At 44.8% G+C, this 115,343-nt stretch carries 117 protein-coding genes, 1 pseudogene and 1 riboswitch (2 of these 119 cut by a window edge); of the genes and pseudogenes, 78 read left to right on the top strand and 40 right to left on the bottom strand.

Annotated features, from left to right (window positions below; translation table 11 throughout):
- The 3 genes from J4N45_RS09105 to J4N45_RS09095 form a co-directional block, all read left to right on the top strand.
- Positions 1-412, top strand: partial view of a GNAT family N-acetyltransferase gene (locus tag J4N45_RS09105; protein WP_286036902.1) — the 3' portion only. 122 nt of this gene lie to the left of the window's left edge; 412 of the gene's 534 nt are visible here — the last part of the coding sequence; its start codon lies off the left edge, out of view; the stop codon is at positions 410-412.
- A 113-nt stretch (positions 413-525) separates the two neighbouring features.
- A complete protein-coding gene (locus J4N45_RS09100; protein WP_252014620.1) occupies positions 526-1,296 on the top strand; it encodes a carbon-nitrogen hydrolase family protein in 771 nt (256 codons plus the stop codon).
- A 114-nt stretch (positions 1,297-1,410) separates the two neighbouring features.
- A complete protein-coding gene (locus J4N45_RS09095) occupies positions 1,411-2,040 on the top strand; it encodes a hypothetical protein (RefSeq protein ID WP_252014619.1) in 630 nt (209 codons plus the stop codon).
- Positions 2,041-2,177: 137 nt separating this feature from the next.
- On the opposite strand, the gene J4N45_RS09090 is transcribed toward J4N45_RS09095, so the two are convergent.
- Positions 2,178-2,456, bottom strand: a complete 279-nt coding sequence (locus J4N45_RS09090) for a type II toxin-antitoxin system RelE/ParE family toxin (protein WP_252014618.1) — start codon at positions 2,454-2,456, stop codon at positions 2,178-2,180.
- Entirely contained in the window at positions 2,453-2,737 is a 285-nt protein-coding gene (locus tag J4N45_RS09085; RefSeq protein ID WP_252014617.1) for a type II toxin-antitoxin system TacA family antitoxin, read from the bottom strand. Before J4N45_RS09085 ends, J4N45_RS09090 begins: the two co-directional genes overlap by 4 nt.
- A gap of 209 nt (positions 2,738-2,946) precedes the next feature.
- Here J4N45_RS09085 and J4N45_RS09080 point away from each other — a divergent pair, with 209 nt between their 5' ends.
- The 16 genes from J4N45_RS09080 (at position 2,947) to J4N45_RS09000 (ending at position 11,719) form a co-directional block, all read left to right on the top strand.
- Positions 2,947-3,462: a DUF6933 domain-containing protein gene (locus J4N45_RS09080; protein WP_252014616.1), complete on the top strand. Its 516-nt coding sequence runs from the start codon at positions 2,947-2,949 to the stop codon at positions 3,460-3,462.
- Between the two features lie 114 nt (positions 3,463-3,576).
- Positions 3,577-4,074, top strand: coding sequence for a hypothetical protein (locus tag J4N45_RS09075; protein ID WP_252014615.1), 498 nt, complete (start codon positions 3,577-3,579; stop codon positions 4,072-4,074).
- A 292-nt stretch (positions 4,075-4,366) separates the two neighbouring features.
- Entirely contained in the window at positions 4,367-4,660 is a 294-nt protein-coding gene (locus J4N45_RS09070) for a GNAT family N-acetyltransferase (protein ID WP_252014614.1), read from the top strand.
- Between the two features lie 141 nt (positions 4,661-4,801).
- Positions 4,802-5,335 (top strand): DUF6817 domain-containing protein, encoded by a 534-nt coding sequence (locus J4N45_RS09060; protein WP_252014613.1) that lies wholly within the window; start codon positions 4,802-4,804, stop codon positions 5,333-5,335.
- Between the two features lie 131 nt (positions 5,336-5,466).
- A complete protein-coding gene (locus J4N45_RS09055; RefSeq protein ID WP_252014612.1) occupies positions 5,467-5,817 on the top strand; it encodes a hypothetical protein in 351 nt (116 codons plus the stop codon).
- A 104-nt stretch (positions 5,818-5,921) separates the two neighbouring features.
- The gene (locus J4N45_RS09050; RefSeq protein WP_252014611.1) at positions 5,922-6,518 is read left to right on the top strand and encodes a class I SAM-dependent methyltransferase; all 597 of its coding nucleotides are present in this window, start codon (positions 5,922-5,924) and stop codon (positions 6,516-6,518) included.
- 207 nt (positions 6,519-6,725) lie between these two features.
- On the top strand, positions 6,726-7,112 hold the full coding sequence (locus J4N45_RS09045) for an RDD family protein (protein ID WP_503056882.1): 387 nt from the start codon (positions 6,726-6,728) through the stop codon (positions 7,110-7,112).
- Positions 7,113-7,157: 45 nt separating this feature from the next.
- A complete protein-coding gene (locus tag J4N45_RS09040; RefSeq protein ID WP_252014609.1) occupies positions 7,158-7,592 on the top strand; it encodes a GNAT family N-acetyltransferase in 435 nt (144 codons plus the stop codon).
- A 26-nt stretch (positions 7,593-7,618) separates the two neighbouring features.
- Positions 7,619-8,068, top strand: a complete 450-nt coding sequence (locus J4N45_RS09035) for a GNAT family N-acetyltransferase (RefSeq protein WP_252014608.1) — start codon at positions 7,619-7,621, stop codon at positions 8,066-8,068.
- Positions 8,069-8,076: 8 nt separating this feature from the next.
- Positions 8,077-8,673, top strand: a complete 597-nt coding sequence (locus tag J4N45_RS09030; protein WP_252014607.1) for a DJ-1/PfpI family protein — start codon at positions 8,077-8,079, stop codon at positions 8,671-8,673.
- A gap of 57 nt (positions 8,674-8,730) precedes the next feature.
- Positions 8,731-9,186 (top strand): DUF3291 domain-containing protein, encoded by a 456-nt coding sequence (locus J4N45_RS09025; RefSeq protein ID WP_252014606.1) that lies wholly within the window; start codon positions 8,731-8,733, stop codon positions 9,184-9,186.
- Positions 9,187-9,551: 365 nt separating this feature from the next.
- Entirely contained in the window at positions 9,552-9,914 is a 363-nt protein-coding gene (locus tag J4N45_RS09020) for a hypothetical protein (RefSeq protein WP_252014605.1), read from the top strand.
- Positions 9,915-9,989: 75 nt separating this feature from the next.
- Positions 9,990-10,235, top strand: coding sequence for a Rho-binding antiterminator (locus tag J4N45_RS09015; protein WP_252014604.1), 246 nt, complete (start codon positions 9,990-9,992; stop codon positions 10,233-10,235).
- Between the two features lie 42 nt (positions 10,236-10,277).
- Positions 10,278-10,724 carry a GNAT family N-acetyltransferase gene (locus tag J4N45_RS09010; RefSeq protein ID WP_252014603.1) on the top strand — a complete coding sequence of 149 codons (447 nt, stop codon included), beginning with the start codon at positions 10,278-10,280 and terminating at the stop codon, positions 10,722-10,724.
- 26 nt (positions 10,725-10,750) lie between these two features.
- Complete coding sequence (locus J4N45_RS09005; protein WP_252014602.1) at positions 10,751-11,212, top strand: GNAT family N-acetyltransferase; 462 nt, start codon at positions 10,751-10,753, stop codon at positions 11,210-11,212.
- Positions 11,213-11,299: 87 nt separating this feature from the next.
- Complete coding sequence (locus J4N45_RS09000) at positions 11,300-11,719, top strand: GFA family protein (RefSeq protein WP_252014601.1); 420 nt, start codon at positions 11,300-11,302, stop codon at positions 11,717-11,719.
- Positions 11,720-11,736: 17 nt separating this feature from the next.
- Here the strand turns inward: J4N45_RS09000 and J4N45_RS08995 are convergent, their stop codons facing one another.
- On the bottom strand, positions 11,737-12,060 hold the full coding sequence (locus J4N45_RS08995; protein WP_252014600.1) for a hypothetical protein: 324 nt from the start codon (positions 12,058-12,060) through the stop codon (positions 11,737-11,739).
- A gap of 170 nt (positions 12,061-12,230) precedes the next feature.
- On the opposite strand from J4N45_RS08995, the gene J4N45_RS08990 reads away from it, so the two are divergent.
- The 4 genes from J4N45_RS08990 to J4N45_RS08975 all read left to right on the top strand — a co-directional run bounded on the left by J4N45_RS08990 (position 12,231) and on the right by J4N45_RS08975 (position 14,070).
- A complete protein-coding gene (locus J4N45_RS08990; RefSeq protein WP_252014599.1) occupies positions 12,231-12,815 on the top strand; it encodes a hypothetical protein in 585 nt (194 codons plus the stop codon).
- A 34-nt stretch (positions 12,816-12,849) separates the two neighbouring features.
- Positions 12,850-13,242: a VOC family protein gene (locus J4N45_RS08985; protein ID WP_252014598.1), complete on the top strand. Its 393-nt coding sequence runs from the start codon at positions 12,850-12,852 to the stop codon at positions 13,240-13,242.
- A gap of 15 nt (positions 13,243-13,257) precedes the next feature.
- The gene (locus J4N45_RS08980; protein ID WP_252014597.1) at positions 13,258-13,800 is read left to right on the top strand and encodes a nucleotidyltransferase family protein; all 543 of its coding nucleotides are present in this window, start codon (positions 13,258-13,260) and stop codon (positions 13,798-13,800) included.
- Between the two features lie 117 nt (positions 13,801-13,917).
- Entirely contained in the window at positions 13,918-14,070 is a 153-nt protein-coding gene (locus J4N45_RS08975; RefSeq protein WP_252014596.1) for a hypothetical protein, read from the top strand.
- 49 nt (positions 14,071-14,119) lie between these two features.
- Here J4N45_RS08975 and J4N45_RS08970 read toward each other — a convergent pair whose 3' ends face one another.
- Entirely contained in the window at positions 14,120-14,593 is a 474-nt protein-coding gene (locus J4N45_RS08970) for a peroxiredoxin (protein WP_252014595.1), read from the bottom strand.
- 137 nt (positions 14,594-14,730) lie between these two features.
- Here J4N45_RS08970 and J4N45_RS08965 point away from each other — a divergent pair, with 137 nt between their 5' ends.
- The 3 genes from J4N45_RS08965 to J4N45_RS08955 all read left to right on the top strand — a co-directional run bounded on the left by J4N45_RS08965 (position 14,731) and on the right by J4N45_RS08955 (position 16,080).
- Positions 14,731-15,072 (top strand): zinc ribbon domain-containing protein YjdM, encoded by a 342-nt coding sequence (locus J4N45_RS08965; RefSeq protein WP_252014594.1) that lies wholly within the window; start codon positions 14,731-14,733, stop codon positions 15,070-15,072.
- A 24-nt stretch (positions 15,073-15,096) separates the two neighbouring features.
- Positions 15,097-15,597: a GNAT family N-acetyltransferase gene (locus J4N45_RS08960; RefSeq protein WP_252014593.1), complete on the top strand. Its 501-nt coding sequence runs from the start codon at positions 15,097-15,099 to the stop codon at positions 15,595-15,597.
- 84 nt (positions 15,598-15,681) lie between these two features.
- Complete coding sequence (locus tag J4N45_RS08955) at positions 15,682-16,080, top strand: GNAT family N-acetyltransferase (RefSeq protein ID WP_252014592.1); 399 nt, start codon at positions 15,682-15,684, stop codon at positions 16,078-16,080.
- 19 nt (positions 16,081-16,099) lie between these two features.
- Here J4N45_RS08955 and ggt read toward each other — a convergent pair whose 3' ends face one another.
- Complete coding sequence (gene ggt / locus J4N45_RS08950; protein WP_252014591.1) at positions 16,100-17,857, bottom strand: gamma-glutamyltransferase; 1,758 nt, start codon at positions 17,855-17,857, stop codon at positions 16,100-16,102.
- A gap of 256 nt (positions 17,858-18,113) precedes the next feature.
- On the opposite strand from ggt, the gene J4N45_RS08945 reads away from it, so the two are divergent.
- Entirely contained in the window at positions 18,114-19,934 is a 1,821-nt protein-coding gene (locus J4N45_RS08945; protein WP_252014680.1) for a PhoX family protein, read from the top strand.
- Between the two features lie 69 nt (positions 19,935-20,003).
- Here J4N45_RS08945 and J4N45_RS08940 read toward each other — a convergent pair whose 3' ends face one another.
- From J4N45_RS08940 to ptsP, 4 genes are all read right to left on the bottom strand, one after another.
- A complete protein-coding gene (locus tag J4N45_RS08940) occupies positions 20,004-22,421 on the bottom strand; it encodes a hybrid sensor histidine kinase/response regulator (RefSeq protein ID WP_252014590.1) in 2,418 nt (805 codons plus the stop codon).
- 434 nt (positions 22,422-22,855) lie between these two features.
- Entirely contained in the window at positions 22,856-23,518 is a 663-nt protein-coding gene (locus J4N45_RS08935) for an HAD-IA family hydrolase (protein WP_252014589.1), read from the bottom strand.
- Between the two features lie 11 nt (positions 23,519-23,529).
- Positions 23,530-24,012, bottom strand: coding sequence for a heme-degrading domain-containing protein (locus tag J4N45_RS08930; RefSeq protein WP_128649924.1), 483 nt, complete (start codon positions 24,010-24,012; stop codon positions 23,530-23,532).
- 149 nt (positions 24,013-24,161) lie between these two features.
- Complete coding sequence (ptsP, locus tag J4N45_RS08925) at positions 24,162-26,663, bottom strand: phosphoenolpyruvate--protein phosphotransferase (RefSeq protein WP_252014588.1); 2,502 nt, start codon at positions 26,661-26,663, stop codon at positions 24,162-24,164.
- A gap of 487 nt (positions 26,664-27,150) precedes the next feature.
- Here ptsP and J4N45_RS08920 point away from each other — a divergent pair, with 487 nt between their 5' ends.
- The 7 genes from J4N45_RS08920 (at position 27,151) to J4N45_RS08890 (ending at position 34,017) form a co-directional block, all read left to right on the top strand.
- Positions 27,151-28,224 (top strand): PTS fructose transporter subunit EIIC, encoded by a 1,074-nt coding sequence (locus J4N45_RS08920; RefSeq protein ID WP_042472751.1) that lies wholly within the window; start codon positions 27,151-27,153, stop codon positions 28,222-28,224.
- Between the two features lie 100 nt (positions 28,225-28,324).
- Positions 28,325-28,648 carry a PTS fructose-like transporter subunit IIB gene (locus J4N45_RS08915; RefSeq protein ID WP_042472753.1) on the top strand — a complete coding sequence of 108 codons (324 nt, stop codon included), beginning with the start codon at positions 28,325-28,327 and terminating at the stop codon, positions 28,646-28,648.
- 123 nt (positions 28,649-28,771) lie between these two features.
- Positions 28,772-31,072 carry a formate C-acetyltransferase gene (locus tag J4N45_RS08910; protein WP_252014587.1) on the top strand — a complete coding sequence of 767 codons (2,301 nt, stop codon included), beginning with the start codon at positions 28,772-28,774 and terminating at the stop codon, positions 31,070-31,072.
- A complete protein-coding gene (locus J4N45_RS08905) occupies positions 31,062-31,952 on the top strand; it encodes a [formate-C-acetyltransferase]-activating enzyme (RefSeq protein WP_252014586.1) in 891 nt (296 codons plus the stop codon). Before J4N45_RS08910 ends, J4N45_RS08905 begins: the two co-directional genes overlap by 11 nt.
- 2 nt (positions 31,953-31,954) lie before the next feature.
- Positions 31,955-32,812, top strand: a complete 858-nt coding sequence (locus J4N45_RS08900; protein WP_252014585.1) for an SDR family oxidoreductase — start codon at positions 31,955-31,957, stop codon at positions 32,810-32,812.
- A gap of 90 nt (positions 32,813-32,902) precedes the next feature.
- Positions 32,903-33,580 carry a fructose-6-phosphate aldolase gene (locus tag J4N45_RS08895; RefSeq protein WP_252014584.1) on the top strand — a complete coding sequence of 226 codons (678 nt, stop codon included), beginning with the start codon at positions 32,903-32,905 and terminating at the stop codon, positions 33,578-33,580.
- Between the two features lie 101 nt (positions 33,581-33,681).
- Positions 33,682-34,017 carry a PTS fructose transporter subunit IIB gene (locus J4N45_RS08890; protein WP_252014583.1) on the top strand — a complete coding sequence of 112 codons (336 nt, stop codon included), beginning with the start codon at positions 33,682-33,684 and terminating at the stop codon, positions 34,015-34,017.
- A 2-nt stretch (positions 34,018-34,019) separates the two neighbouring features.
- On the opposite strand, the gene J4N45_RS08885 is transcribed toward J4N45_RS08890, so the two are convergent.
- Positions 34,020-34,880 carry a helix-turn-helix domain-containing protein gene (locus J4N45_RS08885; protein WP_252014582.1) on the bottom strand — a complete coding sequence of 287 codons (861 nt, stop codon included), beginning with the start codon at positions 34,878-34,880 and terminating at the stop codon, positions 34,020-34,022.
- 205 nt (positions 34,881-35,085) lie between these two features.
- Between J4N45_RS08885 and J4N45_RS08880 the strand changes: the two genes are divergently transcribed.
- From J4N45_RS08880 to J4N45_RS08850, 7 genes are all read left to right on the top strand, one after another.
- Positions 35,086-35,844, top strand: a complete 759-nt coding sequence (locus J4N45_RS08880) for a phytanoyl-CoA dioxygenase family protein (RefSeq protein WP_252014581.1) — start codon at positions 35,086-35,088, stop codon at positions 35,842-35,844.
- Positions 35,845-36,501: 657 nt separating this feature from the next.
- Positions 36,502-37,242, top strand: a complete 741-nt coding sequence (locus J4N45_RS08875; RefSeq protein ID WP_234495913.1) for an SDR family oxidoreductase — start codon at positions 36,502-36,504, stop codon at positions 37,240-37,242.
- 18 nt (positions 37,243-37,260) lie between these two features.
- Positions 37,261-38,466: an acetyl-CoA C-acetyltransferase gene (locus J4N45_RS08870; protein WP_252014580.1), complete on the top strand. Its 1,206-nt coding sequence runs from the start codon at positions 37,261-37,263 to the stop codon at positions 38,464-38,466.
- A 78-nt stretch (positions 38,467-38,544) separates the two neighbouring features.
- Positions 38,545-38,892: a phasin family protein gene (locus tag J4N45_RS08865; protein ID WP_252014579.1), complete on the top strand. Its 348-nt coding sequence runs from the start codon at positions 38,545-38,547 to the stop codon at positions 38,890-38,892.
- 85 nt (positions 38,893-38,977) lie between these two features.
- Complete coding sequence (phaC, locus tag J4N45_RS08860) at positions 38,978-40,798, top strand: class I poly(R)-hydroxyalkanoic acid synthase (RefSeq protein ID WP_252014578.1); 1,821 nt, start codon at positions 38,978-38,980, stop codon at positions 40,796-40,798.
- Between the two features lie 148 nt (positions 40,799-40,946).
- The gene (locus J4N45_RS08855; RefSeq protein WP_252014577.1) at positions 40,947-41,564 is read left to right on the top strand and encodes an FKBP-type peptidyl-prolyl cis-trans isomerase N-terminal domain-containing protein; all 618 of its coding nucleotides are present in this window, start codon (positions 40,947-40,949) and stop codon (positions 41,562-41,564) included.
- Positions 41,565-41,909: 345 nt separating this feature from the next.
- On the top strand, positions 41,910-43,211 hold the full coding sequence (locus J4N45_RS08850) for a dicarboxylate/amino acid:cation symporter (protein WP_042472764.1): 1,302 nt from the start codon (positions 41,910-41,912) through the stop codon (positions 43,209-43,211).
- A gap of 115 nt (positions 43,212-43,326) precedes the next feature.
- On the opposite strand, the gene J4N45_RS08845 is transcribed toward J4N45_RS08850, so the two are convergent.
- The 5 genes from J4N45_RS08845 to J4N45_RS08825 form a co-directional block, all read right to left on the bottom strand.
- The gene (locus J4N45_RS08845) at positions 43,327-44,466 is read right to left on the bottom strand and encodes an ABC transporter permease (RefSeq protein ID WP_252014576.1); all 1,140 of its coding nucleotides are present in this window, start codon (positions 44,464-44,466) and stop codon (positions 43,327-43,329) included.
- A complete protein-coding gene (locus J4N45_RS08840; protein WP_252014575.1) occupies positions 44,463-45,656 on the bottom strand; it encodes an ABC transporter permease in 1,194 nt (397 codons plus the stop codon). The genes J4N45_RS08845 and J4N45_RS08840 overlap by 4 nt, the downstream gene beginning before the upstream one ends.
- Before the next feature lie 9 nt (positions 45,657-45,665).
- Entirely contained in the window at positions 45,666-46,637 is a 972-nt protein-coding gene (locus tag J4N45_RS08835) for an HlyD family secretion protein (RefSeq protein ID WP_252014574.1), read from the bottom strand.
- On the bottom strand, positions 46,634-48,058 hold the full coding sequence (locus tag J4N45_RS08830; RefSeq protein WP_252014573.1) for a TolC family protein: 1,425 nt from the start codon (positions 48,056-48,058) through the stop codon (positions 46,634-46,636). The genes J4N45_RS08835 and J4N45_RS08830 overlap by 4 nt, the downstream gene beginning before the upstream one ends.
- A 198-nt stretch (positions 48,059-48,256) precedes the next feature.
- Positions 48,257-48,496, bottom strand: coding sequence for a cation transporter (locus tag J4N45_RS08825; RefSeq protein WP_081935902.1), 240 nt, complete (start codon positions 48,494-48,496; stop codon positions 48,257-48,259).
- A gap of 405 nt (positions 48,497-48,901) precedes the next feature.
- Here J4N45_RS08825 and J4N45_RS08820 point away from each other — a divergent pair, with 405 nt between their 5' ends.
- Complete coding sequence (locus tag J4N45_RS08820) at positions 48,902-50,521, top strand: ATP-binding protein (protein WP_252014572.1); 1,620 nt, start codon at positions 48,902-48,904, stop codon at positions 50,519-50,521.
- Complete coding sequence (locus J4N45_RS08815; protein WP_252014571.1) at positions 50,518-51,201, top strand: response regulator; 684 nt, start codon at positions 50,518-50,520, stop codon at positions 51,199-51,201. The genes J4N45_RS08820 and J4N45_RS08815 overlap by 4 nt, the downstream gene beginning before the upstream one ends.
- 368 nt (positions 51,202-51,569) lie before the next feature.
- On the opposite strand, the gene J4N45_RS08810 is transcribed toward J4N45_RS08815, so the two are convergent.
- The 3 genes from J4N45_RS08810 to J4N45_RS08800 all read right to left on the bottom strand — a co-directional run bounded on the left by J4N45_RS08810 (position 51,570) and on the right by J4N45_RS08800 (position 54,825).
- The gene (locus tag J4N45_RS08810) at positions 51,570-53,096 is read right to left on the bottom strand and encodes a tripartite tricarboxylate transporter permease (RefSeq protein ID WP_252014570.1); all 1,527 of its coding nucleotides are present in this window, start codon (positions 53,094-53,096) and stop codon (positions 51,570-51,572) included.
- Between the two features lie 9 nt (positions 53,097-53,105).
- Positions 53,106-53,603, bottom strand: a complete 498-nt coding sequence (locus J4N45_RS08805) for a tripartite tricarboxylate transporter TctB family protein (protein WP_252014569.1) — start codon at positions 53,601-53,603, stop codon at positions 53,106-53,108.
- Positions 53,604-53,850: 247 nt separating this feature from the next.
- Entirely contained in the window at positions 53,851-54,825 is a 975-nt protein-coding gene (locus J4N45_RS08800) for a tripartite tricarboxylate transporter substrate binding protein (RefSeq protein WP_042472784.1), read from the bottom strand.
- Positions 54,826-55,118: 293 nt separating this feature from the next.
- Between J4N45_RS08800 and J4N45_RS08795 the strand changes: the two genes are divergently transcribed.
- The 6 genes from J4N45_RS08795 (at position 55,119) to J4N45_RS08770 (ending at position 63,753) form a co-directional block, all read left to right on the top strand.
- Complete coding sequence (locus tag J4N45_RS08795) at positions 55,119-55,802, top strand: GntR family transcriptional regulator (RefSeq protein WP_234495926.1); 684 nt, start codon at positions 55,119-55,121, stop codon at positions 55,800-55,802.
- Positions 55,803-55,864: 62 nt separating this feature from the next.
- On the top strand, positions 55,865-56,764 hold the full coding sequence (gene prpB / locus J4N45_RS08790) for a methylisocitrate lyase (protein ID WP_252014568.1): 900 nt from the start codon (positions 55,865-55,867) through the stop codon (positions 56,762-56,764).
- A 131-nt stretch (positions 56,765-56,895) separates the two neighbouring features.
- Positions 56,896-58,026 (top strand): bifunctional 2-methylcitrate synthase/citrate synthase, encoded by a 1,131-nt coding sequence (gene prpC / locus J4N45_RS08785; protein WP_252014567.1) that lies wholly within the window; start codon positions 56,896-56,898, stop codon positions 58,024-58,026.
- A gap of 20 nt (positions 58,027-58,046) precedes the next feature.
- On the top strand, positions 58,047-60,641 hold the full coding sequence (gene acnD, locus J4N45_RS08780) for a Fe/S-dependent 2-methylisocitrate dehydratase AcnD (RefSeq protein WP_252014566.1): 2,595 nt from the start codon (positions 58,047-58,049) through the stop codon (positions 60,639-60,641).
- A gap of 13 nt (positions 60,642-60,654) precedes the next feature.
- A complete protein-coding gene (gene prpF, locus J4N45_RS08775; protein WP_252014679.1) occupies positions 60,655-61,827 on the top strand; it encodes a 2-methylaconitate cis-trans isomerase PrpF in 1,173 nt (390 codons plus the stop codon).
- Positions 61,828-61,872: 45 nt separating this feature from the next.
- On the top strand, positions 61,873-63,753 hold the full coding sequence (locus J4N45_RS08770; protein ID WP_252014565.1) for a propionyl-CoA synthetase: 1,881 nt from the start codon (positions 61,873-61,875) through the stop codon (positions 63,751-63,753).
- Here J4N45_RS08770 and J4N45_RS08765 read toward each other — a convergent pair.
- Positions 63,750-64,100, bottom strand: coding sequence for a hypothetical protein (locus tag J4N45_RS08765; protein ID WP_394154458.1), 351 nt, complete (start codon positions 64,098-64,100; stop codon positions 63,750-63,752). The genes J4N45_RS08770 and J4N45_RS08765 overlap by 4 nt on opposite strands.
- Positions 64,101-64,262: 162 nt before the next feature.
- Here J4N45_RS08765 and J4N45_RS08760 point away from each other — a divergent pair, with 162 nt between their 5' ends.
- On the top strand, positions 64,263-64,754 hold the full coding sequence (locus J4N45_RS08760) for a GNAT family N-acetyltransferase (protein WP_252014564.1): 492 nt from the start codon (positions 64,263-64,265) through the stop codon (positions 64,752-64,754).
- Positions 64,755-64,767: 13 nt separating this feature from the next.
- Positions 64,768-66,309 carry a bifunctional NUDIX hydrolase/phosphatase PAP2 family protein gene (locus J4N45_RS08755; RefSeq protein WP_252014563.1) on the top strand — a complete coding sequence of 514 codons (1,542 nt, stop codon included), beginning with the start codon at positions 64,768-64,770 and terminating at the stop codon, positions 66,307-66,309.
- A gap of 317 nt (positions 66,310-66,626) precedes the next feature.
- Here J4N45_RS08755 and J4N45_RS08750 read toward each other — a convergent pair whose 3' ends face one another.
- Complete coding sequence (locus tag J4N45_RS08750; protein ID WP_252014562.1) at positions 66,627-68,114, bottom strand: MDR family MFS transporter; 1,488 nt, start codon at positions 68,112-68,114, stop codon at positions 66,627-66,629.
- Positions 68,111-69,136: an HlyD family secretion protein gene (locus J4N45_RS08745; protein WP_252014561.1), complete on the bottom strand. Its 1,026-nt coding sequence runs from the start codon at positions 69,134-69,136 to the stop codon at positions 68,111-68,113. The genes J4N45_RS08750 and J4N45_RS08745 overlap by 4 nt, the downstream gene beginning before the upstream one ends.
- A 351-nt stretch (positions 69,137-69,487) precedes the next feature.
- Here J4N45_RS08745 and J4N45_RS08740 point away from each other — a divergent pair.
- Positions 69,488-69,634, top strand: a pseudogene (locus tag J4N45_RS08740) (hypothetical protein); the annotation flags it as partial.
- A 120-nt stretch (positions 69,635-69,754) separates the two neighbouring features.
- Here J4N45_RS08740 and J4N45_RS08735 read toward each other — a convergent pair.
- The gene (locus J4N45_RS08735) at positions 69,755-71,122 is read right to left on the bottom strand and encodes an alanine/glycine:cation symporter family protein (RefSeq protein ID WP_252014560.1); all 1,368 of its coding nucleotides are present in this window, start codon (positions 71,120-71,122) and stop codon (positions 69,755-69,757) included.
- A gap of 156 nt (positions 71,123-71,278) precedes the next feature.
- Positions 71,279-71,390: riboswitch (glycine riboswitch) on the bottom strand.
- A 386-nt stretch (positions 71,391-71,776) separates the two neighbouring features.
- Here J4N45_RS08735 and J4N45_RS08730 point away from each other — a divergent pair.
- The 3 genes from J4N45_RS08730 (at position 71,777) to J4N45_RS08720 (ending at position 73,795) form a co-directional block, all read left to right on the top strand.
- A complete protein-coding gene (locus J4N45_RS08730) occupies positions 71,777-71,935 on the top strand; it encodes a hypothetical protein (protein ID WP_042472795.1) in 159 nt (52 codons plus the stop codon).
- 25 nt (positions 71,936-71,960) lie between these two features.
- The gene (locus tag J4N45_RS08725; RefSeq protein WP_042472798.1) at positions 71,961-72,704 is read left to right on the top strand and encodes a chromosome partitioning protein ParA; all 744 of its coding nucleotides are present in this window, start codon (positions 71,961-71,963) and stop codon (positions 72,702-72,704) included.
- Between the two features lie 227 nt (positions 72,705-72,931).
- Positions 72,932-73,795: a DNA ligase gene (locus J4N45_RS08720; RefSeq protein WP_252014559.1), complete on the top strand. Its 864-nt coding sequence runs from the start codon at positions 72,932-72,934 to the stop codon at positions 73,793-73,795.
- Between the two features lie 3 nt (positions 73,796-73,798).
- Here J4N45_RS08720 and J4N45_RS08715 read toward each other — a convergent pair whose 3' ends face one another.
- Positions 73,799-74,851: a DUF3080 family protein gene (locus tag J4N45_RS08715; RefSeq protein ID WP_252014558.1), complete on the bottom strand. Its 1,053-nt coding sequence runs from the start codon at positions 74,849-74,851 to the stop codon at positions 73,799-73,801.
- A gap of 190 nt (positions 74,852-75,041) precedes the next feature.
- Here J4N45_RS08715 and J4N45_RS08710 point away from each other — a divergent pair, with 190 nt between their 5' ends.
- Positions 75,042-75,398: a VOC family protein gene (locus J4N45_RS08710; protein ID WP_252014557.1), complete on the top strand. Its 357-nt coding sequence runs from the start codon at positions 75,042-75,044 to the stop codon at positions 75,396-75,398.
- A gap of 53 nt (positions 75,399-75,451) precedes the next feature.
- Here the strand turns inward: J4N45_RS08710 and purT are convergent, their stop codons facing one another.
- The 5 genes from purT to sbcB form a co-directional block, all read right to left on the bottom strand.
- Positions 75,452-76,627 carry a formate-dependent phosphoribosylglycinamide formyltransferase gene (gene purT, locus J4N45_RS08705; RefSeq protein WP_234495938.1) on the bottom strand — a complete coding sequence of 392 codons (1,176 nt, stop codon included), beginning with the start codon at positions 76,625-76,627 and terminating at the stop codon, positions 75,452-75,454.
- A gap of 162 nt (positions 76,628-76,789) precedes the next feature.
- On the bottom strand, positions 76,790-77,677 hold the full coding sequence (cdd, locus tag J4N45_RS08700) for a cytidine deaminase (RefSeq protein ID WP_252014556.1): 888 nt from the start codon (positions 77,675-77,677) through the stop codon (positions 76,790-76,792).
- 180 nt (positions 77,678-77,857) lie between these two features.
- Entirely contained in the window at positions 77,858-78,544 is a 687-nt protein-coding gene (locus tag J4N45_RS08695) for an LrgB family protein (RefSeq protein WP_252014555.1), read from the bottom strand.
- A 1-nt stretch (position 78,545) separates the two neighbouring features.
- Positions 78,546-78,911 (bottom strand): CidA/LrgA family protein, encoded by a 366-nt coding sequence (locus J4N45_RS08690; RefSeq protein WP_234495941.1) that lies wholly within the window; start codon positions 78,909-78,911, stop codon positions 78,546-78,548.
- 94 nt (positions 78,912-79,005) lie between these two features.
- Positions 79,006-80,427 (bottom strand): exodeoxyribonuclease I, encoded by a 1,422-nt coding sequence (sbcB, locus tag J4N45_RS08685; RefSeq protein ID WP_252014554.1) that lies wholly within the window; start codon positions 80,425-80,427, stop codon positions 79,006-79,008.
- 212 nt (positions 80,428-80,639) lie between these two features.
- On the opposite strand from sbcB, the gene J4N45_RS08680 reads away from it, so the two are divergent.
- The 4 genes from J4N45_RS08680 (at position 80,640) to J4N45_RS08665 (ending at position 85,916) form a co-directional block, all read left to right on the top strand.
- Complete coding sequence (locus J4N45_RS08680; protein WP_252014553.1) at positions 80,640-81,614, top strand: ABC transporter substrate-binding protein; 975 nt, start codon at positions 80,640-80,642, stop codon at positions 81,612-81,614.
- Positions 81,604-83,682 (top strand): putative bifunctional diguanylate cyclase/phosphodiesterase, encoded by a 2,079-nt coding sequence (locus tag J4N45_RS08675; RefSeq protein WP_252014552.1) that lies wholly within the window; start codon positions 81,604-81,606, stop codon positions 83,680-83,682. Before J4N45_RS08680 ends, J4N45_RS08675 begins: the two co-directional genes overlap by 11 nt.
- A gap of 102 nt (positions 83,683-83,784) precedes the next feature.
- Positions 83,785-85,158, top strand: coding sequence for a Na+/H+ antiporter NhaC family protein (locus J4N45_RS08670; protein WP_252014551.1), 1,374 nt, complete (start codon positions 83,785-83,787; stop codon positions 85,156-85,158).
- A 164-nt stretch (positions 85,159-85,322) separates the two neighbouring features.
- Positions 85,323-85,916 (top strand): GNAT family N-acetyltransferase, encoded by a 594-nt coding sequence (locus J4N45_RS08665; protein WP_252014550.1) that lies wholly within the window; start codon positions 85,323-85,325, stop codon positions 85,914-85,916.
- A 46-nt stretch (positions 85,917-85,962) separates the two neighbouring features.
- On the opposite strand, the gene J4N45_RS08660 is transcribed toward J4N45_RS08665, so the two are convergent.
- From J4N45_RS08660 to J4N45_RS08645, 4 genes are all read right to left on the bottom strand, one after another.
- On the bottom strand, positions 85,963-87,417 hold the full coding sequence (locus tag J4N45_RS08660; RefSeq protein ID WP_252014549.1) for a phospholipase D-like domain-containing protein: 1,455 nt from the start codon (positions 87,415-87,417) through the stop codon (positions 85,963-85,965).
- 46 nt (positions 87,418-87,463) lie between these two features.
- The gene (locus tag J4N45_RS08655; protein ID WP_252014548.1) at positions 87,464-87,751 is read right to left on the bottom strand and encodes a hypothetical protein; all 288 of its coding nucleotides are present in this window, start codon (positions 87,749-87,751) and stop codon (positions 87,464-87,466) included.
- Positions 87,752-87,798: 47 nt separating this feature from the next.
- Positions 87,799-88,233: a hypothetical protein gene (locus J4N45_RS08650; protein WP_128649714.1), complete on the bottom strand. Its 435-nt coding sequence runs from the start codon at positions 88,231-88,233 to the stop codon at positions 87,799-87,801.
- 124 nt (positions 88,234-88,357) lie between these two features.
- Positions 88,358-89,287: a LysR family transcriptional regulator gene (locus J4N45_RS08645; RefSeq protein WP_252014547.1), complete on the bottom strand. Its 930-nt coding sequence runs from the start codon at positions 89,285-89,287 to the stop codon at positions 88,358-88,360.
- Between the two features lie 332 nt (positions 89,288-89,619).
- On the opposite strand from J4N45_RS08645, the gene J4N45_RS08640 reads away from it, so the two are divergent.
- The 15 genes from J4N45_RS08640 (at position 89,620) to J4N45_RS08570 (ending at position 103,708) form a co-directional block, all read left to right on the top strand.
- Positions 89,620-91,200 (top strand): hypothetical protein, encoded by a 1,581-nt coding sequence (locus J4N45_RS08640; protein WP_252014546.1) that lies wholly within the window; start codon positions 89,620-89,622, stop codon positions 91,198-91,200.
- A gap of 37 nt (positions 91,201-91,237) precedes the next feature.
- Positions 91,238-92,410: a patatin-like phospholipase family protein gene (locus tag J4N45_RS08635; protein WP_252014545.1), complete on the top strand. Its 1,173-nt coding sequence runs from the start codon at positions 91,238-91,240 to the stop codon at positions 92,408-92,410.
- Between the two features lie 103 nt (positions 92,411-92,513).
- Positions 92,514-93,728, top strand: coding sequence for a BamA/TamA family outer membrane protein (locus J4N45_RS08630; RefSeq protein WP_252014544.1), 1,215 nt, complete (start codon positions 92,514-92,516; stop codon positions 93,726-93,728).
- Positions 93,729-93,731: 3 nt separating this feature from the next.
- The gene (locus tag J4N45_RS08625) at positions 93,732-94,676 is read left to right on the top strand and encodes a cation:proton antiporter domain-containing protein (protein WP_252014543.1); all 945 of its coding nucleotides are present in this window, start codon (positions 93,732-93,734) and stop codon (positions 94,674-94,676) included.
- Positions 94,677-94,685: 9 nt separating this feature from the next.
- Complete coding sequence (locus tag J4N45_RS08620) at positions 94,686-95,396, top strand: NAD-binding protein (RefSeq protein WP_252014542.1); 711 nt, start codon at positions 94,686-94,688, stop codon at positions 95,394-95,396.
- Between the two features lie 148 nt (positions 95,397-95,544).
- Positions 95,545-98,043 (top strand): response regulator, encoded by a 2,499-nt coding sequence (locus J4N45_RS08615; RefSeq protein WP_252014541.1) that lies wholly within the window; start codon positions 95,545-95,547, stop codon positions 98,041-98,043.
- A gap of 161 nt (positions 98,044-98,204) precedes the next feature.
- Positions 98,205-100,223: a carboxylesterase family protein gene (locus J4N45_RS08610; protein ID WP_252014540.1), complete on the top strand. Its 2,019-nt coding sequence runs from the start codon at positions 98,205-98,207 to the stop codon at positions 100,221-100,223.
- A 44-nt stretch (positions 100,224-100,267) separates the two neighbouring features.
- Complete coding sequence (locus tag J4N45_RS08605; protein ID WP_252014539.1) at positions 100,268-100,657, top strand: MAPEG family protein; 390 nt, start codon at positions 100,268-100,270, stop codon at positions 100,655-100,657.
- Positions 100,658-100,681: 24 nt separating this feature from the next.
- Positions 100,682-101,326, top strand: a complete 645-nt coding sequence (locus tag J4N45_RS08600) for an HD domain-containing protein (RefSeq protein ID WP_503056711.1) — start codon at positions 100,682-100,684, stop codon at positions 101,324-101,326.
- Positions 101,323-101,646 (top strand): DUF4144 family protein, encoded by a 324-nt coding sequence (locus J4N45_RS08595; protein WP_252014538.1) that lies wholly within the window; start codon positions 101,323-101,325, stop codon positions 101,644-101,646. Before J4N45_RS08600 ends, J4N45_RS08595 begins: the two co-directional genes overlap by 4 nt.
- 22 nt (positions 101,647-101,668) lie before the next feature.
- Positions 101,669-102,001 carry a YnfA family protein gene (locus J4N45_RS08590; protein ID WP_252014537.1) on the top strand — a complete coding sequence of 111 codons (333 nt, stop codon included), beginning with the start codon at positions 101,669-101,671 and terminating at the stop codon, positions 101,999-102,001.
- 76 nt (positions 102,002-102,077) lie between these two features.
- A complete protein-coding gene (locus tag J4N45_RS08585; RefSeq protein ID WP_042472852.1) occupies positions 102,078-102,299 on the top strand; it encodes a VF530 family protein in 222 nt (73 codons plus the stop codon).
- A gap of 58 nt (positions 102,300-102,357) precedes the next feature.
- Entirely contained in the window at positions 102,358-102,801 is a 444-nt protein-coding gene (locus J4N45_RS08580) for a YtoQ family protein (RefSeq protein ID WP_252014677.1), read from the top strand.
- 38 nt (positions 102,802-102,839) lie between these two features.
- Complete coding sequence (locus J4N45_RS08575; RefSeq protein ID WP_252014536.1) at positions 102,840-103,187, top strand: SH3 domain-containing protein; 348 nt, start codon at positions 102,840-102,842, stop codon at positions 103,185-103,187.
- 32 nt (positions 103,188-103,219) lie between these two features.
- Entirely contained in the window at positions 103,220-103,708 is a 489-nt protein-coding gene (locus tag J4N45_RS08570) for a GNAT family N-acetyltransferase (protein WP_252014535.1), read from the top strand.
- A 169-nt stretch (positions 103,709-103,877) separates the two neighbouring features.
- Here J4N45_RS08570 and J4N45_RS08565 read toward each other — a convergent pair whose 3' ends face one another.
- From J4N45_RS08565 to J4N45_RS08530, 8 genes are all read right to left on the bottom strand, one after another.
- Positions 103,878-104,276, bottom strand: coding sequence for a glycine zipper family protein (locus tag J4N45_RS08565; RefSeq protein ID WP_252014534.1), 399 nt, complete (start codon positions 104,274-104,276; stop codon positions 103,878-103,880).
- Positions 104,277-104,286: 10 nt separating this feature from the next.
- Positions 104,287-105,144, bottom strand: a complete 858-nt coding sequence (pdxY, locus tag J4N45_RS08560) for a pyridoxal kinase PdxY (protein ID WP_252014533.1) — start codon at positions 105,142-105,144, stop codon at positions 104,287-104,289.
- Positions 105,145-105,234: 90 nt separating this feature from the next.
- Positions 105,235-106,821: a bifunctional aspartate transaminase/aspartate 4-decarboxylase gene (locus J4N45_RS08555; protein ID WP_252014532.1), complete on the bottom strand. Its 1,587-nt coding sequence runs from the start codon at positions 106,819-106,821 to the stop codon at positions 105,235-105,237.
- Positions 106,822-106,930: 109 nt separating this feature from the next.
- Positions 106,931-108,646 carry an aspartate-alanine antiporter gene (gene aspT, locus J4N45_RS08550; protein ID WP_112478327.1) on the bottom strand — a complete coding sequence of 572 codons (1,716 nt, stop codon included), beginning with the start codon at positions 108,644-108,646 and terminating at the stop codon, positions 106,931-106,933.
- A gap of 411 nt (positions 108,647-109,057) precedes the next feature.
- Complete coding sequence (locus J4N45_RS08545; protein WP_252014531.1) at positions 109,058-110,644, bottom strand: bifunctional aspartate transaminase/aspartate 4-decarboxylase; 1,587 nt, start codon at positions 110,642-110,644, stop codon at positions 109,058-109,060.
- Between the two features lie 226 nt (positions 110,645-110,870).
- Positions 110,871-112,229, bottom strand: a complete 1,359-nt coding sequence (locus J4N45_RS08540) for an FUSC family protein (RefSeq protein ID WP_252014530.1) — start codon at positions 112,227-112,229, stop codon at positions 110,871-110,873.
- A gap of 3 nt (positions 112,230-112,232) precedes the next feature.
- The gene (locus J4N45_RS08535) at positions 112,233-113,108 is read right to left on the bottom strand and encodes an HlyD family secretion protein (protein WP_252014529.1); all 876 of its coding nucleotides are present in this window, start codon (positions 113,106-113,108) and stop codon (positions 112,233-112,235) included.
- Between the two features lie 19 nt (positions 113,109-113,127).
- Positions 113,128-113,352 (bottom strand): DUF1656 domain-containing protein, encoded by a 225-nt coding sequence (locus J4N45_RS08530; protein ID WP_042472885.1) that lies wholly within the window; start codon positions 113,350-113,352, stop codon positions 113,128-113,130.
- 243 nt (positions 113,353-113,595) lie between these two features.
- On the opposite strand from J4N45_RS08530, the gene J4N45_RS08525 reads away from it, so the two are divergent.
- The 3 genes from J4N45_RS08525 to J4N45_RS08515 form a co-directional block, all read left to right on the top strand.
- Positions 113,596-114,189 (top strand): DJ-1/PfpI family protein, encoded by a 594-nt coding sequence (locus tag J4N45_RS08525; protein WP_252014528.1) that lies wholly within the window; start codon positions 113,596-113,598, stop codon positions 114,187-114,189.
- Positions 114,186-114,677 carry a GNAT family N-acetyltransferase gene (locus J4N45_RS08520; RefSeq protein WP_252014527.1) on the top strand — a complete coding sequence of 164 codons (492 nt, stop codon included), beginning with the start codon at positions 114,186-114,188 and terminating at the stop codon, positions 114,675-114,677. Before J4N45_RS08525 ends, J4N45_RS08520 begins: the two co-directional genes overlap by 4 nt.
- Before the next feature lie 84 nt (positions 114,678-114,761).
- A protein-coding gene (locus J4N45_RS08515) for a YoaK family protein (RefSeq protein ID WP_234495970.1) crosses the window boundary here: on the top strand, positions 114,762-115,343 show its 5' portion. The gene runs 93 nt beyond the window's last position; only the first 582 of its 675 coding nucleotides appear in the window; its start codon is at positions 114,762-114,764; the stop codon falls past the right edge of the window.

The raw sequence follows: 115,343 nt of genomic DNA, 5'->3' as shown, positions 1-115,343 counted from the left end.
ATCAAAGGCTGATATCTTAAGTTGGCTTACAACGATTAATGACTCTTCAAAAACGGTTTCTTTTGGTGTCTGCTGCAATGAATCAGATAAGCTTATTGGTTATGCTGGCATTAGCTCGATCAGCTCCCTCAATCGCAGTGGCGAGTATTTCATACTCATCGGTGATAAAGCATATTGGGGCAAAGGAATCGGTACTGAGGTGACTAAGGTTGTAACAGATTACGGTTTTAACTCGTTAGGGCTTCATCGCATTGAACTAACTGCATTTTCGGTTAATCCAGCAGCAATCAGAGCATATGAGAAAGCTGGCTACCAACATGGAGGTGTTAAACGTCAATCAGGATTTCGCAATGGAGAGTTCTTCGACAAAGTACAAATGTCAGTTCTTTCAAATGAGTGGTCAGGCATATAACAAGTTACTCAAACGGACGCCATACGCTTGGCGCTTTTGGTTTGAAGTTATATGAGCTTGGTAGTTTAGCCGTCAGCGCCGGCTAGTAAGGCGTTATGTTTTAAGGAAAACACTTGGCATCTTCAGTTAATATTAGTTTGGCTCAAGTTCCAGTATTCAATGAGGATATTGCTGCAAATATCCATCAACACCTTGTCGCTATAGAAGCGTCTGCATCGCTTGGTGCAGATTTGGTAGTGTTTCCCGAGTTGTCATTGACAGGCTACGAGTTAAAATCTCTAGGAAAGTTAGCTCAAGGAAAAAAACCTTCGAATTTCTCACAACTATCTCAAGCTGCGATTAAACATAACATTTCGGTTATCGTAGGTTGTCCGCTTGATTCTGGTCACACCCTAAAACCATCTATTGGCGCTGTGATTTGCCATCCTGATGGACACGTCGAATTTTACGAAAAACAGTATCTACATGACGGTGAACATGAGTATTGTTCATCGGGCTCTGAAGATTATTTTCTCACCATCAAAGGGTATAAAATTGCGTTGGCAATTTGTGCTGATTTCTCTTGCCCTGAACATGTTACAAGAGCTAAACAGTCGGGTGCTGACGTTTATCTAGCGAGTGCATTGATTTCGAACGCAGGCTATTCTACCGATGCTAGGTTGCTCGCCGATATTGCTGCTAGTAATGGTATGCCTGTTCTGCTAAGTAATCACATTTCACCAACGGGTGGTTGGTTAGTTTGTGGCAATAACTCTATATGGGATAGTGAAGGCAAATTGGTTACGAGTTCAGAGTCCGTAGAGGAATGCTTTGTATTTTGTACTATCACGGGTAGTACGGTGGGCGCTTCCAAACATAACAAATTGCTTAAGAGTGACCGCTAACCTTTGGCATTTTTAATTCGATTGGGTTTAGTGATTACGGTGGCTTTGCTTGGGTTTCGTGGTTTTAGCCGTACTTTAGTAAGGCGTTAAGGTATTAAGGAGTACTATTCGTAGATGGAAGTAAATTGTTCAAGCTGTAAAACAAAAATAAACTCTGAAAATATAAATATTTCAAGAGATATAGCATACTGTGTAAGCTGCGAGAGTCTTACATCTCTGTCTTCATTATTAGAATCTATACCGAGTAGTAACTTTGATGCCACTCAATCTATTAAAGGAGTTCGAGTTTCAGACAATGGCTACAAATGGTCTATTGAAGCTTCAAATCGAAGTTTAATGGCTCTTTTTCTAGTTCCTTTTACGCTTGTTTGGGCTGGAGGTTCGCTGTCTGGTATTTATGGTACGCAATTGGAAAATGGAGAATTTGACCCGAGTCTATCTCTCTGGGGGCTACCTTTCCTTATCGGTAGCATCGTTTTAATAAGTATTGCGCTAATGAGCCTTTTTGGTAGAACATATGTTTCTAATGAAAATGGAAAGGCTCTTATTTTTATTGGAATAGGTTCTGTTGGCTGGTATAGAAGGTTTGACTGGAAAACTATAGATAGAGTGAAAGAGAGCGAATCAAGACAACACACACTTGTATCATTGGAAGGCAATAAGAGGTTAAGTTTAGGCTGGGGATTAAGTAGTGAAAAGCTCTACTATATGTCTAACTTCTTAAAAACCAAGTTGAAAGATTAACTCAAAAAATTGCTCAAGTCGACAGCTAACGCTCGGCACTTTTGGTTTGGTTGAGTTCAGTGATTACGGTGGCTTTGTTTGGGGGTAGTGGTAGTTAGCTGCAACTAAACAAGGCGTTAGTTCCCTAGAGGAAGCAATCAATCCGTAGGGAATTTTTGTTTCTGGTGGAGTACACGCATAACTCGGATGATATCGTCTTCGACCCAGTAAGAGACAATCATCGAAATCTCAGGAATAATGAGTAATAGTCCGCGAATGCCATCTCGTTTTACACCCATTAAAGGTTGTTCAAGCAAGTTTTCTACTTTTGCTTCAATGAGGTTGTCAGTTTTCTCTGCCGCGTCAGGGTTAAAGGCATAGAGAAACTCGAAGATCTTTTCACGGTCATTAAGTGACTCCTCTTCCCATAAAATCATTGCTTACCTCGATTACGGATTCTGGCTTTGCGCTCTTCCATTCGAGATTTAGCATTTTGGTGCTCAACGAAAACGGATTTTCCTGAGTCAAACTTCTCAAATGCAAGGTTTACTTGTTCAGTTAGCCATGCATCGTGAGATAATTTTTTTCTTTGTTGTTCAGCGAGTTGCTCAGTAAGTTCTCGGCATGCGTCACTCAAAGTGCGACCTTGGCTCTCAGCCATTTGTTGAGCTAAGCGCTTTGTTTCTTCATCAACACGAAATTGAATTCTAGTATCCACGATCTATTCCTCTGATGGTGTGTGTACAAATGTTAGCACTAGCCTTTAAGGTGGGCAACTAACAAGCCGTTCAAGTTGACACTCAACGCGTCGCATTTTTGCTTCGCAAAGAGTATGCAACGGGTTCGTGCAAATTAACGGAGCGTTACAATTGATAATGTCTCAACTATTGTCCTAAAATGTATTTAAAATTCAGGGTTCTAGCAAAAATGTACCAATTAAGATGCACAAAGAAAGTTCAAGATGTTTTAGGACTAAAGTCATCGAATCTGTCTGAGGTAAAAGAGGAGAGCTTTGTTCTTGGAAACTGGTATGTAAATACGTTTACATCTAATAGACGTAAGTGTCTACTTTTCATGGAAGAGAAAACACTAATGTCGTTTGTCTTGGTTGGTCTCCGCAAAGAGGACCATAAGGGCATAGGCAAAGTATTTCAAAATGGAGTTAACTATTTACTTAAATCTGAGGGCATATCTCCTGAAGTACTTCAAGCATTTGAAAATGCTCCAGAGCAAATCGAATACACTAAGACAGACAGTAAACAGCTCCTAGGTAACATGAATGACTTGCTAGCAACTTACGAGTATTTCATCCATTATGACGGTGGGTTAGGTGTATGTGATTTGAACGAAATAACGATGAAAATTAATAGAACACCTCAACGGAATCTAGACTGGAAATACTCAGTAGACGTTCTGCATGAAATACTGGGTTCTGCAACATAACAATGCCATCAAGGTGACGCGTTATACTCGAAAGTTTTGGTTTGAAGTTCAGTTGGTTTGGTGCTGACGGTGCGGAGCGCCCTATGGCAGGTGTCAATTTACAAGGATAGAGTTGTGCGTGTTCTGTTGTTTATGATTGTGTTGTTTTCTTTGCCCATTAGTGCAAGTACATTCGAGATCAGAGAGTTCAAAAACGCAAATCAGCTGATTTGGGATGATAATTTCAAACTGCATATAAATGAGTACTTTGGCAGTAAGAGTAAGGAGTATTTTTGGTCAGACGCTAAAATCTCTGAGCAGGTCAGGGCTGGTTTTAGTGGTGCTCCCGATCTAGTAAAAGCTCTAGGAGGCAATACGTATATTGTCAGTGCTTGTCGACATCGTTCCTGTGATGAAAAATCAGTATATGTTACAAACGGGGACTTCGAGCTTTTTGCAATTATTTCATACCTTTGTGAAACTCACGCAGGTGTAACTGATTTTTGCGCTGATGGACAGTTAGTTATTTTTTACAGAAACGCCTCTGCTAAGAAATTGTTGAGTAACCATCTTATCGATTGGAAAAACTATCATGCGCCAAAAGCAAAGGTTGTATACGAAAAAGTAACTTAGCAAATTGCTCAGGCAGACAGCTAACGCTTGGCGGTTATGGTTTGGTTAAGTTTAGTGATTATGTGGCTTTGCTTGGGTGTTGTGCTCGTTAGCTGCTACCTAACTAGACGTTAGTGTTCAGGAGAGTAAAGACTTTGAATATACGAAAAGCAGAACTTCGAGACTTACCATTTTAGTTGAATTCACTTCAGAAGAAGCACGTGAAGCAGAGAATGCTGTCAAGATACCTGAAACTTTATCGCGTGGTATAGAGGTCGCTCTTCGTGACCGTAACGTCGCAAGTTACTGGGTTATGACAGATATAGATGATACCCCAATAGGAAGTGTTTCCTCGGTAAGAGAGTGGAGCGACTGGAATGCTGGCTATTATTGGTGGATTCAAAGTATGTACCTAAGACCCGATTATAGAGGTAAAGGGTTAATGCGTGAGTTAATCTCATGTGTTGAGTCAGAAATGCATCGCGAAGGCGGTTTGGAATTGAGGCTATATGTACATCGGGATTATGCTGTTGCTAAGCGAGCTTATGAAAAGTCAGGCTTCTCTCTTTCTGATTATCAGATCATGGTGCTAAACAAAGAGCTTTAACAAACCGTTTAAAAGCGATTCGCTACGTTTGGCACTTTTACTATGCGTTGCGATTAGTGTCTAAGGTAGTTTGTGGCGACTTTGGTATTATGTTGCCCACACCTCACATAGCGTTATGCGACCTAAAGGAAATTGAGATTTATGGATAAGTTTTCAATGCTTCAGAAAATGGGTGCAGGAGACTTTCAGCACCTAAACGGTTCATTGGAGGAGCACCTAAAAGGCACTGAACAAGTTCTAATAGACTGGGGTAGTAGCGAGTTACTTCAAATCGCTGGTCTTTTCCATGCTGCTTATGGAACAGCGGGGTTCGATGAAAGTATGGTGTCGTTGAGCCAGCGTCAAGAAATAGCAAGAATTATTGGCAGTGATGAAGAAGCATTGGTTTACTTGTATTGCTCATGTGATCGAGACTATGTATTCCCTCAATTTGGCAAAGAGCTAGAAATCCAATTTAAAGACAGGTTTACTGGTTCAACATTCAAACTCGACAGTGCAACGGTGAAATTGTTTTGTGAGTTAACGGTCGCTAATGAGCTAGAGCTTGTTTATGGAAGTGAAGAGTTCAAGCGCAAATATGGTGCTGAGCTATTTGAACTGTTCCAAGCTATGGACAGCTATTTAAGTTCCGAGGCTAAGAAGGCGTACAAATCAGCATTGTCGAATTTCGCATAACAAATGGCTAAAGTCGACAGCTAACGCTTTGCACTTGTGAGTAGGTTGAGTTTGTTGATTAAGTTGGCTTTGCTTGCGTTTCGTGGTTGCTAGCTGCTTCTTAACAAGACTTTGTGCTCTAGGAGTTAAATTTGTTCGATCTACTCAAAAAAGTGGTACTTATTAATCTCTCAGCAGCTCTTGTGGTTATAGTTCTAGCCCAGTTTGTTCCATTCTTTGCTACTACTCAGTTGGTCGACTTTCTTTTCTTTGTTGTCATTGTTATATGGGTTTTGGCGAAGCTTATGTGGGAAGGTGGTATCCATAGTAAGACGACTCGGTTAGATGACCCCAGGACAGATAAAGTCTACAAAATGGTAGAAGGGCATGATTTCGAAAAAGACGAGCGCAAGCACTATCGAATGAACTATCAGACAGGTTTAGTCTTCTTCATAGCTGGGCTGCCAGCGTTTATCGCTTGTTTAATTCTTCAATTTCTTTGAATACGAGCAGAGCAATTAAGTTAAACAGATACGCAACGCTTGGCGTTCACTTGCCCTAGGGTCATAACAGGGTGTTATTTACTTTTATAGAAAATCAGAAGCTTATGGATGATAATTCTGAAATATGGCGCCAGTACTATGAGAAGGCACTTGCTCGCCCGCATTCAAAACGAACTGAGTTTGCCGTCCAACTCAACGAATCAAAGCTCAAAGTCGCCATAGACTGTGGTTGTGGAACAGGCAGTGATATCGAGTATTTAGAGCGGCAAGGCTTTAACGTTCATGGCTTCGATATTAACCCTGACTCGGTCGCTATTTGTAGAGACAGGTTTGGGTCAAAGTCATTAGTGGATATTACTGAGTCTTCGTTTGAGACATTCGACTACCCAAAATCTGGAGTAGTAATCGCAAACTCAAGCTTGTTCTTCGCAGACCCAAAGCAATTTGAAGCGACATGGAACAAGATTAAATCTTCAATTGAAATCGGTGGGGTGTTTGCTGGTGATTTTATGGGTTTCAAAGACAGTTGGGCTAACAACTATCGCAACCCAACAACACCTTTATCGGAATCAGAGGTAAAAGCTTTGCTCTCAGGTTTTGAAATAGTCATGTTCTTTGAACGTGATGAAGAAGCGAAAACTTCATTGGGAAGAATGAAGCATTGGCACACATATTCCGTGGTCGCGGTGAAACGTACATAGCACACAGTAGAAGCAGATTTGCAACGCTTGGCACTTTCGCATCGCTCAAGTTTAGCCACGCGTTGTTCACACTTAAGTGCGACATTAGAAAACTTATTGGATACAGATAACAAGGAGAAGTTAGTGCAAGGAAGCAAGGAAATTGAAGTAGTTTTGGCAAGTCGTTGGTCTCGGTTCTGGGCAGCATTTATTGATGTTTTGGTGATCATGATAGCCTACTTGCCAATAGTTTTTGTCGAGCAACTGGAGAGGGTGTTTTATCAATCTAATAATTATTTTCTCGACATTTTGTATTTTGCCACCTGTTATCTAATTCTTAATGGTTATCTCTTACACAAGCATGGGCAAACGATAGGAAAGAACGTTTTCGAAATTTCTATTGTGGGCATAGATAACCAGCGTATGGGATTCAAGGGAATCGTACTAAAACGATGGTGCCCAACACTTCTAATGGGGCTAGTTCCTTTTCTACCGTTGATTGATATATTGTTCATTTTCCGTAAAGATCGCCGTTGTCTGCATGATCTTATAGCGAAGAGTAAAGTTATTGATGTATCAAAACCAAAAGAGTTAGATTTTAGTCAAGCGGACTAGTGTTCTAGCATGATGTTATGTGCTGACATGGAAATGGGAATGGAAATGGAAATAACAATTGGAAAGTCTATTGAACTCATCGAAAAGGCTCAGGCTATTCGTTATCAGGTATTCACGGTGGAGCAAAGTATTCCGAATGAATTGGACTTTGATGGCTTAGATAGTGTTGCGGAACATGTTCTTGTTACAGAGACGGATCAAGCTGTAGCGACGGCGCGTTTAGTTATCCATGGTGATGGTTCTTCAGTTATGGCAAGAGTTGCTGTCCTTGAAGCTTATCGAGGTCGCGGTATTGCCTCCATTGTAGTTAACAAGTTAATTGAGTATGCCAAAGAGCAAGGAGTGAGCTCTATAGAAATTCATGCCCATAGCTATTTGCGTGGTTATTATGAAAGACTTGGATTTGAGTTTATCCAAGAAGTAGAGATAGTTGGAGAGCATCAACTCATCGAAATGCGCTATCAATTAGTACTCACATAAACGGCGGTACATGGTTGGAGAGTCCAATGCACCTAAAGTACAAAATTACCGACCCCGGATGTAAAGAGTTTTCAGCGCTGGTGCAAGAGCTAAATGCCACTCTAAAAGCGATCACGACCGACACTGGTGAAAGTTCATTTGTTCGTGACGAGTTCTGTCCTAGTACGGATGGATGTATAGTGATTTATGACCAAGATATAGCGGTAGCTTGTGGGCTATTCAGAAAACATCAAAATGGCTCATGTGAACTAAAGCGTATGTTCTCCAAAGTAAAAGGCGCAGGTAGTTATCTGATTTCACAGCTTGAATCTTATGCTCTCCAAAAAGGTTATGAGCGTGCGGTGCTATCGACACGAAGAGTAAATAGGCTAGCAATCAAATTCTACAAACGACATGGTTACAGTGAGATCGAGGCATATGGAAAGTATGTGCATACGGATAGATCGATCTGTTTAGGCAAGGCCTTATGTAACTAGGAGACAATATGGATATAGCGGTTGTAACATTTGATGGATTTAATGAACTAGATTCGTTTATCGCATCGGCAATTTTAAATCGCATGAAAGACCAAGGCTGGAATGTTCAGATAACCTGCCCGACAAAGTCGGTGACGTCAATGAATGGTCTTGAGATTGTTGCTCAGCAACCACTAGAGTTCGCTAACAAAGCTGACGCAGTACTTTTTGGCAGCGGAATGCTAACAAGACAAATAGCTCGGGATGAAGCGATTTTATCGCGATTTTCCTTAGATTCGTCAAATCAGGTGATAGGGGCGCAGTGCTCAGGAACGCTACTCTTATCTGCGTTAGGACTGCTAAACGATGTGCCCGCTTGCACTGACTTAACGACGAAACCTTGGGTGCAGGAGTTAGGGATCGACGTTCTTGACCAACCATTGTATGCCAGCGGGAATATCGCGACATCGGGTGGTTGTTTATCGTCAACGTACTTAGCTGCGTGGACTATCTGTAAGTTGGCCAGCAAAGAAGATGCAATGGCAGCCATCCACTATGTTGCACCGGTAGGTGAAAAAGAAGCGTCACTCGATCATTGTATGTCTGTGATATCAGCTTACATTTAGAACACCGTCTAGCACAGCACTATATGCATTCAGAGTTTTACCAACGGAAGGGAATCGATGAAGTTAGCACAATTAAACATAGCATTGTCCAAATACCCATTGGACGCACCGGAAATCAAAGATTTTGTTGATAATTTAGACTTGGTCAATGGCATAGCGGAAGAAAGTGACGGCTTTGTTTGGCGCTTAAAAGATGAAAGTGGTGATGCGACCAGTATCCAGCTCTTTGATGACCCAAACATGATTGTCAACATGTCCGTTTGGGAATCCGTAGATACGTTGAAAAACTTTATGTTCAGAACTCATCATAGAGACTTTATGCGACGTAAGAGCGAATGGTTCCATCGTCTTGATGAAGACAGTTATGTTCTTTGGTGGGTCAGTGATGACCATATTCCCACCACAGAAGAGGCTCTAGAGCGATTGGAGCACCTGCGTAAGAATGGTGATAGCGCTTATGCGTTTACATTTAAAAGTAACTATACGCCTGATGATGTAAAAGTGTTGGATTAATATTTCCTATTAAAACTATGGCTTTGGAGGATTTCTGATGGGAACAATAGTTGGATTAGTAATTCTAGCGGCAGTAGATTGGTATCTCGTTCGTAAAACAGGATTACATATTCATCAATGGGTCTCTAAAAAATACAACGAGTATTTACTGGGCAAGCAAAACAATAAATAGTGTTCGTGTAGTCTATGTGACTAAAAGCCGTCTTTCGTTTATCAATAGATGAATGGATGATTCCTCTTTAGGGCGAGCACCTAGTTATTCATTATGTGCAGTAGACAATGTGAACAGACTCGCATCGTGTTTGAGTTACGGATTTCAATTTTAGCCTTCTATAGAACAATGAAACAGGAGGTTCTATGAAGCGTTGAAGCATCCCCATGCACTAGATGCCTGTAAGTCTTCAGTGATTGTGGGAATAGCAGTACTACTAGCATTACAGTTTGTTTTTTCTTTGGAGCAAAGTGCGTTCACTTATGGTGGTGTGATCGTCGGCGCGGTATTTCAATACATAGCCATTATGCGAAAAAGTGAAAGTAACCTTACTGTCGATACGACCGATGTGTATTTGTTTGGTATTTCTGCGGCATTAAGATGTCAAAAGTCGATTCTTGGTAAACCGTATATTCGTGTTACGTCTTTAACGCGTTATGGCTACCATAGAGTAAAGGTTTACGAGGACTGGGTAACGGAGTGTGACTGGCAGTTTATGTTGACTAAGTGCTCATAAGATGGCGATGAAGCATAGAGTATTCATGGTTCAGTACATTTATGTGTAATTCGGATGACAAGTTTGGTGAAATCTATGATTAGCTGTGAACAATATGATTACATTGAAATAGTTTGCTTATATCACTATCCAATAGAATTAACGATGAAATCTGGAGAGCGAATTAACGGTGTTGCCTTGGATACAAAGCGCAACGACCAAAAGCAAGAATGTATCGAGATGAAGGTCGACGAAACCAAACTGCTAGTTATTCTTGAGGACATCTCTAAACTTACAGTTAGTGTGAAAAATCCACATTTTACTGAGGTTACGTTTCTGTAGCACTAACGCGTAGCGCCGTGCCAGGAAGGGGTTAAGAGGACTATGATAGTCGATACAGCCACCAAAAAGGATTTAAGTAGTATTGTTTCCTTAGTGAAACAAGTGGCAAGCTGTGATGTTTTGCCATTGTTAAGCATACAAGGACAAACTGAGTTTACTACAAGAGTACTTAGCGATATTGAGACTACGTTGGATACGACAGCTTTCTGTACACTCAAAGTTGTCATTGATAAGGAAATTGTCGGTTACGGAGCGCTTCGTAACGGTAACTATCTTACTCACCTTTTCATATCTAAACATTGCCAAGGTAAAGGTATAGGCAAAGCCTTGCTTACTCGTCTTTTAGAGACTTCAACAGAGTCTGAAATTGATCTGCGCTCTTCGATTAATGCGGCAAGCTTCTACGAAAACTATGGGTTTAACCGAATAGGCGAAGAGACTGAGTTTAATGGTATTCGATTTGTGCCAATGCGTTTGGTGCGGTTTTAGACACCTCACCTGTCATAGAGGATGACATGACATTTAGCGAGATAAAAGCTGGAAATATACAGCTTCAAAAAGAACTGCTTCTTATTGCATTATGGACACCAGACGACGAAGCAGACCATAGTCCAGAGGTATTAGAGCTTCCGCATATCAAAGCATATTATGAAAACTGGGGTAGGGAGGGTGATATTGGTTTCTTTGCAATGTCTCCAGATTCAACGCCAATGAGCATCGTGCAGGCACGCTACAAGTCCAGTCAAACGAAAGCCTACTCTGATTACCCGGAAGTCGCGATAGCGATTCATCCGAACTATCGAGGACAGGGGATTGCGTCTGCGCTAATGGAGCAACTTATCAAATCTACTCCGTCGGGGCTGAGACTCGGTGTTCACCCAAAAAATACGTCTGCAATCAAGCTGTATGAGAAATATGGTTTTAGAACGTATGAAGTTGCCGAAAGTGGCTATGCACAGATGGTTCGTGAAATTTAGTATCTTAGTGCAGACTTACTGGCGTTGAAGCAGTTGCTCGGCGCGAAATAGCGACTAGTTATCAAATGTAATGAGAAGGGAAAGACGATGCCTATGACTATCAAAGGTAGATGCTTATGTGGCTCTGTGGAGTTTGAGTTAGAAGATAGATTCGAGAACTTCTATTTTTGCTACTGCGAGCAATGTCGAAAAGTGACGGGGTCGTCTCATGCCTCCAACGCGATTACGGATAAGCACAACTTAACTTGGTTAAAGGGAGAGGCTTTAGTTGTGCGTTTCGACCACCCAGAAGGCAGTTTTTCCAAGGTATTCTGCTCTCGTTGTGGTTCAGGTTTACCCCATGAATCCCAGAATGGTACCGATCTTGTTGTGCCAGTGGGGAGCCTTGATAGCGCACCCACATTATCGCCCACTGGCCAAATCTTTAGTGCAGAGAAGACTAAGTGGTTTAAAGAAGGTATTTCAGCCCCAGAGTATAAAGGGTTTAAGACGGTCAGTGAGGAATAGACGTAGTAGTTTACGCGCTAAAACAGCATCATTTGCCAACTGCCGCTTTCATCCACCTCGTTAACATTTAAGGCTTCACTGTGGTAGGTCACCCAGGCTTTTTTACTCCGAGGAAATTCTCTTCTTAGCGCTTTCTTAGCATACCTTCTGATTCTTGCGGCATCTCCGGTCGCAATCCATTCGTTAAAACCTGTTTCAATCAGTTGAAAAACGTCCAAATCAACCCTGCAAATCAAAAAGCCACGGTCTTTTTTAAATGTCTTGAACTGAACCTTATCGCCGATTTGAAGGCGTCCAAGTTGTCTGTCGACTAACGGTAAGACTTGAGAGATTGGAATCATAGTGGGCCTGCTTTGCGAGATAAGCGATGAGGATAGCAACACATTCATCTCATCTACTATCAAAGATTAATGAACCTAGGTTCAAAGCTTTTTACTCACCTATTTATTGATGAACTTACCGCAAGAATTATATAGAATGATGTTCCTTATAATTCTTTGTGGGTGAATGAGTGCTAAATATCGTTGATGTGATTGAGAAAGGTGAGTTTCAGGGGGCACTTGAACTTAACTACGCGATGTATCGAAATAGCTACAAGCAGAACTACGAGCAACTGACGGATATTAAGCTCGTTGGAGATAGTCGCGAGGTTCGGATTATGAACAAGTGGATAGCTAAACACTTTCCAGAGATCGTGCTGAGCAGCGAGTTGTCGGAGGAAGAGTGTGACGGCTACAACCGAAGCACGATTGAAGCGGAAGGTGAGGAGCGGTTGTCGACCTTTGATAAGTTTCGTTATGACGAATTTTGGCGGATCTCAAGTTCACTGTCGAGCGTTGCAGACTTTCACAATCTTTTCGACGTAGATCATGCTAAAAGTATCCGAGAGCACGGGATAGAAGCGATTCATCCTGATAACCTGAATATTATGTTGTTTAGAGCGAATCGCAAGAAGAGCTTTAAATCGCAAGAACGATATTCGTGGGAGCGACAGGAGGAAGTTATATGGGCGTCTTTGCGAGCTGTCACTGAGCTCTCTACGGATGAAGAGAGAGTGGTGAGAGCTTTAGTTAGTCAGCTTAAAGCTCTCTATTAATAGGCTTTAATGCCAATGATAAAAAGGAATGTCGATGAATCTAAATCAAGTGACTTTAGCGGTACACGATATCGATGCTGCTGTAGAGTTTTATAGTAAATTAGGATTAAAGCAGATTGTCGCAGACTCACATTACGCGCGTTTCTCCTTTCCGGATGGTGATGCGACGTTTTCTATCTACCTTGATAAAGATAAGCAGGGGCTAGAATGTCGAGGAGTGGTTTATTTTGAGCATGAAGAGTTAGACGATTTGGTTGGCAATATGAAAGATAAAGGCATAGCGTTTATCAAGGAGCCGACTATGCAGCCGTATCTGTGGAGAGAAGCAACGTTACAGGACCCCTCAGGTAATCTGATCAAACTGTACTGGGCTGGTGAGAATCGGTTAAATCCACCTTGGAAGCTGAATGACACCGAATCAAAGTAGTTTGGGTGTGAACCATTGAATCGATTGATACAATTATTTGAAAATGATAGTGCCAGACTAGAAGCCATCCATCAGGTCTATCTTCTTGCGCTACCTCAGTGTTATTTAGCGGCGGGCTTTGTTCGAAATCTGGTTTGGGACCACCTGCATGGCAAGAAAGACTCAACACCATTGAATGACATCGATGTTGTCTATTTTGATCCAAATGAAACCGATGACTCCACATACCTTGTTTATGAAGACATGCTGAGCGAGGTAATGCCTCAATATCATTGGCAAGTTCGAAACCAAGCAACGATGCATGCCCGAAATGGGGATACGCCTTATACAAGCACCCTAGATGCTATGAGTTATTGGCCAGAAAAAGAGACAGCGGTGGGGATCCGACAAGTCGCCCTTGGACAGTTTGAATGTATATCTGCATTTGGTTTCGATTCGCTGTTCCAAGCTAAGCTATCGCCCAATCCGAAAAGACCATTGAGTGTTTTCCATACACGAGTAGAGTCAAAGCAGTGGTTGACTCAGTGGCCTTTACTGACTGTTGTAGAGCCAAACTAAAAGTAGTCGCTATATGCTCATCCACTATAAACATTTAAAAGTGATATGAATTTTCTGTTGACCTCAACTTAACATGAGGTTTTAAGCTTACTCTCAGCAGTCAACGGAGGATAAGCTATGCAGAATAATTATGAACCTTTGCTATGGAAGAAAACGTTTCAAGAAGAAGTGGCGAGAGAAGTAGTACAAGCACAAAAGCGAGGGCTTCATTGGCCGAGCTTCTCTTTCGGAGTGGTGGTCGCCGTGTTGATGACGAATCTGATGTGGTGACTCTTTCTAGAAGTAGACCACACCAGATTCTGGGTATCACGAGCTTAGGTTATAGTGCAGCTAGAATGGCTTCTGCAGTACTGACCTCAAATTGACTTGGGGCTTCTACATTGAGCTTAGTAACCACGCCATTATCGATAATCATGGCGTAGCGTTGAGAGCGCACGCCACCGAAAGATGCTGTATCCATATCCAGTCCGATCGCTTTGGTAAACGCCGCATCGCCGTCACCTAACATGAGCAGTTCGCTGGCGTTGTGTACCTCACCCCAAGCTTTCATTACGAATGCATCGTTCACTGACACGCAGCAAATGAGGTCAACGCCTTTTGCCTTGATCGTATCAGCATTGACGACAAACCCTGGTAGGTGAGCCTCTGAGCATGTCGGTGTGAATGCGCCAGGAACCGCAAATAACACTACTTTTTTATCAGCAAAAAGTTCAGCCACATTGTGATTTACCATGCCGTCTGCAGTGAGTTGGCTAAGGGTTACATTAGGTAGAGCTTGCCCTTGTTGAATCATGTTTCTTCCTTATTAATTAGCTAATTGACTTACCTACTCAAAGATAGACTATCTGATCGAAGCTTGGCACTAAGGTCGACAGATTTCACGCTTTGGTGCAAAATAGCCCTCAATATTAATAGAAAATTGATGAAGTTATGTCACTCCCTCCTTGCCCAAATTGTCAATCTGAATACGTTTATCAAGACCAGTCTCAATTAATCTGCCCAGAGTGTGCCTATGAGTGGAATCCTGTTGAGGCGGAAGAAAATAGAACGCTGAACATCAAGGATGCCAATGGGACTCGCCTTGAAGAAGGGGATCGTATTACATTGGCAAAAGACCTCAAAGTTAAGGGCAGCTCAATGGTTATGAAGATCGGCACCAAAGCTGTGATCAGAAGAATTGTCGATGGAAAGGATCATCAACTAGACTGCAAGGTCGATGGCGCCGGTGAAATGATGATTACCGCAAAGTTTGTTAAGAAAGCGAACGTATAAATCTTGTCAGGCAAGGGGAGAAGTATGAAGTTAGAATGCCTTGCCCCTTGTCATTTCGACATGCTGTTCGAGTTTGAGCGCGATAACAAAGCTTGGTTCGAACAGTATGTTCCCGCTAGACCCGCGAGCTACTCTCAATATACGTCTTTTGTCACCGCTCAATACGCTTTGCTCGAAGAGCAGTGTTGTGAAACTAGCCTTTTTCTCGTCCTAATCAATGAGGACTGTATTACCGCTCGTGTTAACTTCACCAACGTCGAAGAAGGTGAATGTGAGTTGGGGTATAGAGTCGGGCAAACTTATGTAAATGGCGGAATAGCGACTCAAGCCGTTCATGATTCGTTATTACTCGCACGGCAAAAACTCGATCTTCGTTTAGTCTACGCAAAAGCTGCTACTAATAATCCAGCATCGATTCGTGTTCTTGAAAAATCGGGATTTTCCCGCACTAAGCAGCGACCTGAATTGATGCGCCTCAATGAGGATGTATTAAAACTGGCTCATTTTGAACTTTCCCTTAAGTGATAATTAACTATGCCAGCTGCTAACCCCCCTTGCTTATTCTCTCTTCACTCTGTCCTCAAAAGCGCCCGTTGTGAAGAGCAGCTGGTGGCTTTGTTTCAACAAGAATGGTCCGATTTCACTCATGAGTCACTCAATATGGCGAATGCGCCTGAAGCGATTGTTGTGGAGCGTAATAATGAGGTCGTAGCAGGTGTTGCTTTTACTCGTTATCCAGCACCCGATGACCCGAATGTGCAGGCACTGTGGTTAAACGCGGTGTATGTTAAGTCAAAATACAGAGGGTTGGGGTTGGCAAGGCGTCTGGTGTTGGCTGCGATACAAGAAGCGTACAAAATTAATGAGCCTGCTTTGTATGCTTATACCAACGTGGGCGTAATGTATGAAAGGTTGAGTTGGGAAAAAATCGCAGAAGAAGAGGAAAATGAAGTAGGGCACAGCGTTTATCGTTATAAGCTCGACGCTATGCCCAGTTCTGTGCCCTAAGTTCTAAACTCTGTGTTATCTACTCGCCGATTGCAACGCCTTCACGGCGAGGGTCAGCGGCACCTTCTAAGCCATTTTCCGTAAAACGGATAGCATGCAGCCCTGAGTTCAACTCGCGAGCGTTAATTTTATAGCCCATCTTCTCAAATTGCTGTGCATAGCCTTCTAATGGCGTATTCACCTCAATATCCATCTCCCCAAAACGGTTGATCATGCGTGGTTGATCGATGGCTTCTTGAATGTTCATTCCCCAATCTAGGTGAGCGACGATCGTTTGTGCGACGTAACCGATAATACGACTGCCACCTGGTGAGCCAATTGCCATATAAGGCTTATCTTCTTTCATCACTATCGTTGGTGACATAGAGGAACGAGGACGCTTGTTTGCTTCTATACGGTTGGCGACGAGTTTATCTCCCTGCTTCGGTACGAATGAGAAGTCAGTAAGCTCATTATTGAGTAGGAATCCGCTTGCCATGACGCGCGAACCAAACACGTTTTCAATAGAAGACGTCATGGAGATGACATTGCCTTTAGCATCGACGACGTTGAAATGCGTTGTTGAAGGAAGCTCTATGGCTTGATCCTTCGCTAGGCGAGCGCTGTTGCTTGAAGGAGGATTACCTGCTGACACTTCAGTAAACGCTTTGTTAGGTGTGATGAGTAGACTGCGCTCACGCATATAACTTGAGTCGAGTAGTCCATCCGTCGGGACATCATAGAAATCGCTGTCTGCCATGTAGAGTCCACGGTCGGCAAAGGCTAATCTTGACGCGTCTGCTAAGACTTGCCAACTAACAGGGTTGTCCTTACCAAGCTTATCGAGTTCAAAGGGTTCAGAAAGCATCATGATTTGACCGAGAGTCAGAGCACCACTGCTCGGTGGACCCATTCCGCATACCTCATACTGCTTGTATGGGGCGCAAACCGCGGCTCGCTCAACGACTTGATACTGAGTGAGATCCTCTAGTGACAGCTTACCTGGGTTAGTCTTGGATTCATTACGTACCGCATCGACAATCGATTGAGCCACCGCACCTTTATAGAAGCCATCGCTGCCTTTTTCTGCCATTAGCCTCAGTGTTGCTGCGTACTCTGGATTTTTCAGCAATGTTCCTTGTGTTTTGGGTGAGCCATCTGCTTGCAGCAAATAGCTTGCGGTGGTTGGGTGCTTTGCTAGAAATTTAGTGTCGTTGGCAATCAGTTTGGCAAGACGCGCGCTTATCACAAATCCAGATTCGGCTTTCGCTGCTATCGGCTCAACGATCTTAGCCCAATCAAGCTGTCCGTATTTTTGGTGGACATCCCAAAGCAGCTTGACTGTTCCCGGTGTTCCAACAGAACGACCGCCGACGACAGCGTCATAAAACTTCATTGGCTTTCCGTCTTTACCAATAAAGAGATTTTCATCGGCTGCAGAAGGTGCCGTTTCACGTCCGTCAAAGGTGGTCAGTTTTTTGGTTTCATTGTCCCAATAAACTAGAAAGGAGCCTCCTCCAATACCGCTTGATTGTGGTTCAACCAAGCCAAGCATTAATTGCACTGCAACCATGGCGTCGACAGCGTTACCACCTTGTTTAAGAACATCTGCGCCTGCTTGAGTGGCGGTTGGGTTGGCGGCGGTAACCATCCAGTTTTCTGCTGTGACTAGCGGTTTTGAGGTAAAGCCTGTGGCAATTTCGGGCGCAAAAGCGTCGGTGGCTTGTTGATTTGCTAAGACCGGTATTGAACTGATTAGGGAGACAAGTGGGATAAGCCGAAGCAACGGTGTTGTCATGGGGATTCCTTATTATTTTTCTGCTTTTTTAATATGAGAGGCTAGGCTGATTATCTATACATGGACATCTATTTGCCAACTAAATGCAACACATATGTAACATATCATCCTCATTATTAGGAGCGAAATATGACAAGCAATGTGTCAATTGCGAAGTTTAGTATAAAAGGAAGTCAAGGTGAGCAATTTCAATAATAACGATGATCAGCGTCCACTTGATCACGAACCAGAGTTCAACAAATTTGTCGACGCAGCGATGTCACGTCGTCGTTTCCTGAAAGGTACGGGAGCGGCAGCAACTGTTGGCTTCTTTGCTGCGACGCCGGTCAGTCAAGCGGTAGCCAACGTAAAGGCGGCGAAATCTGACTTGATGGGCTTCAATGCGATACCTATTTCAACGGCAGATACTGTTCAAGTTCCAGATGGCTATCAGGCGAACGTGCTTATTTCTTGGGGCGACGCAATCAAAAAAGGCGCGCCTGCGTTTAGTCAAAGTAACGATTCTAAAGCGCAAGAGATGCAGTTTGGCGATAACAACGACGGCATGACCTTCTTCTTGATTGAAGATGATCGCGCTGTCTTAGTGGTGAACAACGAATACACTAACAACGAATACTTGTACACGCACCAAGGCAAAAACATATCAGCAGATGACGTTCGTAAAGCACAAGCAGCGCATGGCGTATCTGTTATTGAATTGAAAAAGAACTTTGGGCAATGGCAGGTAAATCTAGATGGGCGTCTCAATCGACGCGTTACGGCTTTTACTGAGATGGAAATGACGGGTGTTGCTGCTGGTCATGATTTGCTAAAAACAACGGCTGACAAGTCTGGTAGTAAGATCCTCGGTACCTTTAACAACTGTGCAAATGGTCAGACACCTTGGGGTACATATCTTACTTGTGAAGAGAACTTTAACGGCTACTTTGCCGATACCTCTGATTCAGAACTGCCAGAAAGTTACGCACGTTATGGTCTAAATAAAAAGGACCGCGGATACGACTGGTACAAGCACGATGCTCGTTTTGATATGGCGAAAGAACCGAACGAACCACATCGTCACGGTTGGGTTGTTGAAATCGATCCGATGAACCCTAACTCGACCCCGAAAAAACGCAGTGCGCTTGGACGCTTCAAGCACGAAAATGCTGCACTCACTATCAATGGTGATGGTCATGCCGTGGTGTATCTTGGTGATGATGAACGTGGCGAGCACCTCTACAAATTTGTGTCTAAGAACAAGTATGTTGAGGGTGCAGACTCTAACCGAGATCTCCTAGAAGAGGGCACGCTTTACGTTGCCAAATTCGATGGCGTACAGGGTGAGCTAAAAGGCAAAGGTGAATGGCTTGAGCTCACTTGGGGTAAAAATGGACTGACGCCAGAAAATGGCTTCCCAGATGCGGCGTCAGTGATGATTTTTGCCCGTATGGCGGCAACTCAAGTCGGTGCGACAACCATGGACCGTCCAGAGTGGGTTGCAGTGCATCCAGACAACAAATCGGTGTTCTGCACACTCACAAACAACAAGTATCGTGGCGTCAGAGAGAATCAGCCAATCAACGCGGTCAATCCACGTGAGAAAAACCCTTATGGGCATATCGTTCGTTGGAATCCAACGAGTGGTAGTCACACATCGGACACCTTCGAATGGGATATCTATGTCATCGCAGGCAACCCTGAAGTGCATGAATCTGGTTTGATGGCGGGTACTGAGAACATCAATAAAGACAATATGTTCAACAGCCCAGATGGCATCGGCTTTGATGTCGCAGGTCGCTTGTGGATTCAAACTGATGGAAAATACTCAAACAAAGGCGATTTTGCCGGCATGGGTAATAACCAAATGCTGTGTAGTGACCCAGCGACGGGAGAGATTCGTCGATTCCTCACCGGTCCTATTGCATGTGAAATCACTGGCCTGACATTCTCGCCCGACCACAAAACTATGTTTGTCGGCGTTCAGCACCCAGGTGAAGACCTGGCGCCTTCTCACTTCCCTGAAGGTGGTGATACGGTGCCTCGCTCATCGGTTATCATGATCAGTCGTAAAGATGGCGGTGTGATTGGTGCTTAGTCGACTGAACTACCAAAACTGAAAAGGGAGACCGCTTGGTCTCCCTTTTGCTATCTGAGCCTCGAGTATTTACGCGTTTTGAAAGCGAGCATCGAGCTTTTCCATCAAGATATCACGTTTGAAGGGCTTAGGTAGGTAGTCATCCATACCGCTGTCATAACATTTCTTAATATCGTCATCGAGTACGGACGCTGTTAGGGCAATGATGTGGGTCTGCTTTATTTCCTGCGACTTTTCAAATTCACGGATTGCTTTGGTTGCCTCAAATCCATCAAGAACCGGCATCATGCAGTCCATAAGCACCAATCCAATGGAACTATGTTGTTGCTGATAGATGTCGACGGCTTCTTGTCCATTGTTGGCTATGACAAAGTCGATGGAGAGCTTTTTCAAGTTTAAGCTCACAATCTGCTGGTTTACTTTATTGTCCTCGACCACGAGGATTTTAAAGTGCTTACGATCAGCGTTATCTTCCACTTTGATATCAGCAGTTTCCTCGCTCTGCTCAACGTTGCTTTGTTTTAGGGTATTGATGAGTCGATTACCAAACAGTGGACTGGTAATAAAAGCGGAAACATCGATATTGCTGCAATCGAGTGCTGCTTTGTTGTCTCGCAGTAACACGTGAGGTAAATGGTTAGCACATCGTTTTAGTGATGGCAGTATGCTTGCATCATCGAAAACCACAATCGTATTTTCGTTGAACTCGTTAAAGCTCTCATCGACATCATTTCGAGTGAATACCTCTAACTTGTAACGCTTGAACTCATCCATAAGAAGCAGGTTAGGGGAGTGAGTGACGTAGCAGATAGATTTATTGATTTCATTTTTAACCGAATGGCTATCGCGCTCAAAAGTGAGCTCGAAGCTAAATGTCGATCCTTTCCCTTTAGCTGAAGTCAGCGTTATTTTGCCGCCCATCATTTCTACCATCTTTGAACAGATAGCAAGTCCCAGGCCAGTGCCTCCATAATCCTTGGAGGTATCGGAATTCTCTTGTTTAAACTCCTCAAACACGCGCTTTTGCTTTTCTTGGTCAATGCCGATACCAGTATCAGCTACCACAAAACCGAGAGTGACTGTATCTTGGTTTGTGTCACAGCCTTTCAGTTTAAAGGCAATATGACCAGCCTCAGTGAATTTAATAGCGTTGGACGCCAAGTTCATAAGTGTCTGGCGCACCTTCTGCTCATCGGCTTGCACGTAATCAGGCACATCGGGGTCAATTTCAATCAGAATATCTAATGACTTTTGTTGGGCTTTTGGCGCGATTAACGCTGCGGTATCGTAGATAGTCTCTTTAATAGCAGTAGTATGTGGGCAGATCTCAAGGTGACCCGATTCTATTTTTGATAGGTCGAGAATGTCATTAATGAGCATCAACAAAGTCTGGGAAGAGGCATTAATCGTTGCAAGGTGGTCCTTTTGACTCGCTGTGAGACGCGTGTCGCCGAGGATCTCTGTCATGCCCAAGATACCGTTAAGCGGAGTGCGGATTTCGTGGGACATATTCGCAAGAAATGCACTTTTCGCTCTATTGGCTTGGATTTCGTGTTCCCTAGCGTAGATAAGCTGTTTTTCAAGCGCAGATATCTGACGAATGATGTATAGCAGTACGAGCAACACGGTAGCGACGAAAGCAATGGTCGCCAAAACACGGTTGCTCTCTACGTCACGTAATTTCTGGGTGATGAGGGGCGGCAGTTCATTGAATAAAGTGTTGAGTGCTCCTTCAAGCTGATGGATGGTTGCTCGAAGCTCACCAAGCTCCCCTTGGTAATGGGAGTAACCAAACTCTTCATAAGCGCCTTGAAGCCCATAAAACGCCAAGCGAAACTCTTGAAAACGACTAAACATCTCAAAGCTGAGTTGCTGGTCCGTAATCTCTTTTTCTAGCTGAGACAGATTACGTTCGATTCTTGGTAGGATTTCTGGGTCGAAGGTTGAGAAGAACTGGTACATGAGATCTTTTGTCGATAATGCGACAAAATCCATGCTTCTTGAGTCAGCGTCGATAAGCGCGCGCTCAAAAGCCAGGGCCTTATTTTTGAAGTGTTCAATCAAGCCTTCTTGCTGGTTATCACCATGAATTAATAGCACCAGTTCAGAGAGTTTAAAAAAGCGCTGTGTGTAGTCGTCTACACGAGAGAGGGCTGTTTGACCGTCGTAATCTATTTCAATGCCCGATGTTGCGACGCCAATATTAATCTGTCCAATTTGAGACAATATGGTCAGGTATTCGTCTTCCATTCTTTCTAGATATTTGGTGTCGACACGAGCAATAAAGTCTTTCTCATGACGTCGCATCATCAGCATAGTGTTCGCTGACGCCAATATGTCTTTTTGTAACCCAATCAGTTGTTCTTTGGTGTTATCTACGGTTCGCTCGGTATAGAAGAATACGGCAAGCAAGCCTAGTATCGTGCATGCGCCTATTAAGAGTATCTTTCGAATGGTGCGAGAGGGATTTGATTGGGTCGGAGGCATAGCTCAACATCCTGTTTTTACGGCTAATGGTGTCAAGTTTAACGCATAAAGCTCTGTAACTAAAATGAAACATTATTGTAATGCGAGCCTTTGGCGAGAGGGGTAGCAGTGGGAAAGTAGGGGGTATTTTAAGGTTAGGGTGGTTTTTTTTTAGATCGAGCCTTTACCCCCTCTAGCTCCCCCTATATAGGGGGAGAACTACGGGCTAGCTCCTATCGTCGCATCGCCTAATTTATACAGGCGGTGCACAGTGAGCCTTTGCTCCTCCAGTTTCCCTCTCAGTAAGTGGGAGAGACATAAGCAAGCACCTATCGTTGCGTCGCCATGAAGTGTAGGCTACGCGAGAGCGAGCCTGAGGCTCCTCCCCTTACTAAGGGGAGGCTGGGAGGGGTCACGCCGGACTAGAGCACGAATGGAATTAGTAAACTTTACCCTTACAACACCAATTCAAACCCACCATCGCCCCCGCGAACCACCACGCCCATCGGCGCATCCACATACCCGTCCGCCTTCGGCAGTTCTTCTCTCTTAGCATGATTCAGCACCGCAATCGTCATACAGCCAGCTGCTATCCCTGAGTTCAACCCAGCGACAGCATCTTCAAAACAGACACAATCTTTGGCTTCTAGACCAAGCTCTTTAGCTCCGCGAAGGTATGGTTGAGGGTGAGGCTTACCTTGGGAGAGAACTTCAGGTGTGATCAGCACTTTTGGCTTAGGTAAATTTGCAGCTTTGATACGCGCTGTGGCAACCGGCAAAGTGCCTGACGTTACAATCGCCCACGGGATATTCAGCTCATCCAGTCCATTGAGAAGCTCGACAGCGCCTGCAAGCGCGACAGTGCCCTCAGTGTTAGTTGCTTCATAGTGTTCGAGATAATCAAACTCTGCTTTGACTACGTCAGAGGTTGCTGGGGCGTTCATAAGCTCAGCAATAGAGTCAATGGCAGGCCTGCCATGAATACGAGACATTACGTAATCTGGGTCGAGTCCTTTAGATTCTGCCCACTTTGACCATGCACGAGTTACGCAGGGGATAGAATCGACTAAGGTACCATCAAGATCGAAGAGTAAACCTTTAAAAGAAAGCGTAGTCACAATAAGTGTTCCTATTTTAAATACTGAGAAAGTACATCCACGATTAGCTGGTGGTCCTCGTGTTGAGGCAGACCTGAAACAGTAATCGTACCAATCATACCGGTGTTGATGACACGAATCGGGAATGAGCCGCCGAAAGGGCTGTAATCCTTAGCATCGACGAAAGAGGCTTGGTCAATGGTTTTACCTTTCATCTCTAGGTAATGTTTCATATACCAAGAGCTGCGCTGAAATCGCTGAACCACGTTAGATTTACGTCGAACCCACTCTTGATTATCTAATGTCGCGCCATCTAACGCAGTGTAAAATAGACATTGGTTACCGACTGTGATGTCGATAGCGACTTTAGCTTGCTTACCTACCGCAAGAGCACGAAGTGCAGTACCAATCTGCCAAGCTGTCTCTTTGTTAAAGTGGGGGAATTGCAGTTCCTCTTCTTGAGAAATTAAAGAGGCTAAAAGATCTTGAAGTTCAGATGAGGTAGAGGTTGTCATTATCCGGTCCTTATAAACGAAAAAGGGCGAAGTAACACTGGACACGAATGAAGGTTACTTCGCCAAAACTTGGAACCTAACTAGAGCATCAGTCCAAGCCCGAGGTGAGAAGGTTTTAATTCCTTCCTACTTCCATTTGGAGTGATAGACTAGAGTTCTAACTCTGCCATCAGTTTTTGTTCAATCTCACTGCTGGATTTGGCATTGAAGAGCGCGTCACGGAAGTCGGCATGCATAATTTTGCGTGCGAGCTTCGAGAAAATCTTCATATGCTGGTCGCCGGCAGCATGCTTATTTAACGTCAGCATGATGACGAATTGTGCTTCTTCATCGCCCCATTGAATCGGTTTGGCGAGACGACACACGCTTACCGCAGACTGCTCGATGTGTTCACTCTTGGTATGTGGAATAGCAAAACCAAACCCAAGCCCGGTAGAGAACACATCTTCACGCGCCCACAAATCATCCGCCAGTTTATTCGGATAACGGCAACGACCTGTAAGGAAGAGGTTATCTGACAGTGTTTTAATCACTTCTTCTTTGCTGCGAAGGTCTAAGTCGAGCTTGATGCAATCCTCTGAAATAAGCGGCGCTTCAGTTTGGGCCATTCGGAACTGTGCAAGCAGATGCTCTACTTCAAGAGGTGTGCGGCATTGCATCGCTTTATTAAGTAGCTGACGGCATTCGCGACTATCTAGGTTCGAGATACGTTCTTTAGTCGCAGCAATGCTTGGCGCACTCATGCTGATTTCATCCAGACCAAGACCAACCAACAGTGGTAGCACTGAGCCTTTCGCACCTAGTTCTCCACAAAGGCCAACCCACTTACCATGGCGATGTACTTCGCTTACCACGTGATCCAGTGTTCTTAGGAAAGCTGGGTTTAAGCTGTTGTAGTGTTTGGTGACTTTAGCGTTGTCTCGATCCACCGCCATCAGATACTGGGTTAGGTCATTAGAGCCAATAGAGAAGAAGTCGACTTCTTCACAGCATTGATCGATGATGAACGCGACAGAAGGGACTTCCATCATGATGCCGAGTGGGATCTTCTCATCAAACGGCACTTGCTCTTTACGAAGGTCTTGGCGAACTTCTGCGAGAATGTCTTTTACCCAAAGGATCTCTTCCATTGATGAAATCATCGGGATCATGATTTTTAATGGACCATGCGCAGAGGCTCTTAGAATCGCTCTAAGCTGTGTTTTGAACAGTTCAATAAACTCTTCGTAGATACGAACCGCGCGGTAGCCAAGGAATGGGTTGTTCTCTTTCGGGATGTTGAGGTAATCAACGGGCTTGTCACCACCGATATCAATAGTGCGGACGATGATAGCTCGACCCGCCGCAGCATCGAGAGCTTGGCAGAAGATATTGTATAGCTCGTCTTCTTTAGGTGCACTCTTGCGATCCATATACAGCATTTCTGTACGGAATAAGCCAATGGCTTCAGCGCCGGAATCAAAGGCGGATTTGGCCTCTACTGAGTGAGCGATGTTGGCTGCCACTTCGAGCTTTTTGCCATCTTCTGTCATGCCTTGCGTGTCTTTAAATGCTGCTTGTCGCTCTCGAACCGTGTTAATGACACGCTGCTCTTGCTCGTAATAGCGAACAACGGGCTCACTTAAGTCTGTCACAATGGCGCCAAGGTTAGCGTCTAGGTAGACCTCACTGCCAATGTTGGCATCCAATGATCCGTCTTTAACGCCGACGACCGTAGGAATGCCGAACGAGCGAGCGAGAATAACGGTATGAGAGGTGCTGCCGCCATGGGTCAAAACAAGACCTTTTAGAAGCGCTTTGTCTAGCTCAAGAAACTGGCTAGGGGTGAGGTCTTCAGCCATGCAAATCGAGGCTTCAGTCAGTGCAAGTTGGCTGGTGTAGTGCTCATCACCATAGATAGTTTGCAGCAGCTGGAAACATACGTCGCGGATGTCGAGTTCGCGCTCGCGCAGATACTGGCTTGATGATTTTTGCAATTGTTCTGCGTAGTGTTTGGCAGTGGCAATAACAGACTGAGCGCTGCTGCGACCTTCAACTAGGTTAGTGTTTAGCTGTTTGGCAAACTCTTCATCGTTAAGAATAGACAGGTGCGCCGCGAGTACTTCACTTTCGGTGTCGACCGAGGTTTTCGCTTGCACCTCGATTGATTTCGCTAAGTGGGCGACGCCTGATTTCAATGCTGATTGCTCTTGAGTTAGTGGCTTTGCTTCCGGCATATAAGGGAGCTGGTCAAAATTGATTGCACCAACTTTTACCACCTCACCGCGTCCGACCCCAGAACTGACGGAAGTCGCTCTAACCACACCTGAGGTTAGGTTTGCCAGGTTACGAGGCAGTGGTTGCTGCTCTTCATCGGCCTGCGTTTGTTCTAGAGGCGCATCGCAGTGCGGGAACTCATTAGCAATAAAGCTTTTGAGTGCTTCTAATGCTGTTTCTTCGTCCTCACCTTCAATAGTGATCACACATTTGTCGCCAAGCAGAGTATCGGTACCGATAAGAGATAAAACGCTTTTCGCATTTCCAGAAAGCCCGGTACGCTCGTTCTGCCATTCAATGTTCGATTGATATTGATTACAAAGGGTTTCTACATGACCCGCTGGTCTCGCGTGAACACCATTCGGCAATTCACAAGAAAACGTAAAACTTCTCATAGGGGCTCATTCCTTAGGTTCGAAATTGTTATTGGTTGTTTATGACTACAACTTTAACAGTTCCAAAAATTGGAGCTATTGGATAAAAGTGCTAAAAACTGGATATTTGTTAGATGCTGGATTAACTGTGATAGCGCTCAAAAATACAGTTAATCTTGTGACTTCTGTCATGTTGATCGTTGTATTAATAGTGGTTGATATTACGGTAAATCATTCTAAAACAATGCCTTACAAATAAATTGCGTCTTCTCTATCTTGCTGTTACTCAAAGTGTGCTCAAGATCAATATTCATCTCACACCTAACAAATATCCAGTAAAAAGCAGTTTTGTCCTCTAACTGGATAGCACAAATGCTCACTATTATAACCCTGTGCGATAGAGATGGAGTTTCTCTGAAGCTTAATCAAAAACGTGAGCCAATAAATATAAAAGAAGTACTTCCTTTAATAAAAAATTTTAATACTTATGTACTCTAAGGAGAGGTCAATGAATGACTTAATCTCAATTCTTAAAAACACAAGACAACATCTAATGACGGGTGTGTCTCATATGATTCCTTTCGTGGTTGCGGGCGGTATCTTACTTGCGGCTTCGGTCATGCTTTATGGTGAGGGTGCAGTACCAGAAGAGGGAACCTGGCTGCATGATCTGTTCTTCATCGGTGTTGCTGGCTTCCAACTTATGGTTCCCATTCTTGCTGCTTACATCGGTTATTCCATTGCGGACCGCTCGGCGCTAGCCCCTTCTGCTATTGCAGCTTTCATTGGCGCTAATATGTACAACACGGGTTTCTTTGGCGCGATTTTCGCGGGTCTCCTAGGTGGTATCGTTGTCTTCTACCTCAAAAAGATCAAAGTGCCAGCATTTGCTCGCTCTATCATGCCTATCTTTGTCATTCCTATCATAGGTACGTTTATTACTGCAGGCGCCATTGTATGGGGTATCGGTGAGCCAATTGGTGCGGCAACTGAAGGTCTAACTAGCTTCCTTAAAGGCATGCAAGACTCAAGCATTGTGGTACTCGCTATCATCATGGGTCTAATGATTGCTTTCGATATGGGTGGTCCGGTCAACAAAGTGGCTTATGCATTCGTCATTCTTTGTGTCGGTGAAGGTATCTACAACGTTGCTGGTATCAGTGCAGTAGCGGTTGCTACGCCATCAGTAGGCATGGGTCTTGCGACTTTCCTAAACAAAAAACTATACGGCTCTGACGAACAAGAAGCAGGCCGCGCATCAATCCTAATGGGCACCATGGGTATCACTGAGGGTGCGATTCCTTTCGCAGCTGCAGACCCACTGCGTGTTCTACCGTCAATCATGATCGGTACGGCAACAGGCGCCGCAACGGCAGCTGTCTTGGGTGTTGAGTGTTTCGCTGCATGGGGTGGCTTGATTGTACTGCCAGTGGTTGAGGGACGATTTGGCTTCCTGATTGCACTCGCTGTGGGCTCTCTTGTTACCGCACTAATGGTTAACTTCCTAAAAGCACGTCGTAAGGTAGAAGAGCCAAAGAAAGAAGAATCCGATGATTTAGACCTAGATATCACTATCGGTTAGTTCGAGATTTCACGGTTAGTTCGAGATATCACGGTTAACTCTTAGAAATTGAAAGATATATCCAATAAAAACAGAACGTTAAAAATAAAAGGTGAGAATTATGACTAGTATCGTAGCAGTAACAGCATGCCCATCTGGCGTAGCACATACCTACATGGCAGCAGAAGCGGTTGAAGCAGCAGCAAAAGCAAAAGGCTGGAACTGTAAAGTTGAAACTCAAGGCTCTATCGGTATCGAGAATGAGCTAAGTGCAGAAGACATTGCTGGCGCTGACATCGTTATCTTGACCAAGGACATTGGTATCAAGAACGAAGATCGATTCAAAGGTAAGACGATTGTTCGTATCGGTGTGAGCGACGCAGTTAAGCGCTCTGAAGCAGTAATGGACAAGATTGCCGCGCATCTAGAGAAAGCGACGGCATAAATAAATATGGCTCCTTCATTCAGAGGAGCCTTCATACCACAGTCACTTGTTTTGCCGGTTTAGCAAAGGTGACTCTGATATGAACTCAATCAGTACCCACATATAAAAATAATGGAGCCTATTGTGAGCACCGAAAGAATAACTCGATTAAAGTCTGCCCTGTTTGAAGCCCAACGAGAAATTTCCCTAGAGCGCGCTCTTCTGTACACCGAGAGTCATCAACAAACGGAAGGCGAGCACACCTTGATCCGCCGTGCTAAGGCCACCGCTCATGTTATGGACAATGTCGCGATATCTATTCGTGATGATGAGCTCATTGCAGGTAACCGAACCGTGAAATCTCGCGCTGGTATTGTGTCCCCAGAAATGGACCCGTACTGGATTGAGAAAGAGCTCGATATTTTCGAGTCACGTCCGCAGGATAAATTCTTTATCTCTGAGGATGATAAGGCGGTCTACAAGGAGACGTTATTACCTTATTGGTCTGAACGTTCGATGAAAGATTTCATCAATGGGCAGATCCCTGACAACGTCAAAGAGGCTGTTGCTGAGAAAGTCTTTAGTGTTAACCAGACTGATAAAGGCCAAGGGCACATCATCATCGATTTTGATCGATTGCTAGAAAAAGGTCTTGGTGCGTTAACCGATGAAATGTCGACACTGGCGACGGTCAATGCTGATAACGAGTTTTATCAATCGGTTTTGATCCTCTTAGAGGCGTCCACACGTCACATTCGCCGATATGAGGCCCTTGCTAATCAAATGGCAGCAGAGTGTGAGTGCCCAGTACGCGCCGCTGAACTAACCCGTATTGCAAGCATTTCGGCAAACATCGCGACCCAAAAGCCGCAAGGTTTCTATGAAGCGTGCCAGCTGTTCTGGTATATGAACATTATTTTGCAACATGAATCTAATGCGAGCTCGCTTTCACTGGGTCGCTTTGATCAATACATGATGCCGTTCTATCAAGCGTCTATTGAACAAGGTGAATCACCTGCATTTTTACAAGAACTACTCGAGAGTTTGTGGGTTAAGACCAATGACATCGTTCTGCTGCGCTCATCTAGCAGTGCTAAGTTTTTTGCGGGCTTCCCAACGGGATACACCATTTTGCTTGGCGGCTTGACCGAGAATGGACGCAGCGCTGTAAACACCTTGTCTTCCCTCTGTTTGGATGCTTATCAAAGCGTTCAACTACCGCAGCCTAACCTTGGTGTGCGCGTGAATGAGTTTATCGATAGAGCGTTCTTGAATAAAACCGCAGAGACGATTCGCCTCGGAACGGGTATTCCACAGATCTTCAACGATGAAGTCGTGGTGCCAGCGTTTTTAAACCGTGGCGTGTCGTTAGAAGATGCTCGTGATTACTCCGTTGTCGGCTGCGTCGAATTGTCTATTCCAGGCAAAACCTATGGATTGCACGATATTGCCATGTTTAACCTGCTCAAAGTGATGGAGCTGGTTCTAAAACGCAATAAAGACAATCAAGAAGTCTCGTTTGACGCTTTAATGTCTGAGATCCGCAGTGATATTTGTGACTACGTTAAGTTAATGGTCGAAGGCTCGAATATTTGCGATGTGGGTCATCGTGATTGGGCACCGGTACCGCTTCTATCTTCGTTCATCAATGATTGCATCGAGAATGGCAAAGACATCACTTACGGTGGTGGACGCTATAACTTCTCTGGTGTGCAAGGCATTGGTATTGCTAACCTGTCTGACTCTCTTATGGCGCTCAAACGTTTTGTGTTTGAAGAGAAGCGCATGAGCTTTGCTGAGTTTATTGAGGTGCTGGAATCTAACTTTGAAGGCAAAGAAGGTGAGCGCGTTAGAGCTCGCTTGATGAACCGATACGAGAAGTATGGCAACGATATCGATGAGGTCGATGCTATGGGGGCAGACTTACTTCGTTTGTTCTGCAAAGAAGTCGAGACTTACGAAAACCCTCGTGGTGGCTATTTTACACCAGGCTCTTACACAGTGTCAGCACACGTGCCACTCGGAGCGGTCGTTGGTGCAACGCCTGATGGTCGTCTGGCAGGTGAGCAGTTGGCTGATGGTGGTCTATCGCCGATGTTAGGTAAAGATCAACAGGGCCCAACCGCCGTGCTTAAGTCAGTCAGCAAACTGGATAATTACTTGCTCTCGAATGGCAGCTTGCTGAATGTGAAGTTTACCCCTTCAACGCTTGAGGGCGAGCAAGGCATTACTAAACTGGGCGACTTTTTGCGTGCTTTTATGAAGCTCAAACTGCAGCACATCCAATTTAACGTGCTTAATGCAGAAACCCTTCGCAAAGCACAGGAAAAACCAGAGGACTATGCTGGGTTGGTCGTTCGAGTTGCGGGTTACAGTGCGTTTTTCGTCGAGCTGTCTAAAGAGATTCAAGACGACATCATTCGAAGAACTGCCCATGAGCTGTGAGTGCAACACTAGCGGTTCACGCTGCGGAGAACATAAAGGAGAGCTGGGCTCTCCTTCACCAACCGCTCGAGTGTTCAATGTTCAACGCTACTCGCTCAATGATGGTGAGGGGATACGTACTGTCGTGTTTTTTAAAGGGTGTCCATTGAAGTGCCCTTGGTGTGCGAACCCAGAATCTCGCTCTATTGAACAAGTAAACATTCGTAGAGAGTCAAAATGTCTTCAATGTGATGTGTGTGAGCAGGATGTTGACGAGTGTCCTAGCGGTGCTTTTGAACAAGTCGGTTACGACGTCACGGTTGAAGAGCTAATTGCAGAAATCGCCAAAGACGATGTGTTTTATCAAACCTCTGGAGGCGGGGTGACATTATCCGGTGGCGAGGTTTTGGTTCACGGTAAGTTCTGTATTGAACTCCTTAAACAACTTAAAAAGCTTGGTTACAAAACGGCGATCGAGACCTCTGGGCATGGGAACAGCAACCACCTTGCAGAGATGGCGAAATACTGTGATGAGATTTTGTTTGATTTCAAAATGATGAATAGAGAGCAAGCCAAAGACGTCATTGGTATTAATTTGGATAAAGTGCTCAAGAGTTTTGATGCGCTAAAGTCGGCACCTTGTAAGTTGATCCCAAGGTTGCCACTGATTCCAGGGTACACTCTCGACCTCATCAATGTCGATAAGGTGCTGAAATTTTTAGCACCCTATTCGTTAGAAGAGTTACACCTGCTGCCTTTCCATCAATTTGGTTCCAGCAAATACGAAACACTAGGGATGACGTATTCGATGAAGGATACCCCGGTACCTATAAAACAAGAAGTTGATGCTATTCAGCGCCATGTCGAAGCACATGGATACATAGTAGTCATAGGAGGCTAGACATGAGCAAGAAGCGAATTTTAATTACTGGTGCGGGTGGTTTCTTCGGAACACGATTTATTAACCGCTATCAAGGTGAGTTCGAGGTTCGAGGCACTGACGTTGCCCAATTAGACATCACGGACGCTGATGCAGTGAACCGCATCTTAGGTGAGTTCAAGCCTGATTTTGTCATCCATGCCGCTGCTATCGCCGTCACTGATTTTTGCAACAAGCATCCAGATGTGGCGCATAAAGTGAACGTTCAAGGAGCGATTAATGTCGCTAAAGCTTGTAAAGATGTGGGGGCGAAGCTGGTGTTTATATCCACTGAGCAAGTGTTCAATGGCAATCCAGAAGCAGGACCATACACAGAAGAATCAACACCAGTGCCGGATACGGTCTACGGTCAAAACAAACTGGAAGCCGAGCGTGAGTTAGCGACGATTTTGCCTGAGATGTGGGTGCTGAGATTCACCTGGTTGTTTGGTCTTCCTGAGCGCAATACAACGATCAATCCGAATGTGGTTTGGAATGCGACTCAAGCGTTATTTAACGGTGAGACCATGCACGAACGAGGCAATGAGTTCCGTGGTTTAACGTATGTTCATGAGCTTATTGAGCAGTTTCCAAAGATATTCGAAATTCCTTATGGAACTTACCACACTGGCGCGCACAACGACGCAAGCCGCTATGAGATAGCACTACATATTTTAACTGAGCTTAAACTCGGAGACCGCATCCAAGAGGTTCTGGTGCAAAGTGACGCGCCAAAGACACGTGATGTGAGACTTGATACCAGCAAGCTTGCTGCTCAGGGCATTGAGTTTACTGTGAGCAAACAAGCGATTACTAAGTGTTTGAAAGAATTTGGCTACTAAACATTGTCTTTAAAAAAATGGTCTTTAAAGAACCAGTCTTTATAAACCGGCCACACAGTAGCGACCCAAATTACCATTGGAGATGTACCCATGATTTATATGCTTGATACCGCCAACCTAGATGCAATTAAAAAAGCGGTAGACTTGTACCCAATAGTCGGTGTTACAACCAACCCGACCATCATAGCTAAAGAGAATCGTCCTTTACGCGATATCATTTTAGATATCCGTGAAATTATTGGTCCAGATCGCATGTTGCATGCGCAAGTCGTTAGCGATAGCGCGGAAGTAATGCTGGAAGAAGCGAAGGCGTTGCGTAAGCTTGATTCAGAAATCATCGTTAAGGTACCCGTGACACCTCAAGGTATTAAAGCTATGAAGCTAATCAGTGCCGAAGGTATACGAATTACGGCGACTGCGATTTTAACGCCACAACAAGCCTTGATGGCTGCGATGGCTGGAGCTGAATTTTTAGCACCCTATGTAAACCGACTGGATAACATCTGTGGTGATGGTACTCAAGTGGCTGCGGAGATGGCACATCTTATCGATGTCTATCAGCTGGATGCGAAGGTACTCGCCGCGTCGTTTAAGAACGTACAACAAGTCCATGAGGTTGCCAAAGCAGGCGTACAGTCGGTAACAATCGCACCGGATGTATTTGACCAGTTGCTGGTTCATCCGCTGACTGATTCCGGTGTCGCGGGCTTTATGAGCGATTGGAATCAAGCGTATGGAGAGGGCAAAACGGTTCTTGATTTACTATGATCATGATTAGGAACAAGTTTACATAGAATAGACAAAGACAGGGATGCCTAGTGAGATTATACTCACTAGGCTTTTTGCTATAGAAAGATCTTAGGATAAGAATGAAGTTAGTTGGAGTTACGGCGTGTATTAGCGGTGTTGCGCACACCTATATGGCCGCAGAATTATTAGAGAAGTCTGCTAAGAAAGCTGGTTATAAGATTCAGGTTGAGACTCAAGGCGCTCTGGGGTCAGAGAACGCTATTGATCAAGCAGCCATAGACGAAGCGGACGTTGCCTTCATTATTGCGGATATCAACATTGAGGGTGTGGAGCGATTCGCGCAATCACGACTGATTAAAATGTCGATTTCAGACTTTCTGCGTAACCCAGAATTGGCGATGAGTGCAATAGAGCGCGCGAAACGCGCCCCAGCAGGAACCGTTATCAACGTATAGATCTATTCTACCGTTCCGCTTTGATAGTGCGCTCGATACTGTGAAGGGGAACGGTCAGTTTGTTGTTTGAACACTCGGCAAAAGTAATTACTATCATTGAATCCACAGCGATGTGCGACTTCCTTAACTTTCGTATCGTATTGTTTTAATAGATACTTTGCTCTCTCCAATCGAATCCTAGTCAGATACTCATTAAACTTAACATTGCCTTCTTTATGAAAAAGCTGTGACAAGTAATTCGGTGAAACATAAAAGTGTTTAGCGACCGATTCGCGAGTAAGTGGCTCGTGGTAGTTCTGCTCTAAGTAATCCCTAACCGCATCGAACAGGGCTTTACTCTTAGATGGTGTTTCTGGTGGGTTATGAATCAGGTCATGGATATGACTAAACAAGCTGCTCGCGAGTAATCTCAGCGTATTTTGATCTTGTGAGTGCCATGCCAGCTCCTCGATCGCTTGCAGTATAAATGAGCCAGTTCTTGGTCCACGTCTGGCGACGTTTTCTTTGATGGCAGAATCAAACTTTTCTCCATCCCAACTGAGCAAGCTCATGCCAAAGCTTTGTTTGCCGACCAATATGGTCATGGTGACAACCGGTTTATCCCAATTAGGTTTGTTCCAGCTCTCCGCGGGTAGGTAAAGAACATCTCCTTGCTTTAATACGACACCAGTATCCGTTCCTACGTTATTACCTACGTCCATTTCCAACTCTCCAATAAGTACCATTTCAATGCGTGGGAAATGAACCTGGTAGGCAAGGGGAGGTGGACTTGGCAAGTTGCCCGCGAACTGCAGGGAATGTATTTCTGCGGTTTGCGTAGCATAGTGGTGAAGCGCTTCAATAAGGTATGTTCTGTCTAACATGCTTTTATAACATTCTTCTAGAAAATAGTGATGTATTGATTCGAGTTGGCATTATACGTCACTTGATATTTCAAGCGGTTTGAGGTGGTTCACATTTAGATAACGATCTAACAAATGTCCAGTTAATCGTAGATTTCCCCTACAGGATTTAGACGAAAAGAGCAGTAAATTGAGAGGTGAAAAGTCAGCCAATAAGGATAATAAAATGAGTCACGAAACAACACTGACAGGGCTCTACTCCCTCGATGGATTAACGCCACGCCAATACGATGAATTAGATACCCACGGTTTTACGATTATCCCAGATGTCATTGACCCAGAGTGGTTGCAAGAGCTTAGAGATAAATTCGACCAGCTCGTTGAAAAAGAGGGTGACCAGCTCGCGATTGAGCATCACCAAGAAGAGACAGTTACACGTATCGCGAACCTGATTAATAAGGGCACGGTATGGGAGAAAGTGTGGTCTCATCCATTGGTACTCGATGCGTGCCAACATATTTTCAAAGGCGAGTTCAAGGTCTCTAGCCTAAATGGGAGAGAGGCTCATCCAGGCGGTGGTATGCAGCCACTCCACGGAGACTGGAAAAAACCAAGACCTGATTTTCCAAAAGTCCATTTGGTAAACTCGATTTGGGCACTGGATGATCTGTGTAAAGAGAATGGAGCACCTAGAATCATTCCTGGCACGCACCTAAGACCCGAGTTGCCTGAGGATGTGTTGGAAGACACCGAGGCGACACATCCCCAAGAAGTGCATTTAGAATGCCCAGCCGGTAGCATTATGATATTCAATGCCCACACATGGCATGGAGGTACCATCAATTACATCGGCTCTCGCCGACGTGTTTTGCATGGCTTGTATGTTTCAGCTGATGGTATACAACAACAAGATCAGAAAAAGTGGTTACGCCCAGAAACAGCACTTAGATTAAATCAAGCTCAGAGAAAGTTGCTTGGGGTATAGTTTTCACCGAAAACTGTACGATATTGAAAATTGCGACTATTCTCAAAAGTTTTCCCTTCGCATCACCTTGTCTTTTGTAGGTGAATCTGCTCACGTTATTCTGCAAATCCCTATGATGAGTCGTGCCTTGACTCATTATAGGGAGGTTGTTTTACTTGTGTTAACTGTTGTTGTTATTGTGTTAAATAATAGGTGTCTTGCACTATTTTAATATTGAGTAAATTCAGCAAGTTAATACGATATATATATCATTTAGCTCTGGACATATTTGTAATTGTAACCCCTTATTTCCTATTGTGTTGCACCTAAATAGTGCACGTAAATAAGTGTGAAATTAATAACAAAACTATTATTTAACGGATTAATATAAAATATTCAGTTAGTTACGAGTTTGTTATTGAGGTTTTTTGCAAAAATAAGTCAATAAACATGATTACATACCACTTTGTGATAGTGATCAACATTATAACGCCTTCCTGAAATATTCGATGGTCAAATATTAAGATTCCTTTAAATTTGTATTTAAAACTTAAAGCGTAACAAAAGCTGTGTAATTTCAATAATAAGAGTCAGCTACGGATAGAAGCGCACTAGGTCGTCAAGTTTTAATTTTAATAAAATAGCTAATAAAGCTAGTTGCTAGGAATGGAGTCACCAATGAAAAAGCTCGCAATAATCACAGGATCGAAAGGCGGAATTGGATCTGCTATCTCTTCTAAACTCGTTGAGGAAAACTATCGTCTAATTGCTACGTACAGCACAGGTAATTACGAGTGTGCTAAACGTTGGTTTGATGAAAAGGGCTTCACCGAAGATCAGGTTCGTCTATTTGAACTTGATGTTACTGATACTGAAGAGTGCAGAGAAAAGCTAGGTTTATTACAGCAAGAGGAAGGCACGTTTGACCTAGTGGTAAACAATGCCGGAATTACTCGAGACGGCCAATTTAAGAAAATGTCATCGAACAACTGGTTCGATGTTATTAATACCAACCTAAATAGTGTGTTCAACGTGACACAACCTCTCTTCGCGGCAATGTGTGAAAAAGGCAATGGCCGCGTCATCAATATCTCATCAGTCAATGGCCAGAAAGGTCAGTTTGGTCAAACTAACTACGCAGCAGCGAAAGCAGGCATGATTGGATTCACTAAAGCTTTGGCAGCAGAAGGTGCGCGAGCTGGGGTTACGGCTAACGTAGTTGCTCCTGGCTATACAGGTACGCCAATGGTTGAAGCAATGCGTGAAGATGTATTGGACTCAATAAAAAGCACAATTCCACTGAAACGTTTAGCTAAACCAGAAGAGATTGCATCGTCGGTTGCTTTCTTGGCTAGTGAAGAGGCGGGATATATTACAGGCGAAACGATCGCTATTAACGGCGGCTTATACATGGCTTAACAGCTTAAAGGGATAACGATGGAAAAAGTATTTATTGTTGCAGCGAAGCGAACTGCAATTGGTAGTTTTGGTGGTACCCTTAAAAATATTTCTGCAGGTGACTTAGCTGCTACAGCAATTAAAGGCGCGTTAGATTCAACACCTATTTCAGTTGAAGATATTGATGAAGTTATTGTTGGTAATGTTGTCAGCGCAAATCAAGGCATGGGCATCGGTCGTCAAGCATCAATTAAAGCGGGTATCCCTGCAGAAGTCCCAGCCTATACACTAAATATGGTGTGTGGTAGTGGTATGAAAACATTAATGGATGCCGCGTCACATATTAAGGCAGGCGAAGCAGAAATAGTCGTTGCTGCAGGTGTTGAAGTCATGTCGCAAATTCCATTCGCAATGCCAGCTACTGCACGTAGTGGACATAAAATGGGTGACATGACCGCGAAAGACTTATTGGTCGCTGATGGTTTGACCGATGTATTTAATGCTTACCATATGGGAGTGACCGCAGAGAATATTGCTAAACAAGTCGATATCTCTCGCGATGACCAGGACGCCTATGCCCTAAGCAGTCAACAAAAAGCAGTTGCCGCGATTGAAGCAGGTAAGTTCAACGAAGAGATCGTTCCTGTTGAAGTAAAGGTTCGTCGTAATGTTGTTGAGTTTGCGACTGATGAGTATCCAAAAGTGGATGCAACAATGGAAGGTTTAGCGAAGCTGCGCCCAGCATTTGACCGAGAAGGTAGTGTGACCGCTGGTAATGCGTCTGGGATCAATGATGGTGCAAGTGCTTTGATTGTTGCGTCTGAATCAGTCGTTACTCGACTTGGCTTAACGCCACTTTGTGAGTTGGTGGCAAGTGCTCAGACTGGTCTTGATCCTCAAATTATGGGGCTTGGTCCTGTTCAAGCTGTCACTAATGCTTTATCCAAAGCTGAAGTCGCGATTTCTGATGTGAATGTATTTGAGTTAAACGAAGCGTTTGCTGCGCAAGCCCTTGGTGTAATTCGTAATTTAGCCTCTGAGCATGGCGTATCTGCAGAGTCAATTCTGCAAAAAGCCAACCCCAATGGTGGTGCTATTGCTCTGGGTCACCCTCTAGGTGCATCAGGTAACCGAATCATCGTTACCCTGATTCACGAAATGCTTCGAGAGAAGAAAAACCTAGGTGTCGCCTCACTGTGTGTCGGTGGTGGCATGGGAACTGCAGTCGTTGTTAAGCGCTGTTAATTGAGTTGTCGGAAGCCCAAGTAACTGGGATAGATTTTAGTTAGAAACTGGAATGTTTATTTCTTAGGAGAAATGATTATGTACACGGATATTTTCAAAGTGATCAACGAGCAGTCTGAAAAAACGTTTGAACCATACACTAAGTTCAACAAATTGATGACAAAGAACGTAGAAACGTTGACGGATCTTCAACTTAACGCGATGCGCGCATACAGTGAGCTAGGCGTAAACCAAATGAAAGCAGTAACAGAGATTAAAGACGTTTCTTCTCTTGCGGTTTTCAATAGCCAACAGCTGAACACGCTATCTCGTCTATCTCAGCAGATGATGGATGACAGCAATAAGCTTCAGCAAGTAGCGAAAGAATTCAAAGAAGACCTAGAAGCGATCACGACTGAAGCTGTAAAAGCAAGTACACCTGCTTAATTTCAGCAATACTTTATATATATAGAGGGTTGCGGGGGCACTCGTTCCCGCAACCTTTTTTGTTTCCAAGAAAAGGGTTTTAGCTATGTTCCAAAACTTCTTTTCGGACTACCTTGTGAAACTGCAGGAGAGCAACCAGCAATGGTGGAAAGACTTCGAGCAAGGCAAGGCAGCCGTAAATAGCCCACTGACACAAGCGATGCAGGAGCTCAATGCTGAGGATACTGCAGAGTTTATGGACAAGGCATCCAAGCAACCCGCCGCTATGTTAGATATGCAAACTAAGTGGTGGATGCAACAACTAGAAATTTGGCAACGTGTTGCTTTGCAAGCGAGCAATGAACAAGTTGTCGACGTTGAGAAAGGCGACCGTCGCTTTCAAGACGACGCATGGAAAGAAGAGGCGTTTTACAATTTCATTAAGCAGTCTTATGTACTGTTCAGTAAAACCTATCTAGACACGATTAACTCGGTTGAGGGTGTCGATGAAAAAATCAAAGAACGACTGACCTTCTTTTCTCGCCAGACGCTTAATGCGCTGTCTCCAACCAACTTCATTGCAACCAACCCTGAGCTTCTAAAGCTGACATTAGAGCAAAATGGTGAAAACTTGCTCGCCGGATTGCAGCAGTTCCAAGAAGACATGGAAGCAAGTGCGGATGTATTAAAAATCCGTATGACCAATACCGAAGCGTTCCAAATTGGTGAGCATGTCGCTAACACTCCTGGCGATGTCGTGTTTAAGAATGAGTTATTCGAGCTGATTCAATATCGACCTGTGACAGAAAAAGTAAACGCTACACCATTACTCATCGTCCCGCCATTTATCAATAAGTATTACATCCTTGACCTGAGAGAGAAAAACTCAATGGTTAAGTGGCTGCTTGAGCAAGGACACTCAGTGTTCATGATGTCTTGGCGCAACCCAGGGCCATCTCAAGCTAAAGTAGAGTTTGGCGACTATGTTACCGAAGGCGTTGTTAAAGCAGTTGCGGCGATCGAGTCGATTACTGGCAAAGATCAGATCAACGCAGCAGGTTACTGTATTGGTGGTACGGTACTCGCCTCGACAGTTGCGTATTATGCCGCGAAGCGAATGAAGAAGCGTATCGTTTCTGCTTCCTTCTTTACTACACTGCTCGATTTTAGTCAGCCGGGTGAGGTAGGGGCGTATATTAATGACACTATTATCCGCGCTATCGAGGTTCAGAACAACTCGCTAGGTTATATGGATGGTCGCTCACTCAGTGTGACATTCAGCCTACTGCGTGAGAACAGCCTGTACTGGAACTACTACATCGATAACTACCTCAAAGGTAATAGCCCAGTAGACTTCGATTTACTCTACTGGAACAGTGACAGTACGAACGTTGCAGCAGCGACACACAACTTCTTACTGCGTCAACTGTATCTAGAGAACAAGCTAGTTCAGGATAAGGGCGTTAAGATTGGTGGTGTTTGGATTGATCTCGATAAGATTCGTATTCCAAGCTACTTTATCTCTACTAAAGAAGATCATATTGCACTCTGGCAAGGCACTTACCGCGGCGCATTGAAGATGGGCGGTAATAAGACTTTCGTTCTTGGTGAGTCGGGCCACATAGCAGGTATCGTTAATCATCCTGCTAAAGAGAAATATGGTTTCTGGACTAACTCAACGCTTGATGAGTCTGCTGAAGAGTGGATTAACAATGCAGACCACAACAAAGGTTCGTGGTGGCTGCATTGGAACGAGTGGCTGCAGCAATATATTGCAGACGAACAGGTAGATCCGTTCCCAGTTGGAAATGAGGATTACCCTGTACTGTCTCAAGCTCCAGGGGAGTTTGTGTTGCAGACTTTGCCGGTCATAGAGTCGATGGACGTTGCACCTCAACCAGAGTCTGAATCCAAAGAATCAGCGTAAATAATCTCAAGGGCCATTCATTGGCCCTTTTTTTCAACCATCCACACTTTTAGCCGAAGTATCAACGCACTTCGAGTATCCGTAACATACTTTTTTTTTCTCTAATGATACGTATGATGAATCCATAGCTAGAATCCCAGAGGTTGTTATGGAAATTGAAACACTAGAACAAAAAGTTAGCTACATCTACGGGCGAGAAATCGCTAAAGAGTTGGCACAAAAGTCATTTCCAAAAATGAACATCAAAATTATTCAAGAGGCGATCATGGAAGCGTTTATGCAAAAACCATGGCCTTTTGACCCAAGTGAAGCTGAAGAACTTAAGAAAGAGATGGAAGAGCAGCGCAAGCGTGCGCAAGCAGAGCATCTCGAGCAGAAGCAACAGTTCGAAGCGACATTTTTTGAGCGAAATGGCGCTCGAGAGGAAGTGAATATTCACAGCTCTGGTATCCAGTATGAGATTATTCATGCCGGAGTGGAAGAGAATGAATCGGATGCTAATAGCCAGTTTGTTGTGCGTCATAAAACGTGGCTTTTGAATGGTCAGCAAGTGGACGGTTCGGCTCACTTACCCGAGCCGATGCGAGTAACTATGCAACAAGCTCCTGTTTCATGGTTAGTCGCTCTTAAAGAAATGCCAATCGGAGCAACGTGGCGTTTATACGTCCCTGCACATCTTGCTTACAAAGAAGACGCTCACCCTACCGTTCCAGCAGAAACTGCGGTGATCTTTGACCTCAAGCTTGAGGCCGTTGAATCCAAGTAGTCGTAAATACTTAGTGTTACGAAAAGACCAGCATTTAATGCTGGTCTTTTTGGTTTGGGTGATATCGTATTTGGATGTTGCGAACAGCCATTAATAAAACTTATCTGAAGCTTAAAAGAATATAATGCTCAAATAATCACCTAAAGTTTATATCTATGCTTTTATGTGTCGTTTTTGTGGCTTATTTGTTTTTATGAACAGTGTTTTAATAACATTTAGAGTGATCTCTGTCACGTCACGGGATCGGGAAACAAATTTGTGATTCTAATCAACTAGTTTGTGCTGCTAATCTGCTCCGGCTTTTGATGACTCCATCAAGAAGCGTTATAAAAATAAGGAGTAATTATGACTAACGCCAAGAAACCAATGTCACTGACATCTCGAGTGATCATCGGTATGGTTGCAGGTATTTTGACAGGCTTCGCTATTCGAGGTCTATTTGCTGAGAACGGATTTGTAGACGCATACATTGTAAACGGTCTTTTCGAGGTTGGTGGTCAAGTCTTTATCGCCAGCTTGAAAATGCTCGTTGTCCCACTGGTATTTGTATCACTAGTTTGCGGTACCAGCTCTCTTAAAGACGTCACCACACTCGGCCGTTTAGGTGGTAAAACCGTTCTGTTTTACGTCGCGACAACTGCAGTCGCTATCACGCTAGCCCTAACAATGGGTACTGTGTTCCAACCAGGTGCCGGTGCTGACCTAACCGCGGCAAGTTCATTCGCTGCTGCTGAAGCCCCATCTCTGGGACAAGTTATTATCGATATGTTCCCAACCAACCCGATCAGTGCGATGGCTGAAGGCAAAACCCTTCAGGTAATCGTGTTCGCGGTTCTGTTTGGTATCGCTATCAGTGCAGCCGGTGAGCCTGGTGAGCGCATCGCATCAGTTTTCCGTGACCTCAATGAAGTGATCATGAAACTGGTCGCTTTGCTGATGAACATCGCGCCTTACGGTGTGTTCTTCCTAATGGCGAAGCTATTCACAGGTCTTGGTCTAAGTGCCATCTTTAACCTAGCAGAGTACTTCTTAGTACTTACAGCAACGCTGCTTCTACACGGTCTGGTGACATACAGCGTGATGCTTAAGTCTTTCACAGGTCTAAGCCCAATTACGTTCCTGAAGAAGATGGAAGATGCCGTAATGTTTGCTTTCTCAACGGCTTCTTCAAACGCGACAATTCCAGTGACGATGGAAACGGCTCAAAACCGTCTTGGTGTTGATAACAAGGTTTCTTCGTTCACTATCCCACTAGGTGCGACCATCAACATGGATGGTACGGCTATCATGCAGGGTGTCGCGACGGCGTTTATTGCTCAGGCATTTAACATCGACCTCACTATGGGTGATTACCTGACGGTTATCTTGACCGCTACGTTGGCGTCTATCGGTACAGCGGGCGTTCCTGGTGTTGGTCTAATCATGCTGGCGATGGTACTAAACCAAGTAGGTCTGCCACTAGAAGGTATCGCTCTTATCATGGGTGTTGACCGTCTACTAGATATGATCCGTACTGCGGTTAACATCACTGGTGACAGCGCGGTAACGTGTATCGTGGCTAAGTCTGAGGGTTCTCTAGATGTAGAGAAGTTCAACGACCCAGCAGCTGGTGAGAAAGAAGAAAAAGTTGAGCTAGTGCACAGCTAATTTAGACTTCTAGTTAGCAGATAACAAATCAGCAGATAAAGAAAGGGCCAGTGGTTATCCACTGGCCCTTTTGCATTCTATTTTAATTGTTGTCGATGGCCCTTAGACGGTGCTATCAATCTACTGAACTGTACCGGTATTTCTTGAAGCACCAAGCTGCAATCGCCCCCCAAACAACGGTAAGCACCCAAAGCTGTGTCCAATCACTTCGAATCTGAGTCCAATCTGCTCCCATTTGATTTAGCTTCAAGAACCCGCTGATAGCCGCTTGAGTAGGGAAGGCTGCTGCGAACCATTGCATTGGTGCTGGAAGCATTTCAGTGGGCCAGATAAAGCCTGCAGAAAAGATTAAAGGCATAGAGCTAATCAACACAACGACAGTCACCAATTCTCTGCGAGGCGTTAGCGCTCCTAGGAAAATCCCAATAAAGCAAGACGTCAAAAAGAACGGTAGCATTAAAGTGAGAATTTCGAATGGATTGGCGAGCGTGCTAATCCCATACATACTAAAGCTGGCGCCAAAGTAGAACATACCCAGCAGATAGTAGATGGCGGTGAGTACAAAGCTTCTAACTGCGATAACAGATATCACTGACTGTGAGCTCCAATAGCCTTTGCCTTGACGTTGCGTCCCACCAACCAGTCCAGATGCCATGGCCAGTGTCTGTTGTAAAATCAGAACAAATACCGCTGGGACGACATAATCTACATACCCCATACGAGGGTTAAATGTAGGTTTTGCATTGAGCCGAGTTGCCGAGTATTGCTGACTCGCTAACTCAAGCGGTACACCATCAATCAAAAGCTTTGAAACCTTGGCCTTGGCTGCTAATGTTCCGCCCGCCTGCGCTAACCCTTCGACCACAGTGCCGTAAACCAAGAACAACGATGCATCGCCCGCGTATGCTAGTACCGGACTCTTACCTAACATAAGATCTTTATAGAAATGCTCAGGGATGACCAGAAATCCTGTGATGTCACCGTTGATGAAAGCTTGCTTTGCTTGCTCTATGGTGTGATCGCGCTTCACCACATGGACATTCGGCGTTGCGTCGACCATTCGCTCGAGTTGGAAACTCGTTTGGCTTTGGTCGAGATTAACGACTGAAATCGGTTGTTCTCTTGGCGTCTGCTGACTGTATGGAAGAGGGTAGAGAAACGAATAGAATATGACTCCGCCAAATACCGTCAAAACAACCACGGGATTAGTGAGAACTGCTTTGAGTTCAAGTTTAATGTGTTCTAACAAGGTCATGCTGATAACTCCTTAGCTAGATGCTTTTTAATCAGCATAACGGTGAGCGCCAGTGGAATAATGTAGCCAATCAAAGGCATTAGATGAGCTAGCGACTGTGCCGCATGAACACCGTAACTTGCTTGACTCACCTGAACCTCAATGTAGTGACTAATAGGCAACAGCTCGCGCCAAAAAACAGCGAGCGGCCCCATATCCGTGGCAGGGAAGGTGATACCCATAAACGCAAAACTTGGTGCGGTGAAGGCGCCAGCGAAGCTCATTGCCCTAGCAGCATCGCAAGTTAGGAAAAAGAACAGCGCCCCCATGATCATACAAGCAGCGGTCGTGACCAGCTGAGCAAAAATCAATACTGTCCAGCTTCCTTCCATTGGCCAGCCAATCAAGTCATAAAACCAGATTAGAAACGCCAATCCAAGTAATGCAAACCAAACAAAGTAGGGAAACAACGTATTGCTGAGGTTTCTAACAATGCTCCCTTTACCTAACCACGGAGCAATGCCTGCTACTCGATAGTTGGCACTTAACGCGAGCACGGTAAATGACACGATGGCTATCTGCCAAATGGCAGGGACAATCGCGGTCACCAGAAACTGAGCGTAGTTGGTACCCTTATTAAAAAGAGGCGTTATCTGCGTTCTAACGGTAACGGCTTTGCCGACGGCAGCCGCGCCCGTTGTGTTGCCTTTTGAGAGTGCTTTCACAACTTCTACTTGGGCATTAAATGTCCCTTGGGCTTGCAATGCTGCAGAGTTAATCAATCGCCCGACAAGTATGTACTGACTGTTGTAGAACAGAGTGACCTGAGGAGCTACGGATCTCACTATCGCCTTATCGAAGCCCGGTGGCACGTACAAAATGGCATAGATGTCGCCCTCGACTAAAGCCTCTCTTGCCTGACCAATATCTTCATATTGGTCGTCAACACTGAGCATTGATGTCGCATCATAATTTCGAATGAGCTTTTGTGACAAGTTGCTTTTGCTTTGATCGACAACACCAATCGGAAGGTTGCTTGCTATCCCTTGAGAGAAGATCCAGTAAATAGACAAGCAGAGCAAAATGGGCACCCATGTTAGACATGACAATAGCCATTTGTCATGTCTGAGTAGGTGCCACTGGCTACGAAAGTGACTCTTTACTAGCTTTCTACGAGAAGCAATAGAGAGAGTAGGTGAAGTTTGAGACATAACCGCGCCTTACAGTTCTACGACCAAACTCATACCCATACGAAGCTCTACGTCGTCTAATGGCCTCGCTTCAACCTCAAATGTGCGCAGATCAAAGCCTTGCGTCGCATCAGTAGAACGCCAAGTTGCAAAATCACCCATTACCGCAACGTGTGTAACTTTGAACGTGACTGACTCATCGAGCGCTGGAATGTAGGCATCAAATTCGCTGCCTTTCTCAAAGCGGTTTAACGCGTCTTCACGAACATTAAACACGGCCCAAGTATCTTTCGTATCAATGACGGTCACAACAGGGAAACCTTGTGGTGCTAGTTCACCACTGTGAAGTAGCACTTGAGATACTTCACCATCAAACCAAGAATGGATTTGTGTATCGGCAGCATACGCTTCTACTTCTGCTACGGCACCCGCGGCCATACGTGCTTTTTCTGCGGCTGCTAGCTTAGTCTCGTCACGTGCACCTTCTTTCGTCATCTGGAACATCTGATACGCCGCGCTTTCGGTATATTTTGCTGCTTGCCACTGCGTTAGTGCTTCGTCACGCTTTTGCTCAGCAACGACGCCGTCTTTATAGAGGTTATTGACACGAAGATAAGTTTTTTCCATCAATGCCGCAGCCGCTTTCGCTTTACGCCATTGATCTTCTGCCGCTTGAATCTGCTGTTGTCTTGCGCCAATTTCTGCTTCTTTCGCTAATGCGCCTGCTGCTTTTTGGCCAGCAACTGCTTGCTCAAGCTTGGCTTCAATCTCAGGACTGTGAATTGTAAAGATAAGCTGTCCTTCAGAAACATTATCGCCTTTGCGTACCATCACCTCATCAATACGACCAGGTACCTTAGATGAGATGCTGTACTGCTGTGATTCTATTTGACCTTGAATACGAAGAGGTGGTGTTTGGTAAGCATCAAAGAACTTATAGCCAACCCAGCCGATTACAGCTACAGCGCCTAATGTCACTAGTGCCGGTTTTACCTTGTTCATGATGCGTCCTCAGTTCTAAGTTGTGCAGGAGTAATTGCGTTATGTTTGTACGTAGCGAAGTTGTTCATCTCACTAGAAAGTGCGAGAAGTTTGTTTAGTGATAACAGATACTGGAAGCTTGCGGCATCCTGTTGCGTTTTTATACTGGCGAGATATAGCTCGGCATCAACCACGTCGAGCGAGCGACCTAGACCTTGTGAAAAGGCTTTCTGACGCAGTTTTAGGTTTTCTTGCGCCAGTTGGATGCTTGAGTTTAAGCCCTGAACTTCGTCCAAAGCTTGCTGCGCTTCAAGGTAGGTTTTCTCAACGAGCACGCTGAGATCTTGGCGAGCCTGATTGCGCAGGAACTGTACTTGAGAAACCGCACTGTTTGCCGCTTTCATTTGTTCGCTGCGACCCGTGTTTTCAAGCAGGGGAACACTAACGCCGATACCTACTAGCCAATCTGGTTTAAGCTGACTGGTTAGGGAGTCTCCGTGATATAGACTGTAATCACCGTAGGCATAGACTTCAGGATAGTATTTGCCTTTCTCTGCTTTCATTAGGCTGCTTGCTTGTTTCTCTTTTGCATCGAGAATAGCGAGACCAGGGTAGGTGTCTAGAGTTTGATCGACGAACGCATCAAGCGGGGGCAGGTTTCGATTGATAAATAGCTCGTCACGAGGCTCTACGGTTTCGGTTTGACCCAGTACTTGAGTTAGCGCTGCTTGCGCAATGTTTAGGCTGTGTTCAGCTTTCTTGCGCTCTACTACTGCCTTATCGAGTGATGCCTCGGCTTGCAAACGTTCGACACGTGCGATTTGACCTTGCTCTTCCAGCTTGATGGCGAAATCACGATGTTTGGTTAATCCTTTCTCCACCGCCATGCGAGTATCGACGACGTTTTTAGCTAGGATGACACTGAAATAGTATTTACTGAGATCTTCATAGCGAGCTTGTACTTCCATCGCTAGCTGGCTTTGGGCTTCTTCTTTTTTACCTTCAGCCGCGGTTTGCGCCGCCGTAATACGACCACCGGTGAAGATAGGCCAGACAGCACGAATAGAGGAGCTGAAAATGTCTTTGTGCTCAAGTGTAGAAGTTACGCCGCCAAGCAAGCTACCAAGCGCTTGCCCCAAGCCTGGGATGGGGATATTGGGTACGCCGCTTAAACTATCTGCGAACTGTTGACCGTTCAATGTGACGTCTTGGTCAAGGCGAGTATAGTTTGCCCCAACCGTTACTTTAGGTAGATTGAGACTGCTTGAAGCGTCTTTTAAGTGGCCATATCGCTCTACATTGGCGCGCTGCGCTGCTAGTGAATTGTTGTTCTGCTGAAGCAGTTGCCATGCTTCATCAAAAGAGACTTCTGCAGCTAAGCTGCTAAGTGAAAGCGTTCCTAGCAAAGCGCCCAAAGCCAGTGGCAGGGACTTGATCTTCATGAATGCTCCAAACCGATGTTAAAAAATTATCTAGAGTATATGCTCTAATAAAATGGTGTGCAATAACCTAAATATAGATGGTATTTCACTATTAGCGTGTGTATGTCTCTGTTTTTTCGAATTTATTGAAGGAAATAATTCAAACGAAAAAAAAGCAAAGCCGGGAGAGACTTTGCTTTTTGCTAGCGAATTAAACAATTAATCGTGGGAGGGGCAGACATAACCTGCACGCCACAATAAGTGTTTTGATTTAAGAAGTGCTTTTAACACTTCGCTACCCGACATTTGAGGAGAAGCAAACGAGACTTGAACATCTTGATCTAAGTCGTCCTCAGGCGAGTTAGTGGTTTGGTAAGCCCTCACATGCGTAAAGGTTGCACGTCGATTGCGCGACAGCAAAGCCCTATCTAGGCAAATTCCAAAACAGTCACGTTCCATAATCTATTCCCTTGTCATAGTTCTAATAATTATTGGTTACGGTTATTACTGCTTCATTGCTATTTTATTTTTATTGTCTGGCTCGATGGCCTACGACTAGTTACATCTTTTTAACATGTCTAGAGTCTCTGCATTCGGGGAAGCCGAGATTCAACCTAGTCAACTGACACTTCATACTATACGAAAGTGGTAGGTGAGAGTTCTAAAATTAATCTAAAAATGATGTGATCTTGATCAGGTTAAAGAGTGAACAGCAATGCAACGATTTGAGTGTGTAACCTAATGTTAACGTACGTTGAGAATCGTTAATCATTCGAAAATAGCCTAGGAGCTCACAGAACCACATTCACAGAGATGCCGTCATGTTACAGCACTGTTACAGTGTTTGCCTTAGGGAGAGTGAACATGAAATGGAACCAGATAAGTTTTCGATACCGAATGCTGATCATCATGACAGTGTCGGGATTGCTGCAGTTGCTTGTCTTGACGTTAGCGGGATTTAGTTACATTAAACAATCTCAAGAAGAGGAAATGGGGCTTAAGGCTAAAGGTGTTGCCACATTTCTCGCTCAATCCTCTTCCGTAATTCATATGATTCAGTACGACACATCGTCCCTAATGCAAGCACGCTATAGAGGCCTTACCGAGATGATTGGTGCAGCTTTTATCGTGATTGGTGACAAAGATGGTATTCGTCTAATTCACCCTATTGATGAGCGAATTGGTCTACCGATGAAAGGGGGGGATAATGACCTCGCGCTTATCCATGGAAAGTCTTACGTCTCGTTCGCAGAAGGCTCCCTTGGTAAATCGGTTCGAGGCAAAGCCGCCGTGTTCGACGAAGATGGTAATGTTATCGGTGTTGTCTCTGTGGGTTATTTGCTCGACCGATTGCAAGATCGAATCGAGCCTTATCTATTGTTTTTGATAGGCATGGCAATACTCGTTTTGATTGCCAACGCAATCATCTCTTATTTCATCTCACGACGTTTCCAAAAAGCTATTCTTGGTTTTGAACCAGAGGAGATTGGTCGACTCTATGGTGAGCTTGATGTCACCATGAGCACCATCAAAGAGGGGGTGATCAGTATCGATACCCATGGTGTGCTTCGTTCCATTAATACCAGTGCTTGCGAGATCTTGGGACTCACCAAAGAAAAGGTGATGAATCAGCCTTTAACCCGCGTTCTACCAAACTCAGACCTTCAGTCTTTGATCGACAGTCAAGAAATTGACCACGATATTGAGTTGTACTTAAATCAGCAGCGAATTGTTGCGAACCGCAGTCCGATTCTTGTTGACGGTAAAGTAATAGGTGCCGTGTCGAGCTTCCGGCTAAGAGATGAGATTAGCGAACTAACCGACCAGCTCTCTCAGACTAAAGCCTATGCAGAGATGCTGCGATCTCAAACCCATGAGCATCGCAACAAGCTCAATACCATTAGTGGGCTGGTACAAATGGGTGAAGTCGAAGCGGTTCAAAGCTTGATAGGTCAAGAAACTGAACACTATCAACAGCTTATTGAGTTTTTGAGAGAAACAGTAAAAGACCCGCTTATTGCAGGTATGTTGCTTGGTAAAACAGAGAGGGCTCGAGAGATTGGCTTGTCATTGCTTGTTGACGAAGAATCTAGGCTAAAGCCTTTACCTGAAAATATTAATGCTGATGACCTCGTCACTATTTTGGGTAACTTGATCGACAATGCGTTCGATGCCACACAATCGGCAATAAAAGCCGCGCCTAATGAGCGTTTTGAGCGCGCCCAAATAGAGGTGTCGATCAGTGATTTTGGCAACGAGATTATATTAGAAGTATCAGACAAGGGATGTGGTTTACCCAAACACCTTAACGTTGATGCTCTGACGACGCGGGGGGTATCGAGCAAATCGGCACACAATCGTGGTGTAGGGCTTTTCTTGGTCAAACAACTCACAGAAAGATACCAAGGGCAGCTAGAAATGATAGAAAACGACACCATGGGCACGCGCGTGACCATTTATATTCCGAAGGATGGATTAGCATGAATGACTTAACTCGAGTCATGATAATAGAAGACGATCTTAAGATCGCAGAACTACATCGCCGATATCTAGAACAGATGGGTGGTTTTGAAGTGGTTGGTATTGCGACCTCGAAAGCCGACGCAGAAATGCAACTAGAGGTTCTAGAACCCGAACTTGTGATGTTAGACGTCTATTTACCAGATGGAACCGGCATTGAAATTTTGACCCATATTCGTTCGCTGAACCAAGAGTGCGATGTGATACTGATTACTGCTGCACGCGATGTCGAGACACTGCAGCATGCTATGCGTGGTGGTGTGATTGATTATCTACTGAAACCAGTGATGTTCCCACGGTTAGAAGCTGCTCTTAAAAAATATCAGAAGAGGACGGCCAAGCTGCATGACGCTGACGGTCTTAACCAGTCTTTAGTCGATGAGATGATGCAAGCGAACAGTTCTGAGTCGAGCTCCGAGCAGCGTTTACCAAAAGGAATCGACGGCGTTACCCTGGAGAAAATACGAGCACTTTTTAAAGAAAACAGCCTATATACGGCCGATGAAGCAGGGGAGCGTATTGGTGCCAGCCGTACTACCGCAAGGCGTTACCTGGAGTTCTTAATTGGTACTGGGGAGCTTGAAGCTGATGTAAATTACGGGTCGGTAGGTAGGCCGGAGCGTTGTTATCGGAGGCAGCATTAACAAGAGCTTGCTGTTTATCACTCAACAAAAATAGGCGATGCGACGTCAGGATCTAGCCTATGGTTCTCCGGTTTGTATAGGGTGTAAAACGGTGTTCAAATTGGAGTCGGAGTTAACACGTAACTCCGGCGTTTTACCCCTCCCAGCCTCCCCTTAGCAAGGGGAGGAGCTAATGCTCGCTGTCGCGTAGCTAACTAAAAAGGCGATGCGACGATAGGAGCTAGCCTATTGTTCTCCCCCTTGATAAGGGGGAGCTAGAGGGGGTAAAGCGGACTTGCAATTTGCGCCTGCAGCTCGATTTAGCCTTCGTGTTTCCTCTCCACCTAGTCTCCCCTTAATTAGGGGAGGAGCAAAGAGTAACCACTTCTCTATGACTCAACCTTCTTTGGCTGATTGAACCACTTCTTAACCACAGACAATAGCGCAGGACCCACAAGCACCAATACCGCGAGTACCGTAAACGTCATTGTTATAGGACGTTCCCATAAGAAGCTAAGCTCACCATCACTAATCATAAGCGCACGTCGAAGGTTCTCTTCCATCAAGCCACCAAGGATAAAGCCGAGCAGAAGCGGGGCAAGTGGGAAGTTTGCGAGTCGTAATGCTATCGCGCCCATTGCAATCAACAACATGATAAACACATCCATAGTGTTGAATGAAACTAGGTAAACACCCGTGATCGAGAAGAACAAAATCATTGGTAGCAGAACAGTTCTCGGAACCGCCAACAGTTTAGAGATATAAGGAATCAGCGGTAGATTCAAAATCACTAGGACAATGTTACCAAAGTACATCGAAATGATGACCGACCAAAAGACATCAGGGTGTTCGACAAACAGACGTGGACCAGGCTGGATGCCGTAGGCGATCAACGCACCCAGCATGATTGCAGTAGTACCGGAACCCGGAATACCGAGTGTTAGCAGTGGTACGAATGATCCACTTGATGCGGCATTATTTGCCGATTCAGGGGCAACAAGACCTCGAATGCTACCCTTACCAAACTCTTCACGCTTATCTTTTGGTGCGAGGTTGCGCTCCATACCATAAGAGAGGAAAGCGGCAATCGTCGCACCCGCTCCAGGGAGTACGCCAGTGAAGAAACCAAGAATAGAAGAGCGAATAGAAACAGGCGCCACTTCTTTGACTTCTTCTTTGGTTACTTTCATGCTGCCGATGTCACTTAGCTTTTTCTGTTCATCTTGGCGAGTATCTTGTTGCTGCTTGAGTATGCCCATTAAGGTTTCACCCAGAGCGAAGGTAGCCATCGCTAATAGTAGGAAGCTAAATCCGTCCATTAAGTCAGTGAGACCAAAGGTGAATCGCTCAACGCCAACCCCTTTATCAATACCAACGGTTGAGAGCATGAGCCCAAGTACCACCATCATCCAAGCTTTCAATACCTGACCTTTACCTGCAAAAGCGGCGACCGCAGATAAACCAAGAAGCATCAGTGCAAAATAGTCTGAAGACTGGAAGCTCAGCGATACTTTTGCCAGTGCTGGAGCAGCAAACAACAACATGATCGCTGATAACGTACCACCGGTAAACGAAGAGTAAGCAGCGAGGGCTAGGGCTTTACCCGCTTGACCTTTCTGAGCCATAGGGTAGCCATCAAAAGCGGTCACAACTGTTGAAGAACAGCCCGGCGCATTAATTAGAATTGATGAGGTCGAGCCTCCAAAAACGGCACCGTAATACACACCTGCCATCAAGATAAGGCCTGATGAAGGATCTAGCCCGTAGGTAATAGGGATCATGAGAGCAATAGCTGAAATAGGACCAAGCCCTGGAAGCATGCCGATAAATGTACCCACAAAGCAACCAACGATGACCATCATGATGTTCATCGGCATGACCGCCGTCGAGAGACCTTGTAAAATTCCGTCTAACATAATGGTGTCCTACCAAATCGTGAAGATGAGCCCAGGTTCTAGATAGATATCCAGACCTTGAGTGAGTAATAGATAAAAACCGATGACAAATGGGAACGATGCGCCAAACAAGATGGGTTTTCTGCGCTCACCCAATAAATAGAATCCCGCCAATAGGAAAAAGCTGGTTGCCAATACAAAGCCAAGGTAGGTGAGACCTAATCCATAACCCGCCATTAGAACCAAGAAACCAATGAGTAGTTTCCAGTTAAAAGAGGCTTCGACCGCACTTTGCTGATCAGGCTGACCAGTAATCAATAACAAAACAGACAGGCCGATACCAACAAAGGTCAATATGGTTGGTAGGGTTCGAGCAGTAAAGGGTTCGTACTCATCCCCAGGGAACATGGGAATTAACGATGTTTGGTATCCATAGCACAAGCACAGAATCAAAAATATCATCGCACCTACACGATCACGAGACAGCAAGTTCTCTTTCGTGAACAGCTTTGAGGTGAAATCAGACATAACTCACTCCAAATAGTGAATAGAGAAAAGACCGTATATAAGGGGTCGTTGAGTGGCGACCAAGCGGATAAACAAACTCAGGACAAAGTGGGTCTACCCAGATAAACCTATCCCCAGGAGATTAAGGGGGCAGTACTGCAAGTGTGGACAATCGTGAACTGAAGGATTCAAAACTGCCTCTTATATACGGCAAAATTGGTAATAGGAGGAGCGATGCTCCTCCACTAAGCTTAAGTATTTAAGCGGTTTACTTGTTTAAGAAGCCAAGCTCAGTCATCAATGCACCCATCTGTTTCTCTTGGTCTTCGAGGAACTTATAGAAATCTTGATCAGGCTTGTAGTTGTCGATCCAGCCATTGCGGTCACGAACAACAGCCCATTCATCAGTGGTGTACATTTTCGACAGTGCGGCAGTCCACTCTTTCACTTTCTCTTCGCTAGCGTTAGGCGCTGCGAAGAAACCACGCCAGTTGGCAAATACGGTTTCATTGCCGTATTCCGTTAGCGTTGGAATATCTGGAGCTGCTTCTAAACGTTTAGGAGCGGTAACCGCAAGAACTTTAACTTGTCCAGATTTTGACATCTCTAAAACTTCACCCAGACCTGTCGACAGTAGTTGCGTCTCACCAGATAGCAAAGCAGCCATCGCTTTGCCGCCCGCATCATAGGCAATATAGCGAACTTTTTTAGCGTCAAACCCTTCGCCTTTAAAGGCTGCTGCAACGACAAGGTGGTCCATACTACCTCGTGCTGAGCCACCAGCAATCTTCACTTTACGTGGGTTCTCTTTGAAATCTGCAACCACATCTTCCCATGTGTTATACGGGGAATCAGCAGGCGCAACGATCGCACCATAGTCCGCAATAGTAGCGGCTACTGGAGTTAGATCTCGGAACGACTGTGGAAATACACCAGTCAGAGAGCGAACGACGATAGGAGTAGAGTTGACCATTAGCGTGTCTTCTTGACGCTCGGCCGTTTCAATAAGGTGAGCAATAGCTTTACCGCCGCCGCCACCAGATAGATTTTGGAAGGAGACATTGTCGACAATATCTGCTTTCACCAAAACGTCACCAGTACCGCGTGCAGTCATATCCCAACCACCACCAGCACCACCCGGAATCAAAAAGTGAATCTTCTCAAGATCAGCGGCATAGCTGCCAAATGAAAGGGTAGCTGCAACGATTGACGCTGCAAGGGTAGGTTTTAGTGCCTTAAACATGTTCACGTTCCTTATGTTGACTTTGCTGTCTACCAGTATGAGGGAGCTGGCGTGACCTCTATGGGTTAGTCAAAGGTTACGCAAATGTTAACGCCACCTCAATAAAGTGCAGATATTGAGGATAATGCGCATTAGCTGAATATTGTTCATAAAGTTCACAGGTTGACGTTAACGTTAGACATTAGTCTATATTGTCGACAATGTAGTTGAATTGTGAACTTTTGGCTGCTTAAATAGTCATCAGTTAGTAATTATTGTCAACAATGTTGTTGGCGGCGTAGGTAAGTGTCGAAATGAGCGTTGAACTAGCAATGAATGATGAACTCCCGTTAAAAGAGGGGACGAAGTCAGAAAATTTAACAGAACGATTGATTGAAGAGATCGTAGAGGGACGCATTGAGTCAGGCAGCAAAATCTCTGAGCCTGAGCTTGCAAAGCGATTTGAGGTAAGTCGCGGCCCTTTGCGCGAGGCAATCATGAGACTGGAAGGTCTCGGGCTAATAGAGCGAATCCCACATGTCGGAGCTCGAGTGATCACCCTATCGCAGCAAAAGTTGGTCGAGCTTTACTCTGTGCGCGAGGCCCTTGAGGGAATGGCGGCAAGATTAGCAGCGACACATATCAGTGACGAAGAAGTCGCCGAGCTAGAAAAGCTTCTTGGCAGACACTCTGAACATATTGATGAAGTGTCAGGCGCTTCTTATTTTCATCAACACGGCGATTTTGACTTTCATTATCGAATTATTAAAGCCAGTCAAAATAGCCAGTTGGTTCATTTGTTGTGCAATGAACTCTATCACTTGCTTCGAATGTATCGCTATCAATCACCGAGGACTCAATCGAGACCAGAGGCTGCTTTAAAAGAGCACTTATTCATCTTGGATGCGATAAAAAACCGTGACCAAGAGTTGGCTGAGTTATTAATGAGAAGACATATCTCACGCAGCAAAGCCTTGATAGAACAAAACCTTAACTAGATAACGTGAATGTCGACATACGTGAAATGAATGCCGACAACAAAAAGGACAAGGAGACAAGCATGTCAGCTTCACCAGGTCAATTATTTCGTGACGCCGTCACTAATGGAAGCCCTTTACAAGTCGTAGGTACAGTCAATCCGTACTGCGCCATGATGGCTAAAAACGTCGGACATCAAGCCATTTATCTCTCTGGGGGTGGTATCGCCAATGCTTCCTACGGTTTGCCAGATTTAGGTATTACAACTCTCAACGATGTACTAGTAGATGTAGAGCGAATTACTAACGCTTGCGATCTACCATTACTCGTTGATATCGACACCGGATTTGGTGGTGCTTTTAATATTGCACGCACGATCAAAGCGATGGAGAAAGCAGGGGCGGCCGCTGTCCATATTGAAGACCAGGTCGCTCAGAAACGATGTGGTCATCGACCAAATAAAGCCATCGTGTCACAGCAGGAAATGGTCGACCGTGTAAAAGCGGCGGTCGATGCGAAAACCGATCAGAGTTTTGTGATCATGGCGCGTACTGATGCGCTTGCCGTCGAAGGAATGGATAAAGCGATTGAGCGTGCCATTGCCTGCGTTGAAGCGGGGGCAGACATGATTTTCCCAGAAGCTATGACCTCGCTCGATCATTACAAGCAGTTCAAATCGGCATTGTCACAAACGACGGGAAAAGACGTTCCTATTCTCGCCAACATCACTGAGTTTGGTCAGACGCCGCTATTTGGCTGTGAAGAATTAGCAAGTGTTGGTGTTGATATGGTGCTCTATCCATTGTCAGCGTTTAGAGCAATGAATAAAGCAGCAGAAAATGTGTATCAACACCTTTTATCTGAGGGAAATCAAGAAGCATTGACGCCACAAATGCAGACGCGAGCCGAGCTTTATGAACATCTCAACTATCACAGCTACGAGGATAAATTGGATCAGCTCTTTGCTGATAACAAGTCCTAATTAGCTGATTTCAAAAAATGAGCAACAAGTCGGAAGTCCAAGAAAAATAATTTAAACCTACTTTTTAATCCAATAACGAAACACCGCATTAAAAGACCCAAAAAGGGCAAACGCGGGAAAAGGAGTTCAACATGCCTAATTCAGCCATCGGTGGAGCAGGTCTACGAGGTCAAAGTGCAGGTACGACATCACTGTGTACTGTGGGTAAATCTGGAACGGGGTTAACCTATCGTGGTTACGATATTACTGATCTTGCCAACAACGCGCAGTTTGAAGAGGTTGCGCACTTGCTACTGCGCGGACATCTCCCCAACCAAAAAGAACTGGACGATTACAAGACGATTCTAGTCGGATTGCGTGGCTTACCTGAGCCGCTTAAACAAGCACTGGAGTTGATTCCTGCTGACGCGCATCCGATGGATGTCATGCGAACAGGTTGTTCCGTGTTGGGCAATCTCGAGCAGGAGCTTGATTTCTCAGACCAAGAGAAGGCAACTGAGCGCATGTTGGCGCTGTTTCCTGCCATTATCTGTTATTGGTACCGTTTTAGTCATGACGGTGTGCGTATTGATACCGCTGACCAAAGTGAAGATTGTATCGGCGGTTATTTCCTAAAAATGCTGACAGACAAAGCGCCTTCAGAAACGCACAAGAAGGTGATGCACTGCTCACTGATCTTGTATGCAGAACATGAGTTTAATGCCTCTACATTCGCGGCGCGCGTTTGTGCATCAACCTTGTCTGACATTCACTCTTGTATCACAGCCGCTATTGGCACTTTGCGTGGTCCTTTGCATGGAGGAGCAAACGAAGCGGCTATGGATATGATTCAAGATTGGCGAAGCGCGGATGAAGCAGAAGCGAACATCATGCAGATGCTTGCCAACAAAGACAAAATCATGGGATTCGGACACGCTATCTACCGCGAAAGCGATCCTAGAAATGCTTTGATTAAGCGTTGGTCAAAAGAACTATCCCAAGAAGTCGGCGATACCTATCTGTATGACGTTTCTGTGCGCGTAGAAGCTGTGATGAAACGTGAGAAAGGACTGTTTTGTAACGCGGATTTCTTCCACGCTTCTGCATATCACTTCATGGATATTCCAACTAAGTTATTTACGCCGATTTTCGTGATGAGTCGACTCACAGGTTGGGCTGCGCATGTTTACGAGCAGCGTGCGAACAATCGAATCATTCGTCCGAGTGCAGACTATGATGGTCCAGACGCAAGAGAGTGGACACCAATCGAGGCGCGTGACTAGCACGGTGTGAGGATGTGAGCATGTCGAAAAACACTATAAATTACCAATATCGAAAACCGCTACCTGGTACGCAACTCGATTACTTTGATACCCAGGCTGCCGTTAATGATATAGAAGCAGGCGCCTACGAACGCCTGCCTTACACGGCGAAAGTCCTTGCTGAAAACTTAGTTCATCGCTGTGAACCGTCTGGGCTTGAGGCATGCTTGTCTCAGCTCATATATAGGAAAAGAGACAAGGATTTTCCTTGGTATCCTGCGCGAGTCGTTTGTCACGATATTTTAGGACAAACCGCACTGGTCGATTTAGCTGGCCTGCGCGATGCCATTGCAAGTCAAGGAGGCGATCCAGCTGCCGTCAACCCAGTGGTTGAAACACAGCTAATCGTAGACCATTCGCTAGCGGTCGAGCACGCGGGTTATGACCCCGATGCGTTTGAGAAAAACCGAGCGGTTGAAGAGCGCCGAAACAAAGATCGATTCCACTTTATTGAGTGGTGTAAAACCGCGTTTGAAAACGTGAGTGTCGTTCCTGCGGGTAATGGCATTATGCACCAGATTAATTTAGAAAAGCTCTCTCCAGTGGTTCAGGTTAAAAATGGGGTGGCATACCCAGATACGTGTGTCGGCACCGACAGCCATACGCCTCACGTAGACGCGCTTGGCGTTATCGCAATTGGGGTTGGCGGGCTAGAGGCTGAAACCGTGATGTTGGGCAGACCTTCAATGATGCGCTTGCCTGATATTGTCGGGGTAAAACTCACCGGCGAACGTCAACCGGGTATCACGGCGACCGATATCGTTTTGGCCCTGACAGAGTTTTTGAGATCCCAGAAAGTCGTCTCCAGTTACTTAGAGTTCTTTGGAGAAGGCACTAAGCAGCTCACGATTGGCGACCGAGCAACGATTTCTAACATGACGCCTGAGTATGGCGCGTCAGCGGGTATGTTCTACATCGACGAGCAAACTATTAACTATCTGAAGTTAACGGGTAGAGATGACGAACAAGTTAAACTTGTCGAGCAATACGCAAAGCAAACAGGGTTGTGGGCGGATGAGTTAGAAAACGCTGAGTATGAGCGAGTCCTTGAGTTTGATTTGTCTAAGGTAGAGCGCACGTTAGCTGGTCCGTCTAATCCTCATAGACGATTGCCAACTGCTCAGCTCAATCAACAAGGTATAGCGGGAGAGTGGCAGCTACAAGACGATAAGATGCCAGACGGCGCGGTAATTATCGCAGCCATTACGTCTTGCACGAATACCAGTAATCCTCGCAACGTCGTCGCTGCTGGATTGATTGCGAAGAAGGCAAATCAGCTCGGCTTGTTACGCAAACCTTGGGTTAAATCGTCCTTTGCTCCGGGCTCTAAGGTGGCAAAACTTTACTTACAAGAGTCTGGTTTGTTGCCTGAGTTAGAGAAACTAGGCTTTGGGATAGTCGCTTATGCCTGCACAACATGTAATGGCATGAGCGGTGCATTGGACCCGAAAATTCAGCAAGAAATCATAGATAACGACCTATATACGACGGCCGTCCTCTCTGGCAACCGTAACTTTGATGGACGCATTCACCCTTACGCAAAACAAGCGTTTTTAGCGTCGCCACCTTTGGTTGTGGCCTATGCCATTGCGGGCACCATACGCTTTGACATCGAACGCGATGCGCTCGGTTTCGATTCTTCGGGTAAGCCGATATACCTCAACGATATTTGGCCAAGCGATGAAGAGATTGACGCTGTTGTGAATACTCACGTTAAGCCTGAGCAGTTTAAGCAAGTCTACTTACAGATGTTTAAGGTTAATGATGAGCAAACCAACTCAAACCCACTATACGACTGGCGTGAAAAGAGCACCTATATTCGCCGCCCACCATACTGGGAAGGGGCACTTGCCAAGCCTAGAACGTTAAGTGGCATGAGACCGCTGGCCATCCTTGGAGATAACATTACCACTGACCATTTGTCGCCATCTAACGCTATCTTAGCGTCCAGTGCAGCGGGTGAATATCTCACGAGTATGGGGGTGCCTGAAGAAGACTATAACTCTTATGCTACTCACCGAGGGGACCACTTGACTGCACAGCGAGCAACGTTCGCTAACCCGAAACTGTTTAATGAAATGGTCCGTGAGAATGGTGAGACCGTCCAAGGCTCTTTAGCTCGTGTTGAACCTGAGGGTAAAGTGACGCGGATGTGGGAAGCGATAGAAACCTATATGACTCGCAAGCAACCACTCATCATTGTTGCGGGCGCAGACTACGGTCAGGGCTCCTCAAGAGATTGGGCTGCCAAAGGTGTACGGCTGGCTGGCGTAGAAGCGATAGTCGCCGAAGGCTTTGAACGTATCCATCGCACCAATCTAGTCGGCATGGGTGTGCTCCCTCTGCAATTTAAAGATGGTACGGATCGCAATACCCTAGGTTTAGACGGAACTGAAACCTACGATGTGGTTGGTGATATCGCTCCTGGCTGTGATTTAGCGCTGGTCGTTACAAGATCTAACGGTGAAAAGTTAGACATCGCCGTCACTTGTCGCCTTGATACAGCAGATGAAGTAGCGGTGTATTCATCTGGCGGCGTACTGCAGCGTTTCGCGCAAGACTTTCTCGCGAAATAGGAGGGACTTAATGATGACGAAACAAATCAGAGTTCCTGCGACTTACATGCGAGGTGGCACCAGCAAAGGGGTCTTCTTCAATCTATCGGACTTACCTGAAGAGGCGCAAGTATCAGGAGCGGCGAGAGACCAGTTACTCATGCGCGTCGTTGGTAGTCCGGATCCTTATGCAAAACAGATTGATGGCATGGGCGGCGCGACCTCGAGTACTAGCAAAACTGTGATCGTCTCAAAAAGCAATAAAGAGGGGCACGATATTGATTATCTGTTTGGGCAGGTTGCAATAGACAAAGCCTTTGTTGATTGGAGCGGTAACTGCGGCAATCTATCCGCCGCAGTAGGTCCTTTTGCGATACAAAGCGGCCTTATTAGTAAAGACAAGCTCCCGGAAAACGGGTTAGCCGAAGTGAGAATCTGGCAGGCGAACATCGAGAAGACCATAGTCGCGAAAGTCCCTATGGTTGATGGTGAGGTGCAAGAGCTTGGTGATTTCTTGTTAGATGGTGTCACATTTCCTGCAGCAGAAATTGCCGTAGAGTTTGTCGATCCTAGCAGCAGTGAAGGTTCCATGTTCCCGACGGGTAATTTAATCGACGATCTAGATGTGCCAGATATTGGGACGTTTAATGCCACCATGATAAGTGCAGGTATCCCAACCATTTTTATTGATGCATCTGAGTTGGGTCTTAAAGGCACAGAGCTACAAGAAGATATCAATGGTTCGGATGATTGGCTTAAAAAGTTTGAAACCATCCGTGCTCACGGAGCGTTGAAAATGGGGCTAATCGATTCACTGGAGGAGGCGGCAACAAGGCAGCACACCCCCAAAATTGCTTTTGTGTCTAAGCCGAAAAATTACACATCCTCAAGTAATAAACCTATCCAAGTAGACGACGTCGACCTATTAGTAAGAGCCATGTCGATGGGTAAATTACACCATGCCATGATGGGTACCGCGGCGGTTGCCATTGCCTGTGCTGCCTCTGTCGAGGGTACGGTGGTTAATATCGCCGCTGGTGGCGGTGTACGTGATGGTGTCACGTTTGGGCATCCCTCTGGGACACTTAAAGTAGGAGCGGTGGCATCGAAGTCTAATGACAGTTGGTCAGTGGACAGAGCAATCATGAGCAGAAGTGCAAGGATCCTTATGGAAGGTTGGGTTCGTGTACCGTCAGATACGTTTTGAGTGAAAAGACGTTTACTAATTTAGAGACATACTGGAGGACGCATTATGTCTGCATACCAAAAAGAGTATCAATGGGCAGAGCAGCAACCTGAGTCATTTTGGGAGCACCAAGCAAGCAAAATTGATTGGTTTGAAGCGCCGAAAACGATCTTAGCGAAAGATGATAACGGAATCGAGCGTTGGTATCCCGATGGCGTTATGAATACGTCTTGGCTAGCACTTGACTATCACTGTGAGCAGGGGCGAGGTGATAACACTGCACTCATTTATGATTCACCGGTAACAGGGACGAAACAGAGCTATAGCTACCAAGAAATGCGCGATAAGGTCGCCAAAATAGCGGGTATGCTTGCTGCTCAAGGTGTCGTGAAAGGTGACCGAGTTATTATATACATGCCTATGATTCCAGAAGCGGCGATGGCGATGCTGGCATGTGCACGCCTGGGGGCTATCCACTCTGTTGTGTTTGGAGGCTTTGCTCCGAACGAACTCGCGGTGCGAATCGAAGATGCGGAGCCGAAGGTCATCATGACGGCGTCTTGTGGTATCGAAATTAATAAGGTGCTGCCCTACAAGCCTCTTGTCGACCAAGCCATTATGGACAGTCGATGGAAGCCAGAAAAAGTGTTTGTCTTGCAAAGACCTCAATGTGTTGCTGAGCTAAATCAGGAGCGCGACCTAGATTGGGGAGACAAATATCAAAAGGCACTTCCACACGATTGTGTAGCCGTGTTGGCAACCGATCCACTCTACATTCTCTACACTTCTGGCACCACAGGCAAGCCGAAAGGCGTGGTGCGTGATAACGGTGGCCACGCTGTTGCTATGAAGTACTCCATGAGTGCTATTTACAATATGCCGACTGATGGTGTGTTTTGGGCAGCGTCGGATGTCGGTTGGGTAGTAGGGCACTCATACATTGTTTACGCCCCCTTGATTCACGGTTGTACTTCAATTCTGTTTGAAGGTAAGCCGGTTCGAACGCCCGATCCCGGCGCTTTCTGGCGAGTGTGTGAAGAATACAAGGTAAAGGTACTTTTCTCTGCACCAACCGCATTTCGAGCCATCAAGAAAGAGGACCCTGAGGGTACCGAGCTAGATAAGTACGACCTAAGCTCTCTAGAAAGTATCTTTATGGCGGGTGAAAGGCTCGACCCTCCAACGCTTGAATGGGTTCAGCATCACACCCAAAAACCGGTTATTGACCACTGGTGGCAAACAGAAACGGGTTGGGCCATTTCTTCTAACCCGGTAGGTATCGAGTCAATGCCAATTAAAGCAGGTTCTTCAACGAAACCGAGCCCAGGCTTTAAAGTGGAGATCTTGAACGAGTTAGGGGAGCCAGTCGGACCTAACCAGCAGGGCTTTGTCTCGCTTAAGCGACCATTGCCACCGAGTTGTTTAACTACGGTGTGGCGCAACCACGATCGATTTGAATCCGGATATCTAAGCCAATTTGAAGGCTACTACGTTTCGGGTGACGGTGGTTACCTCGATGAACAAGGTTATCTGTTTATTATGGGGCGCGTCGACGACGTCATTAACGTGGCAGGGCATCGCCTATCGACTGGTGAAATGGAAGAAATTGTCGGTGGGCACCCCGCAATTGCCGAGTGTGCCGTAGTGGGTGTTCATGATGACCTCAAAGGACAACTTCCACTTGGTTTAGTGGTGCTTAAAGATGGTGTGAAAGTAGATAGCCATGATCTCGAGAATGAACTGGTTGGTAAAGTTCGTTCTGAAATTGGTGCCGTTGCTTGCTTTAAACATGCTCTAGTGGTGGATAGGTTACCGAAAACACGTTCAGGTAAGATATTGCGCCGCGTCATCCGACAGATTGCCGATGGTGAAAGCTACACCGTACCGTCGACAATCGATGATCCAGCGAGTCTATCTGAAATAGAAAAAGCGCTGCATACCAATTAGCGCTGGTCCATCTCAACCGAACTCATGTGCCACATTTTGAGCACATGGTTCGGTTCTTCGCAGGTACCAAACAACATCTGATATTTCGGAATGAATGGTTCACCGATATAAGTGGTACGACTAAACTTACCTGTCTTAAGATCGACTTGTGTAACGACTCTGCCTTTGAAGTTTTGAAAAATGACAAACTGACTGCTTTTAAACACCAATTGCTCTTGGTAGAACCAAAACTGGTCGGCAGTAGTATTCAGTTGGCATTTTAGCGGGAGCTCAGCGTGAGCATTACCACTTCCGAATGTTGCGACGAAAATCAATAAAGACAAAGGCATAAAGCGCAGAAACTTCATAACAATCCCCTATAATTTTCTTTAAGTATAGTGATATTTTCCCCAAGGTTTTTTTCAGACGATATCCTTAGGTTTTTTTATTTGCACATCCCTGACAAAACCCTCACACTATGCGCACATTTGTGACTGACATATTAATCAAGTTAACTCGAGCGTGTGGCTATGGATTCCAACAGCATTACTCTTCGATCTGCGACGGAAAAAGACCTTTATACGCTCAATGATCTGATGTTCGAATTACACGACCATCACCATAAAGCAGTCCCTAATGACTTTAAGTCTGCCAATGAAGTCCAAGAAGAAAAGAGTATTGCTCGTTACTTAGATTCCCCGGAGTGCTTGGTGCTGGTAGCGACGATTACCTCCGATAATAATCAAATCATTGTCGGCTTTGTCACGGCTCAGTTTTGTGAATTAACATCTCCAATTAGCAAGCCCAGTCTAGTGGGGAATGTTGATGAGTTATATGTCTTGCCCAAGTGGCGTCAACATGGTGTCGCAGCTGCCTTGCTAAGAGAAGCCGAAACAAGGTTACAGCAGCTCGGAGCAACCCAGATTATGGTAGAAGTTTGGGACTTTAACCAATCAGCGCTGAATCTGTATAAGAAGCAGGGATTTTTCCCTCATATTCACTGTCTTAGAAAAAAAATATAAATTAGGAATGTTTGTGACTCAGTTTTTGAGCCATTGGTTTTATTTGTGCTTGCTTGCGCTTTTTACTGCAAACCTAAGTTTTGCATCACAACCTAAGGTTAATTCAAATACCTCACAGGAGGTGACGTCGAAAGATCTCGCAGCCTCTGTACAAAATCAGAGTGATACGGCACTCAAACCACTCGATCCTTCAATTCGAGGATCGCTATGTGTTGTGCGCAGCGATAATCGAATCTTACTGGTTCATGAAATTATTACGGGTAAATGGTCACTTCCTGGCGGCACAATCGAAAACAACGAAGACCCCAGACTCACTGCACAGCGCGAAACGTGGGAAGAAGCCGGACTTGTCGTCGATGTAGGGCAAGAGCTTGGCAGAACAGACAAAGCGGTGTTTTTCGAATGTCATGTCGAGTCGGCGATTATTGCCTATGAGGCGAGTAGCTACACTAACGGCCTCGAACTTCCCATATACTTTGCACCACATTTTGGCGTGGAAGTAAGAAGTGCCTCTCTTGTGCAGCCTAAAGCGGTTCCGATTAGCGAATATCGTTATCCTAGTCAGTGGCCACTCGTGCAAGAGATGTATAGCCATGCATCCAATCAACCGCTGCAGTTTGTAGATAATCTCATTGATGCCGCACCACAGATTCACCAAATAGAACTAGGCTGGTTAGCAAGTGCTCAAGATATGATGGCTCAAGCATCCGACAGTGTTCGAGATGTGGTTATCTTTGGCGGAAGAATACTGTATGTACTTGTTCAGCCGCTATTCTTGATTGCATTTTTACCCCTGTTTATTTGGTTGTGGGGACGCCATTTTACCGCTCAGTTAATGTTCGCTGTTACGGCAACTTCTCTGTTCATACTGGTAGCCAAGCAAGGGTTTGGGTTCCCAGTACCTCATGCGTATTTGCCGTCAATCAATTATACCGAACGAAGTGGTTATAGCTTCCCAGATCTACTTATCGCAAACTGGGTGTCGATTTCTGCCATCGTGATCAGCCAAATTCAAGCGCGTTATCGAGCAGCTTTTATTACTGTATTCGTCGTAATTAGCTTCATTTTGGTGTTCTACCAGTTTATCAGTGGCGGAGCGTTTCTATCCGACATGTTGGCTGGCGCATTCCTTGGCTCACTTGTGGGCTGGCACTTTATTCGTCATGCACTGAGCCTTGCTGTGAGCGAAGACTATACATTTACGCGCACTAGGGTTTGGTTCATTTTGACGGTGGTAGCAGTGGCTCTTGTGCTTATTTGGCCTTTCCCTTCATTTTTAAGCTGGTTAGCTCTGTGTCTCGGCATGCTGTTGTTTGCTTTGGCGAGCAGTGTCTGTTCTCCTCGCTCAAAGATGTGTTTGCGAGAATTACTAACGTCATTGTTTATTATTCTCGGCGTGTTATTGGTCTATTTTCAGTTAGAAGCGGCGGTATCACACAGTGGGATCGGATCTCTGCTTTTGCACGTTCTCGTTATTCCGGTACTTATCATTGTGCCTGCGGTCGTGATGATTTTGTTTAGAAAAAGAGAAAGCGCACCTGGCGTAAAAAGGTAACTAGTAGAGCGAGTGGAGGCTTAACATAGCAGCGTCCAAATAACGGAGTTCACTATGATAATTGCTATGATCGCAGCGTGTTCTGCTTTTCTTTCTAGTTTAGGCATGCAGCTTAATGGCGCTGTCGATGCAGCGATGGAGACCATCGCGGACATTATGTTTATCTAGGCCAATATAGCCCTGGTTGAAGAGCTCTTCTCCGGATACATGTTTAGAGTTAAGTAATAAACAGCTTAACCCATCAACCTAAGTGTGGTTGATGGGTATGTTTTATCCTCTTACTCAAAGATGACACCCATTATTCTGTTAACGGTGCACTATTTAGAACGGATGAAAATCAGCATCGGCATCATAATCACAAACATCACTCCAACTAATTGGAACGTATGAACGTACGCAACCATCTGAGATTGTTCATGCAACATCATTTGATACTGTTGCAACGCCAGCGGGTCGGTCATTGATAAGCCTTGCGATGCCGCCCAGTTTTGCAGTGCAGGATTATAGGTATTAAAACCTTCGCTTAGCGCATGCCATTGCTGCTGGCTATCACGGTACTGGTAAGTAGTGGCAATTGAGATACCAAATGAGCTACCGATAGTTCGGAACAAGTTAAAGATACTAGCGCCCGCTACTGACTCTTCTCTTGGTAATGTCAGATACGCCAAAGACGATAACGTTGAGAAGGTCAAACCTAAGCCTAAGCCTTGAATAATACTTGGCGTTACAATCCAGAAAGTATCAATCTCCATCGAATACAGAGTCATGAGATACGAACCTATACCAATGCAGGTCAATCCAAATACTATCTTGAGTCGCGGATCAAACTGAGGATTCAGCCGAATCACTAGAATCAGCATACAAGCCGAGGCAAGACCTCTTGGAGCCATGAGCATTCCCGTTGTTGCAACCGGATAGTCCAGCAAGCTTTCTAAGAACATTGGCTGCTGAGTAGTCAATCCAAACATGGCCATGGAGACGACTGCCATCATCAGCGACGACACCATCAAGTTCTTATCTCGCAATAGCCAAAGAGGTGCAATGGGACTCTTAGTTTTCCAACTGCGATACGCCCACATAATCAAACCTATCACAGACAGAACAATTGCGGTTTGAATGATTCGGGAGTCTAACCAGTCTTCGTCATTACCTTTATCGAGGACAAACTGCAGCGCACCTACACCCAGTGCCATAAATCCAATGATCCACCAATCAAAGTTGGGTTTAAATTTATTCGATAGGTGAATGTATTTATAGATAAGCGCGGTACAAACTAAACCAAAAGGCAAATTCACATAGAAGATCCAACGCCAGTTGAGGTTATCCGTAATAACACCGCCAACAACTGGGCCTAGGATAGGCCCAAGCAGGATACCAATTGAAAAAATGGCCATGGCTTTACCTTTCTGCTCAGGTGGATAAATCTGAACCAAGGTAGATTGAGCCAAAGGAATAACCGAAGCACCGAACGCGCCTTGAATAATCCGGAATAGTACCATCTCTTCCAAGGAGCTAGCTTGACCACACAGTGCACTCGCGATAACGAAACCGATAACTGCAACGAGCATCACTTTACGCTCGCCAAATCGCGACACCCAGAAGCTGGTCATAGGGATAAAAATAGCTTCCGCCATACTGTATCCCGTTAACACCCAGGTAATTTGGTCCGCCGTTGCCCCCAAAGCTCCCATCATATGTGACAGTGACACATTCGCCACTGTCATATCGATTAAAACCATGATGGCAGACAACATGACCGCTACGGTAGCGATACCTCGTTTATCAGCGGTGATTTGATTGCTCATTTCGAGTTACTTTTCAGATCGACAGTCACCTTGACACTTGCACCTACACGAAGTTGAGGCGAGTTTTCTGGTACCTCCAATTTAAGTCGTACAGGGAAGCGTTGTTTGATTTTTACCCAATTACCTGTCGCATTTTCAGGGGGCATAAGAGAAAACGAGGTACCGCTGGCGGGCGATAAACTTTCTATCGTCGCGTTCCATACCAAATCAGGATACATGTCGATCTTGATCTCAGCCTTCTGACCTGGTTTAAGATGAGTGAGATCTGTCTCCTTGAAGTTAGCTCGAACCCAGTAGCTGTTGTCAATGATCACTGGAAACAGCGTTTGACCAACAGAAACAACCGTACCTACGTGCGCACTAACTTCACCTGATAGTCCGTCCACTGGCGAGGTAATATCGGTATAACTGAGGTTGAGTTCAGCTTGAGCAAGTTGCGCTGCTGCTTGTTGGACGATAGCAGCTTCCAGTCCTTGCTCACCTCGATTCGCAATAGCTTTTTCAACATTTGCTCTTGCTTGCTCTAGGCTTGCCTGAGCATTAGCTAATTTGTTCTTAGCAGTATCTAAGTCTTGTGGAGACGCCAATTTTCGAGTGACTAATGAATCAGTACGCTTGTATTCGATCTGCGCTTCGCTCAAGTTTGCTCGCGCAGCATCCAGTCCAGCAACCGCTTCCGTCACCTGCTTGTCAGCGACATCATGCTGCTGTACCGCTAACTGATATGCTGCTTTTGCTTGCTTTACTGCAAGTAAGTATGGTCGTTGGTCAATTCTAAGCAGCAAGTCGCCTTTGTTGATGCGCTGGAAATCCGCAACTTCAACAGAGACAACCTGTCCTTGAACCTGAGGAGCAACAGAGAGGATCTTCGCTCTAACATAAGCATCTTCGGTACTAGGATGACTGTCTGCATAGATCCATGACCAATACAGAGCACCAAATACTGCTGCACAAACAAGTAGAAAGAGAATTTTTGTCAAGCTAGAACGGGACGATTTTTTTTGATCGGAGTTATCACTCATTTACATAACCTACCTTTATATTTATGTGATCAGTGTAGGATTTTTTTATCACCAAACAATATTATGAGTTGAAACTTTATTAACCACTTTTACAGATTGAAAAATTCACTGAACAGTGTGCAATTGATATTAATCAAAATAGCTTATATCGATGAATTTTATAGGATTTAGTTGCTACGTTCGTATAAGTCTCGCGTTTGGTTTTAGCTACGCTGATGACCAGCGCGATGGCGTAATTGAGTCAACCGATGGCCTAACAGACTCTGAATCTAAAGTCGTTCGTAATATTCAAGCTTTGACCTACATCGTCAACAGCTGTAAGGGTAACGTCTACTCGTCGGTAACCCTGACCTGCAGTCTGAAACAAGTCTTAACTATGAGCACTATACAAGTTATGTCGACACCTATTGGTCGATGGAAGCTGGATTATTTAGAAATGAAATTTCTAATCTGATTGACCAAGACCTCGATAATCCAGTTGATAATGTAGGCGGTAGAGATGTCTATACCTACAAGAATATTGATGAAGCGATTATTCAGGGCGCTGAGTTCAGCATAGAGATACTAAAAAGGCCTGCATCTGCAGACCTTTTTAGTTTAATGGATAGATATAAAGCTTTACGCTGTGGTGGCGACACCAGATGCGTTCGACTTCGCTGCGAAGTAAAGCTTAGTCTCTTCAATGACGACTCCGCGCAACAGCACAAGACCAATCAGGTTTGGTACCGCCATGAGACCATTAACGATATCGGCAATCAGCCAGATCATATCTAGGTGTAAGAAAGCGCCTGATGCGACAAGACCGACGAAGATGATCTTGTACGGTAGTACTGCTTTGGTACCCATCAGGAATACTACACAGCGCTCGCCATAGTAGTTCCAGCCCAAGATAGTGGTGAATGCGAAAAAGATAAGCCCAATCGATACCAACATAGGACCAAAGTACTCTGCGTTAAGACCTGTCGCGAATGCATGTGTGGTCATGGCTGCACCAGCAAACTCACTTTGCCACGCACCTGTAAGGATCAACGCGAGACCTGTCATAGTACAGATAATGATGGTATCGATAAATGTACCTGTCATCGAGATCAGGCCTTGACGTACACAGCTATCCGTTTTCGCTGCAGCTGCTGCCATTGGAGCACTACCAAGACCGCTCTCGTTTGAGAATACGCCGCGTGCAATACCAGATTGAATCGCGAGCATAATGCTTGCGCCGACAAAACCACCCGTTGCAGCTGTGCTCGTAAAGGCAGACACGACAACAAGCTGAACCGCGTCTGCAAGTTTATCCGCGTTCATGATAATGACGCTTAAACACGCCAGCACATAGAACACCGCCATAGTCGGTACTACTTTGCCCGCGACTTTAGCAATGGATTTGATGCCTCCTAGTGTTACAAAAGCAACAAGCAGAGTTAGAACGGCAGCGGAAAGTTCGCGTGAAACACCAAATGAAATTTCACTCGCATCAAGGATGGCATTGACCTGTGGGAAAGTACCGATACCAAAGCAAGCGACACCTAGAGCGAAGACTGCAAACATAGTTGCAAGGAACTTAGAGCCAACACCATCACGCAAGTAATACATTGGACCGCCAAGCATCTGACCTTTGTCGTCAACTTTACGGTATTTCACCGCCAACAAGCACTCTGCGTATTTGGTCGCCATTCCAAACAAAGCGGCGAGCCACATCCAGAATAAAGCACCTGGGCCACCAAGTTTGATTGCTGTAGCTACACCTACGATATTACCTGTACCTATGGTCGCTGATAGTGCCGTACATAAGGCTGCAAAGCTAGAAACGTCACCATGCCCAGATTTGTCTTTGGTAAAGACAAGCTTTAAAGCAGTTGGAAGATGGCGGAACTGCAAAAGTCCAAGCTTAAAAGTAAAGTAGACACCCGTACCGACGAGCAAAATGAGCAGCGGTGGACCCCAAACAAATGAGTCGATGGTTTGCAGTAAAGATTGAAGATTGTTCATGATTTCCCCTTAATAAAACAAAACTTAAGGAGAAGAGAGAAAGGGCAGTTTGTCTCAAACGCATTCGCAGACGCAATGCATTAATGACGGTAACTAATCCGTGTCGCTAAACCTAGCAAAAAGCCAGATACTGAATTTAATGTTTTCAATGTTGCTATTCTCTCCTCTGTCCTTTTGCCTGAGAGTTTCACTCATCATTAGAAATGAGCTTGCTCCTTCGGCGACCGCTATCTACAAAAGTAGTGCGATTCTCTCCAGAGGTTCCTCCAACTACAGTCCTCACTTTATCCTTATCAATTGATAAGCTCTGATTTCTCAGAATAAAGCGCCTGAAAGATTTACTTCTTCGGCGGGTAGTTTTAACCAAACGTTAAATTTTGGTTAATTACCACTCTCCTGCAGCCTTCATCGGAACAAATATCTAGATACTAGATAATCTGTGACGGCAATCCTAGCGTAATTAATTAGCGATGTCATGAATAATTTTACAATTTTATTTGAGTAAATAGGGTAGCAAAGTCAACCATTTGGTATATTTGAAGTGTTTCTGACTTTAAACCTGTCGTTATGGGGTAGAGTAGTGATTTGTACAGTGCATTTTTGGAACACGTACCTTCCTACCTACTGGATTACCCTTAGTGCAAGGAGGTATCTATGACTCGATTACTAGCAATCGCTTTTCTTGTGGTATTAGCGTTTATGCTATTTCGTTATCGAACTAACGAGAAAGTACAGAAAGGTGTCGTCATCACCGTCGTGTCGGCGTTTCTGATATACACAGCAACGCTCGTTGTTTCCGAATTGATTCGATAAAAAGATTTCGCTCCCAGGAGTATAAGTGGATAAGCAATCAGAAAACCAACAGGTTGATAACGAAGAAGTAGTCGTTATCGAGCAAAAAGATAATAAAGCTCGTCTGTACATAGGGATCGCCGCGGTACTTGGTATTGCAACTGGCGGGCTTATTGGTGCATCGATTACGCAGAATGATTGGCAAAAGCGCTACACTGAGCTTGAAACGCGCTATCAGCAAACCCTAACACAGACTCAAAACCATGAGGCAACGCTTTCAGAGCAACTATCGATGGCGGAGTCTGAATCTCAGCTTAAGCTTCGTAAAGCTGTAGAAGAGAAGGTGGCTGAGCATCAAGAGCAAGTCGAGGAGTTAAACTCACAAATTGCTCAGCTAGAGCAGGACAAAACAGATCTTGCAAACCAACTCTCGAGTCAAAAGAAGCAATTGGTAAAAGAAGAGAAAAAGAATACTCAGTTGGCTCGTAAGAATGATATTCAAAGCTCTATGTTTGAGCAGTCCCAAGAACTGTTCAAACGTGAAGCTGAATTAAAGGCAGAGGTCGCGAAGCTAGAACAAGAGCGCGCCCAGATTACCCCTAACCTTGATAGACTTAAAAAAGACTGCGACTTGTACCTTGAAGGCACTTCTTGGGACGCTAAGTCTGACTCTTGCGAACGATACGATTCGGCAACGGCATCATTGAGTCAAATCGAACAAATGCTTAAGGTTCACAATATGGATCTTAACCATATCGCAACGCTTAAAACAGAGCTTGGTATTCAATAAGCATTGCCTCTTACACTCCTCTTTTACTCAATTTATCAATAGGTTGATGGACTTGATATAAAGGGGAGTCGTTTGGCATAACCTCGATTTACATCAAACCTAGATGTAACTGATACGTCACTCTGTGGATCTTCTTCTCTCCTAACTCGAAGATCTCATCTCAATATCTACTTCTCTAAATCTCTCGATCTAGACTGGTCATAACCGTAAAGAGAGAGGGGATAACCGTGTCTATAACACTTAACCGGGTATCGACCATTATTGCGCTCGTGGCAATATCCGCCACCGCAAACGCAGAGGGTCATCAATATCTACCGAAGCCGCCAAGTGTGACTAACGCTCTGGAGTACGATCAAAACGTTGATTTAGAGAACTACTACGTCAGTGAGAAGTTAGACGGAGTGCGAGCAATCTGGACGGGAAAAGAGCTGGTAACGCGTTCAGGGCGAGTATTGAACGCGCCCAACTGGTTTATTCAAGCTTTACCAAACATATCGGTAGAGGGAGAACTTTGGGCTGGGAGAGGGGCCTTTAGTCAAGTTCAAAAGACGGTGCTGGATAAAACACCAAGCGATAAGCAGTGGCAAGGCATTACGTTTATGTTGTTCGATGTGCCGGGTCACTTGGGTACCTTTGAACAGCGTTATGAATATCTCACAACTTACTGTAATTCATTACCATACACACACATCCAATGTGTCGAGCAAAAGCTTATCGCCACACATAAAGAGTTGGCATCGCTCCTTGTGGATGTCACTGAGTATGAAGCCGAAGGTCTGATGTTAAAGGCGCGGCATGAGATCTACCATCCTGGAAGAAATAGCTCGTTAATCAAGGTCAAAACGGTTCAAGATACCGAAGGCGTTGTTGTCGGATATAAGCCGGGGAAGGGGAAATTTAATGGTGTAATGGGCGCACTGCTTATTGAGATAAAGGGTGGCGTGCGACTGTATGTTGGAACAGGGTTCACCGATGAAGAGAGAAAGCAGCCTCCAGAAATTGGTAAAATCGTTACTATCAAACACAATGGATGGACTGATAATGGCGTACCTAGGTTTGCTAGATTTCATCGCATTAGAGAGCAGGAGTAGGGGCTAGTTATTTCGAATGGATGACAGAGAGCGCCCGCAGCGTTCAAACAACCCTTTCCAATATTTAACGTGCTCTCTACTGGTCTCCTTAAATTCAAGGTGTCGCTGGTGAAGGCTGTAGACATTAGCGTCGCTTTGAGAGAGCAAGGCGGAAACGAACTGCGTTTCCTGAGCGATAGCTTGATACTCAGAGTCAACATAGGATAAATATGGCTGTACTTCTTCGACAAACACATTGTTGAAAACATTAACAAGGTATTTAAATCGAGATGAATCTCTGTTCTTACCACAAATAATCTGGTCATCGTATGTGTTGAGCTGGTTGGTAATGGTGCGCATCCAATGTGCGCTCGCTTCTAATGAAAAGGCTAGGCGACCGATGACATTATTCTTCTCTAATTGTTCTTGGTAAGGTGCGAGCAGCGGAGGGCGCTCAATCGTTGCCCGGTCGCTTGTCGCAATGAACTGAGCCACTTGATTAAATGCAGTTAATGATTCGCGCACTTGGAGCGCCGCACTCCCTTTATTGGCTACTAGCCAATCGTGCCCGTTGAGTTGTGAGCGCATTGCATCACTTGTATAAACGAGGTTGAAGAAATAGTCCGGCAGGTACTGATACTTAACGCTCAAAATATCTTGTAAGCTCGTTTTGAGCTCTAATTCGATTTGGTTCGAGGCTAGGCATCGTTCTAATCCATCAATGAGCTTTAATTGATAGTCAAAATTTCGAAATTGGTCCTGCACCTTACCTAATACGGAGTTTCGCTCCGCAATAAGTCCGAACAGCTGACATTTACGAAGTTGGTAGCTATCAACAAGTCCCAGCGTTGTCCTAGGTATCTCTTTAGTGAGCTCTCTTTTCGATGGGAGTTCGACAAGAGTCAACTCAGGAGAAGGCAGCAAGTCACTCTCTTGAACATTCGCTATTCTCTCTTGATAGTCAATAAACTTAGCTGATGGGCTATCGTTGAAACAACCAGCGAGCATAACCGGTGCAAGCAAAAGGCTTGCGCGCGTCATAATGTTAGCGGAAAGAGAGTAGCGTTCAGGTCTCATAATGGTTTCTAATTGAACTCTAGCAGTTGTATGTTTTTACAAGGGTTTGTACGTAAGGATAGAGCATTTATGGTCATACCTGGCGTTGAATAACTCAGTTGTAGCATTGGGCAAACTGCATTACCTCTCACAACCCCAACAATGAATATCCGCTACTATGATAAACAGAATGAAGAAATAAGGAGCCGTGATGAGCGATGAAGTAAAGTTAGACTATGTAGAGTTTGCAGCCAAAGACCTAATAAAGACAAAGCAGTTCTTCACCGATGCGTTTGGATGGGACTTTCAAGATTATGGCGATGAATACAGCGCGTTTTCTAATCAGGGACTTAATGGCGGTTTTTATAAAGCAGACATGTGCTCTGTGGCAAGCAAAGGCGGCGCGCTGTTGGTCTTTTACAGCCCCTCGATTGAAACAACCTACGATAAGGTCGTAAAGAGCGGCGGTGTGATTGTGAGAGAGATCTTTGACTTTCCAGGTGGGTGCCGCTTCCACTTTAGTGAGCCAAGCGGTAATGAATTTGCCGTTTGGTCGGAGTCGCGATAACAAAAAGGCTCTGGCGATAAACCAGAGCCTTGCCATTTTGAGTGTTTATAAGGTTAGTAAACGACTTTTACCTTCTTTGCACACTCTACCGCTTCGTCGATAGCGGTCTCTAAAGATTTACGCTTTGTCAAAATGACACCTAGGCGACGGCGACCATCAATATCTGGTTTACCAAACAAACGAATCTGTGTTTGTGGCAGTGATACTGCGTCTTCAATGCCCTCAAAGCGAATGTTGTTTGAAGTCCCTTGACCCAAGATAACCGCTGATGCTGCTGGACCATATTGGGTGATACCATTTACCGGTAAACCAGTAAACGCACGTACGTGAAGCGCGAACTCAGACATATCTTGAGAAATCAGTGTGACCAATCCCGTGTCGTGTGGGCGAGGAGACACTTCATTAAAGATAACCTTGTCACCTTTAACGAACAGTTCAACACCAAAGATACCGTAACCACCCAGTGCGTTTACAACTTGCTCAGCGGTGTATTCTGCCGCTTTTCGCGCGTTCTCAGACATGACTTGTGGCTGCCATGACTCGCGGTAGTCACCGTCTTCTTGACGATGCCCTACCGGTGCACAGAAATGAACGCCATCAACCGCTCGAACGGTAAGCAAGGTGATTTCGTAGTCGAAGTCGATAAAGCCTTCAACGATAACGCGTCCTGCGCCAGTACGGCCGCCTTCTTGAGCATAAGTCCATGCAGACTCAATATCCGCCTCAGTCTTGATGACACTTTGCCCTTTGCCAGAAGAACTCATCACCGGCTTCACAACACATGGTACGCCAACGTGAGCAACTGCCGCTTTAAAGTCGTCATAGTTGTCGGCAAATTGGTAAGGTGATGTATTAAGTCCCAGCTCTTCTGCTGCTAGACGACGGATACCTTCACGGTTCATCGTCAGCTTGGTTGCATTAGCCGTTGGTACGACATTCAGGCCTTTTTTCTCAAGCTCAACTAGCTTGTCAGTCGCGATGGCTTCGATTTCTGGAACGACGTACGCAGGCTGCTCTTTTTCGATGATAGCTTCGAGTGCTTCCCCGTCGAGCATATCCAGTACATAGCTGCGGTGAGCAACTTGCATAGCAGGGGCATCTGCATAGCGGTCACAAGCAATGACTTCGAGACCGAGACGCTGACATTCGATGGCAACTTCTTTACCAAGTTCACCTGAGCCCAACAGTAATACACGCGTAGCATTTTCACGAGTAGCAGTACCAAACATATAATATCCTTGATCGTTCATGAGGAAGAATTGCGGTGGATCATACTGGAATTAACCAAGAAAGCAATCGTTTGCGCGGGAAATTACCATTCCTTTTCAATAGACATAAAAAAACAGCCCCGCTACTAAGCGGGGCTGATAAAAAGGTTCGAATTCATATCATTACAACGAGATGTACTCGAGTGGAATGTCTGGATCAATGGCCTCAAGAGTTGCTTGAGTGTCTGCAAGGTGGCTAATTTTCCCAGATGCCATCTCAGCAAGTGCGACTAAACGAATAGATTCGAATGATTCACCATCAAGTAATAACTGCATAAACGCTACTTGAAGTGGAGGAAGGCTCGGGTTGAACGCCGCGTTTTCAGCATAAGCACCCTGGTATACCTTTCCGCTTTCAGTCGCAATAGCAACGCCACTTAAGTTTTGTGTGTAAGGAGAGTGGCTTCTATTGAGGGCATCAACTGCCGACAAGATCAATGCGTCTGTCTCTTCAGTCGATAAACCGTGCTGTTTTGGGCTCATCAGCGCATCAGTAATGCCAAGATCTTTAGGACCAAAAGACTCAGGTAGATACTCTTGAAGTGTCATCGCGTCACGTTGAGGCAATTGAACAACTAAGGTATCTGCTGTCGTAAGTTCATTCATAAACTGACGACAGTGACCACATGGACTGTAGTTAATAGTGATGTCTTTAAGACCAGTTTCACCCTTCATCCAAGCGTGGCTAATCGCAGACTGTTCAGCGTGAACAGTTTGACCCAATTGCGCGCCAATGATTTCCATGTTGGCACCGAAATATAACCGACCCGACAAACCGCGAACGATGGCACCGACATAAAACTCTGAAATTGGTGCGTAGGAGTAAGCGGCAGCAAACGGGAGTAGAGCGACACGAAGTTCATCGTCTTCGAGTCCTGAGATTGCCAATAACTCTTCAAATTGCGACTTAGAAATCGTAGCGTCGAAGTCGGACGCAGTAATAATAGGCTTTAGAAAGTTTGCAATATGTTCTGGGATTTCGGCCAACTCAGAATCAAAACGATCAGTCATGCGGTTTCCTATGTAATTGGACGTTTTCTTACATTCTAAGCAAGTTTTGAAGAAGTAAAGGTGATCGTTGTCACATATTAAAGTGCAATGAGTGTAACGTTATCATAATAAGAGTGATGTCACACAAATTATGGATTGGTGGGATCCACCAATCCACAATCGTGCTTAGGTAAGTCTAGGTTAAGAGATGAGGTGTGTAAGCCAAATTGAAAATGCGAACATTGATGGCGCTAGAATAGAAGTAATGACACCACATATAACCAATGCCAATGAACTAAAAGCAGCGTCTCGCGGGTCTTTCTCCGCACTTGTCGCGGTCCCAAGTGCGTGTGATACCGTCCCCATCGTTAAACCTTTGGCGATTGGGTGGGTGACACCAAAGATGTTGTAAATTGGGTATGCCATTATGGCGCCAAATAGTCCGACAAGGAGTACTAAGATAGCCGCAATAGAGGGCTCTCCGCCCAAGTGACTGGAGACTTCCATAGCAATTGGGGTGGTTACAGATTTACCAAGTAAACTCGCAATTAGGTCCATATCTGCACCTAGCAAGACTGCGATGATTGATGCTGTAAACATTGAGGCAATACTACCTACACCACAAGCAAGCGCGATGATACGCCAGTTTTGACGAATCTGGGGAAGTTGTTCATAAAGTGGGTAAGCCAGCGCGACTACGGCAGGTTGCAGTAAATAACTGATCCATTCATTGTCCGCGTAGTAGGTATCAAACGATACGTCGAACCAGACTAGAACGGGGATCAATATTGCGATACTAATGAGTAGCGGGTTGAAGATCGGGTTTTTCACTTTCATTGCAACGAAGCGTGCGAAGAAAAATACCGCAACGGTAATAGGAAGCCACATATTATTTGTCTCCCTTTTTTAAGAAGCGATCGAGAAATACCGAAAGCGCGATCAATACGATAAAAGACCCACCAACGGCACTTGCCAAAATAGGTAGGGCATTTTCTACTAACATTTCAAAATGGTTCATTAATCCCACACTGATAGGCACGAACAGCAGGATCATATAACGAATAAACACGTGAGCACCTGGCTGCACGATGGACACCGGCATGGCACCAGTAGCAAGTGCAGTGAATAGGATGAGCATTCCGAAAACGCTGCCAGGGATGGAAACATCTAACAAGCTTTGGATCGCATTGCCTAGCCACAGAGAAATGAAAATGACAGCAAAAGACAGTAAATAGCGAAGCACGGTTTTGAGCATGGCTTCCTCTTAGTGATGAATAGTATTGCAACATATGGTGCAGCCACACAAGTGAAGAGTCGGAGGCTGCTTTTTAACTACGAGGATGGAGAAGTTAGGAAACGAGACGCTCCACGTAGCGGTAGACGGATTTTAGTATGGCGAGCTTCTTCTCGTCAGACTCATGTTCGTGAACTAAGTTTTCCATATTTAGCATGTAGTCTTCAATACGACTTTCGAAAAATTCACGACAATGATTTGCCCACTTCTGCTGCTCAGTCTCATCAAGGGTCCAAGCAAAATGGCGGGCTCGGTATCTAAACAACAGAGGTTCAATTCGAGAGTCGCTAAAACTAATGTCTAATGCGGATAGATTGTTCGGGTCGGTATCTCGAATAATATCCATCGCACTGCGATCTGCAGGTGTAAAGAAACCACTGTAGAGCTGAGTATCAACGTCATCATCGTTTTCAAACTCTCTTTCAATGCCATATAGCCCAATTAGCTTTTCTCGTATTTCTGGGTTCTGCTTGATGAGGGCAAGATTCTTCAAACATTGTTCTCTATCGATGCCGATCACACCTGCATTTTCTGCGGTTAGCGTTTTAGCTGGAGCAAGAATAGGGCATTTGTTTAGATGAATAAGTTTAAGTGGAACGGGCAGTTCACCTTCTGCTAGATCATCGTGTCTAGTGTAGAGCCTTTTGTGAAGTGCTTCGACATCTAAATCGAGTAACGGTTGAGGATCTTTGGCGAGATCGGCAACAATCACTGCATTTTGGTTTGTTGGGTGCCATGCAATTGGTACAACCCAGCTCGTGTATTGGCACTCTTTACCGAGCATTCCAGACACGTGCATAAGTGGCGTCATATTGACGATATCTACCAGCTCATTGAGTTTGCGTTTGGTTCGCATTGAGTAGAAGTAGTCGAACAACTTAGGCTGTGCTGCTTTAACTTTTTTAGCAAGCTCAATAGTTGCAATGACGTCAGCCATCGCATCATGTGCGTTTTCGTGCTCAATACCGTTCGCGACAGAAAGGTGCTCTAGCTTGAAACTGGTAAAGCCTTCCTCGTTTTCAGGCCACTCAATACCCTCAGGACGGAGAGCATGGCAGGCTCTCATTACATCGAGCAGATCCCAGCGTGAATTGCCATTTTGCCAGCTCCATGCATATGGGTCGATGAAGTTGCGATAGCAGGTATATCGAGTGACTTCATCGTCGAAGCGAATACTGTTATAGCCAAGACTTGTGGTATTTGGCGTCGCTAATTGCTCATGGATCTTCGCGATAAATTCAGGCTCTGGAAGCCCTTTTTCCTGACAAAGTTGAGGCGTGATTCCGGTAATCAGCGCAGCTTCTGGCGAAGGCAGATAATCAGCAGGTGGCTGGCAATAAATGACTAAAGGGTCGCCAATGATATTAAAGTCAGAATCTGTCCTTACACCCGCAAATTGACAAGGTCTGTCTTTCGCTGGGCTAACACCCCAAGTCTCGTAATCAAAGAAGAAAAAAGTGGGTTGGTGTTGGGACATTCGAAGTGCTTCCTTAAGTCGTAAAGTCAGCCGTGTAGTCAAGGCTTTCCAGTAGTCTCTTATTAGACCATTGCTGCTATTACAAGGCAATGAACAAAGAAAAATACCCCTATACTCGCTGCTTTAATCGCCAAACCATCATCAAATTCGAATAAAGATACAATACGGCGATTTGTTTACTATATTGAAAAGAAAATGCCGAGGTAGATCGCATGGTTAGAGTGCCATTTATCATCGCTTGCATATCCGTGCTTTTTGGTTGCGGCGACAAAGACGTTAAGTCAAATTTAACAGAAGAGATGTTGGTAGTGACAGGCTTACAACCTGGCGCGGGGCTTTTACACTTAGCAAACGATACAAGCGAGTTTGAGAACCACAACCTAAAGGTTTCTATTGAATCAAAACCAAGTGGCAAGCTGGCTATTAAATCTGTAATTAATAATGACGTAGATGCGGATGTCATCTTGGCGGCTGATATTGCTTACCTGGCTCATCAACATTTGCTACCTAATTATCGCGTTGTTGCAACTGTGTTTGACTCTGATAACGCAAACGGAATTGCTAGCCTCGAACCCTTCTTAGATATTTCAAATATCGAAAATAAAGTCCTTTGTACTCAATACTTATCTGCCCTGCATTTTTTTGGACAGACCCTTGTCGAGCGAAGTGGAGCTAAAAATGTCAGCTTCGAATTTGTAAATGTTGCAGAGCTAAACGAACGGCTCATCGATGGAGATTGTGATTACATTACCACTCGTGAACCTTTCATTACCGACCTAGCAGCAAAACAGGATGGGGCGGCATATGTGAAGTACTTCCCAGGTACTTACCTTCAGTATGAACTTGTACTAGTGCACAACCGTGTACCAGATGAAGTCGTGACCCGATTTTTAGGGGCATTGATTAGGGCTGAGTCTGTTATTGAAGAGCGATCAGACTATGCGCAGGCCGTACTCATAGAAAACCTGAAAACCGATCCTAAACAACTTGAGAAACTTCTCGAGGAGAGTGTTCTTTCTGTTTCTCTATATCAGCCTTTGGTGACGCTTTTTAATAGAGAACTTGTGTGGCTCAAATCTCATGGTTTGTATGAAGAAGCTATTGTAAATACACGTGATATGTTGCGCCCAGAACCTCTACGAGATGCAGCCCCTTTGAGGCAAACGATAATCGATTATGAAAATTAGCATTAAACAAATACTGACACTTTTTGTTGTTATCGTGGCTGGTTTCATGGGCGCGATGTTTTACCTGTCAGAGAAACAAGATGATGTAAAAGATGCAGTGCTTAAACTCGATGAAAAAGCGTTTAAAATTGGACAACAGGCATCACAATTGAACGTAATCGTTGCTGATTACAACTTATACCGTTCGCCAACATCACTTCTTCAATGGTCAGCGACTTTAGACAAAATCGAACGTCACTCAGTCCATCTTCTCAATATCACACACCTTGAGGAGAAAGTGTTGGCGAAACGATTGGACACGGATATATCTCGAATAAGAATGCAGTTTGAGTTACTGCGAGATGCGACGATCGACACGGATATTCAATGGATAACGATTAATCTCAATACGTACAGTCAAAACTTAATAACGCAGTTGCATAACTTGAGCCATGAGGCGAGGCAGATTGCGTCAGAAGACCTATCTAAGCTTTCTTATTACCAGTATATCGTCGTGACCATTACCGCGGTGTTCTCGATTGTATTACTGGTCATCTTATACAGCGCGTTAATACTGCCTTTAAAAGCCGTGAAGACTGAGCTTAAAAGAATTGGTGAGTGTTACGACCAACACGATCATCACTCATTCAAGAAATCACGCATTAACGAATGGCACGAGTTGACCCTTGATATAGAGGAAATGTATCAGCAACTAAAAACAACAACGGTTAGTAAAAAGGCTCTCTTAGACGAAGTAGAAATGAGAAAAGAGGCCGAAGATAATGCGAACTCCCAAGCTAGGACTGACTTCCTTACCGGGTTACCTAATCGACGAAGCTTTTTTGAGCACTTTGAAGCCTTGTTGGAGCGGCGAAATAAGCGGGCGTTCTTGTTGTTTCTGGACATCGACAACTTTAAATCTTACAACGATAACCTAGGTCATATTGCCGGTGATGCGATTCTCAATAAGGTTAGCGCTGCTGTCTTAGAAGTAATTAGTGTTAATGATAAAGTTGCCAGGCTTGGCGGTGATGAGTTTGCTATCTTGCATTTTGCCGACTCTGACGAAGGGGCACATGAGTTTGCTCGCTCGTTGCAACAGAAGATTCGAATGCCTATCGATTTCGAATCTACCCAATTACGCATCGATTGCTCTATAGGCATAGCCTGTTTCCCCGATGATAGCCTTGAGTTAAAACAGCTTCTATCATGCGCTGACACAGCAATGTACTTTGCCAAGCGAAACCCTGTAACAACGTCAGGAATTCAACGCTTTACTAGTGAAATTGGAACGGAAAGCAAGACCAACTTCAATCTATACCACCAATTGAGAAAGTCAGTGGAACAGCAAGACTTTGAAGTATGGTTTCAGCCTCAGATTGATATGACAACATTATCGGTAAGTGGCTTTGAAGCGTTGCTCCGTTGGAAAAAAGCTGACGGCAGCTATGTTAGTCCTAGTGAGTTCGTTCCTATGTTAGAGCGGACCGTCGATATAGTGAGAGTTGGGGAGTTAGTGTTTGAAAAGAGTATTGCGTTTCAGAGAAAGCTAGCAGCTCTTGGAATGGATCACTACGTATCAGTGAACATCTCAGTGGTTCAACTGGAACGGTCAGATTTTGTTGATTATCTACGAGCGCTGATCATAAATCAGGGGTTAGAAGCGAGTAAGTTCCCTTTAGAGCTTACTGAAACCGCCATATTTCAAAATAAGTCCGCTACATTAAATTCTCTCAATAAACTTAATGAGCTGGGCTTCTCCTTACAACTGGATGATTTTGGAACCGGTAATGCATCGTTGGATCTTCTGAAGAACTTTCCATTCTCCATTGTAAAAATAGACAAGTCTTTTACTCAAGAAGCACTAAACAAACCGGAAACCCGTGCGGTTGTCAAAGCTATCACTGGATTATCAAAAGACCTAAACTTCGATGTGATTATTGAAGGCGTTGAGACAGCCAAACAGCAAGCTTTGGCAAGAGAGTTCGGGATAAAGTTTGCTCAAGGCTATTTCTATGCGCAAGCCATGCCAATGGATGAGGCGATCGAATGGCGTGAAAATTATCAGCAGTATTCGGCAGCCTTATAGCATCAATTTTCTCTAAAATAGACATTTAGACGTCTAGACATTGACAAGTCTAGACGAACTCTTTAGTCTGCACGCCTTCCTGTTATCCACACTGCTGTTCAAATGTTAGAAAACAATAAAAACCATCAATCTGTTTCGCCATCTATAGTCGCACTGTTGCCTTTAGCGCTGTTCCTACTCCTATTTATTGGAGTAGGTAGTTACCTTACGTATCAAGGTGTTGATTTTGCGTTTTATCAACTGCCAGCTCCAATCGCAGCTTTGCCTGCTGTTGTGCTAGCTGTTTTATTGAGTAAAGAGAAACTGAATAAAGCCATCGAACAGTTCTTGCGTGGTGTGGGTCATCAAGACATCGTTGCCATGTGCATGATCTATTTGCTTGCGGGTGCATTTGCTGCAGTCGCGAAAGCCTCTGGTGGTGTTGACGCGACGGTCAACTTAGGGCTTTCAGCAATCCCAACCAGTATGATTCTTCCTGGCATCTTTTTGATTTCGGCGTTCATTGCTACGGCAATGGGCACATCAATGGGAACAATTGCTGCTGTCGCGCCTGTCGCATTGGGTATTGCTCAGTCAGCAGGAATGAGCATTCCTATCACCGCAGGTGTTGTGCTTAGTGGCGCAATGTTTGGTGATAACTTATCGATCATTTCAGATACAACGATTGCTGCAACTCGCTCTCAAGGTTGCGAGATGAAAGACAAGTTCAAAGAGAATGTACGAATTGCGATTCCTGCTGCACTGGTTGCTATTGTGATTTTTGCTTTTAACAGCTCAGCGACACAGTTGCCGGAGACGGGTCCTATCGAATGGTTTAAAGTCATGCCTTATCTTGCCATTCTGGTTTTGGCTGTTTCGGGTTTGAACGTGTTTGTCGTGTTGACAGTCGGAATTTTGCTAGCAGGTTTAGTTAGCCTTGCATCAGTCGCAGATTATGAACTAACTAACTTTGTGCAGGATATATACGCGGGTTTCGGAAACATGCAGGAAATCTTTTTGCTTTCGATGCTCATCGGTGGTTTGAGCGAGCTCATGCGTCAGCAGGGTGGTTTGGCTTACTTAACCAAGTTAGTGAGTAAGATGATTCGCACTTTTGGTTCTAAGCATGATAAAACATCGAGTCGTCGAGCAAGTCAATTTGGTATTGCTGGTCTGGTTTCAATGGTAAACCTATGTACTGCTAACAACACGGTCGCGATTATCGTCTCAGGTAGTGTGGCAAAAGAGGTCGCAGATGAATATCAGGTAGCGCCACGTCGTTCCGCCAGTATTCTTGATATCTACTCTTGTGTAATTCAGGGCATCTTACCTTATGGTGCTCAAGTGCTGTTGTTAGGCTCAGTATTTGAGTTGTCACCGTTTGAGGTTGTTGGTCACTCCTACTACTGCTTTGCATTAGCCATAACCGCCGTTTTAGCCATTATGATTAAGCAGCAGAGTGGGACTCAATCAGCAGTAGAGAGCGTTGATGCCTAACTTTGATTAGGTTTTGTTGGGCGATGTTCTAGCCTACTGCATATGTTTGATTGCTTTGGATTAGTATTAATGTTACTTACTATCTACATCAATTTAATGTACTTAAATTGGGTGACAGTACGTAAGAACGGATTGTGTCCATTTGTTTGCAATGAGGAAGTAGTATGTCAGAACTGAAAATCATAAAAGCGGATTACTCAGCAGTACCAGAACTGTGCGCGATGTTTCTAGATGCTTATGCCGATAACGAGGCGATGCAAGCCGCATTAAGACAAGATGAAGTTGCAGATTTTGCCCACGATAGTTACTGGCGCTGGGCAGTGGGCGAGTGGGGTTTGGGCGGCGGTGAAGTATACACCACGCCAGAAAGAGACGGTTGCGTTATTATGCGCGCACCTGGTCAGCACCAGCCAGATGTGATGCAAAAAATGGAAATCCTATCTATTGTGACTCGGATGATGGGCTCTAATCGAATCGAGATTGCTAAAGAGGTCTGTGAACAGATGCTCGCGGTTCCCCCATTGCAAGACTGCTACTGGTTGTGGGGCTTAGGTGTATCGCCAAAAGCAGGCGGGAAAGGTCTAGCGAGTGCGCTTATTAAGACGGTGACTGACCAAGCTGATGCCGCAGGTAAGCCGACTTATGTAGTCGCTTCCAGTGAAAAAGTCGTGAAGACGTTCGAGCGTCGTGGCTTTGAAGTGCTTTCAAAGAGTGAGAATTTCCCTTACTGGTTCATGCTGCGCCCTGCGCAAGGTTAATCCTATCATCGAAAAAATGCGCTAGAGTACTCTCTAGCGCGTTTTTTTATAGTTCATTTTCGATGTTGATTGCTCGATACAACTTATCAAACACTTTGCTTGCCCCACCATAGTTTGGTTCTTTGTTTTTAAGCTGGTTTCCTCGGCGCCATTCTAGTTTGCCATCTTCATTTCTATCGACTTTCCAATAGAGACTCTTGTCTCCAAGCAGATAGTGTTGCAACTGCTGAGCAAACTCTTCACTTTCGATCATAATGCCAAACTCGAGATTCAAGAAGTCTGAGCGTGGGTCAAAGTTAGATGAACCGATATAGCTTAACTTACTGTCTAGAATAAACGCTTTGTTATGGTAGTGCCCTTTACGGGTGTGCACATTGTTCAAGTGTATGGCGTGAGTATCGTATTCATAGATGCTTACGCCTTTTTCAAGAAGTTCATCTCTGTGTTTATCATAGTAAGCAGGCACAAAACCTGAATCATTTGATGCCATCGAGTTAGTCACTAGCGTTATGTCTGCTCCGTGGTTTGCAAAGTCCGTGACAACTTTAAAACCGTCCTCATTTGGCAGCATGTAAGGTGTCGAAATCACCAGCTCCTTTTTCGCGCTCGGGTAGCGGTATACGAAATGCTCGATACGATGACGAAAGTAGGGCATCGAGTCATGGAGCTTTTCCGCTGAGTCAAAAACCGGTGTTAGTTTGGCTGCAATATAGTTTGGCTCTTGCAATGCTTTGACTCTACTTTCAATATCTGCGAGTACGTCCTGCTTACTCTTAGTTACCTTTTCAAAGGTGCGCTGAAACGACTGTAATGGCTTTTTATCTTTAAACTCGATAAGAAACTCAATATCTGAGGTGTAGTAAGCGATCCAATGTTCTTCGAAGTTTCTTTCGAAGTCCTCAGTAACCTCGCCTTGAACCAGTATGTCTAGGTCGAAAAAGTTGTTTTTAGGCTTATAACTGAAGTAATCGTCACCAATATTTCGTCCACCAAGCACCAGTGTTTCACCATCGATGTTCATGTATTTTTCGTGTAAGCGATGGTCGAGGTCTTTTTGATGTTTTTGAAAATCGAAGGCACGCGTCAACCAGCCCGCTTTTCGCGAATTAAACGGATTAAAGATCTGGATGTCCAAGTTTTCGTGCGTTGCCGCAGATGCCAGCCACTTTTCATTGAAAACGAGCAAATCGTCTAGAATGATTCTAACTTTTACGCCACGATCGGCGGCTAATACGAGTTCGTTTAAAAATAGAAGACCCGTCGTGTCTTTATTCCAAGAGAAGTATTCGATGTCGATACTGGTTTTCGCGTTACGGACCAGTTCTATACGTCTAGCGATAGCTTCTGGCGCATTTTCAACCAAAGCAACTTTGCCTTTGACGGTCTTGAATTCCCAATCATTTTGGAACTGCTCAGATACCTCTGGCTGGGGGGCCGCACAGCCCGCTAGGGCGAGTAATGTGAGGGTAATAAACGCGAGTTTCGATTTAAAAAGTGGCATGGTTCAATACCTATATTAAGGTTGAATCCATTCAACGTTCGATGAATTATTGGATGTCAGCCCACTTTCTAGGGACCTTTAGTGATGGTTTCTTGACCTGCTTAGGTGGCTCGATGTCACCAACCGCTTCTTTCGCACAAGGCTCTGCGCTGCGCTGAACTATGTAGAATCGGGTGTCGCCGGTTTGATATGTGCAGTACCTAAGCTTGTCTTTGATATACCAATCTTTTAAAGGTGCATGGATACGCCAGGCGGCATCGCTGCCAGCGTAGACCGACAAAGGAAATCCAATCGCCAAAATAATTAAGAGTTTTGTATAAAATTGAGTATTCATTTTGGGTCGGATAACCCCGCCTTAGCGGGGCTATAGCTATATATCGATTATTTGTATTCGATAACTTTTGCTACATACTCAACCATGTCTGAGTTACCAACCATATTCTGGTAAAAATCAACAGAGAAGTATTTTGGTGCATCGCGCTCAATGTGTTTCGCGATGTTTTTTGATAGCTGGTTAGGGTTCATTGCGCTGTAAACGTGAAACTTTTTAGTTTGCTCAAGGCCCATTTCTTTTGCTTCTTCACGGGTGATATAAACTTCTTTGAAGTCTTGTGCTAGCGTGCCTGTGTATGTCACATATTCAAAATTTGGTGTTTCATCAGTAACGACATACATATCTACAGTGCTGTCAATTTGTTGAAGTTGACTCATTTGGTGGTTGATAATATCTAGGTTAGTTTCGTGAGATTGATGTGGTTGAGCAAATGCAGTTGCAGAAACGGCAGCGATCATTGCAGGGATTAGTAGTTTTTTCATGTTGTCCTCTCGAAGGGGTGTGTTGTTTCGTTGGAGAGGATATTAACGGTAGGGATTTGAAACGTTTAATCGCGTTTGAAGGATAGAACCCTCTAATGAAGGCTCTTAATTGTCTTGCGAAATCCTAATTAGACTTTCCATATTGTTCGAGTGCTTCTTTGTTGACCTTCTCTACATAAGACACAAGAGTACTAACGATTTCCGAATGTAAAGTTCGAAGGTGTTTAGAGTGTGGTGAGCAAACTGCCATCGGAACTCTAAACTTTTCTTTCATCACCGAGAGTTCAACTTCTACAAGATCGTCAGCATTATAGTCGGTATAAGTTACCAATCTAGGAAGTAATCCCCAACCGACGTTGTCGCGAATCAACTCCAGCGCTAGTGATAATTGATCGACCACTTCATAATCTGATGAAGATATGGTTTTATTTTCCATATTATCTTCAATCATACTTTTAATGACGATTTGCTTTTGAGATTTAAGCGACGACCAGCGCTGTTCCTCCGGCAATTTGAGGACCTCGTGGTCCTTCGACACGAAAACACTAAAGGTAATGTTGTTGACCAACGTAGAGTCAATGCTACTCATGAGAGAGCGATCGTCTATATTTATGATCCCGAACTGTATCGTGTCTTCTTTTATACCCTCCAATATGTCGTTCCGGTTGCGAATGATAAAATTGACCTTCATGTTTGGGTGTAACTCGAGCAATTTTCTGCGAACATGACTTATTGCACGCGGTGGAAGAAAACTGTTGTAAGCAATTGTTATCGATTCCAGCTCCCCGTACGACAAACTTAGAGCGAGCATATCAAAAGAACGGGCTTGCTCAATGACTTGTTTGGCATATCTATAAAGAAGCGTCGCATCTTCTGTTGGTTGCGCAGTTCTTCCCACTCGTTCAAAGAGTTCAACCGCCAACTCATCTTCTAAGTTACTGATTACTTGTCCAATTGTCGTTCTGTGCTTGTCGAGCGCTTGCGCTGCTTTACTGAACGATCCCTGTTCGTAGACCGCAACAAAACTCTGTAGCTGTTCAATGCTGAAGTTCATATACGTCTCAATCTAGTTGTTGTGCCGGTGAAGCCTAGCATCTCAATCAAGAGAAGAGATGTATAAACTACCGACAACATTGTAATAGTTTGTTTCAGTATAGGTGTGAGGATTGGGTCCTTCAAACGCGATTAATCGGATTTTTAAATCTGGTTAATAATTCTCCTCGTTGAGACAGCAAGCCCAGAAAATTTAGCACGCAGTTTAGTTATCTTTTTGTGCCTCTGGTATTAATCCGCTCAACCGTTCCCGTGAAAACAAGGAGTTACACACGCAATCTGAATACTGGCGACGGTTTATAGACTTGGACCCGCCGAACTAGGTTATTCACAATGCTAAAGCTTAAAACACTTTCTCGCGCTACTGCGATGTTATTACTGCCTCTTGCTATTACAACAAATGCCTTTGCCGCAGAGCAAGCTTCAACTGTAAATAATAGCGAAGTCGACATTCTAGAGCAGTACGGCGTGCCAAAATATCTACCAAAGCTCGCGATCAGTTCAATGCTTCAAGGCGACCACGTTGTTGAGCATGCACGTAAAACCGAAACACTAGACGGTGTTCGTGTTGATAATGAAGTGTATCTGGTACAGACAACAGATACGAAAGGCAACATCGACCTGCGTATTAAATATGACCCTTCTAAGGTTGATGAGAATACGGATCTTATCGAGAATATTGAGAACATCACTAAGGCTGAGTATAAGTTACGTCAGTACGCGGAGATGTATGATAAAAACTCTGTGGTTGTTACTGAGTTAGATAATGGCGATCTTGAGATCGAGTTTAATTACTCAAAATATACTTTGCCTCAAGATATTGCGTACTTTCGTTTCATGCGAGGCAAACTACTACTTTCTGATGGCCAGCCTGTATCGTTAATTGTGACTAACAACTCGCCTTTTAATCAGGGTGACAATGCGATTGAAACCTACAAGCAGGTTACATTTTTCGACAACCTTCCAAATGGTCGTGTAGTGGTAAATAAAAAGATCATCACTGCTGAAGGCAAGAAAAAGAAGAAAGACTTAAGTCTGGAGATCGAGCTAACACCCGTCGTTTATTACGATGAAGACCTTGGTGCAGTCGTTCAAGACCAGCCTTTGCTTTCAGAAGTGTCTGATCCACGAATGCGTGAGGAATACGTAAAGCTGGACCGCACTTTTCCACTAATGGCTGACATGGTTCGCCGTCAAGGTATTGATGTACCGCTACCGTTTGGTATTTCTGCGTCATATCGACGTCAGGATATGGATTTTAACTTTACTGATTTCAACATTGGCGGTTTGCAACTAGAAGGCATTGTTGATCCAGAGAATACGATTGCTCACGTGACGGCTGAGTCATATACCGTCCGTGGTGATGTGAATATCTTACCTTTCTGGAATGTGTTTGGTTATGTCGGTCAAATTGATGTAGATGCGATTGTAGATGCACAAACACAACCGATTAACATTGGTCCAATTGGATTTGATCCAATCAACTTTAGCGTACCGGTCAAACTTCAGTATGACTTGATTGGTGTTGGTACGACGTTGTCTATGGGGTACAAGCAATTATTCGCCTCTGTTACAGCAACTTACTCGAAGACTCGTCTGAAAGGCTCTACCGCCGATTGGGGTGATGGCATTGTTACAGCACAGCCAATGCTGGGCTACCAATTTGCAGACTGGCGTGCTCAATTTTTTGTAGGTGCGGAATACCAAGCCTTAAAACCGAGTATGACTGGTGATTTGGGACCTGCCCTTGGATTGGATACAAGCATTGAATATGACGTAGGTGTAAACCTAAACAAATGGGCATACATGGTCGGCTTCAACAAGCAGATCGGTAAACACTACAACATGACTTTCCTTTACAACAAAGGTGAGACCCGTGATTCATTCACAGTTAACCTCGGTTACCGTTTCTAATCGAGCTTAGACCAACGTTTATTTAAGAGATATCGCAATGACAACTAAAAAATATTCGATTGTGCTTATAGCACTGGTTTTGAGCGCCTGCTCTTCACAGCATGCTTTAGAAGACCGAGTAACAAAAGAGAATTACACAGAGGTTAACCTTCAGCACTCAGAGCAATTTAAAGGTGAAGAACCTTACCGATTTTGGGGTAACGAAGGCCCAGAGTTTTTATTGGAGAGCAAATACCATCCATCATCAATTACCGTTAGCGGAGAGCGAATGAATATTCTCGCGCTATCAGGCGGTGGTGCTAATGGAGCGTTTGGTGCTGGTGTAATTAATGGCCTTTATGATGCGGGTAAGCTTCCAGATTATTCGATTGTCACCGGCGTTAGTGCTGGTGCGCTTATTGCGCCGTTTGTTTTCACTGGCGGTGAAGATATTCATAAACTTCGTGACGTAATGCTAAGCCTTGATGATCGAGAAGTTTTGGGCAAAAAGAACTTTCTGAATACGATTTTTAAAGATGCCTTTACTAACGGCAAAAGCTTGTTCGAGCTGATGGAAACGACCTACGGCGGAGACATGATAGCAAAGATCGCCGAGCAGCATCGCTTGGGTAAGCGCCTATTCATTGGCACGACTCATTTCGACTCAGGCAAGCAGATTACTTGGAACTTAGGTGAAATTGCTGCAAGTGATTTACCGAACAAAGCGGAGTTAATTCACCAAATCTTGGCAGCTAGTGCTTCGATACCAGGAGTGTTTCCTCCACAGTTCATTAATGTGGAGTACGAAGGCGAAACGCTCGAGGAGTTGCATGTTGATGGTGGTCTAACGTTCCAAATGTTCTTTGATCCATCAAACTTTGACTACGGCCAGTTGAGTGAGGCTATGGGTTTAGAACAGCCACCTCAAGTTCACGTAATTCGAAACGGTACGCTTGAACCAGGTTACAAGCAAGTAAAAGACAAAGGCATGGATCTGTTGTCGCGCAGTATTAGCAACCTGACGCTTCAACAAACGCGTGGAGACATGTATCGCATGCTTTATATGAGTGAGCGCAATGATTATGACATCGCGTTTACCTATGTGGATACATCGTTTAAAGCTCATAAAAAAGGCAAAAAGATGTTTGATGCTGAATACATGAACAACCTTTACAACTATGGCTACCGCAAAGCGCAAGGTGAAACCTTGTGGGTGACTGAAGCACCTTAACGAACACAAAACAATAACAACACTCCACCTTTGGCTCGATTAATACCAAACGGGAACAGTTTGAGCGGTATTAATCGGGTCTTTTTTATTTGGCGATTTTCCCATGATTAAAATCAATACATCTTCTTCGACAGCTGCACTATTTGCATTTTCCATTTTTGCTAGTCCTTTCAGTAGTGCGATGATTGATCCGCAAGACGGATATCTGGATATGGGCGATTACCTGGCGAACAATGCTTATGGTTTTTTGCCTGTTCCCATTGTGATTACCGAACCTGCCATTGGTGTGGGGGGCGGTATGCTTGGTATGTTCCTTCACGAATCAGACGATGAACGCGAAAAGCGCAAGCAGCATGCATTGACATCACTCGATGGGGGTGCACAACTACTGGCTCCAGCGATTACCGTGGCTGGTGGTGCGTATACCGACAATGGTACCTGGATGGCACTCATTGGCCACCGACATACTTGGAATGAAGACAGTATTCGTTATATCGGTGGAGCAGGTTATGGCCATGCCAACATCGATGTCTATAAAAGATTTCAGGGAGATGGTTTACCCGGCTTTATTGACCCTTATTCTGGCACCCTAGGTATGGGAACCGAAAGTGAAGGCTTTTTGATGAAGCAGCGTGTATCGTTTCGAGTTCCAAACAGTGATCTGTTTTTGGGGGTGTCGCAAACCTATTCGAGCTTCAGTACCACCATCGATTCTCTCTCGTTGGATATCAATGATCGTAACCTTGAGATGTCTAATCTCGGAGCAAAATTTGATAGCTCACTATCCGCTCTAGGGTTAGTAGCCGAGTACGACACAAGAAACAATCTGTTTTTCCCAACTAAGGGCTCGTCCGTGGTTGCAGAATATCTGGTATACGATTCTGCTTTAGGCAGCGATTTTGATTACGCGACATTTGAGGTCGATGCCTATCAATATGTGCCAGTAAATAAGCATTTAACCTTGGCGTTTGCCGGTTCATACAGCTCGTTAAACACTGATGAAAGTTACCTACCACCTTTGGCAAAACCTTATATCAATATGCGTGGTGTAGCCGCTTATAAATATCAAGGAGACGAAGTAAGTACATTACAAGCTCAGGCGATGTGGCATTTGAACCATCGTTGGACCATCAACGCATTTTATGGCGTTGGCTCAACAGCAGAAGAACATAATGAACTGTTTGAAGATACGGTCGATGCTTATGGTGTCGGTTTTCGCTACCAGATCGCGAGGCGTTACGGTATCCATGTGGGCGTCGATGTGGCATTTAGTGAAGATCAAGGTACGGCTTACTTTCAAGTTGGCACGGGGTTCTAAACCATGGATATGAATAGCTTCTTAATGACGGCCGCATTAGCGTTTCTGATCATTGGCTGCTGCGTTGCAGTTTCTGTAAGGCTTAATATTGGTTCGGTAGTAGGCTTTATCATTGCGGGTGTGATTCTAGGGCCGAACACACCAGGGCTTGTCGCGTCGAATAATGTCGAAACACTGCAATCGATTGCTGATTTTGGTGTTGTGCTATTCCTGTTTACCTTGGGGCTTGAGATGCGCCCAAAACAACTCTGGAGTATGCGTAAAACGCTGTTGCTTCAGGGTATGGGCCAAGTCGCGCTCACGGGGGCATGCTTTACCATTGTTGCGGTACTTTTTGACGTACCTTGGGAAGTAGGTCTGGTACTAGGTTTGATCCTCGCTCAGTCATCGACCGCGGTAGTGGTGAGTATGCTTGCCGACAAACGGGAATTGGGCACTTCGCATGGGAAGAATATCTTTGCCAACTTAATGGGGCAGGATATGAGTATTGTGCTGGTTATGGGGGTAATTCCCATACTTGCCCATAGCAAAGTCGAAGCTCAGGTGGGGCTTCTCGAAAAAAGCTTAGTGTTTGTAGGCGTCATAACACTGATAGTGTTGTTGGCAAGATTTGTGTTGCCCAAGTTACTCGTATGGAGTGCAAAACTGCGAAGTAAAGAGGCCTTTGTACTCATGCTAGCAAGCGCCATCCTCCTGACAGTTTTGTGTTCACAACAAGCGGGGCTATCTGAAACCTTAGGCGTCTTCTTACTGGGTATGCTGCTCTCTGATTCGGAGTTTAAACACATACTGGAAGAGGTCGTTGCGCCAATAAAAGGCATTTTAATGTCTCTGTTCTTCTTGGCGGTAGGGATGTCGATTGACCCAAATATCATCGCCGGACACCCCATTCTGATCTTGGGACTGCTGGTCGCAACCATCCTAATTAAGTTCTCAGTGTTCTTTTGACTCGCACTCTTGGATCGCAAAGGCAAATTAGTTGCAACCAAAACCGCTTTCGCCCTGGCTCAAGTTGGTGAGTTTGCGTTTGTATTGTTTGGCGTCGCGCAAGCGTTTGAGCTTCTGTCTCCACAGACGGTCTCAATTGGTTTTGTTGTGATTAGTTTAAGTATGATAGCGACACCTTGGTTGTACGAGTTTGGCAAGAAAATCTGTGACGCGCTAATAACCAAGCAAGAGCTACAGAATGAAGATGGTTCACCGAATTGCGAACTTGTTGTCGTTGGTTTAGATGAGGTAGGTAGGCTCGTTTGTATGATGGCTGAAAAAGCGGGTATCAGTTATGTGGGTTATGATTTGGACTATGACCGTGTCAGCCGCGCTAAGTCACTGAATCTCAATGCGCATTTCGGTGATATTTTATCAACCAAGACTCAGCAACTCGCTGGACTGGCTTTAGCAAAAGGGGCGTTTATTTCAGTTACTGAGTCATCTAGGTTAAGAAAGATAGCTAAAGTGTTGTGCAAGTATAAAAATATGGAAGTCTACGCGAGAACAAATTCAAGGTTAGATGAGGTGTTTTTGAGAGATCTTGGCGTCAATCATGCAAGTTCCGTCTATATAGAAAGTACCCTCAGCAAAGGACGTGAATTGTTGAATGATTTTGGCGTAGAGGAGCACAGGGTGACGGAAATTGCGAACGAGTTGCGCACAGAGCTAGTCCATTAATCTCTAATGTGTTCATCGCCAATGATATATTTTCCTGACTAACGTCAAAACTCCTGTAGATAGAAGGAGTTTACCTCCAAAGTACACTAAAAACTGAGAAATCTTATCCTACACTGCTATTAATTTCTTTATTACTAATAGGGATATTATGGAAGCATTCAGTCGATGGTTTGACGATATATCAATAAAGAGAAAAGTGCTGGTGAGTTTTTCAATACCCGTGCTCTTGATGCTCTTAGTATCGGTTTCAGTGTACAAAAACACTCAGTCTATGGTCGAAGATGCTAGTTGGGTAGAGCACACCCACAAAGCTATCGCTAGGGCGCAAGAGCTTTTGACCATGGTTGTTGATATGGAAACGGGTAAGCGCGGCTTTTTGATCACCGGTGATGAGGTGTTTTTGGAGCCGTTTAATTGGTCTCTTCCAATATGGGACGAAAAAATAAGCACTCTTGCACAGCAAGTCAGTGATAACCCACCGCAGGTGGAACTTCTCTGGGAAATTGACGCGCTACACAAGCTTTGGCTACAAGAAGCCGCAACGAAAGAGATTGAACAGAGAAGGCTTGTCAGAGATGGACAAGCAGACATGAGTGTCATTATACAGCTCGTCCAGAAGCAAACGGGTAAGTCGATCATTGACGAGATTAGAAAGAAAGTTGATACCTTTATAAAAGTCGAAGAAGCTCTGATAAGTATCAGAACCGTTAAGTCAGCGGATTCAGCTAGTCAAACGAGCTTGGTATTGATACTCGGAACGGTCGTATCAGCAATTATTTCAGTATTGGTCGCATTTTGGAGTTCCGCTCGTGTCAAGCGACGTGTCGATACGTTACTTCAAGCAACTCACCATGTCGGTATGGGCAAGCTGAGCCTAGGTTTGGAAAAACTGAGTGCGAGTAAGAACTTACACGGTAAGGATGAGTTTTCAAAGTTAACGCTTAGCTTCAAAGAGATGACCTCAAGCCTTGTTGAAAACGATGAGAAGATGCGTCATTACAACCAAAAGCTTAAAGAAGAAACTGAGAGGTCTGAAGCTGCGGCAAAGGCAAAAGGTGAGTTCTTATCGACTATGAGTCATGAAATTCGAACGCCAATGAATGGCGTGATCGGTATGACTAACTTGTTGCTTGATACTCGTTTGGATGAGCAGCAAAGGAAGATGGCCGAGACTACAAAAAATAGTGCGGAATCTCTTCTGTCCATTATCAATGACATTTTAGACTTTTCGAAAATAGAAGCAGGTAAGATCGACCTTGAAGTGATTGATTTTGATCTCGGTGAGGTGGTCGAAGAAGTCGGCGCAATGCTCTATTTTGCCGCCGAGCAAAAAGGCATTCAATTAATATGTCCGGCAACGCCTGTGATGGACCTCTGTTACAAGGGGGACCCAGGGCGTATTCGACAAATTTTAAACAACTTAGTAAACAACGCGATTAAATTTACGGACAAAGGTGAGGTTGCGGTTTATGTGTCCGTGTTAGAAAAGAGACTCACGGATAGTGTTATTAAGTTTGAGATAAAAGATACAGGTATCGGAATCAATGACGAGCAACAGAAAAGACTGTTTGCTCGGTTCGCTCAAGCAGACAGCTCTACTACGCGTAAGTACGGTGGTACGGGTCTTGGTTTATCAATCAGTAAGCGTCTTTCTGAGATTATGGGTGGTAGCATTGGCGTCTCGAGTGTTGAGGGAGAGGGCTCGAACTTTTGGTTTACTATTGTGCTAGAAAACTCGACACAACAATCCATTGTCTATTTGCCAACAGGTGATTTGAAGCAGCAACGTGTACTTGTTGTTGATGACATCAAAACAAATAGAAATCTGATGACTCAAATATTTGAGCGTTGGAAGTTGGACTATGAAGCTGTCGATAGCGGTGAACTGGCTCTGCAAGCGTTGACCCAAGCCAATAATGAGGGTAAGCCGTTTACTATAGCCATAATCGATTATCAGATGCCAAAGATGGATGGTGTCCAACTCGCAAAAGCAATTCAACTGAATGAGTCGATTAAAAATACGAAGCTGATTATGTTCTCGTCTGTAGTCCAGAGAGGGGACGCCAAACTCATGCAGCAAGTTGGCTTTACTGGTTACCTGACCAAGCCTATGCAACAGTCTGATTTGCTGAGTGTTCTCGAAAAAGTGTCTGGCCTTAACTCAGAAAGCCCTAAAGATAGCTTCGTAACAAGGCATACTCCAGCCAAGAAAACGCAATACGATGCCCGAGCGTTAATTGTCGATGATGTGACAACGAATCTAGTTGTTTTGCAATCTCTTCTTAGTAAGTATGGGATTAAAGTCGATAAAGCTAAAAATGGGTTAGAAGCGTTAGCATCACTCCGAACGCACTCTGGTTTTGACCTAGTGTTTATGGATTGCCAAATGCCGGAAATGGACGGCTATGAAGCAACAAAGGAAATTCGAAACACCAACAATGCGAATATTAATCACGATATTCCCGTTATCGCTATGACTGCTAACGCGATTCAAGGAGATCGAGAGAAATGCTTGCAAGCAGGGATGGATGATTATGTGTCCAAACCTGTGAGTGCAAAAGCATTAGGAGACGTACTAGCGAAGTGGTTACCTCACAAGGAAAAGCAAGATACCGCCTCTGATGAAGAAGCGCAGAATCGGGCATAAACTGGGCGCCGCGCCATCATTCTCTAGGTGATGATGGCGTCCTTCAAACGCGATTAACGACAAATTCCACCTGCTTATAAAATGACCGCACTTAACTGAGGGATGGAACAAACAGTCCCTCCGTCGAATGATTCTCAGAATAATATTAAGTAAGGTCAACCATGCGTAAGTCTGTTCGTACTGTTCTATCTCTAGCGATTCCTTTAGCGCTTGCTGCTTGTGGCGGCAGCAATAATTCTACAACCAAACCGAGCGAGCCTAAACCTGTAGAACCCGGTGTAAGCTATCCAGTTGAAACTGAAATTGGTGATGTCACTTTGGTTGCCACTAGTGAGTCTGTTGTTGTACGCGATACTGCGGGTACACAACAAAAGGTCCGAATTGAGAGCTTTAAGGGTATTCCTTATGCAGAAGCGACTCGCTTTAATCACAGTGAAACGGTTGCACTAGAAGATGGTTATGCAACCGAGTTTGGCGCCGTATGTCCGCAAACGGCGTTAACCGAAATTCGCCAATCAGAGGACTGCCTAAATCTAAACATTTGGCGTCCGAGTAATCTAGAGGCCGATCAAGTAGTACCTGTATACGTGTTCATTCATGGTGGTAACTTTGAAAACGGCTCTGGTTCGGATCCTCACATTCACGGTGACAACGTTGTCGCTCAAGGACAACTCGACGGACAGCCTTTTATCGCAGTCACATTTAACTACCGTCTGGGTTTACTTGGCTCGACTTACAAAGATGACAGCAAAGGCGGAAACTTTGGTATTGGTGACCAAAAACGCGCATTAGAGTGGGTTAACAACAATATTGATAAGTTCGGTGGTGATGCTGGTAACGTGACAGTTATGGGGCAGGGCGCGGGCGCTATGTCGATCGGTATCCTACAGCAAGATAGCAGCGACGAGTTTATTGCTGGTGAATATTTCCAGCGCGCGATCATGCAAAGTAATCCATATGGCTTTGAATACAAAAGCAGCAGCAATGCAGAATCCTTCGCGTCTGTCTCTGAGATGGAAAACATGTCGCTGAAAGAAATTATGGACAAGCAACAATCAATGTCTAAGGCAACGTCTAAGATTGTGGACTGGGTAGTCACTAGCGCTGCAACAATAAACCCAATCAGCTCAAACGCGACACCAATAGCGACGTTGATGCCATTTGCGCCTTACATTGAGTACCGTAAAAAACTGATTGGGTCAGACAAAGGTTATCACCTAAAATCTCAACCTTTTGATACTGAACTTACAGTACCAACGGTTGCAGGTTATAACGCTGCGGATGAGAGAGCGTTTGGTTCACTGGCGGACATTACCTTCTTGATTCCTATGGTCGTGGATTTGATCATGAACAATGACCCAGATCTTTTGACTGAAGAAAATGGGGCACAAGCACCCGAAGTCATCGCCACTTGGTTGACAGAAGATGACAATGTTGAGTTGCTGCGAGCTGAGCTAGTGAGCATTGATGGCAATGATGTAAACATCCAGCTAGAGTTGGGTGACATCATCAACCTTCTACCAGAGACCGCTTACGAAGCTGTAAATACACTGTTCTATGGTCTAGGTAATACTGATCAAACAAGCACCTTACTTGGCTTTGAGGATTATGCGGCTAACTCGGAAAAAGAGCTTAGCGGTGCGTTTGATAACATGAAGCAGTTTAACCAAATGACCAGCGATATGATGTTTGCGGGCCCTATTCGAGCTAAAGTCGCGTCAGCTGATGATTCTCAAATTCAAGCGACTATGTATGAGTTTAACTATCGTGGTAGCTTTAACTCAGTACCAAAAGGTAACTTATTTAGTGAGAAAGAAACCGATCTCATTCAAGTAGTGAAATCGTTGAGCTGCAGTTTTGGAACGCCATGTTTTGGCTCAGAGCTTCCTTTCGTTTTTAACAAAGCCGTGCGTTCAGATGGGACAACGTTTAGTGTGTCTAGTCAAGATGAAGCCATGATGAGTAAGATGTCTCGCGTTTGGTTTAGCGATGAGTTGTTCGAAAAAGAACAGTACCAGAAAGGTTCAGATAGCGTTTGGGTTATCGATGGCAATGAGACAGACGGTCCAACTTATGATTGGGACCGAATGACGAAAGTTGGCAAAGATGAATTACTCCAAGATGGTCGTCTACAAGGTCTTGAAACACAGAATCTTATTGGTTACTACTTAGTTGATTAATTCGATATACTAACCACATGATCTTATAGGAAAAGGATGTCCTAATGACCACTCTAATCTGGTGCCTACTCGTCGCCACGATTCTCCCTTACATTGCTAAGATACCCGTAGCCATCGCGATGAATAAAGCTGGTGGCTACGACAACCGTCATCCTAGAACTCAGCAAGCAGGCCTCACCGGTTTTGGCGCGAGGGCATTAGCTGCACATCAAAATGCGTTTGAATCGCTGATTGTATTTGCACCAGCAGTTCTGGTTGCTCTGGTTACTGAATCGACATCTGAGACGATACAATATCTCGCCCTAGCTCACATTGGGGCGCGAGTTGTCTACCATGTTTTGTATTTGCTGGATGTCGATAAGTTGCGTTCTGTGTCCTGGACGGTTGCTATAGGTTGTTCATTTGCGATTATATGGCACTCTATGCCAATGTAATCTGTGAGTTTTGAGTATTAGAAAATGCCGATGTTTTCCTGTGAAGACTATGAAGAAGCAATGATCAATTTTATTGCTAAAGAAATGAATCAAGATCTAGCCCACGACATGAATCATGTGTTTCGTGTAGTAAAGACCGCCAAACAGTTGTGCAAGACAGAAGGGGCGATGCTAGAGGTTGTATTACCCGCTGCTTATCTTCATGATTGTTTCTCATTTCCTAAAAATCACCCAGAGCGCTCTAAGAGCTCGACTATCGCTGCGGACAAAGCACTGAGCTTTCTTGAGGGACTGTGCTATCCGTCTGAATATTTCGATGCAATACACCACAGTATCCTAGCGCATAGTTACAGCGCTAATATTACTCCCAAAACACTCGAAGCTAAGGTAGTACAAGATGCCGACAGGCTTGATGCTCTTGGTGCGATCGGTATAGCAAGGTGTCTGCAGGTAAGTACCCAATTAGGTGTAACCCTATACAGTGCTGAAGACCCATTTTGTGAAAAGCGCCACCCAGAAGATCAGAAATACTCCATAGACCATTACCATACCAAACTCTTCCGACTGCCTGGCATGATGCAAACCGCTTCTGCAAGAGAAGAAGCTGAGAGGAGAGTAGAGTATATGCGTTCGTTTTTGGCTCAATTGAGACATGAAATATTGTTATGATTAACTGGCCCTGCCTCCTTAAACTCGAAGGCGACGATGAACTGCTTTACATCGCGTCGGAAGCCTCTTTAACTGACGAACTTAATTCACTTATTTACAGTGATGAAGACATCTTGGTTGACTCTAACGGACAAGTGTATAGGGTAACGACAGATTCTAGAGGCATAGTGGTACTTGAGTATAAACATGAGACTCTCAGTCTTGAAGATGTCACTTTACTTGTTCAAGCTCATGAATTTTCATTGGCACAAGTATGCCTTACTAAAATTCAGTTCAACTCGATAGCTGAAGCGATACACGCTTTGTATTCTGCTCAATAAAAGGACTAGATGGGAAACGGTTTTGGTCGATATAAAAGTTGTTTGTCTGTTTATGGCGACCGCTGTGGCAGAGATTTTAGGCTGCTATTTGCCTTATTTGTGGCTTAGAGAAGGAAAGTCGATCTGGTTGTTAGTACCAGCAGCGTTCTTTCTTGGTTTATTCGCGTGGCTACTTTCGTTACACCCTACAGCAGCAGGTAGAGTTTATGCGGCTTACGGCGGGGTATACATATTTGTCGCTATCCTTTGGCTCTGGCTAGTTGATGGTATTAAACCAACAACGTGGGATATTGTAGGCACCTTAGTTGCGTTGCTCGGTATGGCTATAATTATGTTTGCACCCAGAGGCGCCTGACGGATCAATTAACCAGAGGTCGATGGATGCTTAATCTGATACACTGCGCGCGTTGAACAAACTTTAGGTATAAGACATGAGTCAAGAGCAACCAAACAATCCACTACACGGCCTGACATTAGAAAAAATCCTAGTACGCCTTCAAGAGCACTATGGTTGGGAAGGCTTAGACGCGGAAATTCAGATTAATTGCTTTTACAACAACCCCTCTATCAAATCTTCTCTTAAATTTTTGCGCCGCACTCAGTGGGCGAGAGACAAGGTAGAGGCTCTCTATATCGATACCTTCTGTCGATGATTCAATCATTGCTCAGCCAATGCGGTACGAGTAGACTGTCTAAAAAATCAATGTGTTAATGGAGTGCGTGTTGAAAGTATATCTATCAGGTGAAATACATACCGATTGGCGAGAGCAGATCATCGAGGGCTGCAAAGCCAAGGGTCTTGATATCAGTTTTACATCTGCCAATACTGATCACGAATCAAGCGACGCTGCGGGCGATGGTTTAGGCGCTGAGTCTCAACAGTTTTGGCGAGACCACAAATCCGCAAAAGTAAACGCGATTAGAATTCAAACAGCTATCAAAGCATGTGACGTAGCGATCATTCGTTTTGGCGACAAATACAAGCAGTGGAATGCGGCTTTTGATGCTGGGTACTGCGCAGCACTGGGCAAGCCTTACATCACTCTACATGATGAAAATTTAGTGCATGCGCTGAAAGAGGTCGATGGCGCTGCACAAGCATGGGCGACGACACCGGAACAAGTTGTTGATTTGTTGGCCTACGTTATTTCTTAATTCCGTTAAACATATCTATAGCAAGAGCAAGTCTGTATATGCAGTACAAAGTAGTAAAGGATTACACCGATATTCCCGAACATCCGATCATCGTTACACAAGGTGAGCAACTCACAGTCGTTGAAGAATCTGATCCGCAAGGCGATTGGCCAAACTGGGTTCTTTGTCGCGGTTGCGGTAAGAAAGGATGGGTGCCTAAGCAGATACTAACGATAAAGAGTGACGCAGCAATAGTTCAAAGTGACTACCGCGCTGTAGAGCACTCATTGTTGGTAGGTGAGATATTGGTTGCAGAGTTTGAGCTTAATGGGTGGATTTGGTGCGAAAAATCAAGCGACAAAGGTGTTATGGGTTGGTCACCTCTAAACCACCTTGTGCGAGTTTGATTATTTGTTTTCACTGACTTGAGGTATACCCTATGTTTCGTGAAATGACCCGAGACGATTTTGTCGCATTTTGGCCTACGTTTTCAAAAGTCATCGAGGGTCAGGAGACTTATGCTTTTGATCCAAACATGACACTAGAGCAGTCGTTTGATGTTTGGTGCAATCTACCACTCAAAACATTCGTTTATGTAAAAGACAGAGAGATACTAGGCTCGTTTTACATCAAAGCAAATGCAGCAGGACCAAGCCGCCATATTTGCAATTGCGGATACATGGTACCTGAGAGAGCCAGAGGGAAGGGGATTGCACGTTTAATGTGCGAGTACTCGCAACAGATTGCTATAGAACTGGGGTTTGAAGCGATGCAGTTTAACAGTGTGGTATCGACAAATACTATCGCAGTGGCGCTTTGGAAAAGCCTTGGCTTTGAGATCGTAGGGACGATTCCTAGAGCCTATAATCACAGCCGCCTGGGTTATGTTGATAGTTTCGTGATGTATAAAGGGCTAGTGGGAGAGTAGAAAAAAATTGGGAATCCCTTCCCAAAGCAGGGTTGCCCCATACGCCATGTTAATCCTTTTGAGTTCAATTACAGTACCAAGGAGCATTACGCCTTGACGGAGAGATAATATCTTTTTGAGCTGAATCTCCACAATCGCGTTTGAAGGATCCAATCCTACAAGAACCGATTCAGTTTAGTACGTAGTATCCACGGCCTTGCATGCAGTGACGGACAACTTGGTCTTTCTGCACCTGATATTCTTCTGCTTGATGTCTCTTTTCCGCACCGTGTTTTAGTGCGCCACCAATCAAGCCAATTCCGGCACCTACTTGAGCACTCTTAGTACCGCTTCCACCTGAAATCGCACCGCCAGCCGCACCCAATGCCGCACCTTTTGCCGTTGAACCCAACATGTCTGAGCCTAATGAGCTAGACTGCCCACTCTCGACATTTTGACTGTATTGCTGACACTCGTACATATCAGCGTGGTACTGCTCTTGGTCCACATTTTTAGTATCAATGATGATATTGGCACTAGTGGCACTGCTCAAGCAAAGCAATGTCGCTGCAATAATAGTTTTCTTCATGAGTTTTTCCTTACGCTAGTTGAGTTGCACAGAAGCGATCTTTCGGATCGACAAGGCTCTGTTGAGCAGCCACAGTTTGAAGTTCCCACTCATCACGTCTGTGGGTCTCGCGTAGCACGCCATAACAAGCGTTGTTTGCATGTTCAAACGCTTTAACTGGCGTAAGTTCGCTGAGAAGGCCTGCCGTAAATAGCGCTGAAATTAAGTCGCCAACACCAACAGGCTCTCGCTCACAATCTAGGAATGGACGCTGAACCATATAGCAATGGCCCTCAGTCGCTAGCATCATGGTGAAGATGTTGTTTGATATACCGTGCAAATGTTTTACCAACACAACCTTCGGCCCCATTGTCAGTGCTTTTTTACAGGCTTTTACTGCGTCTTCGAGAGAGGTTATCTCGATCCCAGTGAATTGAGTAAGCTCAAATTGATTTGGAATAATCACATCTGCTGCGGGCATAAGATGAGTAATCAGCTCATCCGTTATTTCAGGGTCTAGGATGCAGCCTTTCTCAGAGTCACCCATGACTGGATCGCACACATAGAGTGCCTTTGGGTTTTCTGTTTTTACTTTGTTCACGAGCTTTAGTACTTCGTGCGCTTGTGCTGCGCTACCCATGTACCCAGATAGAATTGCTTCACAGTCTTTTAGAGCACCAATTTTATTTAGGCCAAGCGTAAGTTCCCCGATGATACTCGGATGAAATGCGTATCCAGTCCAGCCTTGTTGGTATTGTGTATGATTTGAGAACTGAACCGTGTGGATTGGCCATACTTCAAAGCCAAGTCTTTGTAGTGGGAATACAGCAGAGCTGTTTCCAGCACGTCCATAAACGACGTGTGATTGAATAGAAATAATACCTTTCATAGCGTACTTCTTCTTTTAATCGAAAAGCCAACTGAGTGCTTTTCATGTAAAGGGAAAAATTAAGCCTCGCAGAGCGAGGCTTAAGGCTGTTTATTGAGCCATGAACTCTTGGAAGTACTCATCAAGTACACGGCGAGTTTCGCGGCCAATCAACTCATACTCGTGGTGAGTTAGGTTAGCAAGTGATACACGTACTGATGCGTGTACCACATCGAAGCCTTTACCTGGAAGCAAGATAACACCGGTTTTGTGAGCAAGGCGGAACAAGAAGTCTTTACCTTTGTTGCTCGCTTTGAACCACTCTACGAACTCGTCGCCGTAAAGCTTGCCACCTAGGGTGTCTAGCTCAAGTAGGGTGTAGTAATCCACACGGTCTTTGTCTTCTTCGACAGTAATGCCCATGTTTTCATAAAGCGTGTTGAAGCGCTCACGGATGATGCGTTTACAAGCGTCTTTGTACTTGTCTTCTAGGTCCATTAGGCAGTTTAGAGAGAACATTGCCATTTGAACTTGTTGTGGTAGTGATAGACCCGCAGTGTGGTTTAGTGCTACGGCACGGCTGTCTGCAACGATGCGGTCGATGAACTTAATGTCGCGCGGTGTTGGAGTCAGTGTTTTGTAACGGTCATCAAGCTCAAGCTGCTGTGCTTCTGGTAGTGCACGCATCGCATCATCAAACACGTTGTTGTCTTGAATCGCGATAGTGCCTAGACGCCAGCCTGTTGCACCGAAGTATTTTGAGAATGAGTACACACATAGCGTGTTGTATGGCAGTTTTGCAAACAGTGATACAAAGTTATCTGCGAATGTGCCGTACACGTCATCTGTAATGATGAATAGGTCTTTACGCTTTTCTTCAACAAATGAAGTTAGGCGGTCTAGCGTGTCGTCAGAGAATTTCACAGACGCTGGGTTAGCAGGGTTTACCACACAAAGTAGTTTGATTTGCTCGTCTGCTAGCTTTTCAATCTCAGATTGAGGAAGCTGCCATGTTTTCTCGTCTAGACGGATTTCTACGATTTCCAGTTCGTACTCAGAGAGCTCTGGGATTTCTAGGTACGGAGTGAAGATTGGTGTAGTCAGTGCAACCTTGTCACCTTTTTTCAACAGACCATTGTGAAACATGGTTTGGAAAGTGTAGGTCATTGACGCCGTGCCGCCTTCAGTAGCGAATAGGTCAAAGTTAGTTGTGGTTGGCATAGGGCCGTACATCTCTTCTGCGATGTATTGCTTAACCACTTTTTCAATGTTCACAAGCATGCGAGGAGGAACAGGGTAGTTACAGCCAAGGAATGCTAGAACGAGTTCATTTAGGAACTCTTGCTTGTCGATACCTAGACGGTCTTTCGCGTAGCTGAGTGCTTTTTCTAGGAAACGAACGCCTTCAGAGTCACCCGCTTTACATACGAACGTATCGAAACGCTCAACGATGCCTTTACCATCTGGGATGCCACCGAAGCCCGCATCTAGGTAAGCGTAGTTACGCTCAGCTTCTTGCATTGCGAAGTCACCTAAGCGAAGGAAAGCGTGACGAGGTAGCGTGGCTAGGAAGTTAGGGTTACCACGGCCAGCATCCATCAGCATGCGGTCTGGAGTCGTTTTAGCCACTTCGATAAGTTTGTCTTTAAGTTCAAATGGGCTTAGGTTTTCGAATTGTGAGAAGTCGATGTTAGACATAATAAATTACCTTAAATTTTTTGATTCATTAGCAAACGAATAGGTTCGTTTGACCGAAATTTGTTTGAAAAGGCGGAAGAGAACTTTCCCGCTCATTTCGATTATTGCGTTACATTGGGACGTTGGTTGTAATGATGCCAACGATGATTGGTCCCCATAGTGTGAGCAGTACGTTTGCTACTGCGTAAGTCACGGTGAAGGCGAATACTGGAGATGAGTTACCTGCTTTCTCTAGTAGCGCAGCAAATGCTGGGTTTGCGCTTCGACCACCACTTACGGCTGCTAGGCCTTCAATTGGGTTGCGAATTTTCAATACGTAGTAAGACACGAAGAAACCGATGAACTGAGGAATCAATGTCACACCAAATCCTAGGAATAGAAGTGACAAGCCGTGTTCTTGGATTGTGCTTACTGCTTGTGGACCTGCTTCTAGACCTACGATGCCGACGAAGATAGCCAGACCGAAGTCACGAAGGAAGTTAGATGCACCTACTGGGAACGAAGCCACACTTGGTTTTTTGCTGCGTAGCCAGCCCATCATTAGACCAGAGATCAAACAGCCAGCACCTGAGCCGATAGTGACCGGAATGCCTGCAATCTTGAAGCTGATCATGCCGATAAGAACACCGAGTGCCATACCAAGTCCGAACATGACGTAGTCAGTCACAACGCTTGAGCCAAGGCGTTTACCAATGTTGCTTTCAACTTTGTTGATGTCTGTTGGTTTACCTGTCAACTGAATGATGTCGTTTTTCTGAACAACAAGGTTTTCAGTCACGTCAATAGAGTTGCCGCCACGGATGTAGTCTGTAACGTAAACACCGCGAAGAGCGTCTGCATTTGACTCTTGTTTAACCTGTTTAAGCGTTTTACCAATAAGCTTTTTGTCTGTTGCAATTAGTTGACGGTTTTCTTCAATAAGAGTGAATTTTTCGTCTAGGTCGACAACTTCTTGGCCCAGGTGTTTCGCGAACTTGTTCACTGCTTTACGACGACCAGTGACAACAATAACGTCACCTTCATTGATAGCTGTGAATTTCTCTAGTTCAATCTCTTTACCGTCACGTTCGATAACTTCAATCGCAACGTCTACAAGCTTTTCGTTTACTTGAGCGATGGTTTTGCCATATACGCTGCAAGAGTTAGTCACTTGGAATGCACGAGACTCTAGTTGTGAAATCGCGTTAAACTCACCTGGGTTGAGCTCAGGTTTACCGCCAGACATCTTCTCAGCAAGCTTGATAGCTTCACCGCGGATGTCCCATTTCATCATTGTTGGGATAATCCAAGTCACCATTAGGATTGGACCTAGAGAACCGAAGATGTATGTTACCGCGTAACCTACTGCAACGTTGGTTTGCATGATGTGCTTCGCTTCTTCAGTCACACCAGCTAACTTGCTGATTGCGTCACCAGCGGTACCGATGATTGCTGACTGAGTTAGACCACCCGCTGCAAGACCTGCTGCTGTACCACGGTCAAGGTCGAAGAACCACGCTGCCGCCAGAACACATAGAAGGCCTGAGACCGTCATTACAACAGCCGACATCAAAATGTTGATGGTTCTGAAGTTCAGTGCGCTAAAGAATTGCGGACCGCCTTGGAAACCTACGGCATAAATAAATAGTGCAAAGAAAATACTCTTAACACCTGGGTCGATATGAACACCAAATTGACCAATTAATACGCCCATTAATAGTGTGCCTGCGACACCACCAAGAACAAAGCGACCAATTGTTATTTTACCCACTAAATAACCTAGTGATAGGGTAATGAATAATGCAATAAATGGTGAGCTTTGAATTAAAGTATGAACAAAGTCCATAATATAGCTCCAGTTGAGTTTACATAATTAATTAAGAGTCTTCCGTGAAAGCTGAGTTGCAATCTTTGCTAATCAAGCATCATTGTTGTCTTGATGCGGTAATAATAAGTTGATTCGTCAGATTTAATAAATCACGTTTGTAGGATGAAGTCATCGTCAGTAGAGTTATAGTGGTTTTTTAATGATCTATTTTTCCTAAGTCGTTGATTTTGTGTTGTTAAATTGACCACCTGACAGTGGGGTTGATTCTTGATAAATATAAATTTTATTTAAAAAGCTAGTACGTGTTGTTTGTGTAGGGAATAATCCAAGTGTATGTGTGCTAGCTGGATGTGAGTAGGCTATATATTATTAATGCGCTAGAAATAAAATCGCCTCGCTAAATAGCGAGGCGTTTTCTGTTGGGTTAAATTAGTTTGCAATAAACTCTGCATAGTACTCATCAAGTACGCGGCGAGTTTCGCGGCCAATCAACTCATACTCGTGGTGAGTTAGGTTAGCGAGTGATACACGTACTGATGCGTGTACCACATCGAAGCCTTTACCAGGAAGCAAGATGACACCGGTTTCGTGAGCAAGGCGGAACAAGAAGTCTTTACCTATGTTGCTTGCTTTGAACCACTCCACGAATTCGTCGCCGTACAGCTTGCCACCTAGGGTGTCTAGCTCAAGTAGGGTGTAGTAATCCACACGGTCTTTGTCTTCTTCGACAGTAATGCCCATGTTTTCATAAAGCGTGTTGAAGCGCTCACGGATGATGCGTTTACAAGCGTCTTTGTACTTGTCTTCTAGGTCCATTAGGCAGTTTAGAGAGAACATTGCCATTTGAACTTGTTGTGGTAGTGATAGACCCGCAGTGTGGTTTAGTGCTACGGCACGGCTGTCTGCAACGATGCGGTCGATGAACTTAATGTCGCGCGGTGTTGGAGTCAGTGTTTTGTAACGGTCATCAAGCTCAAGCTGCTGTGCTTCTGGTAGTGCACGCATCGCATCATCAAACACGTTGTTGTCTTGAATTGCGATAGTGCCTAGACGCCAGCCTGTTGCACCGAAGTATTTTGAAAATGAGTACACACAAAGTGTGTTGTATGGCAGTTTTGCAAATAGCGATACAAAGTTATCTGCGAATGTGCCGTACACGTCATCAGTAATGATGAATAGGTCTTTACGCTTTTCTTCAACAAATGAAGTTAGGCGGTCTAGCGTGTCGTCAGAGAATTTCACAGACGCTGGGTTAGCAGGGTTTACCACACAAAGTAGTTTGATTTGTTCGTCAGCTAGTTTTTCAATCTCAGATTGAGGAAGCTGCCATGTTTTCTCGTCTAGACGGATTTCTACGATTTCCAGTTCGTACTCAGAAAGCTCTGGGATTTCTAGGTACGGAGTGAAGATAGGTGTAGTCAGTGCAACCTTGTCACCTTTTTTCAACAGACCATTGTGGAACATGGTTTGGAAGGTGTAGGTCATTGACGCCGTGCCGCCTTCAGTAGCGAATAGGTCAAAGTTAGTTGTTGTTGGCATAGGGCCGTACATCTCTTCTGCGATGTATTGCTTAACCACTTTTTCAATGTTCACAAGCATGCGAGGAGGAACAGGGTAGTTACAACCTAGGAACGCTAGTACCAGCTCGTTTAGGAACTCTTGCTTGTCGATACCTAGACGGTCTTTCGCGTAGCTGAGTGCTTTTTCTAGGAAACGAACGCCTTCAGAGTCACCCGCTTTACCTACGAACGTATCGAAACGCTCAACGATGCCTTTACCATCTGGGATGCCACCGAAGCCCGCATCTAGGTAAGCGTAGTTACGCTCAGCTTCTTGCATTGCGAAGTCACCTAAGCGAAGGAAAGCGTGACGAGGTAGCGTAGCTAGGAAGTTAGGGTTACCACGGCCAGCATCCATCAGCATGCGGTCTGGAGTCGTTTTTGCCACTTCGATAAGTTTGTCTTTAAGTTCAAATGGGCTTAGGTTTTCGAATTGTGAGAAGTCGATGGTAGACATAGTAAATAACCTTTAATTCAGTCTGTACGTAGATAGTTAATCTTGATGATGGTGGTAATTTTTTACTCACCATTCTCTGTTACATTCCTATGCGGGTAACGAGTACCTTGTCCTGATGAGAAAATGTTAAGGTAAGAGTGAGAAATGAATAAATCGCTTTTGTAGGGTGAGTCCATCGGGTACGTGAAAATGCAAAAAAAAGCTGCCATGTGGCAGCTTCTCAATATTAATCGATATGTATTAGGTCTATATAAAACTTAGCGAGTGCTAAAGATAGAAAAACAAAAATCACCATGATGAGCGGCGTTTGTATATCGAAGCTTGGCGTCAAATGCAGTGGTCCGTTGGTAAGAACAACAAGCATCTGTGGTCCTATCATTTTTTGCAGAGGTTGTTTAAAGAAGTCACAACCAATTGACATAACCATCAAGTTAGCAAAATAGAAAATGGCTATCTGCCATGCTTCCGTGAGTGAAGGTAGAATCAACACAAACTGAAGCAAGACGAAAGTTGCAAAAATAATGAATCCTAAAATGACATTATTAATATAGGCTTTCGGCATCGAGGTCATCGCATTAGCCATGACGCAGGCAAGCATCGGGAAGATAGTTCCCCCGGGAATTGCCAAATATATCCATAGCAGAAACGCCGAGATGATCACGCAAACATTTTGAGCGACGACCACTAACCTTTGCTGATAGTTAGTGAATAACGTTAGACTGCGTTTAGTCTCTTTATAAAGAGTTTCGTCATCCCATGTAGAGTCTAGCAATAAAGTGTGCAAATCATCGCGACTTAGTTCATCAATACTGTTTTTGTTGACAGTATTACCCAGCTCAGCGCATCGATGGCTGTGCCAATCTAAGTCAAACAACTCTGGTTGTTCTAATCTATCTGCCGACTCGATAAAAGACGCTAATACGATGCGATATTTATCGATGTTGCTTTTCAGGTCGTAACTCCCGTGGAGTGGCAGGGCAAGCAGCGATTTTGCTCGTTCAATGTCCGCTCTAAGAGAATTGAGTTCGAGTTTCTTACTGTGGTCAAATCGATAGTCGACGATAATTTTTCGGTATTGTTTTACCAAAGTGGCAAACTGCTCGAAAATTAAGTCTTCCGTTTTTTCTGGCCATAGAAAGCTATAGACAAAGGTGAACACCAATACACCGAGAATCGTCTCTTGTACTCGGGTAATTGCCATATTGAATGTCGTAACATTGTCAAAGTTGCCGACAAAAGCAATCAGAGTACATACGACGAATGCCATTTTGAATAGGTAACCGTGATGAAGACAACCACCTAAATAGATCAGGATCGCGGCGACTGTTACAAAGGCTGTGACAAAGAGGGCTGGGTCTTGAGGAAACAAAGACACCAATATGAACGCTAGAATGGCACCAATACCAGCCCCTAGAATACGTTCTCGACCCGTTTTCAAGGAGTGGCCAAAGGACTCGTGGGTAGACAGAATGATAACGGTGGTCGCAGCCCAGTAGGGTTTTTCCCATCCAAACGATAACGCTAGCAAGAGAGCTAGCGGTACCGAAATAGCCAGTTTTAGAGCATTATGTATATCAATCTTCATGTTCTACTCAGCCTGTTGATGTTTACTCACTAAAACAGATGCCGTTGCGCCGACGATGAGTTGGATATCTTCTGGTGGCTTATCTAGTTTGATTTGCACCGGGATACGCTGCGCTAAACGGATCCATTGGAAGTTTGGGTTTACATTTGGCAAAAGAAACGAGCCAGTGCTGCCATCGGCTTTGGAAATACCATATCCCATGCTTCTTACATGACCCGCCAACGGGCGATTAGGGTGAGACATAAGCGTGACTTGAGCCAGTGAACCAGTACGAATGTGGCGAAGATCGGTCTCTTCAAAAAAGCCTTCTACCCAAAAGCTGTCGTCATCAATTAACGCGACAACCGGTTGGTTGGCTACCACCTGAGAACCTTCTTGAAGGTTTAAGTTAGTGATGTAACCGTCAGTGGGAGCAGTCACCGTTGTGAACTCAAGATTCAATGACGCTGACTCGTATCCAGCTTCAGCCGCTTTTACATTTGCGCGAGAAGTCTGCACGTCGTTGGCGAGGTTGTTGAGAGTCAAAACAGGTACTGCGCCAGGTTTGCGACGTTCAAGTTCTGCAGAACGCTTTTCTTCGTTAACAGCGCGTTCAAGAAGCGCTTTAGCTTGAAGTAGGTTCGCGTATGCTTGATCTTTTGCTGCCTCAAATGTGCTTGGGTCGATTTTAAACAGCAAGTCACCTTTTTTGATGTGACTGTTGTCTTCAACATTGAGCTCGATAACAGGTCCTGTGACGCGTGGTGTAATCTGAATAATATCAGCGCGAACCTGACCATCCCGTGTCCATGGGTTCTCGATGTAACTTGCGTAGTTGTCATAGGTGAAATAACCAGCAATGGCTAAAACAGCAATAGTAGTGATGAGTTTCTTTAACACGGGAAAACCTTTCTTTGAATTACGACCAAACGATATATTTGTTGAGCAGAACCACGTAAACGGCTGCAATAGCAATTTCGACCAACGCATAGCCTGCGAAGTATCGGTGCCATTTTCTGCGCACGATGAACTTACTTGTTATTAGGGCTAGTAAATAACCGCATGCGCAGGTGAGCAGAAGAGGGGGGAAATAAATCCCGGCAAACTCAAGCTCGTGGGGCATGCTGAACGACAGTTCATTCATAGTGTGATTCGCCTTTTTCAAATAGTAATTTCGTATCAGAAAAGGAAACGGAGAAGGAGCTGATACGTTGATGAAGTAAAGGTTAAATGGGAAGTGTCTTTTCAATAAATCGGTTATGTAGGATCGTACCCTCTGTTTTAGCTAACACTCTGTTCAACAAAGGATAGTTTGAGACGAATAAGTTGAAATTTTCGCGGGAACTGAATAGTGTTGATAACAGGGCATTAACAAAGGACGGTTGAGATGAACATTGGAATTTATATCTACAAAGACGTCGAGGTATTGGATTTCGCAGGTCCGTTCGAGGTGTTTTCTACGGCAAATCGATTTTTGCCTGATGAAGATAAGTGGAATGTGAGTTTACTGTCTAGCAGTCATGGTGACGTAAGTGCCCGTGGAGGTTTTAATGTTCAGTCGGATTACTCAATCCTCAGCCACCCAAAGTTGGATGTGGTAGTCATCCCCGGCGGTATACATGAGCCAGAGATGACCAATGTGAAATCTATGGACTGGATCGCGAAAGTTTCCAAAGAGGCCGATCTAGTCTCTTCAGTGTGTACAGGCGCCTTTTTGCTGGCTCAAGCAGGGGTTATTACCGATCAAACTGTCACCACCCATTGGGAGGATCAAGGTGATTTGAAAGCAAAATTTCCTAACTTAACGGTTAAACCCGACGTTCGTTGGGTTGATCTCGGTCGCTTAGTAACATCTGGCGGAATATCAGCCGGTATAGATATGAGTTTGAGGCTCGTGGAAAAACTAAAAGGTAGGGAAATAGCACTAAAAACGGCAAAACAGATGGAGTTTGATTGGAATGAGAACGGGGTTATTTTATGACTTTAGTTATCAGAAAAGTTGAGATTCCCGTTACCGAGGAGTTAGTTAACCTCTCTGTTGACGAAAGCCAACTCCCTTTTGTCGGCATTACTTCAGAAATTGTCTACGCGAGCTTATCTAAACCCTCAGAGACACAATGGGTCATCTATTCCAATGAAATAGCTGTAGGTTTCTTTTTACTCGACCAAGATTATGCCAACACGATGAAGGATGCGCCCGCTGGTGCGGTCGGCTTACGTGCATACTTTATAGACCAACGCTATCAGGGGCTTGGCCTTGCGAAGTCGTCACTGAGTTTAATTACTGAGGAGTTCGATTCTTGGCTTAGCATAGCCCCGTGTGACCTGTATTTAACAGTAAATTGCAAGAACACGATTGCCTATCAGCTGTACCAAAAGGTAGGTTTTGTGGACACAGGAGAACTGTATTTAGGCGGTGCGGCTGGTCCGCAGCACATTATGTGCTTCAAATCAAAGAAACCACGCTAGATAGGACTATGATGCACGCTTCGTCTTTGACGCTGTGAACTATTTTGTCGTCGTTAACCTGCTTTTTTGTCGTGAGGTACTCACTTGATTTCTAAATTGCCACGTTGGATTGAATCTGGAGCCTTTATTCTTGCGCTGCTAGCAGGGACGGTAAACGCGGTAGGATTGATGGGATTTCAGCATCAAGCGATCTCTCATCTATCGGGGACGGCGACACTGCTAGGTACGCAGCTTTTTAATGATTGGTCAGCGGCAGGGTATTTGTTTGCGATCGTCTTAAGCTTTTTAGCTGGTTCCGCTATCTCCGGTCTTTTCATTTCTAATGTATCGCTAAAGCTTGGCCGTCAATACGAATGGCTACTTTGTATCGAAAGCTTGTTTTTATTTATTGCTGCCTATTTTCTCTTCCAAGGTTCGCACATGGGAACCTATTTCGCTTCGGCTGCATGTGGACTACAAAATGCACTTGCGACAACTTTCAGCGGCGCAGTTGTCAGGACGACCCATGTAACTGGGATCGTGACTGACTTGGGCATCATGATTGGTTCTTCACTGCGTGGTGAACCCTTCGATAAACGAAAAGCGAAATTGTTTGTGACCATCGTTTTTGGTTTTGTTTTAGGGGGCATCGCAGGGGCTATGTTGTTCTATAAGCTGGCTTTTCTT

This window comes from Vibrio sp. SCSIO 43140, from assembly GCF_023716585.1.
GTDB classification, from domain to species: domain Bacteria; phylum Pseudomonadota; class Gammaproteobacteria; order Enterobacterales; family Vibrionaceae; genus Vibrio; species Vibrio maritimus_B.
The sequence above is the reverse complement of the archived record's forward strand: the minus strand, read 5'-3'. Positions and strand labels throughout refer to the sequence as shown.

Coding starts and splice junctions, on each gene's coding strand:
- J4N45_RS09095 (WP_252014619.1), top strand. CDS start 1,411: ATGGAAGTAAATTGTTCAAGCTGTAAAACAAAAATAAACTCTGAAAAT.
- J4N45_RS09090 (WP_252014618.1), bottom strand. CDS start 2,456: ATGATTTTATGGGAAGAGGAGTCACTTAATGACCGTGAAAAGATCTTC.
- J4N45_RS09080 (WP_252014616.1), top strand. CDS start 2,947: ATGTACCAATTAAGATGCACAAAGAAAGTTCAAGATGTTTTAGGACTA.
- J4N45_RS09070 (WP_252014614.1), top strand. CDS start 4,367: ATGACAGATATAGATGATACCCCAATAGGAAGTGTTTCCTCGGTAAGA.
- J4N45_RS09060 (WP_252014613.1), top strand. CDS start 4,802: ATGGATAAGTTTTCAATGCTTCAGAAAATGGGTGCAGGAGACTTTCAG.
- J4N45_RS09050 (WP_252014611.1), top strand. CDS start 5,922: ATGGATGATAATTCTGAAATATGGCGCCAGTACTATGAGAAGGCACTT.
- J4N45_RS09045 (WP_503056882.1), top strand. CDS start 6,726: ATGATAGCCTACTTGCCAATAGTTTTTGTCGAGCAACTGGAGAGGGTG.
- J4N45_RS09040 (WP_252014609.1), top strand. CDS start 7,158: ATGGAAATAACAATTGGAAAGTCTATTGAACTCATCGAAAAGGCTCAG.
- J4N45_RS09035 (WP_252014608.1), top strand. CDS start 7,619: ATGCACCTAAAGTACAAAATTACCGACCCCGGATGTAAAGAGTTTTCA.
- J4N45_RS09030 (WP_252014607.1), top strand. CDS start 8,077: ATGGATATAGCGGTTGTAACATTTGATGGATTTAATGAACTAGATTCG.
- J4N45_RS09025 (WP_252014606.1), top strand. CDS start 8,731: ATGAAGTTAGCACAATTAAACATAGCATTGTCCAAATACCCATTGGAC.
- J4N45_RS09015 (WP_252014604.1), top strand. CDS start 9,990: ATGATTAGCTGTGAACAATATGATTACATTGAAATAGTTTGCTTATAT.
- J4N45_RS09010 (WP_252014603.1), top strand. CDS start 10,278: ATGATAGTCGATACAGCCACCAAAAAGGATTTAAGTAGTATTGTTTCC.
- J4N45_RS09005 (WP_252014602.1), top strand. CDS start 10,751: ATGACATTTAGCGAGATAAAAGCTGGAAATATACAGCTTCAAAAAGAA.
- J4N45_RS09000 (WP_252014601.1), top strand. CDS start 11,300: ATGCCTATGACTATCAAAGGTAGATGCTTATGTGGCTCTGTGGAGTTT.
- J4N45_RS08995 (WP_252014600.1), bottom strand. CDS start 12,060: ATGATTCCAATCTCTCAAGTCTTACCGTTAGTCGACAGACAACTTGGA.
- J4N45_RS08985 (WP_252014598.1), top strand. CDS start 12,850: ATGAATCTAAATCAAGTGACTTTAGCGGTACACGATATCGATGCTGCT.
- J4N45_RS08975 (WP_252014596.1), top strand. CDS start 13,918: ATGCAGAATAATTATGAACCTTTGCTATGGAAGAAAACGTTTCAAGAA.
- J4N45_RS08970 (WP_252014595.1), bottom strand. CDS start 14,593: ATGATTCAACAAGGGCAAGCTCTACCTAATGTAACCCTTAGCCAACTC.
- J4N45_RS08965 (WP_252014594.1), top strand. CDS start 14,731: ATGTCACTCCCTCCTTGCCCAAATTGTCAATCTGAATACGTTTATCAA.
- J4N45_RS08960 (WP_252014593.1), top strand. CDS start 15,097: ATGAAGTTAGAATGCCTTGCCCCTTGTCATTTCGACATGCTGTTCGAG.
- ggt (WP_252014591.1), bottom strand. CDS start 17,857: ATGACAACACCGTTGCTTCGGCTTATCCCACTTGTCTCCCTAATCAGT.
- J4N45_RS08945 (WP_252014680.1), top strand. CDS start 18,114: ATGTCACGTCGTCGTTTCCTGAAAGGTACGGGAGCGGCAGCAACTGTT.
- J4N45_RS08940 (WP_252014590.1), bottom strand. CDS start 22,421: ATGCCTCCGACCCAATCAAATCCCTCTCGCACCATTCGAAAGATACTC.
- J4N45_RS08930 (WP_128649924.1), bottom strand. CDS start 24,012: ATGACAACCTCTACCTCATCTGAACTTCAAGATCTTTTAGCCTCTTTA.
- ptsP (WP_252014588.1), bottom strand. CDS start 26,663: ATGAGAAGTTTTACGTTTTCTTGTGAATTGCCGAATGGTGTTCACGCG.
- J4N45_RS08920 (WP_042472751.1), top strand. CDS start 27,151: ATGAATGACTTAATCTCAATTCTTAAAAACACAAGACAACATCTAATG.
- J4N45_RS08915 (WP_042472753.1), top strand. CDS start 28,325: ATGACTAGTATCGTAGCAGTAACAGCATGCCCATCTGGCGTAGCACAT.
- J4N45_RS08905 (WP_252014586.1), top strand. CDS start 31,062: ATGAGCTGTGAGTGCAACACTAGCGGTTCACGCTGCGGAGAACATAAA.
- J4N45_RS08900 (WP_252014585.1), top strand. CDS start 31,955: ATGAGCAAGAAGCGAATTTTAATTACTGGTGCGGGTGGTTTCTTCGGA.
- J4N45_RS08895 (WP_252014584.1), top strand. CDS start 32,903: ATGATTTATATGCTTGATACCGCCAACCTAGATGCAATTAAAAAAGCG.
- J4N45_RS08890 (WP_252014583.1), top strand. CDS start 33,682: ATGAAGTTAGTTGGAGTTACGGCGTGTATTAGCGGTGTTGCGCACACC.
- J4N45_RS08885 (WP_252014582.1), bottom strand. CDS start 34,880: ATGTTAGACAGAACATACCTTATTGAAGCGCTTCACCACTATGCTACG.
- J4N45_RS08880 (WP_252014581.1), top strand. CDS start 35,086: ATGAGTCACGAAACAACACTGACAGGGCTCTACTCCCTCGATGGATTA.
- J4N45_RS08875 (WP_234495913.1), top strand. CDS start 36,502: ATGAAAAAGCTCGCAATAATCACAGGATCGAAAGGCGGAATTGGATCT.
- J4N45_RS08870 (WP_252014580.1), top strand. CDS start 37,261: ATGGAAAAAGTATTTATTGTTGCAGCGAAGCGAACTGCAATTGGTAGT.
- J4N45_RS08865 (WP_252014579.1), top strand. CDS start 38,545: ATGTACACGGATATTTTCAAAGTGATCAACGAGCAGTCTGAAAAAACG.
- phaC (WP_252014578.1), top strand. CDS start 38,978: ATGTTCCAAAACTTCTTTTCGGACTACCTTGTGAAACTGCAGGAGAGC.
- J4N45_RS08855 (WP_252014577.1), top strand. CDS start 40,947: ATGGAAATTGAAACACTAGAACAAAAAGTTAGCTACATCTACGGGCGA.
- J4N45_RS08850 (WP_042472764.1), top strand. CDS start 41,910: ATGACTAACGCCAAGAAACCAATGTCACTGACATCTCGAGTGATCATC.
- J4N45_RS08845 (WP_252014576.1), bottom strand. CDS start 44,466: ATGACCTTGTTAGAACACATTAAACTTGAACTCAAAGCAGTTCTCACT.
- J4N45_RS08840 (WP_252014575.1), bottom strand. CDS start 45,656: ATGTCTCAAACTTCACCTACTCTCTCTATTGCTTCTCGTAGAAAGCTA.
- J4N45_RS08835 (WP_252014574.1), bottom strand. CDS start 46,637: ATGAACAAGGTAAAACCGGCACTAGTGACATTAGGCGCTGTAGCTGTA.
- J4N45_RS08830 (WP_252014573.1), bottom strand. CDS start 48,058: ATGAAGATCAAGTCCCTGCCACTGGCTTTGGGCGCTTTGCTAGGAACG.
- J4N45_RS08825 (WP_081935902.1), bottom strand. CDS start 48,496: ATGGAACGTGACTGTTTTGGAATTTGCCTAGATAGGGCTTTGCTGTCG.
- J4N45_RS08820 (WP_252014572.1), top strand. CDS start 48,902: ATGAAATGGAACCAGATAAGTTTTCGATACCGAATGCTGATCATCATG.
- J4N45_RS08815 (WP_252014571.1), top strand. CDS start 50,518: ATGAATGACTTAACTCGAGTCATGATAATAGAAGACGATCTTAAGATC.
- J4N45_RS08810 (WP_252014570.1), bottom strand. CDS start 53,096: ATGTTAGACGGAATTTTACAAGGTCTCTCGACGGCGGTCATGCCGATG.
- J4N45_RS08805 (WP_252014569.1), bottom strand. CDS start 53,603: ATGTCTGATTTCACCTCAAAGCTGTTCACGAAAGAGAACTTGCTGTCT.
- J4N45_RS08800 (WP_042472784.1), bottom strand. CDS start 54,825: ATGTTTAAGGCACTAAAACCTACCCTTGCAGCGTCAATCGTTGCAGCT.
- J4N45_RS08795 (WP_234495926.1), top strand. CDS start 55,119: ATGAGCGTTGAACTAGCAATGAATGATGAACTCCCGTTAAAAGAGGGG.
- prpB (WP_252014568.1), top strand. CDS start 55,865: ATGTCAGCTTCACCAGGTCAATTATTTCGTGACGCCGTCACTAATGGA.
- prpC (WP_252014567.1), top strand. CDS start 56,896: ATGCCTAATTCAGCCATCGGTGGAGCAGGTCTACGAGGTCAAAGTGCA.
- acnD (WP_252014566.1), top strand. CDS start 58,047: ATGTCGAAAAACACTATAAATTACCAATATCGAAAACCGCTACCTGGT.
- prpF (WP_252014679.1), top strand. CDS start 60,655: ATGACGAAACAAATCAGAGTTCCTGCGACTTACATGCGAGGTGGCACC.
- J4N45_RS08770 (WP_252014565.1), top strand. CDS start 61,873: ATGTCTGCATACCAAAAAGAGTATCAATGGGCAGAGCAGCAACCTGAG.
- J4N45_RS08765 (WP_394154458.1), bottom strand. CDS start 64,100: ATGAAGTTTCTGCGCTTTATGCCTTTGTCTTTATTGATTTTCGTCGCA.
- J4N45_RS08760 (WP_252014564.1), top strand. CDS start 64,263: ATGGATTCCAACAGCATTACTCTTCGATCTGCGACGGAAAAAGACCTT.
- J4N45_RS08750 (WP_252014562.1), bottom strand. CDS start 68,114: ATGAGCAATCAAATCACCGCTGATAAACGAGGTATCGCTACCGTAGCG.
- J4N45_RS08745 (WP_252014561.1), bottom strand. CDS start 69,136: ATGAGTGATAACTCCGATCAAAAAAAATCGTCCCGTTCTAGCTTGACA.
- J4N45_RS08735 (WP_252014560.1), bottom strand. CDS start 71,122: ATGAACAATCTTCAATCTTTACTGCAAACCATCGACTCATTTGTTTGG.
- J4N45_RS08730 (WP_042472795.1), top strand. CDS start 71,777: ATGACTCGATTACTAGCAATCGCTTTTCTTGTGGTATTAGCGTTTATG.
- J4N45_RS08715 (WP_252014558.1), bottom strand. CDS start 74,851: ATGAGACCTGAACGCTACTCTCTTTCCGCTAACATTATGACGCGCGCA.
- J4N45_RS08710 (WP_252014557.1), top strand. CDS start 75,042: ATGAGCGATGAAGTAAAGTTAGACTATGTAGAGTTTGCAGCCAAAGAC.
- purT (WP_234495938.1), bottom strand. CDS start 76,627: ATGTTTGGTACTGCTACTCGTGAAAATGCTACGCGTGTATTACTGTTG.
- cdd (WP_252014556.1), bottom strand. CDS start 77,677: ATGACTGATCGTTTTGATTCTGAGTTGGCCGAAATCCCAGAACATATT.
- J4N45_RS08695 (WP_252014555.1), bottom strand. CDS start 78,544: ATGTGGCTTCCTATTACCGTTGCGGTATTTTTCTTCGCACGCTTCGTT.
- J4N45_RS08690 (WP_234495941.1), bottom strand. CDS start 78,911: ATGCTCAAAACCGTGCTTCGCTATTTACTGTCTTTTGCTGTCATTTTC.
- sbcB (WP_252014554.1), bottom strand. CDS start 80,427: ATGTCCCAACACCAACCCACTTTTTTCTTCTTTGATTACGAGACTTGG.
- J4N45_RS08680 (WP_252014553.1), top strand. CDS start 80,640: ATGGTTAGAGTGCCATTTATCATCGCTTGCATATCCGTGCTTTTTGGT.
- J4N45_RS08675 (WP_252014552.1), top strand. CDS start 81,604: ATGAAAATTAGCATTAAACAAATACTGACACTTTTTGTTGTTATCGTG.
- J4N45_RS08670 (WP_252014551.1), top strand. CDS start 83,785: ATGTTAGAAAACAATAAAAACCATCAATCTGTTTCGCCATCTATAGTC.
- J4N45_RS08665 (WP_252014550.1), top strand. CDS start 85,323: ATGTCAGAACTGAAAATCATAAAAGCGGATTACTCAGCAGTACCAGAA.
- J4N45_RS08660 (WP_252014549.1), bottom strand. CDS start 87,417: ATGCCACTTTTTAAATCGAAACTCGCGTTTATTACCCTCACATTACTC.
- J4N45_RS08655 (WP_252014548.1), bottom strand. CDS start 87,751: ATGAATACTCAATTTTATACAAAACTCTTAATTATTTTGGCGATTGGA.
- J4N45_RS08650 (WP_128649714.1), bottom strand. CDS start 88,233: ATGAAAAAACTACTAATCCCTGCAATGATCGCTGCCGTTTCTGCAACT.
- J4N45_RS08645 (WP_252014547.1), bottom strand. CDS start 89,287: ATGAACTTCAGCATTGAACAGCTACAGAGTTTTGTTGCGGTCTACGAA.
- J4N45_RS08640 (WP_252014546.1), top strand. CDS start 89,620: ATGCTAAAGCTTAAAACACTTTCTCGCGCTACTGCGATGTTATTACTG.
- J4N45_RS08635 (WP_252014545.1), top strand. CDS start 91,238: ATGACAACTAAAAAATATTCGATTGTGCTTATAGCACTGGTTTTGAGC.
- J4N45_RS08630 (WP_252014544.1), top strand. CDS start 92,514: ATGATTAAAATCAATACATCTTCTTCGACAGCTGCACTATTTGCATTT.
- J4N45_RS08625 (WP_252014543.1), top strand. CDS start 93,732: ATGGATATGAATAGCTTCTTAATGACGGCCGCATTAGCGTTTCTGATC.
- J4N45_RS08615 (WP_252014541.1), top strand. CDS start 95,545: ATGGAAGCATTCAGTCGATGGTTTGACGATATATCAATAAAGAGAAAA.
- J4N45_RS08610 (WP_252014540.1), top strand. CDS start 98,205: ATGCGTAAGTCTGTTCGTACTGTTCTATCTCTAGCGATTCCTTTAGCG.
- J4N45_RS08605 (WP_252014539.1), top strand. CDS start 100,268: ATGACCACTCTAATCTGGTGCCTACTCGTCGCCACGATTCTCCCTTAC.
- J4N45_RS08600 (WP_503056711.1), top strand. CDS start 100,682: ATGCCGATGTTTTCCTGTGAAGACTATGAAGAAGCAATGATCAATTTT.
- J4N45_RS08595 (WP_252014538.1), top strand. CDS start 101,323: ATGATTAACTGGCCCTGCCTCCTTAAACTCGAAGGCGACGATGAACTG.
- J4N45_RS08585 (WP_042472852.1), top strand. CDS start 102,078: ATGAGTCAAGAGCAACCAAACAATCCACTACACGGCCTGACATTAGAA.
- J4N45_RS08580 (WP_252014677.1), top strand. CDS start 102,358: ATGGAGTGCGTGTTGAAAGTATATCTATCAGGTGAAATACATACCGAT.
- J4N45_RS08575 (WP_252014536.1), top strand. CDS start 102,840: ATGCAGTACAAAGTAGTAAAGGATTACACCGATATTCCCGAACATCCG.
- J4N45_RS08570 (WP_252014535.1), top strand. CDS start 103,220: ATGTTTCGTGAAATGACCCGAGACGATTTTGTCGCATTTTGGCCTACG.
- J4N45_RS08565 (WP_252014534.1), bottom strand. CDS start 104,276: ATGAAGAAAACTATTATTGCAGCGACATTGCTTTGCTTGAGCAGTGCC.
- pdxY (WP_252014533.1), bottom strand. CDS start 105,144: ATGAAAGGTATTATTTCTATTCAATCACACGTCGTTTATGGACGTGCT.
- J4N45_RS08555 (WP_252014532.1), bottom strand. CDS start 106,821: ATGTCTAACATCGACTTCTCACAATTCGAAAACCTAAGCCCATTTGAA.
- aspT (WP_112478327.1), bottom strand. CDS start 108,646: ATGGACTTTGTTCATACTTTAATTCAAAGCTCACCATTTATTGCATTA.
- J4N45_RS08545 (WP_252014531.1), bottom strand. CDS start 110,644: ATGTCTACCATCGACTTCTCACAATTCGAAAACCTAAGCCCATTTGAA.
- J4N45_RS08540 (WP_252014530.1), bottom strand. CDS start 112,229: ATGAAGATTGATATACATAATGCTCTAAAACTGGCTATTTCGGTACCG.
- J4N45_RS08530 (WP_042472885.1), bottom strand. CDS start 113,352: ATGAATGAACTGTCGTTCAGCATGCCCCACGAGCTTGAGTTTGCCGGG.
- J4N45_RS08525 (WP_252014528.1), top strand. CDS start 113,596: ATGAACATTGGAATTTATATCTACAAAGACGTCGAGGTATTGGATTTC.
- J4N45_RS08520 (WP_252014527.1), top strand. CDS start 114,186: ATGACTTTAGTTATCAGAAAAGTTGAGATTCCCGTTACCGAGGAGTTA.